The 113,437-nt window shown below is 70.9% G+C and carries 100 protein-coding genes, 2 tRNA genes, 2 pseudogenes and 1 riboswitch (1 of these 105 cut by a window edge); of the genes and pseudogenes, 45 read left to right on the top strand and 59 right to left on the bottom strand.

Annotation, left to right across the window (positions count from 1 at the left end):
- The 4 genes from ACLZN2_RS16395 to ACLZN2_RS16380 all read right to left on the bottom strand — a co-directional run.
- On the bottom strand, positions 1-447 hold the 5' portion of the coding sequence (locus tag ACLZN2_RS16395; RefSeq protein ID WP_416979193.1) for a hypothetical protein. It extends 432 nt beyond the left edge of the window; the window shows 447 of its 879 coding nt (coding positions 1-447); its start codon is at positions 445-447; its stop codon lies beyond the left edge, outside the window.
- A 37-nt stretch (positions 448-484) separates the two neighbouring features.
- Positions 485-1,162 carry an LPXTG cell wall anchor domain-containing protein gene (locus ACLZN2_RS16390; RefSeq protein WP_416979192.1) on the bottom strand — a complete coding sequence of 226 codons (678 nt, stop codon included), beginning with the start codon at positions 1,160-1,162 and terminating at the stop codon, positions 485-487.
- A 288-nt stretch (positions 1,163-1,450) separates the two neighbouring features.
- Positions 1,451-1,945, bottom strand: a complete 495-nt coding sequence (locus tag ACLZN2_RS16385; protein WP_416979191.1) for an ATP-binding protein — start codon at positions 1,943-1,945, stop codon at positions 1,451-1,453.
- Positions 1,946-2,189: 244 nt separating this feature from the next.
- Positions 2,190-2,567, bottom strand: a complete 378-nt coding sequence (locus tag ACLZN2_RS16380; protein ID WP_416979190.1) for an STAS domain-containing protein — start codon at positions 2,565-2,567, stop codon at positions 2,190-2,192.
- Between the two features lie 307 nt (positions 2,568-2,874).
- Here ACLZN2_RS16380 and ACLZN2_RS16375 point away from each other — a divergent pair, with 307 nt between their 5' ends.
- The 3 genes from ACLZN2_RS16375 to ACLZN2_RS16365 all read left to right on the top strand — a co-directional run bounded on the left by ACLZN2_RS16375 (position 2,875) and on the right by ACLZN2_RS16365 (position 6,663).
- On the top strand, positions 2,875-3,804 hold the full coding sequence (locus tag ACLZN2_RS16375) for an RNA polymerase sigma factor SigF (RefSeq protein WP_416979189.1): 930 nt from the start codon (positions 2,875-2,877) through the stop codon (positions 3,802-3,804).
- 157 nt (positions 3,805-3,961) lie between these two features.
- Positions 3,962-5,512: a ricin-type beta-trefoil lectin domain protein gene (locus ACLZN2_RS16370; protein WP_416979188.1), complete on the top strand. Its 1,551-nt coding sequence runs from the start codon at positions 3,962-3,964 to the stop codon at positions 5,510-5,512.
- Between the two features lie 200 nt (positions 5,513-5,712).
- On the top strand, positions 5,713-6,663 hold the full coding sequence (locus ACLZN2_RS16365) for a hypothetical protein (protein ID WP_416979187.1): 951 nt from the start codon (positions 5,713-5,715) through the stop codon (positions 6,661-6,663).
- Positions 6,664-6,709: 46 nt separating this feature from the next.
- Here the strand turns inward: ACLZN2_RS16365 and hutI are convergent, their stop codons facing one another.
- The 4 genes from hutI to hutU all read right to left on the bottom strand — a co-directional run bounded on the left by hutI (position 6,710) and on the right by hutU (position 12,439).
- The gene (hutI, locus tag ACLZN2_RS16360; RefSeq protein ID WP_416979186.1) at positions 6,710-7,999 is read right to left on the bottom strand and encodes an imidazolonepropionase; all 1,290 of its coding nucleotides are present in this window, start codon (positions 7,997-7,999) and stop codon (positions 6,710-6,712) included.
- On the bottom strand, positions 7,996-9,345 hold the full coding sequence (locus ACLZN2_RS16355; RefSeq protein ID WP_416979185.1) for a formimidoylglutamate deiminase: 1,350 nt from the start codon (positions 9,343-9,345) through the stop codon (positions 7,996-7,998). Before ACLZN2_RS16355 ends, hutI begins: the two co-directional genes overlap by 4 nt.
- Positions 9,342-10,544 carry an allantoate amidohydrolase gene (locus ACLZN2_RS16350; protein ID WP_416979239.1) on the bottom strand — a complete coding sequence of 401 codons (1,203 nt, stop codon included), beginning with the start codon at positions 10,542-10,544 and terminating at the stop codon, positions 9,342-9,344. Before ACLZN2_RS16350 ends, ACLZN2_RS16355 begins: the two co-directional genes overlap by 4 nt.
- Positions 10,545-10,774: 230 nt before the next feature.
- Positions 10,775-12,439: a urocanate hydratase gene (gene hutU, locus ACLZN2_RS16345; protein ID WP_416979184.1), complete on the bottom strand. Its 1,665-nt coding sequence runs from the start codon at positions 12,437-12,439 to the stop codon at positions 10,775-10,777.
- Between the two features lie 451 nt (positions 12,440-12,890).
- Between hutU and ACLZN2_RS16340 the strand changes: the two genes are divergently transcribed.
- From ACLZN2_RS16340 to ACLZN2_RS16325, 4 genes are read left to right on the top strand one after another with little or no spacing between them, the layout of a single operon-like run.
- Positions 12,891-13,307, top strand: coding sequence for a hypothetical protein (locus ACLZN2_RS16340; RefSeq protein ID WP_416979183.1), 417 nt, complete (start codon positions 12,891-12,893; stop codon positions 13,305-13,307).
- Positions 13,304-14,260: a transcriptional regulator gene (locus tag ACLZN2_RS16335; RefSeq protein ID WP_416979182.1), complete on the top strand. Its 957-nt coding sequence runs from the start codon at positions 13,304-13,306 to the stop codon at positions 14,258-14,260. Before ACLZN2_RS16340 ends, ACLZN2_RS16335 begins: the two co-directional genes overlap by 4 nt.
- Positions 14,261-14,294: 34 nt before the next feature.
- Positions 14,295-14,873 (top strand): roadblock/LC7 domain-containing protein, encoded by a 579-nt coding sequence (locus tag ACLZN2_RS16330; RefSeq protein WP_416979238.1) that lies wholly within the window; start codon positions 14,295-14,297, stop codon positions 14,871-14,873.
- Entirely contained in the window at positions 14,849-15,223 is a 375-nt protein-coding gene (locus ACLZN2_RS16325; RefSeq protein ID WP_416979181.1) for a hypothetical protein, read from the top strand. Before ACLZN2_RS16330 ends, ACLZN2_RS16325 begins: the two co-directional genes overlap by 25 nt.
- Before the next feature lie 72 nt (positions 15,224-15,295).
- On the opposite strand, the gene ACLZN2_RS16320 is transcribed toward ACLZN2_RS16325, so the two are convergent.
- Together ACLZN2_RS16320 and ACLZN2_RS16315 are read right to left on the bottom strand one after the other, a co-directional pair.
- Positions 15,296-15,880 carry a hypothetical protein gene (locus ACLZN2_RS16320; RefSeq protein ID WP_416979180.1) on the bottom strand — a complete coding sequence of 195 codons (585 nt, stop codon included), beginning with the start codon at positions 15,878-15,880 and terminating at the stop codon, positions 15,296-15,298.
- Between the two features lie 101 nt (positions 15,881-15,981).
- Entirely contained in the window at positions 15,982-16,842 is an 861-nt protein-coding gene (locus ACLZN2_RS16315; protein WP_416979179.1) for a MurR/RpiR family transcriptional regulator, read from the bottom strand.
- 161 nt (positions 16,843-17,003) lie between these two features.
- Here ACLZN2_RS16315 and ACLZN2_RS16310 point away from each other — a divergent pair, with 161 nt between their 5' ends.
- Entirely contained in the window at positions 17,004-17,429 is a 426-nt protein-coding gene (locus ACLZN2_RS16310; protein ID WP_416979237.1) for a hypothetical protein, read from the top strand.
- Between the two features lie 423 nt (positions 17,430-17,852).
- Here the strand turns inward: ACLZN2_RS16310 and ACLZN2_RS16305 are convergent, their stop codons facing one another.
- Positions 17,853-19,241: a cystathionine beta-synthase gene (locus tag ACLZN2_RS16305; RefSeq protein ID WP_416979178.1), complete on the bottom strand. Its 1,389-nt coding sequence runs from the start codon at positions 19,239-19,241 to the stop codon at positions 17,853-17,855.
- A gap of 149 nt (positions 19,242-19,390) precedes the next feature.
- On the opposite strand from ACLZN2_RS16305, the gene ACLZN2_RS16300 reads away from it, so the two are divergent.
- From ACLZN2_RS16300 to ACLZN2_RS16290, 3 genes are all read left to right on the top strand, one after another.
- Positions 19,391-20,434, top strand: a complete 1,044-nt coding sequence (locus tag ACLZN2_RS16300; RefSeq protein WP_416979177.1) for an SGNH/GDSL hydrolase family protein — start codon at positions 19,391-19,393, stop codon at positions 20,432-20,434.
- Between the two features lie 107 nt (positions 20,435-20,541).
- Positions 20,542-21,762 (top strand): acetyl-CoA C-acetyltransferase, encoded by a 1,221-nt coding sequence (locus tag ACLZN2_RS16295; protein ID WP_416979176.1) that lies wholly within the window; start codon positions 20,542-20,544, stop codon positions 21,760-21,762.
- A gap of 290 nt (positions 21,763-22,052) precedes the next feature.
- Positions 22,053-22,835 (top strand): hypothetical protein, encoded by a 783-nt coding sequence (locus tag ACLZN2_RS16290; RefSeq protein WP_416979236.1) that lies wholly within the window; start codon positions 22,053-22,055, stop codon positions 22,833-22,835.
- Positions 22,836-22,928: 93 nt separating this feature from the next.
- Here the strand turns inward: ACLZN2_RS16290 and ACLZN2_RS16285 are convergent, their stop codons facing one another.
- Complete coding sequence (locus tag ACLZN2_RS16285; RefSeq protein WP_416979175.1) at positions 22,929-23,240, bottom strand: hypothetical protein; 312 nt, start codon at positions 23,238-23,240, stop codon at positions 22,929-22,931.
- Between the two features lie 104 nt (positions 23,241-23,344).
- On the opposite strand from ACLZN2_RS16285, the gene ACLZN2_RS16280 reads away from it, so the two are divergent.
- A complete protein-coding gene (locus ACLZN2_RS16280; protein ID WP_358991680.1) occupies positions 23,345-23,572 on the top strand; it encodes a DUF4287 domain-containing protein in 228 nt (75 codons plus the stop codon).
- Positions 23,573-23,658: 86 nt separating this feature from the next.
- On the opposite strand, the gene ACLZN2_RS16275 is transcribed toward ACLZN2_RS16280, so the two are convergent.
- From ACLZN2_RS16275 to ACLZN2_RS16265, 3 genes are all read right to left on the bottom strand, one after another.
- Positions 23,659-24,561 (bottom strand): Bax inhibitor-1/YccA family membrane protein, encoded by a 903-nt coding sequence (locus ACLZN2_RS16275; RefSeq protein WP_416979174.1) that lies wholly within the window; start codon positions 24,559-24,561, stop codon positions 23,659-23,661.
- A 201-nt stretch (positions 24,562-24,762) separates the two neighbouring features.
- Positions 24,763-25,938, bottom strand: coding sequence for a 4-hydroxybenzoate 3-monooxygenase (locus tag ACLZN2_RS16270; protein ID WP_416979173.1), 1,176 nt, complete (start codon positions 25,936-25,938; stop codon positions 24,763-24,765).
- Positions 25,939-26,103: 165 nt separating this feature from the next.
- Positions 26,104-26,187 (bottom strand) — tRNA-Leu (locus ACLZN2_RS16265).
- A 464-nt stretch (positions 26,188-26,651) separates the two neighbouring features.
- Here ACLZN2_RS16265 and ACLZN2_RS16260 point away from each other — a divergent pair.
- Together ACLZN2_RS16260 and ACLZN2_RS16255 are read left to right on the top strand one after the other, a co-directional pair.
- Positions 26,652-27,422: an ABC transporter ATP-binding protein gene (locus ACLZN2_RS16260; RefSeq protein ID WP_416979172.1), complete on the top strand. Its 771-nt coding sequence runs from the start codon at positions 26,652-26,654 to the stop codon at positions 27,420-27,422.
- Positions 27,422-29,950 carry an ABC transporter permease gene (locus ACLZN2_RS16255; protein WP_416979171.1) on the top strand — a complete coding sequence of 843 codons (2,529 nt, stop codon included), beginning with the start codon at positions 27,422-27,424 and terminating at the stop codon, positions 29,948-29,950. Before ACLZN2_RS16260 ends, ACLZN2_RS16255 begins: the two co-directional genes overlap by 1 nt.
- Positions 29,951-30,017: 67 nt before the next feature.
- On the opposite strand, the gene ACLZN2_RS16250 is transcribed toward ACLZN2_RS16255, so the two are convergent.
- From ACLZN2_RS16250 to ACLZN2_RS16195, 12 genes are all read right to left on the bottom strand, one after another.
- Positions 30,018-31,307: a class I SAM-dependent methyltransferase gene (locus tag ACLZN2_RS16250; protein WP_416979170.1), complete on the bottom strand. Its 1,290-nt coding sequence runs from the start codon at positions 31,305-31,307 to the stop codon at positions 30,018-30,020.
- A gap of 296 nt (positions 31,308-31,603) precedes the next feature.
- On the bottom strand, positions 31,604-32,995 hold the full coding sequence (locus tag ACLZN2_RS16245) for an NAD(P)/FAD-dependent oxidoreductase (protein WP_416979169.1): 1,392 nt from the start codon (positions 32,993-32,995) through the stop codon (positions 31,604-31,606).
- 434 nt (positions 32,996-33,429) lie between these two features.
- Entirely contained in the window at positions 33,430-34,389 is a 960-nt protein-coding gene (locus tag ACLZN2_RS16240) for an exopolyphosphatase (protein WP_416979168.1), read from the bottom strand.
- Between the two features lie 149 nt (positions 34,390-34,538).
- Positions 34,539-35,057, bottom strand: coding sequence for a DUF501 domain-containing protein (locus tag ACLZN2_RS16235; RefSeq protein ID WP_416979167.1), 519 nt, complete (start codon positions 35,055-35,057; stop codon positions 34,539-34,541).
- Between the two features lie 26 nt (positions 35,058-35,083).
- Entirely contained in the window at positions 35,084-35,560 is a 477-nt protein-coding gene (locus ACLZN2_RS16230) for an FtsB family cell division protein (RefSeq protein WP_416979166.1), read from the bottom strand.
- Between the two features lie 135 nt (positions 35,561-35,695).
- A complete protein-coding gene (eno, locus tag ACLZN2_RS16225) occupies positions 35,696-36,997 on the bottom strand; it encodes a phosphopyruvate hydratase (protein ID WP_416979165.1) in 1,302 nt (433 codons plus the stop codon).
- A 330-nt stretch (positions 36,998-37,327) separates the two neighbouring features.
- Positions 37,328-38,038, bottom strand: a complete 711-nt coding sequence (locus ACLZN2_RS16220; protein ID WP_416979164.1) for a transglycosylase family protein — start codon at positions 38,036-38,038, stop codon at positions 37,328-37,330.
- A gap of 3 nt (positions 38,039-38,041) precedes the next feature.
- A riboswitch (cyclic di-AMP (ydaO/yuaA leader) is annotated at positions 38,042-38,211 on the bottom strand.
- Between the two features lie 208 nt (positions 38,212-38,419).
- Complete coding sequence (locus tag ACLZN2_RS16215) at positions 38,420-39,397, bottom strand: LysM peptidoglycan-binding domain-containing protein (RefSeq protein WP_416979163.1); 978 nt, start codon at positions 39,395-39,397, stop codon at positions 38,420-38,422.
- Between the two features lie 195 nt (positions 39,398-39,592).
- On the bottom strand, positions 39,593-40,903 hold the full coding sequence (locus ACLZN2_RS16210; RefSeq protein ID WP_416979162.1) for a cytochrome P450 family protein: 1,311 nt from the start codon (positions 40,901-40,903) through the stop codon (positions 39,593-39,595).
- Between the two features lie 44 nt (positions 40,904-40,947).
- Positions 40,948-41,922, bottom strand: a complete 975-nt coding sequence (locus ACLZN2_RS16205; RefSeq protein ID WP_416979161.1) for a nucleoside triphosphate pyrophosphohydrolase — start codon at positions 41,920-41,922, stop codon at positions 40,948-40,950.
- Between the two features lie 103 nt (positions 41,923-42,025).
- The gene (locus tag ACLZN2_RS16200) at positions 42,026-42,670 is read right to left on the bottom strand and encodes a SurA N-terminal domain-containing protein (RefSeq protein WP_416979160.1); all 645 of its coding nucleotides are present in this window, start codon (positions 42,668-42,670) and stop codon (positions 42,026-42,028) included.
- Between the two features lie 158 nt (positions 42,671-42,828).
- Positions 42,829-43,659 carry a glycoside hydrolase domain-containing protein gene (locus tag ACLZN2_RS16195; RefSeq protein WP_416979159.1) on the bottom strand — a complete coding sequence of 277 codons (831 nt, stop codon included), beginning with the start codon at positions 43,657-43,659 and terminating at the stop codon, positions 42,829-42,831.
- Positions 43,660-43,798: 139 nt separating this feature from the next.
- Here ACLZN2_RS16195 and ACLZN2_RS16190 point away from each other — a divergent pair, with 139 nt between their 5' ends.
- A complete protein-coding gene (locus tag ACLZN2_RS16190) occupies positions 43,799-44,179 on the top strand; it encodes a hypothetical protein (protein ID WP_416979158.1) in 381 nt (126 codons plus the stop codon).
- 7 nt (positions 44,180-44,186) lie between these two features.
- Here the strand turns inward: ACLZN2_RS16190 and ACLZN2_RS16185 are convergent, their stop codons facing one another.
- Positions 44,187-44,960, bottom strand: coding sequence for an HNH endonuclease family protein (locus ACLZN2_RS16185; RefSeq protein WP_416979157.1), 774 nt, complete (start codon positions 44,958-44,960; stop codon positions 44,187-44,189).
- A gap of 193 nt (positions 44,961-45,153) precedes the next feature.
- Between ACLZN2_RS16185 and ACLZN2_RS16180 the strand changes: the two genes are divergently transcribed.
- Positions 45,154-45,348 (top strand): Rv0909 family putative TA system antitoxin, encoded by a 195-nt coding sequence (locus tag ACLZN2_RS16180; RefSeq protein ID WP_416979156.1) that lies wholly within the window; start codon positions 45,154-45,156, stop codon positions 45,346-45,348.
- 143 nt (positions 45,349-45,491) lie between these two features.
- On the opposite strand, the gene mfd is transcribed toward ACLZN2_RS16180, so the two are convergent.
- From mfd to ACLZN2_RS16165, 3 genes are all read right to left on the bottom strand, one after another.
- The gene (gene mfd, locus ACLZN2_RS16175; protein WP_416979155.1) at positions 45,492-49,025 is read right to left on the bottom strand and encodes a transcription-repair coupling factor; all 3,534 of its coding nucleotides are present in this window, start codon (positions 49,023-49,025) and stop codon (positions 45,492-45,494) included.
- A gap of 287 nt (positions 49,026-49,312) precedes the next feature.
- Complete coding sequence (locus ACLZN2_RS16170; protein ID WP_416979154.1) at positions 49,313-51,895, bottom strand: ABC transporter permease; 2,583 nt, start codon at positions 51,893-51,895, stop codon at positions 49,313-49,315.
- Positions 51,892-52,680, bottom strand: a complete 789-nt coding sequence (locus tag ACLZN2_RS16165) for an ABC transporter ATP-binding protein (RefSeq protein ID WP_416979153.1) — start codon at positions 52,678-52,680, stop codon at positions 51,892-51,894. The genes ACLZN2_RS16170 and ACLZN2_RS16165 overlap by 4 nt, the downstream gene beginning before the upstream one ends.
- A 530-nt stretch (positions 52,681-53,210) precedes the next feature.
- On the opposite strand from ACLZN2_RS16165, the gene ACLZN2_RS16160 reads away from it, so the two are divergent.
- Positions 53,211-54,764 carry an MFS transporter gene (locus ACLZN2_RS16160; protein ID WP_416979152.1) on the top strand — a complete coding sequence of 518 codons (1,554 nt, stop codon included), beginning with the start codon at positions 53,211-53,213 and terminating at the stop codon, positions 54,762-54,764.
- A gap of 196 nt (positions 54,765-54,960) precedes the next feature.
- On the opposite strand, the gene ACLZN2_RS16155 is transcribed toward ACLZN2_RS16160, so the two are convergent.
- The 3 genes from ACLZN2_RS16155 to ACLZN2_RS16145 all read right to left on the bottom strand — a co-directional run bounded on the left by ACLZN2_RS16155 (position 54,961) and on the right by ACLZN2_RS16145 (position 59,751).
- Positions 54,961-55,812: a cellulose-binding protein gene (locus ACLZN2_RS16155; RefSeq protein WP_416979151.1), complete on the bottom strand. Its 852-nt coding sequence runs from the start codon at positions 55,810-55,812 to the stop codon at positions 54,961-54,963.
- 199 nt (positions 55,813-56,011) lie between these two features.
- Positions 56,012-58,747 (bottom strand): SUKH-4 family immunity protein, encoded by a 2,736-nt coding sequence (locus tag ACLZN2_RS16150; RefSeq protein ID WP_416979150.1) that lies wholly within the window; start codon positions 58,745-58,747, stop codon positions 56,012-56,014.
- Positions 58,748-58,755: 8 nt separating this feature from the next.
- Positions 58,756-59,751, bottom strand: a complete 996-nt coding sequence (locus tag ACLZN2_RS16145; RefSeq protein WP_416979149.1) for an SMI1/KNR4 family protein — start codon at positions 59,749-59,751, stop codon at positions 58,756-58,758.
- A 315-nt stretch (positions 59,752-60,066) separates the two neighbouring features.
- Here ACLZN2_RS16145 and ACLZN2_RS16140 point away from each other — a divergent pair, with 315 nt between their 5' ends.
- Together ACLZN2_RS16140 and ACLZN2_RS16135 are read left to right on the top strand one after the other, a co-directional pair.
- Entirely contained in the window at positions 60,067-60,600 is a 534-nt protein-coding gene (locus ACLZN2_RS16140) for a YwqJ-related putative deaminase (RefSeq protein ID WP_416979148.1), read from the top strand.
- A gap of 80 nt (positions 60,601-60,680) precedes the next feature.
- Positions 60,681-61,178, top strand: coding sequence for an SUKH-3 domain-containing protein (locus ACLZN2_RS16135; RefSeq protein ID WP_416979147.1), 498 nt, complete (start codon positions 60,681-60,683; stop codon positions 61,176-61,178).
- 3 nt (positions 61,179-61,181) lie between these two features.
- Here ACLZN2_RS16135 and ACLZN2_RS16130 read toward each other — a convergent pair whose 3' ends face one another.
- Entirely contained in the window at positions 61,182-62,489 is a 1,308-nt protein-coding gene (locus ACLZN2_RS16130; protein WP_416979146.1) for a sensor histidine kinase, read from the bottom strand.
- Between the two features lie 133 nt (positions 62,490-62,622).
- Here ACLZN2_RS16130 and ACLZN2_RS16125 point away from each other — a divergent pair, with 133 nt between their 5' ends.
- The 8 genes from ACLZN2_RS16125 to ACLZN2_RS16090 all read left to right on the top strand — a co-directional run bounded on the left by ACLZN2_RS16125 (position 62,623) and on the right by ACLZN2_RS16090 (position 69,260).
- The gene (locus ACLZN2_RS16125; protein ID WP_416979145.1) at positions 62,623-63,483 is read left to right on the top strand and encodes a hypothetical protein; all 861 of its coding nucleotides are present in this window, start codon (positions 62,623-62,625) and stop codon (positions 63,481-63,483) included.
- A 15-nt stretch (positions 63,484-63,498) separates the two neighbouring features.
- Positions 63,499-63,575, top strand: a tRNA-Gln gene (locus tag ACLZN2_RS16120).
- 114 nt (positions 63,576-63,689) lie between these two features.
- On the top strand, positions 63,690-65,138 hold the full coding sequence (glmU, locus tag ACLZN2_RS16115) for a bifunctional UDP-N-acetylglucosamine diphosphorylase/glucosamine-1-phosphate N-acetyltransferase GlmU (protein ID WP_416979144.1): 1,449 nt from the start codon (positions 63,690-63,692) through the stop codon (positions 65,136-65,138).
- Positions 65,139-65,221: 83 nt separating this feature from the next.
- Complete coding sequence (locus ACLZN2_RS16110) at positions 65,222-66,196, top strand: ribose-phosphate diphosphokinase (protein WP_416979143.1); 975 nt, start codon at positions 65,222-65,224, stop codon at positions 66,194-66,196.
- Between the two features lie 197 nt (positions 66,197-66,393).
- Positions 66,394-66,990, top strand: coding sequence for a 50S ribosomal protein L25/general stress protein Ctc (locus ACLZN2_RS16105; protein WP_416979142.1), 597 nt, complete (start codon positions 66,394-66,396; stop codon positions 66,988-66,990).
- Positions 66,991-67,140: 150 nt separating this feature from the next.
- Positions 67,141-67,743, top strand: a complete 603-nt coding sequence (gene pth, locus ACLZN2_RS16100; protein ID WP_416979141.1) for an aminoacyl-tRNA hydrolase — start codon at positions 67,141-67,143, stop codon at positions 67,741-67,743.
- A gap of 42 nt (positions 67,744-67,785) precedes the next feature.
- The gene (locus ACLZN2_RS16095) at positions 67,786-68,337 is read left to right on the top strand and encodes a hypothetical protein (RefSeq protein WP_416979140.1); all 552 of its coding nucleotides are present in this window, start codon (positions 67,786-67,788) and stop codon (positions 68,335-68,337) included.
- A gap of 164 nt (positions 68,338-68,501) precedes the next feature.
- The gene (locus tag ACLZN2_RS16090; protein WP_416979139.1) at positions 68,502-69,260 is read left to right on the top strand and encodes an LPXTG cell wall anchor domain-containing protein; all 759 of its coding nucleotides are present in this window, start codon (positions 68,502-68,504) and stop codon (positions 69,258-69,260) included.
- A gap of 68 nt (positions 69,261-69,328) precedes the next feature.
- Here ACLZN2_RS16090 and ppc read toward each other — a convergent pair whose 3' ends face one another.
- Positions 69,329-72,079, bottom strand: coding sequence for a phosphoenolpyruvate carboxylase (gene ppc / locus ACLZN2_RS16085; protein WP_416979138.1), 2,751 nt, complete (start codon positions 72,077-72,079; stop codon positions 69,329-69,331).
- Positions 72,080-72,410: 331 nt separating this feature from the next.
- Between ppc and ACLZN2_RS16080 the strand changes: the two genes are divergently transcribed.
- Positions 72,411-73,421, top strand: coding sequence for an acyl-CoA desaturase (locus tag ACLZN2_RS16080; RefSeq protein WP_416979137.1), 1,011 nt, complete (start codon positions 72,411-72,413; stop codon positions 73,419-73,421).
- Positions 73,418-74,113 (top strand): TetR family transcriptional regulator, encoded by a 696-nt coding sequence (locus ACLZN2_RS16075; protein ID WP_416979136.1) that lies wholly within the window; start codon positions 73,418-73,420, stop codon positions 74,111-74,113. The genes ACLZN2_RS16080 and ACLZN2_RS16075 overlap by 4 nt, the downstream gene beginning before the upstream one ends.
- Before the next feature lie 55 nt (positions 74,114-74,168).
- Here the strand turns inward: ACLZN2_RS16075 and ACLZN2_RS16070 are convergent, their stop codons facing one another.
- Positions 74,169-74,966: a trans-aconitate 2-methyltransferase gene (locus ACLZN2_RS16070; protein ID WP_416979135.1), complete on the bottom strand. Its 798-nt coding sequence runs from the start codon at positions 74,964-74,966 to the stop codon at positions 74,169-74,171.
- A gap of 89 nt (positions 74,967-75,055) precedes the next feature.
- Here ACLZN2_RS16070 and ACLZN2_RS16065 point away from each other — a divergent pair, with 89 nt between their 5' ends.
- Entirely contained in the window at positions 75,056-75,553 is a 498-nt protein-coding gene (locus ACLZN2_RS16065; protein ID WP_416979134.1) for a MarR family winged helix-turn-helix transcriptional regulator, read from the top strand.
- Between the two features lie 58 nt (positions 75,554-75,611).
- On the opposite strand, the gene ACLZN2_RS16060 is transcribed toward ACLZN2_RS16065, so the two are convergent.
- Entirely contained in the window at positions 75,612-76,445 is an 834-nt protein-coding gene (locus ACLZN2_RS16060) for a LuxR C-terminal-related transcriptional regulator (RefSeq protein WP_416979133.1), read from the bottom strand.
- Positions 76,446-76,719: 274 nt separating this feature from the next.
- Between ACLZN2_RS16060 and ACLZN2_RS16055 the strand changes: the two genes are divergently transcribed.
- Positions 76,720-77,175, top strand: coding sequence for a GNAT family N-acetyltransferase (locus ACLZN2_RS16055; protein WP_416979235.1), 456 nt, complete (start codon positions 76,720-76,722; stop codon positions 77,173-77,175).
- A 40-nt stretch (positions 77,176-77,215) separates the two neighbouring features.
- Here the strand turns inward: ACLZN2_RS16055 and galK are convergent, their stop codons facing one another.
- The 3 genes from galK to galT are packed head-to-tail and all read right to left on the bottom strand — an operon-like array spanning position 77,216 to position 80,402.
- Positions 77,216-78,382, bottom strand: coding sequence for a galactokinase (galK, locus tag ACLZN2_RS16050; RefSeq protein WP_416979132.1), 1,167 nt, complete (start codon positions 78,380-78,382; stop codon positions 77,216-77,218).
- Complete coding sequence (gene galE, locus ACLZN2_RS16045; RefSeq protein ID WP_416979131.1) at positions 78,382-79,344, bottom strand: UDP-glucose 4-epimerase GalE; 963 nt, start codon at positions 79,342-79,344, stop codon at positions 78,382-78,384. The genes galK and galE overlap by 1 nt, the downstream gene beginning before the upstream one ends.
- Entirely contained in the window at positions 79,341-80,402 is a 1,062-nt protein-coding gene (gene galT / locus ACLZN2_RS16040) for a galactose-1-phosphate uridylyltransferase (protein WP_416979130.1), read from the bottom strand. The genes galE and galT overlap by 4 nt, the downstream gene beginning before the upstream one ends.
- 151 nt (positions 80,403-80,553) lie before the next feature.
- Here galT and ACLZN2_RS16035 point away from each other — a divergent pair, with 151 nt between their 5' ends.
- Positions 80,554-82,242, top strand: coding sequence for a sodium:solute symporter family protein (locus ACLZN2_RS16035; protein WP_416979129.1), 1,689 nt, complete (start codon positions 80,554-80,556; stop codon positions 82,240-82,242).
- 43 nt (positions 82,243-82,285) lie between these two features.
- Complete coding sequence (locus ACLZN2_RS16030; protein WP_416979128.1) at positions 82,286-82,654, top strand: hypothetical protein; 369 nt, start codon at positions 82,286-82,288, stop codon at positions 82,652-82,654.
- 73 nt (positions 82,655-82,727) lie between these two features.
- Here ACLZN2_RS16030 and ACLZN2_RS16025 read toward each other — a convergent pair whose 3' ends face one another.
- Positions 82,728-83,339, bottom strand: a complete 612-nt coding sequence (locus tag ACLZN2_RS16025; protein WP_416979234.1) for a hypothetical protein — start codon at positions 83,337-83,339, stop codon at positions 82,728-82,730.
- Here ACLZN2_RS16025 and ACLZN2_RS16020 point away from each other — a divergent pair.
- A pseudogene (locus ACLZN2_RS16020) lies at positions 83,314-83,883 on the top strand (DUF5753 domain-containing protein); the annotation flags it as partial. The gene ACLZN2_RS16025 and the pseudogene ACLZN2_RS16020 overlap by 26 nt on opposite strands.
- A gap of 221 nt (positions 83,884-84,104) precedes the next feature.
- Here ACLZN2_RS16020 and ACLZN2_RS16015 read toward each other — a convergent pair.
- From ACLZN2_RS16015 to ACLZN2_RS15995, 5 genes are all read right to left on the bottom strand, one after another.
- Positions 84,105-85,052 carry a dihydrodipicolinate synthase family protein gene (locus ACLZN2_RS16015; protein ID WP_416979233.1) on the bottom strand — a complete coding sequence of 316 codons (948 nt, stop codon included), beginning with the start codon at positions 85,050-85,052 and terminating at the stop codon, positions 84,105-84,107.
- 195 nt (positions 85,053-85,247) lie between these two features.
- Positions 85,248-85,949 carry a helix-turn-helix transcriptional regulator gene (locus tag ACLZN2_RS16010; protein ID WP_416979127.1) on the bottom strand — a complete coding sequence of 234 codons (702 nt, stop codon included), beginning with the start codon at positions 85,947-85,949 and terminating at the stop codon, positions 85,248-85,250.
- A 223-nt stretch (positions 85,950-86,172) separates the two neighbouring features.
- Positions 86,173-88,206: a PQQ-binding-like beta-propeller repeat protein gene (locus tag ACLZN2_RS16005; protein WP_416979126.1), complete on the bottom strand. Its 2,034-nt coding sequence runs from the start codon at positions 88,204-88,206 to the stop codon at positions 86,173-86,175.
- Positions 88,207-88,288: 82 nt separating this feature from the next.
- A complete protein-coding gene (locus ACLZN2_RS16000) occupies positions 88,289-90,040 on the bottom strand; it encodes a PQQ-binding-like beta-propeller repeat protein (RefSeq protein ID WP_416979125.1) in 1,752 nt (583 codons plus the stop codon).
- A 168-nt stretch (positions 90,041-90,208) separates the two neighbouring features.
- Positions 90,209-92,017, bottom strand: coding sequence for an ABC-F family ATP-binding cassette domain-containing protein (locus ACLZN2_RS15995; protein WP_416979124.1), 1,809 nt, complete (start codon positions 92,015-92,017; stop codon positions 90,209-90,211).
- 156 nt (positions 92,018-92,173) lie between these two features.
- Here ACLZN2_RS15995 and ACLZN2_RS15990 point away from each other — a divergent pair, with 156 nt between their 5' ends.
- Positions 92,174-92,767: a Uma2 family endonuclease gene (locus ACLZN2_RS15990; RefSeq protein ID WP_416979123.1), complete on the top strand. Its 594-nt coding sequence runs from the start codon at positions 92,174-92,176 to the stop codon at positions 92,765-92,767.
- Positions 92,768-92,780: 13 nt separating this feature from the next.
- Here the strand turns inward: ACLZN2_RS15990 and ACLZN2_RS15985 are convergent, their stop codons facing one another.
- From ACLZN2_RS15985 to rsmI, 6 genes are all read right to left on the bottom strand, one after another.
- Positions 92,781-93,674 carry a 4-(cytidine 5'-diphospho)-2-C-methyl-D-erythritol kinase gene (locus tag ACLZN2_RS15985; protein ID WP_416979122.1) on the bottom strand — a complete coding sequence of 298 codons (894 nt, stop codon included), beginning with the start codon at positions 93,672-93,674 and terminating at the stop codon, positions 92,781-92,783.
- On the bottom strand, positions 93,671-94,579 hold the full coding sequence (gene rsmA / locus ACLZN2_RS15980) for a 16S rRNA (adenine(1518)-N(6)/adenine(1519)-N(6))-dimethyltransferase RsmA (RefSeq protein WP_416979121.1): 909 nt from the start codon (positions 94,577-94,579) through the stop codon (positions 93,671-93,673). Before rsmA ends, ACLZN2_RS15985 begins: the two co-directional genes overlap by 4 nt.
- 282 nt (positions 94,580-94,861) lie before the next feature.
- Complete coding sequence (locus ACLZN2_RS15975) at positions 94,862-96,241, bottom strand: ubiquitin-like domain-containing protein (protein ID WP_416979120.1); 1,380 nt, start codon at positions 96,239-96,241, stop codon at positions 94,862-94,864.
- Between the two features lie 121 nt (positions 96,242-96,362).
- Positions 96,363-97,241, bottom strand: a complete 879-nt coding sequence (locus ACLZN2_RS15970) for a TatD family hydrolase (protein ID WP_416979119.1) — start codon at positions 97,239-97,241, stop codon at positions 96,363-96,365.
- Between the two features lie 76 nt (positions 97,242-97,317).
- Positions 97,318-97,716 carry a hypothetical protein gene (locus tag ACLZN2_RS15965; protein ID WP_416979118.1) on the bottom strand — a complete coding sequence of 133 codons (399 nt, stop codon included), beginning with the start codon at positions 97,714-97,716 and terminating at the stop codon, positions 97,318-97,320.
- A gap of 205 nt (positions 97,717-97,921) precedes the next feature.
- Entirely contained in the window at positions 97,922-98,794 is an 873-nt protein-coding gene (gene rsmI / locus ACLZN2_RS15960; RefSeq protein WP_416979117.1) for a 16S rRNA (cytidine(1402)-2'-O)-methyltransferase, read from the bottom strand.
- 127 nt (positions 98,795-98,921) lie between these two features.
- Here rsmI and ACLZN2_RS15955 point away from each other — a divergent pair, with 127 nt between their 5' ends.
- The 3 genes from ACLZN2_RS15955 (at position 98,922) to ACLZN2_RS15945 (ending at position 104,362) form a co-directional block, all read left to right on the top strand.
- Complete coding sequence (locus tag ACLZN2_RS15955; RefSeq protein ID WP_416979232.1) at positions 98,922-100,745, top strand: dolichyl-phosphate-mannose--protein mannosyltransferase; 1,824 nt, start codon at positions 98,922-98,924, stop codon at positions 100,743-100,745.
- Positions 100,746-100,899: 154 nt separating this feature from the next.
- A complete protein-coding gene (locus tag ACLZN2_RS15950; RefSeq protein WP_416979116.1) occupies positions 100,900-102,525 on the top strand; it encodes a penicillin-binding transpeptidase domain-containing protein in 1,626 nt (541 codons plus the stop codon).
- Between the two features lie 172 nt (positions 102,526-102,697).
- Positions 102,698-104,362, top strand: coding sequence for a penicillin-binding transpeptidase domain-containing protein (locus ACLZN2_RS15945; RefSeq protein ID WP_416979115.1), 1,665 nt, complete (start codon positions 102,698-102,700; stop codon positions 104,360-104,362).
- A gap of 10 nt (positions 104,363-104,372) precedes the next feature.
- Here ACLZN2_RS15945 and ACLZN2_RS15940 read toward each other — a convergent pair whose 3' ends face one another.
- Positions 104,373-104,726, bottom strand: coding sequence for an SsgA family sporulation/cell division regulator (locus ACLZN2_RS15940; RefSeq protein ID WP_416979114.1), 354 nt, complete (start codon positions 104,724-104,726; stop codon positions 104,373-104,375).
- Positions 104,727-104,968: 242 nt separating this feature from the next.
- Between ACLZN2_RS15940 and ACLZN2_RS15935 the strand changes: the two genes are divergently transcribed.
- From ACLZN2_RS15935 to ACLZN2_RS15910, 6 genes are all read left to right on the top strand, one after another.
- Positions 104,969-106,018, top strand: coding sequence for an energy-coupling factor ABC transporter permease (locus ACLZN2_RS15935; protein ID WP_416979113.1), 1,050 nt, complete (start codon positions 104,969-104,971; stop codon positions 106,016-106,018).
- 4 nt (positions 106,019-106,022) lie between these two features.
- Positions 106,023-106,784 carry a cobalt ECF transporter T component CbiQ gene (cbiQ, locus tag ACLZN2_RS15930; RefSeq protein ID WP_416979112.1) on the top strand — a complete coding sequence of 254 codons (762 nt, stop codon included), beginning with the start codon at positions 106,023-106,025 and terminating at the stop codon, positions 106,782-106,784.
- Entirely contained in the window at positions 106,772-107,530 is a 759-nt protein-coding gene (locus ACLZN2_RS15925) for an energy-coupling factor ABC transporter ATP-binding protein (protein ID WP_416979111.1), read from the top strand. Before cbiQ ends, ACLZN2_RS15925 begins: the two co-directional genes overlap by 13 nt.
- Positions 107,527-108,009, top strand: a complete 483-nt coding sequence (locus ACLZN2_RS15920; RefSeq protein WP_416979110.1) for a MarR family winged helix-turn-helix transcriptional regulator — start codon at positions 107,527-107,529, stop codon at positions 108,007-108,009. The genes ACLZN2_RS15925 and ACLZN2_RS15920 overlap by 4 nt, the downstream gene beginning before the upstream one ends.
- A 198-nt stretch (positions 108,010-108,207) precedes the next feature.
- On the top strand, positions 108,208-108,621 hold the full coding sequence (locus tag ACLZN2_RS15915; RefSeq protein ID WP_416979231.1) for an organic hydroperoxide resistance protein: 414 nt from the start codon (positions 108,208-108,210) through the stop codon (positions 108,619-108,621).
- 84 nt (positions 108,622-108,705) lie between these two features.
- The gene (locus ACLZN2_RS15910; protein WP_416979109.1) at positions 108,706-109,872 is read left to right on the top strand and encodes a serine hydrolase domain-containing protein; all 1,167 of its coding nucleotides are present in this window, start codon (positions 108,706-108,708) and stop codon (positions 109,870-109,872) included.
- 6 nt (positions 109,873-109,878) lie between these two features.
- On the opposite strand, the gene ACLZN2_RS15905 is transcribed toward ACLZN2_RS15910, so the two are convergent.
- From ACLZN2_RS15905 to ACLZN2_RS15890, 4 genes are all read right to left on the bottom strand, one after another.
- Positions 109,879-110,154 (bottom strand): DUF1876 domain-containing protein, encoded by a 276-nt coding sequence (locus ACLZN2_RS15905; RefSeq protein WP_416979108.1) that lies wholly within the window; start codon positions 110,152-110,154, stop codon positions 109,879-109,881.
- A gap of 114 nt (positions 110,155-110,268) precedes the next feature.
- The gene (locus ACLZN2_RS15900; RefSeq protein WP_416979107.1) at positions 110,269-111,114 is read right to left on the bottom strand and encodes an EamA family transporter; all 846 of its coding nucleotides are present in this window, start codon (positions 111,112-111,114) and stop codon (positions 110,269-110,271) included.
- Complete coding sequence (locus tag ACLZN2_RS15895; RefSeq protein WP_416979106.1) at positions 111,111-111,605, bottom strand: YbaK/EbsC family protein; 495 nt, start codon at positions 111,603-111,605, stop codon at positions 111,111-111,113. The genes ACLZN2_RS15900 and ACLZN2_RS15895 overlap by 4 nt, the downstream gene beginning before the upstream one ends.
- A 60-nt stretch (positions 111,606-111,665) precedes the next feature.
- Positions 111,666-112,049 (bottom strand): winged helix-turn-helix transcriptional regulator, encoded by a 384-nt coding sequence (locus ACLZN2_RS15890; RefSeq protein ID WP_416979105.1) that lies wholly within the window; start codon positions 112,047-112,049, stop codon positions 111,666-111,668.
- A 111-nt stretch (positions 112,050-112,160) separates the two neighbouring features.
- Between ACLZN2_RS15890 and ACLZN2_RS15885 the strand changes: the two genes are divergently transcribed.
- Complete coding sequence (locus tag ACLZN2_RS15885; protein ID WP_416979104.1) at positions 112,161-112,568, top strand: RidA family protein; 408 nt, start codon at positions 112,161-112,163, stop codon at positions 112,566-112,568.
- A 627-nt stretch (positions 112,569-113,195) separates the two neighbouring features.
- Here the strand turns inward: ACLZN2_RS15885 and ACLZN2_RS15880 are convergent.
- Positions 113,196-113,437: pseudogene (locus ACLZN2_RS15880) on the bottom strand (tetratricopeptide repeat protein); the annotation flags it as partial.

The following is a 113,437-nucleotide window of genomic DNA, read 5'->3' as shown; positions in this document are numbered from 1 at the left end:
CAGCGGCACGGTGAACTGCCGTCCCGTGGACGCCCGTACGACGATCGCACCGGAGCGGGCGCCCGGGGGCGTGTCCGCCGGGAGCTTCACCGTGAACGGCACCTCGGCCCGGGTACGGGCGGGTACCTCCACGGCCGTCTCGGCGAAGGCCAGCGGGAGACCGCCGAGGCCGGTGCCGCGCAGACGTACGGTGAGCGGCCGGGTGCCCCGGTTGGTGACGGCGACCGTGTCCTGGAGCACCACGCCGGGTGCGCCCTCCGCGTAGAAGGAGGGCCGTCCGCCACCGGAGGGCGCGGCCGACCAGCCGCCGCCGGCGGTGGCGGCAGCGGCAGGAGCGGCAGGAGCGGCGGCCACGAGCAGGGGCAGCGACAGGGGCAGGGGCAGGGGCAGGATCAGCAGCAGGGCCCGGGCGGCACGGGTGGCACGGGCGGTGCGTGCGTACGGCATCGGCGGCTCCGGTGGCGAGGGGTGGGCGTGACGGCGGTCAGCGGGGCTGCTGGTTCCGCCGGGTCAGCCACAGGACGCCTGCCGCACCGGCGAGCAGGACGGTTCCGCCGAGGGTGCCGAGGGCGATCGCCGAGTCCTCGGGCCCGGTCTGCGGGAGTTCGTCGCCGCTCCCCCCGTCACTGCTGCTCCCTCCGCTTCCGCCGCCCGACGCGGTCACGTCGAGGGTGAGGGAGGGGCCGGGGCTGTTGGTGGGAGTGCAGGTGGTGGTCGTACCGAGCGCCTTGATGGTGAGGATCCCTGCCGTGAAGGTGACCTTGCCGGTCTCCTTCGGGGTGTACGTGCCGCTCAGGTCGTTGATCTTGATGGGGGTGTTCTCGGGGATCGCGGCCTGGTTGGCGGCGCCGGTGACGGTCATCGTGCCGCTGTCGGCACCGCCCAGCTTGATGGTGGCGCTCGGCTTCATCGAGCCCGCGCCGAGTTCGACGGGGCTGGAGGAGACGCCCTTCTGCCAGGACATGGTGATCTTGTAGCCGCTGCCGCTCTTGACGCCCTTGATGTCGATCGGCGAGACGGCGCTCTTGTCGCCGATGGGCGTCTTGCAGGAGTAGTTGACGTCGACGACCTCGGCCGTGGCCACGGGGGCCGACGCCCACACCGCCGCCCCGGCCAGTGCCGCGGCAGTCGCGAGCGCGGCGCTTCGCTTCCGGTTCGACACGGTCCCCTCATTCCTGCCAGTCGCCAGCCGGCCATTTCCTGACGAGCCATCAGATCGAGTCGTCAAGGTACGCCGGGCAGGTTGAGGAGGGAAGAGAAGGGGTGGGGTGGAGTTGTGGCGATCCGAAGGGAGCCCGGTGGACCCCGAGGGGAAGCTCGGTGGGCCCCGAGAGGAAGCTCGGTGGGCCCCGAGGGGAACTGGGGGCGCACCTCAGGCACGGGAGCTCGGGGCGCGCCTCAGGCACGGGAGCTCGGGGCGCGCCTCAGGCCGGGGAACTCCGGGCGGCCCTCAGGCCGGGGCGCCCAGTTCCGCCCAGACCGTCTTGCCGGCCAGGCCCGGCGTGCGGACGACGCCCCAGTCGAGGCAGAGGCGCTGGACGATGAACATGCCGTGGCCGCCGGGGCGGCCCGCGCGGTGCGGGGTGCGGGGGGCCGGCTGGCCGGTGCCGCGGTCGGAGACCTCGACGCGGATCACCTTCCTGTCGCAGCCCAGGACCATCCGCTCCGGCCCCTCGGCGTGCAGACAGGCGTTGGTGACCAGTTCGGAGACGACGAGCAGCACATCCTCCGCGGCGGCCCGCTGGTCCGCGGTGGCCGCGGGCAGCCAGCCCCACGCGTACAGCGCCTGCCGGGCGAAGTCGCGGGCCGCCGGGACGACGCCGCTGACGCCGTCGAAGCTCAGCCCGCGGACCTGGCGACCCGCAGACGCCCCGGAAGCGCCGCCGGCCTCCGGCTCCTGCTCCGGACCGCGGTCGCCCGGCGAGTAGGGCCGGGTGGTGCTCATCAGCGCTTCACCTCACCGATTCACCGGTTCTCCGGTTCACAATTCAACATTCACTTCAGCACGGAATGCCGTACGGAGTTCAGTACGTGGCGCGTCGGCGATTCCTTCGACCGTGCCGCCGACATGTTCAGGTCCAGGATGTCTCCTGCCCGGCGGAACCGACGGAACACCCCCCGTTCACATCGCGCGCGGCAGGGCGGAGATCTTCGGCCACCCCGGGCCGCGTCGGCCGCTCCCGGCCGTCTCAGCCGTCCTCGTCGGCGAGCGCTGACGCGAGGGTGTCGTGCACGGTGAAGACCGTGTCCGCCCCGGTGATCTGGAAGACCCGGGCCACCACGGACTGCATCCCCGCCAGATGGACCCCGCCCCCGGCCGCCTCCGCCTTCAGCCGGGCGCCGAGCAGGACGTTCAGCCCGGTGGAGTCGCAGAACTCCAGCCGTGAGCAGTCCACGACCAGCCTGCTGAACCCCCTGGAGAGGCAGTCCTCGAGTGGTTCACGCAACAGATCGGCGGTGTCGTGATCCAACTCACCCACGGGAGTCACGACGGCACTGGCGCCCTCTTCCCGCACCTCGACCAGAAGCCGGCCCGACTGTGCGCTGCCGACCGTCCCGCGGTCCATGCGTCTCTCTCCCGGGTTCGCTCACCGCTTGGTGATTACCTGGTGATTACCTGGCGATTACCTGCCGACAGCCTGCTGAATTCCCTGCCGGCCGCCCTCGAACACTACGCCTTCGTCACGCGCCCCAACACTCGAACAATCACGCACAAACGGACATAAGCCACCAATTCACACTTGCGGATGGCTCGGTGGAGCCGATAGGGCTAGTAAGGAACACGCAACCGACACGGCCGGCATTGGAGGCGCCGCACACCGTAGTGCGCTCACTGGCTTCGGCAGCCTTATGCCGAGAACGATGGAGGACATCATGTCACCGCGGCTCGACGCATCGCGTACCCCGACTGCGACGTCGACACCCTCACCGGTACAGGAACATCCGGATCCCATCGCGGAGCTCCCCGGGCCCCGTCGCCCCGACGAGACCCCTCCGTACGACGAGCTGATCCCCCCGCAGGAGGAGATCGGACGGATCGGCGCCGTCGACGCACGGGCCCTGTCCAAGACGTTGTTCGAGCGGCTGGAGTCCCTCGAGGAGGGCACGCCCGCATTCTCGTACGTCCGCAACACACTCGTCGAACTGAACCTCGCGCTCGTGAAGTTCGCCGCCTCCCGCTTCCGCTCGCGCAGCGAGCCGATGGAGGACATCGTCCAGGTCGGCACGATCGGCCTGATCAAGGCGATCGACCGGTTCGAACTGTCCCGGGGCGTCGAGTTCCCCACCTTCGCGATGCCGACGATCGTCGGCGAGATCAAGCGTTTCTTCCGTGACACGTCGTGGTCCGTGCGCGTCCCGCGCCGGCTCCAGGAGCTGCGGCTCGACCTGGCCAAGGCGGGCGACGAACTCGCCCAGAAGCTGGACCGCTCCCCCACCGTGGCAGAGCTGGCGGAACGTCTCGGCATCACGAACGACGAGGTCGTGGAGGGTATGGCGGCCGCCAACGCCTACACGGCGTCCTCCCTGGACGCCCAGCCCGAGGAGGACGACGCGGAGGGCGCCCTCGCCGACCGCATCGGCTACGAGGACCATGGGCTCGAAGGCATCGAGTACGTCGAGTCGTTGAAGCCCATGATCGCCGAACTCCCGCCGCGCGAACGCCAGATCCTCTCCCTCCGCTTCGTCGCGGGCATGACCCAGTCGGAGATCGGCGACGAGCTGGGGATCTCACAGATGCATGTGTCACGGCTGCTGTCGCGGACGCTGGTGCGACTGCGGAAGGGCCTGACGGTCGAGGAGTAGTCCGCCCTCGCCGGGGGCGGCCCCCTCACGAAGGGCCGCGACCACGCCGCGGCCCTTCCCCTTACCCCCGGAAACCTCCCCACGACCCCCCTCTCGCCACTAGGGTCACCCCCACCCCAGACTGACCAGTACGTCAGCAACGGCGAGGAGGCGGATCGTGGTCCGTGCGGATGGAGAGAGCGGCGGGGATCCGACCGCGTCCGGTGACCCCGATGCTTCCGGTGACTCCGACGCCCGCCTGACGGACCTGCTGCGCGGCGCGCCCGCCCGGGCCTACCCGGCGCTGCGCGCCCTCCGCACCCGCCACGAACCCGCCGTCCTGGCCTACGCCCGCCTCTGTACGACGAGCGAGCCGGCCGCGCGTCGACTGGCGGCGGAGGCGTTCACCCTCACGGCCCGCGAGACCGCGCGCGGCAGCGAACCGGGCGGCGCCTGGCGGCACCGGCTTCTGCTGCGGGCGGGACGGGTGGCGGCGGACTGGGCGGGGGACGACCGGGCGAGCGGCCTGGACGCGGGCCTGCTCCTGGTCCTCAACACGGCTCCGGCCCCTGGCGGCCCATTCCCTCCCCTGCTGACCGCCTTCCACTCCCTCCCGCCCCGCGCGCAGGGCCTGATCTGGTACGCGGTGGTGGAGCGGGAGGAGCCGGCCCGCGTCGCCGTACTCCTCGGCCTGACCCCCGAGGACGTGACGTACGGAACGGCTTCCGCCCTGCACACCCTGGCTCACACCGCTCTGCGCCGGCGCCTGGCCGCGTCGGACGACCCCCGCTGCGGGGACTTCCGGCGGCTGATCGAGGAGGCCGTACGACCGGAGGGCGCCCGGCGCAGCCCCGACCTGGAGGCCCACCGGGCGCACTGCCCGCACTGCGCGACGGCGTACGAGGAACAGCGCGCGCTGCGGGACGCGCCGCGCACGGCGCTCGCGGAGGGGTTGTTGCCGTGGGCCGGGACGGCGTACGTGAGGGAGGAACGGGAGCGGGAGCCGACTGCTGGGGCGACGGCGCCGGTACGACGACTCCCGCGCCGCCGGTTGCTCCTGGCCTCGGCAGTGGCAGTCGTGGCGCTGACACCCCTGTGGCTGGCCCTCATCCCCTCGGACGACACGGAGGCCCCGACGGGTGCGGCCGTGGCAGCCCCGTCGACGGCCCCTCAGGTGACGGTGACGACGACGGTGTCGGCGCCTGCGCCCACCCCCACCCCGAGCACCAAGTCCCCGTCGCCGAGCGCGAGTCCCTCCCCTTCACGTACCAGCACACCGCCGAAACCGACCCCGTCCCCCTCTCCGACACGGGCGCCGGGCGGGACGTACGCCCAGGTCGTGAACGTCGCCACGGGCCGCTGCCTGGAGGTGGCGGGCGACTTCGACAACGGCACGGACGTGGTGACGGTCCCCTGCTCGTCCTCCCCGAGTCAGCGCTGGCGGGTGGACGCCGACCGCGGAGTCCTCCAGTCGGCCGCCGACACCGACTTCTGCCTGGACAGCCGGGGCTCCGTGGACAACGGGGTCGGCGTCTGGCAGTGCGCCTCGGTGGAAGGACGCAACGGCGACAACCTCCGCTTCACGGTGGACACCGACGGGACGATCCGCCCGAAGATCGCGCTCCTGACGGGGCTGACGGCGGACCCGGGCGGCGGGGTGTCCCTGGAGCCGCTGGACGGGGCCGGGGACGGGGACGGGGACCAGCGATGGCGGGCGGGGGCGCAGTGACCCCGCCCGCGTGTGTACAGAGCAACTCACGCTAAACGAAAAGCAGTTGGCCCCCGTCCCCCGCGCTGCGAGAATCCGCGCGTCCGGGGAAGGGGATGCATTGGCCGTATTCGTGTGCGCGCGGTGTGATGCCGTACTGACAGCGTCTGTCTCGCAGGTCGCGCTTCCCCCCGCACGCGCACTGGACGTACGGGCACGACATGCTTCCGCCGCTCATGGAACCGGGGACGTACGCCGTCGAACCCGAGCCGTCCGGGTGGCCGCGGAAGCCGTGGAGCGAGATCGGGGAGGACGAGGCGGAAGCACGGGGGGTGTTCGCGCGCGTCGGCCACGGTCTTTCCTTCGGTGCGGCGGGGGCCGTGGTCCTCGCCCCGGGGGACAGTCGCGGCATGGCTCTCATCCCCGGGCGGCTCGACGGCTACTGCCTGGGCCTCGACGGGCGCGACGGACCGAACCTGGCGTGCACCCGCTGCGGGCAGGCGGTGGCGACCCGCGTCGACGACTGCTCGCTGTGGCAGGCGGTGTGGCTCGCCCCCGACGCCGTACGACGGCTTCCCGACGACGGGCCGGATACACGGCCGGACGACTGGGACACCCTCGTGAGCGAGCGGCGGAGTACTCCGCCCATAGAGCAGCTCGGGTACTGGCACCCGAAGTGGGAAGCGGCCGTCGGTGCGGCGCTCGCCCATCTGCTGGTGGCCTCGGGCGGTGCTCCCGTCGGCCTGCCCGACGGGCTTCTCACCGACCTCTTCGGCCGTGCGCTGGACGCCCATCTCCCCAAGGGGCCTCCGGTGAAACGGCTCGCCCTCGGCGGGCCGACGCTCACCCGTCCCGACGCCGACATCCTCCTCGTTCCGGTCCATCCGCAGACCGGCGACACCTGGTCACCGCCCTCCGGAACCGCGGCTGCCGTCGTTCCCCTCTCCGCCGACGTCTGGATGCACCTCGCCCTCCCGCAGGAGCAGGTGCCGCCGATTCCGGTGACCGGTGGCATGCCCAGTGGTGTCCTGCGCGACGATCCACTGCCGCTGCGCCCGTACCGCCTGTTCGACCCCGACTCACGCGTGTTCCTCGACACGCTGGCCCGGCTCCCCGCCGTACGTCAGCCCTGGTTGCGCGAGATCTTCGACCGCGCGACCGGGCGGCCGTAGGGTCGCCCGGCCCGAGTCGCGCGCCCCTCAGACCACCCGTACGCCCTCAGACCACCCGTACGCCCCTCCGCCACACGCCCGACACCAGCGGCACCCCCGGCCGGTAGGCCAGGTGGACGTGGCTCGGGGCGTCGAGGAGGGTCAGGTCGGCGTAGGCGCCGGGGGTGAGGCGGCCTACATCGGTGCGGCGGAGGGCCGCCGCGCCGCCGGCTGTCGCCGACCAGACGGCCTCGTCCGGGGTCATGCCCATGTCCCGTACGGCCAGGGCGATGCAGAAGGGGAGGGAGGAGGTGAAGGACGAGCCCGGGTTGCAGTCCGTCGACAGGGCCACCGTCACGCCCGCGTCCAGGAGGCGGCGGGCGTTCGGCCACTGGGCGCGGGTCGAGAACTCGGCGCCGGGGAGGAGGGTGGCGACGGTCCGGCTGTTGGCCAGGGCGTCCACGTCCGCGTCCGTGAGGTGGGTGCAGTGGTCGGCGCTCGCCGCGTCGAGTTCGACGGCGAGTTGGACTCCGGGGCCGTGGGAGAGCTGGTTGGCGTGGATGCGGGGGTGCATGCCCTTCTCCCTGCCTGCGGTGAGGATCGCGCGGGCCTGGTCGCCGTCGAAGGCGCCCTTCTCGCAGAAGACGTCGATCCAGCGGGCGTACGGCGCGCAGGCGTCGAGCATCTCGCCGGTGACCAGGGCCACGTACGCGGCCGGGTCGTCGGCGAAGTCGGGGGAGACGATGTGGGCGCCGAGATAGGTGACCTCGTCGGTGTGCAGTGCGGCGATGCGCAGGGCGCGGGCCTCGTCGGCGACCGTCAGGCCGTAGCCGGACTTGGTCTCGAAGGTGGTCGTGCCCTGGTGGAGGGCCTCGGAGAGGTAACGGGTGAGGTTCGCCTCGAGTTCCTCGTCGCTCGCGGCGCGGGTGGCGGCGACCGTGGTGCGGATGCCGCCCGCCGTGTAGCCGCGGCCGGACATCCGGGCGTTGAACTCCTCGGTGCGGTCGCCCGCGAAGACGAGGTGGGAGTGGGAGTCGACGAAGCCGGGGAGGGCCGCCCGGCCGTCGGCGTCGACCCGATTGTCAGTGGCGGGTGCTTTGCTTGAGTCACCGGTCCACACGACGCGGTCGCCCTCGATGACGACGGCCGCGTTGTGGATCAGTCCGAGGGGGGATTCGAGGGAGGGGTCGTTGGTGACCAGGGCGGCGATGTTGGTGATGAGCGTGCTTGCGGTGCTCGCGGAGTGGGCGGGGCTGACGGTCGTCGCGTTGCTCATGGCGTCCTTGCTGGCCTGGTCGGCGGTGGGGTCGGCTTCGGGAGCGGAGGCGGGCCGCTCGGGTGGGCGGCCGGAGGTCATCCCCGCAGGGCTGCGACGGCGTCCGCGAGGGCTTTCGGCACATCCGGTACGAGAGTGTGAGCCCCGTCCCGTACGACGTGCCGGCCACCCACGACCGTATGCGACACGTCTGCTGCCGACGCAGCGAATACGGCGGTCTCGGCCCCGAGCCGCGGAAGCGGCCCTGCCGTTCTGACCGAGTCGAGTGCGATCGTCGTGAAGTCCGCGAGCGCACCGGGTTCCAGGGTGCCCGCGTCGTCCCTGCCGAGGGCCGCGTGGCCGTCGGCCGAGGCTGCCCGCAGGAGGGCCGCCGCCGTCCAGTGACCGCGGGTGCGGGTGCGCAGGCGCTCGTTCAGTTCCATCGCGCGGGCCTCCTCCAGGAGGTCGATCACGGCGTGGCTGTCGGAGCCGAGGGAGAGCGGTGAGCCCTCGTTCTGGAGGGCGACGGCCGGCCCGATGCCGTCCGCGAGGTCCCGCTCGGTCGTGGGGCACATGCACGTACCCGTGCCGCTGCCGCCGAGGAGGGAGATGTCCTCCGCGGTGAGGTGGGTGTTGTGGACGCCGGTGGTGCGCGGGCCGAGGACACCGTGCAGGGCGAGGAGCTGGGTCGGGGTGCAGCCGTGGACCTCGAGGCAGGCCTCGTTCTCGGCGGTCTGCTCGGAGAGATGGACGTGCAGTGGCGCCCCGCGCTCCTCGGCCCAGGCCGCCACGGTCGCCAACTGGTCGGCCGGCACGGCCCGTACGGAGTGGATCGCGGCTCCGATCCGTGCGTGATCCCGTTCCTTGAGAAGTGAACAGCGTTCGGCCCAGGTGTCCGCGCCGCCGTCGGAGAAGCGGAGCTGATGGGCGTTGGGGGGCTGTCCGAAGCCGGAGGAAAGGTAGGCGGTGTCGAGGAGGGTGATGCGGATACCGGCTTCGGCGGCGGCCTCGATCAGGGCCTCGCCCATCGCGTTGGGGTCGGCGTACGGGGTGCCGCCGGGGGCGTGGTGCACATAGTGGAACTCGCCCACGGCGGTGATCCCGGCCAGCGCCATCTCGGCGTACACCGCGCGCGCGAGGGCGTGGTAGGTGTCGGGGGTCAGCCGGTCCGCGACGGAGTACATGATCTCGCGCCAGGTCCAGAAGGTGCCGGAGCCGACCTGGACGGTACCGCGCAGGGCGCGGTGGAAGGCGTGCGAGTGGGCGTTCGCCAGGCCGGGGAGGGTGAGGCCGCGCAGGATCTCGGCGCCCGGGGGCGGGGCGTCGACGCCCTTGCGGACGGCGGTGACGCGGCCGTCCGTGACGTCGAGGGCGACGCCCGGCTCCACCTGCGGGTCGAGCCAGGCGTGCTCCAGCCAGTAGGTCCGTGTCCGCTGCGTGGAGGTCACCTGCGGACCAGTCCTTCCAGTACGTCGGCGAGGGCGTGCACCCCGGCCACGCAGTCGTCCTCGGCGGCGAACTCGGCCGGGGAGTGCGAGACGCCCGTGGGGTTGCGCACGAACAGCATGGCGGTCGGGACGCGTCCGGAGAGGATCCCGGCGTCGTGTCCGGCGCCCGTGCCGAGGACGGGGACCTTGAGGTCGGTGTCCTGGCCGAGGATGCGGGCGAGTTCGTCGCGCAGGGCGTGGTCGAACTCGACGACCGGGGTGAAGGACTCACGGACCACGTCGAGGTCGACGCCGTGTGCCTCGGCGTAGGCGCGGGCCGCCTTCTCCACACCGCCGACGACGGTGTCGAGGGTGGCCTGGTCCTCGGCGCGGGAGTCGAGCCAGCCGCGCACCAGGGAGGGGACGGCGTTGACCCCGTTCGGCTCGACGGAGATCTTGCCGAAGGTGGCGACGGCACCGGCGAGTTCGGCCTCGCGGCGGGCGGCGAGGACCGTCTCGGCGTACGACAGCATCGGGTCGTGACGGTCGACGAGCCGGGTGGTGCCGGCGTGGTTGGCCTCGCCGCGGAAGTCGAACCGCCAGCGGCCGTGCGGCCAGATGGCGCTGGCGATGCCGACCGGGTCGCCGGACAGGTCCAGCGCGCGGCCCTGTTCGACGTGCAACTCGACGAACGCGCCGATGCGGGCCAGCCGCTCCGGGTCGGGGCCGATGGCCTCGGAGTCGTACCCGGCGGCCTCCATGGCCTGCGGGAGAGTGATCCCGTCGCCGTCGGTGAGCCGGTGCGCCTGCTCCACGGTGAGCTGTCCGGCGGTGAGCCGGGAGCCGACGCAGGCGAGACCGAAGCGGGCGCCTTCCTCGTCACCGAAGTTGACGATGGCGAGCGGCTTGGCGAACTCGACCTCTCTGGCACGGAGTTCGTCGAGCGCGGCGAAGGACGACACCACCCCGAGCGGCCCGTCGAAGGCCCCGCCGTCCGGCACGGAGTCGAGATGCGACCCGGTGACGACGGCGTCCCCGGCGGCCGGATCGCCGAGCCACGCCCACTGGTTCCCGTTCCGGTCCACCTCGTAGGCGAGTCCGCGCGCCTCGGCCTGGCCCTTGAACCAGGCCCGGCAGTCGGCGTCGGCGGGCGTCCATGCGAACCGGCGGTACCCGCCGGAATCGGAGTGCCGCCCGAAGGGAAGCAGCTCACGCCACATCTCCTGGAAGGAGGCCGCAGCCGGTACAGGCTGCCAGCAGTCCTTCCCCAGCGCGGAACCGGTGGGCACAGCCGAACCAGGCTGTGGGCAGTCCTTCCCCAGCGCGGAACCGGTGGGCACAGCCGAACCAGGCTGTGGGCAGTCGTTCCGCAGGGCGGAACGGGTGGGCACAGCCGAACCCGCACCCGGCGACGAGAGCTCAGCCCCCACCGGAGAGTCCTCGCTTCGGCTCACGCGTCGTCACCCTCCCGCATCGGCACCCGCACGCCCCGCTCGTCGGCGACGGTCTCCGCGATGTCGTAGCCGGCGTCGACATGGCGGATGACGCCCATGCCGGGGTCGTTGGTCAGGACGCGGCGGATCTTCTCGCCGCCGAGCTTCGTGCCGTCGGCGACCGTCACCTGACCGGCGTGGATGGAGCGGCCCATGCCGACGCCGCCGCCGTGGTGGAGGGAGACCCAGGAAGCGCCGGAGGCCACGTTCACCATGGCGTTGAGCAGCGGCCAGTCGGCGATCGCGTCGGAGCCGTCGAGCATGGCCTCGGTCTCGCGGTACGGGGAGGCGACGGAGCCGCAGTCGAGGTGGTCGCGGCCGATGGCCAGCGGGGCCGCCAGCTCGCCGCTCGCCACCATGTCGTTGAAGCGCTCGCCGGCCTTGTCGCGCTCGCCGTAGCCGAGCCAGCAGATCCGGGCGGGCAGGCCCTGGAAGTGGACCCTCTCCCCCGCCATCTTGATCCAGCGGGCGAGGGACTCGTTCTCGGGGAAGAGGTCGAGGATCGCCTTGTCGGTCTTGGCGATGTCGGCGGGGTCGCCGGACAGGGCCGCCCAGCGGAAGGGGCCCTTGCCCTCGCAGAACAGGGGGCGGATGTAGGCGGGGACGAAGCCGGGGAAGGCGAACGCCCGCTCGTAGCCGGCCAGTTGTGCCTCGCCACGGATCGAGTTGCCGTAGTCGAAGACCTCCGCGCCGGCGTCCATGAAGCCGACCATGGCCTCCACATGGCGGGCCATCGACTCACGCGCACGCGTGGTGAAGCCGGCCGGGTCCTTGGCGGCCGCGTCCGCCATGTCCTCGAAGGCCACCCCGACCGGCAGGTACGCCAGCGGGTCGTGGGCGGAGGTCTGGTCGGTGACGATGTCGATGGGGGCGCCCATCGCGAGGAGCTGCGGGACCAGGTCGGCGGCGTTGCCGAGGACGCCGATGGACAGGGGGCGGCGGGCGTCACGGGCCTCGACGGCCAGCTGGAGGGCATGGTCGAGGGAGTCGGCCCTGACGTCCAGGTAGCGGTGCTCGATGCGGCGCTCGATGGCGCGCGGGTCGCAGTCGACGCAGATCGCGACACCATCGTTCATGGTGACGGCGAGGGGCTGGGCCCCGCCCATGCCGCCGAGGCCGGCGGTGAGGGTGATGGTCCCGGCGAGGGTGCCGCCGAACTTCTTCGCGGCGACGGCGGCGAAGGTCTCGTAGGTGCCCTGGAGGATGCCCTGGGTGCCGATGTAGATCCAGGAACCGGCGGTCATCTGGCCGTACATGGTCAGGCCGAGGGCCTCCAGGCGGCGGAACTCCTCCCAGTTGGCCCAGTCGCCGACAAGGTTGGAGTTGGCGATGAGGACGCGCGGGGCCCACTCGTGGGTCTGCATGACGCCGACGGGGCGGCCGGACTGGACGAGCATCGTCTCGTCCTGCTTCAGCCCTTTCAGCGTCCGCACCATGGCGTCGAAGGAGCGCCAGTCGCGGGCCGCCTTGCCGGTGCCGCCGTAGACGACGAGCTTGTCGGGGTGTTCGGCGACCTCGGGGTCGAGGTTGTTCTGCAGCATCCGCAGGGCGGCTTCCTGCTGCCATCCCAGGGCGCTCAGTTCCGTACCGCGTGGCGCTCGTACGGGGCGGGGTCCTGACATGGTCTGCCTCCTTGCGGATGGTTCGTCCCGACGGACTGTTGCTCTCTCTATTCACATCCTGAACCCCTGAATAGAGCTAGTCAATACGGCAGGCGTCCATGCGGCGGCACCCGGAAAGGGCGCGAAACCCGGAAAGGGACGGACGGGACGCAAGAGAAGGGACGGGCGGGACGCAAGAGAGGGACAGGAGAGGGACGCGCGACGCGAAGGGAGGGGCGCGCGGAGTCTCGTTCACCACCCCGGGCGGCCGCGCGCGCCGTTGACGTAAACCGTGGCCAGAGTGTTGATAGGGACGCATGGGGCGTCGCACCCCTAAACGGGGCCAGCCGACCCACCCTAGTCAGTCGGCGGCATGTTCCGCCGGAAAATGCCGGATCGCTCACCCCTGGCGCATACGTTGCGTAGCGTCTCCCTCACTCATCCGAACCGCGGGCGGGAGGGGAGTCGAACGGTGCCCGGAATCGACGAGTGCCTACTGGAGGCCATGCGGCTGCCCGGGGCCCGGGGAGCAGCGCTGGTCGACTGGACCAGCGGGCTGGCGCTGGGCGCCGTCGGGGATTTCCCGGGCGGCGACCACGAGGCGGCCGCGGCCGAGGCCGCCGAGGTCGCGCGGCTCACGGCCGAGCAGCGGGCGTTCGCCCCCGAGGGCTACGACGCCGGTCACGAGGGTGACGCGGAGGGGGCGGCCGATCCTCCGGTGGAGGACCTGATCATCAGCAACCGGGACAGTTACCACCTGCTGCGGTTCGTACCGACGTCCTTCGACAGCAGTGTCTTCCTGCACGTGTGGCTGGGCCGGTCGGACGGCAATCTCGCGCTGGCCCGGATCCGGCTGGGCGAGATGGCCGGACGGCTGGTGCTGGGATGACGCTCGTGGAGACGACACCGAAGGGCACGACCCCACCGCCCCGGCTGCCCGTGCGGGAGAGGTCGACGGCCCGGGAGGGGGGAGGCCGGCTGTCGCCCATGCTGAACCGGCTCGCCGCCGAGCGGGCCACCGGCGTCCTGGAGCGCGAGCGCGGCTCGCTCTACCTCGCCGAGGGCCGTGTGGTGCACGCCGAGAGCCCGCTCGCCCCGGGCCTCGACGTGCTCCTCCTGACCCACGGCACGCTCGACGGCGTCTCCTGGCAGCAGGCGCTGGACCGGGCCGACGCGGAGCACGGCGCGCTGCGGCTGCTCCTGGACGCCGACCGGATCCCGCGCGGCGCGCTGGAGCTGTGCCATCTGGCGGCGCTGTACGACGCGGCGTACTTCGCGCTCGCCCCCAGCAGCGCCCCCGGCCGCTTCCGTTACGGCGCCGGGCATCCGCTCGGCGGGCTGTGGCCGGTGCCGGTGGGCGCGCTGGAGCGCGAGACGCTGCGCCGCCGCGAGCTGCTGGACCGGCTGTGGCCGGACCCGCTGGCCGACGGGGCGCCGCTGGCGCGGGCCGAGGTGTTCGCCGCACCGGCGCCGACCGCGCGGCAGCGGGCCGTACTGGCGCTGGTGGACGGGGTGCGCACGGCGTCGGACATCGCCCGGGAGCTGGGCCGGCAGGCGTTCCACACCCTGGTGGACGTCCGCCGGCTGGCCGCGGCGGGTCTGTTGACCGCGCTGTTCCCGCCATCGCCGCCACCGCCGCCGCCCCCTCCGTACTTCCCGACGGGAGAGGCGGGAGCGGCGGGAGCACCGGGTACGGCGGGCGGCCCCGGCGGAACGGAGGCGCCGGGCTCAGCCGGTACGCCCCCCACCGCCCATCCCCCGCCAAGCACCTCTCTGCCCCGTGTCAACGATCCCGACATCACCTTGCTGAAGAGGCTCAGAGATGCGCTGGAGGCCCTTTGAGCGGCAGCGACCGCGCGACCGGCGGGGCGAGCTGATGGCCGCCGGGCCCGAGATCCTCGAGGAGCTCCGCCGGCTGCGGGCCCGGGTGCCGCAGTTGACGGGCGCGTTGGCGGCCGGAGTGGACGGCCTCGTCCTCGCCCACGACACGCCCGGCGTGGAGCCGGAGGGGGTGGCCGCGCTGACCGCCGCCGCCCTCGGCGTCGCCGTACGGCTGACGGACAGCACAGGCCAGGGCGATCTGCGCGAGCTGCTCGTGCGCGGGCGGTACGGCTATGTCGCCACGTACGCGGCGGGCGGCCACGCCGTGCTGACGGTGCTCGCACAGGACCGCGTCAACGTCGGCCGGCTGCACCTGGAGGGGCGCCGGGCCGCGGTCCGGATCGGGGAGCTCGTCGACGCGCACGAGGCGAAGGCGCGCGAGGAGCGGGCCCGCGAGCCGAAGGCGCTGCCCGCGAAACCGCCGGCGCAGCCCCCCGTGCGGACTCCGGCCAGGCCCGCCGCCGCACCCCTGTGGACCAGATCGGCGCGCGACACCACCACGGACGCGCGCACCACCACGGAAAGTCGAGAGGAACCGAGGAACACGTCATGGCCAACACCGAAACCGCACTGAAAGAGGCGCTCTCCTCCATCGAGGGCGCGACGGCCGCCGCGCTCGTCGACTACACCAGCGGCATGGCGCTGGGCACGATGGGCGGCAGCAAGAGCTTCGACCTGAACGTGGCCGCCGCCGGCAACACCGACGTGGTGCGCGCCAAGATGCGCACCATGGAGCACCTCGGGCTGAAGGCCCAGATCGAGGACATCCTGATCACGCTGTCCGACCAGTACCACCTGATCCGGCTGATCAGCGGGCGCGGCGGCAACGGGCTCTTCCTGTACCTCGTCCTGGACTCCAAGCGGGCCAACCTCGCGATGGCCCGCCACCAGCTCCGCAAGATCGAGGAGGACCTGGAGGTCTAGGACCTGCCCTGGGCCCGCCTCAAGGGGGCGCGGGGCTGCACCGCAGGTGACGCACTGGACCCAGCGGAGCGCTCAGGCGTAGGAGGGGGTGTGGCGGCGGGCTCCGCCCGGGGCCGCGTCGCCGGCCCCGAGGCCGGTGCCGCGGTACGCCTTGACGGCCTTTCCGGCCGGACGGCCGCCGTACCGGCCGAGCCAGTCGACGCGCACCCACAGCAGCGCGTCCCCGGCCCGCTCGCGCCGCCCGAGCCAGGCGGCCTTCAGCCGGAGCCCGGTGCCGCAGCCGGCGAGCAGCATGCCGACGGCGGCGGGCACGGCGAAGGAACTGCCCAGCGCGGCCGCGAAGGCGAGCAGCAGCCACCAGCGGTGGCCGCGTCGCCAGGTGCGGACGGTGACCGCCCGGTCCTGGAGCACATCGTGCTTGCCGGCCCGGGCGGCACCGCCCGCGAGCGCGGTGTAGCGCTTACGGCCGTACAGCGCCACCACGGCCGCCGCCACGATGAACAGCGCGGCCCCCGCCATGACCCCGATCCGGCGGCCGGTGAAACCGGACGGCAGGACGCCGACCCCCGCCGCGAACACCCCGCACCACCACAGCGGTGCGGCCCCGGCCCGTACGACGACGGCCACCCGGGCCAGCCCCTGACCTCCGCGTGCCACGTCCGCCTCCTCGTCACTCCGGCACAGTTGTCGTTGGCCGCTCAGACTAGAGAGCGAACGTGAGACGAGTCTGAGAGCAGCCCCTCCGGGGCTGACCCGGGCTACTCGACGAACAGCCCGCGGGCCGCCGCCCGTGCGTCGAACTCCTCCAGGCGGGCCTGCGCCTCGGGCAGGTCGTCGCACATGGCCTCCAGCAGGACCCGGCCCAGCAGCATCGGCGCGCACGCCGTGTCGAAGGCGAGCCCGGTGCCGACGGCGGCGGGCAGCAGCAGGTCGGAGACCTTGGCGACCGGCGCGAACGCGGAGTCGGCGACCGTGACGACGGTCAGCCCCGCCTCCTTCGCGAAGGTCAGCGCGTCCAGGACCTCGCGCGGATGCCGGGGCAGCGCGAAGCACAGCAGCGCGGTGGCACCGGCCCGTACGGCGGCGTCGATCCGGTCCTGGATCATCGTGCCGCCCTCGTTGAGCAGCCGTACGTCCGGGTGGACCTTGGCGGCGAAGTACGCGAAGCCGTACGCCTGGGAGGCGGCGGCCCGCAGGCCCAGCACCGGAAGGGGCCGCGAGGCGGCCAGCAGCCGCCCGGCCCTGTGCACCGGGCGCGGGTCGGCGAGCAGTTCGGCGAGATGCCGCAGGTTCTCGATCTCGGCCTCGACGGCCTGCTGGTACGCGTTGTACGACGCCGAGCCGGCCGGCTGTTCGGCGGGTGCGACCTCGCGCAGATGTCTGCGCAGGGCGGGGTAGCCGTCGAAGCCGAGGGCGACGGCGAACCGGGTCACGGAGGGCTGGCTGACCCCGGCCAGCTCGGCCAGTTCGACGCTGGAGAGGAACGGCACGTCGGCGGCGCGCCGCACCATGCTGTGGGCGATGCGCCGCTGGGTCGGCGTCAGCCGGTGCCCCTCGAAGAGCGCCTGCAGCCGTCCGGCGGGAGTGTCCACCACGCCCATGTCGGTCTCCGCACTCATGCCCCGCTCCCCCCTCGCACCATTCAGCTACCCAGCACTCTGCATGACTCCATACAGCCGGGCAAGCGGCCGAACCCGACTCCGGACAGGGGGGATACCCCCAGTGCGGCCCCGGCCCAGGCTCCCTACCGTGGATGTTCATGACGGGATGGGAGACCACCATGGACGCGCGCGACAGCGACCTGAAGAAGGAACTCGACGCCACTTTGCAGACCCGCAGGGAGCTGGGCGAGGAGTACGAGTCCGCGCTGGTGGACTCCTTCCTGGAGAAGGTCGAGCAGCGTATCGACGCCGCGGTGGAGCGCCGGGTGCGCCGGGGGTTCGCGGAGGCGCAGACGGCGACGGCCCGTGACTCCCGCTCCCCGAGGGCCACGGACTCCTGGGGGGAACGGTTCGGCTTCGGCATCGTGTCGCTGGTGCTGGCGGTCCCGCTGTCCGCGATCGGCGCGGGCACCGCGCATCTGCCCGGACTGATCGTCACCTGGCTGGGCATCGTCGGCGTCAACGCCGTCCAGGCCGCCCGCAGCAACCCCGGCCTGTTCCGGGGCCAACGCCGCGCATCCCAGGACAGCGACTGGGAGGGCTGACGTCGAAAACCGAAGACGGCCGCAACCATCAATTGAGAAACCACGACGGCGAGCAACCACATCCGCGAGAGCGGCGCCGGTTTAGGCGCAAAGGGGTGTGTGCGCGGGGACCGCCGCACCCCCGTTGCCGGGGGGCGGGACGACGGCGGTCCCCGCGAGGGACGCGGGCCGGGTCAGGCCGGGCTGCGCGTCCTAGGCGTCGGTGGAGGTCCGGGAGCCGCTCCGGAGGTCCGTGACGCCGTTCGGTTGCCGGCCTGGGCGGGGAGCCGCTCCCGCCCTGCCGACACCCACTAATGTGCCGGACCCGTGTTAAGCGTGTGCTGCGCGGACGTGACGCGCTCGTACCACTTCCGCGAAGTCCACCGCTTCGGTAGGTAAACGGAACTTCGGCTCCGGCACCGGCAGTTCACCGGACGTTCGCGGTCACTTACCGCCCTTGGCCAGGAAGGCCAGCAGGTCCTGACGGCTGACCACACCGGTGGGCTTGCCCTCGACGAGGACGATCGCGGCGTCCGCGTTGCCGAGCACGGACATCAGGTCGCCGACCGGTTCACCGGAGCCGACCTGCGGCAGCGGGGCGGACATGTGCTTCTCCAGCGGGTCGGAGAGGGAGGCCCGCTGGGTGAACAGCGCGTCGAGCAGCTCGCGTTCGACGACCGAGCCGACGACCTCCGCCGCCATGACGTCCGGGTGACCGGCGCCCGGCTTCACGATCGGCATCTGCGAGACGCCGTACTCGCGCAGCACCTCGATGGCCTGACCGACCGTCTCGTCCGGGTGCATGTGGACGAGGGAGGGCATGGCGCCGTGCTCCTTGTCGCTCAGGACGTCACCGACGCGGGCGGACGGGCCCTCGTCCTCCAGGAAGCCGTAGTCGGCCATCCACTCGTCGTTGAAGATCTTCGAGAGGTACCCGCGGCCGCTGTCCGGCAGCAGCACGACCACCACGTCGTCGGGCCCGAGCCGCTCGGCGACCCGCAGCGCGGCGACCACGGCCATGCCGCAGGAGCCGCCGACGAGGAGCCCCTCCTCCTTGGCCAGGCGGCGGGTCATCTGGAAGGAGTCCTTGTCGGAGACCGCGACGATCTCGTCGGCGACGGTCCGGTCGTAGGCGGTCGGCCAGAAGTCCTCACCGACGCCCTCGACCAGGTACGGCCGCCCGGAGCCGCCCGAGTAGACGGACCCCTCGGGGTCGGCGCCGACGACCTGGACGCGGCCGTCGCTGGCGTCCTTCAGATAGCGCCCGGTGCCGGAGATGGTCCCACCGGTGCCCACGCCCGCCACGAAGTGCGTGATCTTCCCTTCCGTCTGCTCCCACAGCTCCGGGCCGGTGGAGTGGTAGTGGGAGAGCGGGTTGTTGGGGTTGGAGTACTGGTCCGGCTTCCAGGCGCCGGGCGTCTCACGCACCAGCCGGTCGGAGACGTTGTAGTAGGAGTCCGGGTGCTCGGGGTCCACGGCGGTCGGGCAGACGACGACCTCCGCGCCGTACGCCCGCAGCACGTTGATCTTGTCGGTGCTCACCTTGTCGGGGCACACGAAGATGCACTTGTACCCCTTCTGCTGCGCCACGATGGCCAGCCCGACGCCGGTGTTCCCACTGGTCGGCTCGACGATCGTGCCGCCCGGCTTGAGCTCCCCGCTCTGCTCGGCGGCCTCGATCATGCGCAGGGCGATGCGGTCCTTCACGGAACCGCCCGGGTTGAAGTACTCGACCTTGGCCAGAACGGTGGCCTGGATGCCCTGGGTCACGCTGTTGAGCCTCACCAGCGGGGTGTTGCCGACGAGGCTGATCATCGAGTCGTGGAATCGCACCGTTGTCTCCGGTTGCTTGCAAAAACAGTGGTCGTAGTGGTTACGCCAGCCTACGGCCCGTCCGCGAGGTTCACTCCCCGTCGAGATTGGCCGACGGTCCGTACGGGGCAAGGAGTGGGTGTACGGACACGAGGAGGTGGCGTCGAGGCATGACGAGCATGTCGAGGGCGAGAGTGGCCCGGCGCATCGCGGCCGGCGCGGCCTACGGCGGCGGCGGTATCGGCCTGGCCGGTGCGGCGGTCGTGGGACTGCTGCTGGCGGAGGCGCGGCTGGCCCGGCGGCACGTGAACGGAGGCGGCGAGCACCCCCGGGTCCCGCACGCCGACGGTCGCTACGGCCGTACATACGACGCTCCCGGCGCCCCGGCCGCGCAGCCCCTCAGGCTCGTGCTGCTCGGTGACTCCACGGCGGCCGGCCAGGGCGTCCACCGCTCCGGCCAGACCCCGGGCGCGCTGCTCGCGTCCGGTCTCGCTGCGGTCGCGGAGCGCCCGGTGGAGCTGCGCAACGTCTCGCTGCCCGGCGCCCGGTCCGACGACCTCGACCGTCAGGTCGCGCTGATCCTCGGTTCCGACCAGGTGCCCGACATCTGCGTGATCATGATCGGCGCGAACGACGTCACCCAGCGCATGCCGCCGACCCGCTCGGTGCGTCATCTCTCGGCGGCGGTACGACGGCTGCGCACGGCCGGCGCGGAGGTGGTCGTCGGCACCTGTCCCGACCTCGGCACGATCGAGCCGGTCCCGCAGCCCCTGCGCTGGCTGGCCCGACGAGCCTCCCGTCAGCTGGCGGCCGCCCAGACGATCGGCGTGATCGAACAGGGCGGCCGCACCGTGTCGCTGGGCGACCTGCTCGGCCCCGAGTTCGAGGAGAACCCCCGGGAATTGTTCGGCCCCGACCACTTCCACCCCTCCGCGGAGGGGTACGCGACCGCCGCGATGGCCGTCCTGCCCACCCTGTGCGCCGCCCTCGGCCTGTGGCCGGCGGACGAGGAACGCCCGGACGTCTCCCGCCGCGAGGGCTTCCTGCCGGTGGCCCGCGCCGCGGCGGAGGCCGCCTCGGAGGCCGGCACCGAGGTCACGGCAGCGATGCCGACGGGCCCGCGGGGCCCCTGGGCCTTGCTGAAGCGACGCCGTAGGAGGAGGGTCGAGGAGACGGAGCCGACCGAGCCGGCCCCGAACCAAGCAAGCGCTTAGAAAGTGCGGCCAGGGTCACACCACGACACCGGTGACCGCGAGAGTACGGACAGGTAACTTCCCAAGCAGCCGTGCCCGTACGAACCCCTTCCGCCAATGGAGCCGTGATGCCCGAAGCCGTCATCGTCTCGACCGCCCGCTCCCCGATCGGCCGCGCCGTCAAGGGCTCTCTGAAGGACCTGCGCCCGGACGACCTCACCGCCACGATCATCCAGGCCGCCCTGGCGAAGGTCCCCGGGCTGGACCCGAGGGACATCGACGACCTGATGCTCGGCTGCGGCCTGCCCGGCGGCGAGCAGGGCTACAACCTGGGCCGGATCGTCGCCGTGCAGATGGGCATGGACCACCTGCCGGGCTGCACGATCACCCGTTACTGTTCCTCGTCGCTCCAGACCTCCCGCATGGCCCTGCACGCCATCAAGGCCGGCGAGGGCGACGTCTTCATCTCGGCCGGTGTCGAGATGGTCTCCCGGTTCGCCAAGGGCAGCTCCGACGGCCTCCCGGACACCAAGAACCCCCTCTTCGCCGAGGCCGAGGCCCGCACCGTCGCGACGGCCTCGCAGGAGGGCTCCACCTGGCACGACCCGCGCGAGGACGGCCTGATCCCCGACCCCTACATCGCGATGGGGCAGACCGCGGAAAACCTGGCCCGCGCCAAGGGCGTCACCCGCCAGGACATGGACGAGTTCGGCGTCCGCTCGCAGAATCTCGCCGAGGAGGCCATCAAGAACGGCTTCTGGGAGCGCGAGATCACCCCGGTGACCCTGCCCGACGGCACGGTGGTCAGCAAGGACGACGGCCCGCGCGCCGGCGTCACCCTGGAGGCCGTGGCGGGCCTGAAGCCGGTCTTCCGCCCCGACGGCCTGGTCACGGCCGGCAACTGCTGCCCGCTCAACGACGGCGCCGCCGCGGTCGTCATCATGTCCGACACCAAGGCCCGCGAGCTGGGCCTGACCCCGCTCGCCCGGATCGTGTCCACCGGCGTCTCCGGCCTCTCCCCCGAGATCATGGGCCTCGGCCCGGTCGAGGCGTCGAAGCAGGCCCTGAGCCGCGCCGGCCTGACGATCGACGACATCGACCTGGTCGAGATCAACGAGGCGTTCGCCGCGCAGGTGATCCCCTCCTACCGCGACCTGGGCATCGACCTCGACAGGCTGAACGTCAACGGCGGCGCCATCGCCGTCGGCCACCCCTTCGGCATGACGGGCGCCCGGATCACCGGCACGCTCATCAACTCCCTCCAGTTCCACGACAAGCAGTTCGGCCTGGAGACGATGTGCGTCGGCGGCGGCCAGGGCATGGCGATGGTCATCGAGCGCCTCAGCTGATTCCGTCGGGAGTCTCTGCGTAACCGTTTCAGCACCTGCCGTCACGTCATGGCCCGGAGTCCGGGAAACCCCTGGACTCCGGGCCGTTCTGTGATCCAATCTCCCCCAGGATGTGACCTATCTCCCTCTGTCGGGGATTTACGCAGATCAGGGCCGCTCGCCGCCAAACCCCAGGGCCAATTTCCTGTCCGTTTCGTGACGTTACGCACTGACAGCTGGATAGTCCGCCCTTCAAGCTGATGTAGGAAGTCGGGGGTCGACTTTGAACCGGGAGTACGTCAGTGAGCGCCATGCCGATCGCCTTGCTGGTCACCACGGCCGCCACGGGCGCCGTGGGCGTCGCCGTCCTGCGCACCGTCATGCAGCTGCGCCGGCAGGTCGCCGCCCTGCACACCCAGCTCGCCGAGAACCTCGCGGCTGAGCGGCGGGGCTTCGTACCGGCCGCCCGCAGCACCACGGACACCGCCGAGATACGCGCCGCGGTGGCCGAGGCGCTCGCGGAGGAGCGGGAGCGGGAGCTGGCCGAGGCGCGCGCCTTCTGGGCCGCCCAGGAGGCCCGAGACGCCTCCGACGCCCCCTCCCTGCTGGGCCTGCCGGACAGCGAGCTGTTCCTGCCCCGTCAGGCCGACTTCGTGGGCCTGGAGCCGCTGGAGCCGGTGGCCGAGCCGACCGCGGACGCCGACGAGTTCGCCGGGGACTCCCCCGAACTGGCCGCGGCCCGTCGCCGCCACCCGTCCCACCCTGACTTCGTCCCGGTCCAGTCACCGGTCGCCAACGACCATGAGCGCACGGTGGCCACCCTGGAGGAACTGGCCGAGTCCCGCACCGAACTGACCGACGTCCGCCCGGGCCCCCTCGGCACCCTCGACGTCTACGTCTTCGCCGACGGCACCACCCTGTGCATGACCCCGGGCCACCGCGAAACGGCCGACCGCCTGGCCGCCGCCCTCACGGCAGGAGAAACCCCGTTCCTGCTGGGCGGCTCGGGCATCTCGGGCGCGTACACCCTGACGTTCGCCTGCGGCGAGGAGAACGTCTACATCCTGGCGGACAGGGTCATAGCGAGCCTCTGACGGCTTCCCTTACGTCGCAGGGGACTGCACCCACCTAGGGGCGCGGGGAACTGCGCGACAAGCCACATGGCACCCGCACCCGCCGACGCGCCCTCAAACCCCCGCCCGCTTCTGCGCCTCCTCAACAAGCCGCACCGCTTCACTCACATCGGCCTCACTACTCAGCACAACGGCCAGATCATGCACAGCCACGGTGATCTGATCAGCCGCGGCGAACATCCCCGCATCCGGCATCTCCCGAGGCTCCACCCCGGGCTCCTCGACGCGCTGCGCCCATCTGGCCAACTCCCGGGCCAGTCCCAGCGCCTCAGCGGCAGCTCCCCGCTGCAGCCGGCTCTGCGGGGCGGCGCGCAAACGATCGGCGAAGTGATCCACCGCACGGGTCAGAGACGTCGTATCCACCACGTCGTGAGCGTACGCGTCGCACCCGGACTGTTGCCAACAGGCGAACGCTCAGGCACCGTGACCTGAAGGACCGGCTTACATCCCCTTTGCAACCGGAGGCGCCGATGTCCCATGTCCTCTCCGAGGAGACCCACCGCAATCTGCTCGCCCGTATCCCCCACTGCACCGGCCGTGAAGTCTCCGACTGGCTGCGCACCGTCGACGAAGGCCCCGCTCTCCGCTTCGAGGAGAAGGTCAGCTGGCTGCGCCACGAGCACAACCTCGCGTACGGCCACGCCAAGGCGATCATCCACGAGTACGAACTGAGGAGGGCCGCGCGCAAATTCGCCTAGCGCGCACACCGGCAGGACAGCTCACCGGCAGACGTAAGGGCCCCGGGGAAACCCCCGGGGCCCTTTCACGCCATACGACTGACTTCTCAGTCGCTCTGGTTGAGGATCGCCAGCAGTCGCAGGAACTCCATGTAGATCCAGACCAGCGTCAGCGTGAGGCCGAAGGCGGCGAGCCAGGCCTCCTCGCGCGGGGCGCCGTAGGCGATGCCGTCCTCGACCTGCTTGAAGTCCAGGGCGAGGAAGCAGGCACCCAGGATGATGCCGATGATGCCGAACACGATGCCGAGGCCACCGCTGCGGAAGCCGAGGCCGTCACCGCCGCCGAAGACGGTGAACAGCAGGTTCACGGCCATCAGGAGGACGAAGCCGAGCGCCGCGGCCATCACGAAGCCGTAGAAGCGGCGGTTGACGCGGATCCAGCCCGCCTTGTACGCCACGAGCACTCCGGCGAAGACCGCCATGGTGCCGAGGACCGCCTGGGCGACCACGCCGTCCGCGATGTACGTGGACACCGTGGACGAGATCACGCCGAGGAAGACGCCCTCGAGGGCGGCGTACGACAGGATCAGCGCGGGGGCCGGGCGGCGCTTGAAGGACTGGATGAACGCCAGCACCATCGCGACCAGGCCGGCGCCGACGGCGATGCCGTAGGACTTGCCGAGGTTGGCCTCGTCGACGGGCAGCAGCAGCCAGGACAGGACCGCCGTGACGATCACGGTGCCGAGCGTGGTCGCGGTGCGCGCGACGACGTCGTCCATGGTCATGGCGCCCGGGGTGACCGGGGCCTGCGGCGGGGCGCCCACCTGCTGGGCGTAGGGGTTCTGCGCGTAGGGGTTGCCCGCCTGCTGGGCGTACGGGTTGCCCTGCGCGTACGGGTTGGCCTGCGTGCCGACAGCGGGTCCCCCGGCCTGCGGCGTCGCGTTGAAGCCCGCGTAGCCGTTGTCGCGGCTGAACCCCCGTCGCGAGAAGACCGGGTTTCTGCTCCTCATTTCACTCCTCCATGGCCACACTGCGCGGCCTTGGCTCAAGAGTAATAGGTAGGCAAAGGATTGACCCTAGTGCTTGGGGAGGATCTTTCCCTCGTCATGCTGCGCAACACGCTACGCGGCGGGCCGATTCCCGGTGCGGCGGGCCCTCATTCATGACCAAGCTGCGACCTGGCCGGAACCGGCCGGAGATCAACCGGTCGTTCACCCGAACGGGAACCCGGTGTACCCCTCGGCCAGGTCGGTCTCGGCGGCGCGCGAGGAGGCGATCCGCTCCAGCCGGGCCAGTTGGAGGCGGTCCTCGAAGGGGGTGGCGTCGGGAGCGCGGTGCAGCAGGGTCGTCATGTCGTACGAGAACCGCTCGGCCTGCCAGACCCGGCCGAGACAGGTCTCCGAGTACGCGTCGAGCAGTTCGGCCGACCCGGTCTCCTTCTCGTACGACAGTGCCCGCGCGAAGGTGACGACGTCCCCGACGGCCAGATTCAGCCCCTTGGCGCCGGTCGGCGGGACGATGTGGGCGGCGTCGCCGGCGAGGAAGAGCCGGCCGTGCCGCATGGGCTCGTGGACGTACGACCGCATGGGGGTGACGGACTTCTGGGTGATCGGCCCGCGTTCGAGCCGCCAGCCGTCCTCGGTCTCGAAGCGGCGCTCCAGCTCGTCCCAGATCTCCTCGTCGCCCCAGCTCTCGGCGTCGGTGCCCTCGGGGACCTGGAGGTAGAGGCGGGAGACGGACGGGGAGCGCATGGACAGCAGGGCGAAGCCGCGGTCGTGGCGGGCGTAGACCAGCTCGTCGTGCGAGGGCGGTACGTCGGCGAGGATGCCGAGCCAGCCGAAGGTGTACGTCCGTTCGAACACCCGGGTGAGCTCCGCCGGGATCGCCTTTCGCGCGATGCCCCAGAAGCCGTCGCAACCGACGACGTAGTCGCACTCCAGGACGTCCTCGACGCCCTCGTGCCGGAAGCGGACGCGCGGGCTGTCGGTGTCGGCGCCCTCCACGGCCAGCGCCTCGGCCTCGAACAGCAGCGGACCGCCCTCCTTCAGCTGGAGGGCGATGAGGTCCTTGCAGACCTCGGTCTGGGCGTAGACCATCACGGAACGGCCGCCGGTGAGGGCGGGGAAGTCGACGCGGTGGCGCTTCTTGTCGTAGCGCAGCTCGATGCCGTCGTGGCGCAGTCCCTCGCGGTCCATGCGCTCCCCGGCGCCGGCCGCGCGCAGTACGTCCACCGTGCCCTGTTCCAGGATCCCGGCACGCTGGCGGTGCTCGACGTAGGCCCGGTCGCGGCTCTCCAGGACGACGGAGTCGATACCGGCGTTGTGGAGCAGGCGGGCGAGGAGGAGGCCGGCCGGGCCGGCGCCGATGATGCCGACGGTGGTGCGCATCGGGCTTCCCTTCAGACAGCGGGTGCGTTCACGTTGTTCGTCCAGTGAAATTTTCTTCACTTTTGCCGAATGTGAGTCTGCGCCCGGGTGCACCCGGTGTCAACGATGGGGACGCGGCGGTCAACGCCTCAATGAACGGTGCAGCCGTCGACGAGGTGTCGGAAGTGCCCAGAGCCGGACTTGAACCGGCACGCCCGCGAAGGGGCAGCGAGGTTTAAGCTCGCCGTGTCTGCATTCCACCATCTGGGCAGGCCTTGGGCTCCGCGTTGAGCTTCCGACCCTATCGGGATCCGTCCCCCGAACAGCGGAAGAGTGGACCGATGTTGTCTTATTTTATTGACGTCTGAGGGAGCATCAGCACCTGGAACTGGCCATCCGCACTTGCCAGTAGCCTGGCGCGCGGCAACCGCTTGCGCATGCGGAATGACGGAATTTCACCGCCCGAACGAGGTTGCTCCACCGGTTCTTGACGAATGGTCACCCTCGCGTCTCCCTCGCGTCTCCCCCGCCTCCCCCTCGTCTCCCCCTCGTCTCCCCCGGACGGTTGTCATACCCAGGTATGAGTCGGCGGCCCGCGGTCCGACCGAAGTCTGCCTTCAGAACCGGAACAACGACTGACTACACGGCCGCCGAGCACCGGAACGATGGTTCGGGTCCCCAGGACACCCGTCCCCGGGGCACCCACCCCATCGTCCCGACAGGAGCGCCTTTCCGTGACCACCAGCCCCCTCGCCGAACGGACCACCGCCGTGGCCGCACGTGCCACGGACCTGTCGAAGATCTACGGGCAGGGTGAGACCCAGGTGGTCGCCCTGGACCGGGTGTCCGTCGACTTCCGGCAGGCCGAGTTCACCGCGATCATGGGCCCCTCCGGCTCCGGCAAGTCCACCCTGATGCACTGTGTGGCCGGCCTCGACACCTTCTCCTCGGGCTCCGTGCGCATCGGTGAGACGGAGCTCGGCTCGCTGAAGGACAAGCAGCTCACCAAACTCCGCCGGGACAAGATCGGGTTCATCTTCCAGGCGTTCAACCTGCTGCCGACGCTGACCGCCCTGGAGAACATCACCCTCCCGATGGACATCGCGGGGCGGAAACCGGACAAGGAGTGGCTGGAGACGGTCATCCGGATGGTGGGGCTGAAGGACCGGCTGGGTCACCGCCCCTCCCAGCTCTCCGGCGGTCAGCAGCAGCGCGTCGCCGTCGCCCGCGCCCTGGCCTCCCGGCCCGACATCATCTTCGGCGACGAGCCGACCGGGAACCTCGACTCCCGCTCCGGCGCCGAGGTGCTGGGCTTCCTGCGCAACTCCGTGCGGGAGCTGGGCCAGACGGTGGTGATGGTGACCCACGACCCGGTGGCGGCGGCGTACGCGGACCGGGTGGTGTTCCTCGCGGACGGGCGGATCGTGGACGAGATGCACCGCCCGACGGCCGACTCCGTCCTCGACCGTATGAAGGCGTTCGACGCGAAGGGCCGTACCAGCTGATGTTCCGCACCGCCCTGCGCAACGTCCTCGCGCACAAGGCCCGCCTCCTGATGACCGTGCTCGCCGTGATGCTCGGCGTGGCCTTCGTCTCCGGGACGCTCGTCTTCACCAACACGCTGTCCAACGCCCTGCAGAACAGCTCCGCCAAGGGCTTCGACCAGGTCGACGTCGCCGTCACCGCCCAGTCCCAGCCGGACGTCGGCGACCGGATCGTCGAGACGCCCGACCTGACCGAGGCCCTGCGGAAGAAGAGCGCCGAGGTGCCCGGTGCCGCGTCCGCCATCGGCGTCGTCACCGGCTTCACCGCCGTCGCCGACAAGGACGGCAAGCTCGTCGGTGACGGCTTCCAGTCCCGGGGCGGCAACTACTGGGGCACCGACGACCCCCGCTACCCCCTCGAGGAGGGCAAGGCGCCGCGGGGCGCCGACCAGGTCGCCCTCGACCGGAAGACCGCCGAGCGCACCGGCTACGAGGTCGGCGACCGTCTGCGGCTCTCCGTCGACGGCCCGGTGCTCACACCCACCGTCTCCGGCATCTTCAGCACCGACGACGGCAATGTCGCGGCCGGCGGCAGCCTCGCCCTGTTCGACACCGCGACCGCACAGGAGTTGTTCGGCAAGGCGGGCACGTACGACGAGATCGATGTGAAGGCCGCCGCCGGCACCTCGCAGAGCGAGCTGCGCAGGGCTCTGGACGCCGCGCTGCCGCGGAACCAGGTCGACACCGAGACCGGGAAGGAACTCGCCGACCAGCAGGCCGAGTTCATCGCGTCCTCGATGAGCGGTCTGAAGCGGGGCCTGCTGGTGTTCGCCGGGATCGCGCTGTTCGTCGGTACGTTCATCATCGCCAACACCTTCACCATGCTGGTCGCCCAGCGCACCAAGGAGCTGGCGCTGATGCGCGCGGTCGGCGCCTCACGCCGCCAGGTGACCCGGTCGGTGCTGATCGAGGCGTTCGTGGTGGGCGTGGTGGCCGGCGCGACCGGGCTGGTGGTCGGCATCGGCATCGGCGCCGGACTGCGCACGCTCGTCAGCACCCTGGGGGCGTCCGTCCCCGACGGCCCGCTGATCGTCTCGGCCGGCACGGTCGCCGCCTCGTTCGCCGTCGGCGTGGTCATCACCGTGCTGGCCGCCTGGCTGCCCGGCCGCCGCGCCGCGAAGATCCCGCCGGTCGCCGCGATGAGCAGCCTGCACGCCAAGGCGACCACCAAGTCGCTGGTGCTGCGCAACACGCTGGGCGCGCTGTTCGCGGGGGCGGGCGTCGCGACCGTCCTGTACGCGACCACGCTGAGCGGTTCGGACGGCCAGGCCCCCATGGGCGTCGGCGCGGTCCTGCTGATCATCGGCGTGTTCATCCTGACCCCGCTGCTGTCCCGCCCGCTGATCGCGGCCGCCGCGCCGGTCATGCGGATCTTCAGGGTCTCCGGCAAGCTGGCCCGGCAGAACTCGGTGCGCAACCCGCGCCGTACGGCCGCCACCGCCTCCGCGCTGATGATCGGCCTGACCCTGATCACCGGGATGACGGTGATGGCGGGCAGTCTGCAGAAGTCGATCGACAAGATGGCGTCCTCGGCGATCCGCGCCGACTACATCGTGTCGATGGCGAACGGCAACTCGCTCTCCCCCGACGTCGAGAAGAAGCTGACGTCGACCGACGGAGTGACCACCACCAGCCCGATGCGCAACGCGCTGGCCCGGATCGACGACACCACCGAGGACATCACCGCCGTGAACGGCCCCGCCTTCGGCGAGCTGACCGACCTGCCGCTCGACGACGGCACGTTCGAGGTGGGCGGCACGAAGGTCGTCGTCGACGAGGACACCGCGAAGTCGTTCGGCTGGAAGGCCGGTGCGACGTTCAAGGTGGCGTACGAGGACGGCGCCAAGGAGCAGCTGACCGTCTCCGGGGTCTACCGGGCCAACGAGCTGTTCCGCGGGATCCTGCTGGACACCGCGACGCTCGCCCCGCACCAGGACGCCCCGGACGACATGCAGGTCATGGTCAAGACCTCGGGCGGCGCCTCGGACGCGACCAAGGACCGGCTGGAGAAGGCCCTCGGCTCCAACCCCGCCATCCGGGTGCAGAGCAAGCAGGACCTGTCCGACTCCATCGCGCAGATGTTCACGCTGATGCTGAACATGCTCTACGGCCTGCTCGCCATGGCCGTGATCGTCGCGGTCCTCGGAGTGATCAACACGCTGGCGATGTCGGTGTTCGAGCGCTCGCAGGAGATCGGCATGCTGCGGGCGATCGGCCTGGACCGCCGCGCGGTCAAGCGGATGGTCCGTCTGGAGTCCCTCGTCATCTCCCTGTTCGGCGGGGTGCTCGGCATCGGCCTGGGCGTGTTCTTCGGCTGGGCCGCCGGTGAGCTGCTCGGCACGACGATGGACACGTACGAACTCGTCCTGCCGTGGGACCGGATGGCCGTGTTCCTGCTGCTGGCCGCGGGCGTGGGTGTCCTCGCGGCGCTGTGGCCGGCCCGCAGGGCGTCCCGGCTGAACATGCTGGCGGCGATCAAGTCGGAGTAGCGGCCGACAGCCGGAAGGGGCACCGTGTCTTCTTGGCACGGTGCCCCTTCTTCATGCGCTCGGGCGCTCAGTTCCAGGTACGGCTGCGCAGTGGCATCCCGGACTCACCGGAGTCGGGGGTGCGGACGGCGAGGACCTGGTTGACGCCGATGCGGTTGCGTTCGAAGGCGACGGCACAGGCGGCCATGTACAGCCGCCAGACGCGGGCCCGGCCAGGGCCGGTGAGCCGTACGGCGCGCTGCCAGTCGTCCTCCAGGCGGGCGACCCACTGCCGCAGGGTGAGAGCGTAGTGCTCGCGGATGGACTCCACGTCCCGGACCTCGAAGCCGACGCGTTCGAGCTGGGTGACGGTGGTGCCGAGGGGGGCGAGCTCGCCGTCGGGGAAGACGTAGGCGTCGATGAACTCGTCGATGTGGTAGGCGGACTCGTCGCGCTCGGGCCGGCGGGCGATCTGGTGGTTGAGCAGCAGCCCGCCGGGCACGAGCAGCGCGTACAAGCTGTCCGCGTACTCCAGGTACTTCTCCGCGCCCACGTGCTCGGCCATCCCGATCGAGGAGATCGCGTCGTACGGCCCGTCGGTGACGTCCCGGTAGTCCTGCACCCGGATCTCGACGCGGTCGGTGAGCCCGGCGTCGGCGACGCGCTTGCGGGCGTAGGCCGCCTGCTCCTGGGAGAGGGTGATCCCGACGACGTGTACCCCGTGCTCGCGGGCCGCGTGCATCGCCAGGGAGCCCCAGCCGCAGCCGACGTCGAGGAGGCGCTGACCCGGCTTCAGGCCGAGTTTGCGGCAGACGAGTTCGAGCTTGTCGCGCTGGGCCTCTTCGAGGGTGCTGTCGGGGGCGGGCCAGTAGGCGCAGGAGTACACCATGGACGGGCCGAGGACGATCTCGTAGAAGTCGTTGCCGACGTCGTAGTGGTGGCTGATGGCCTGCCGGTCGGTGTGGCGGGTGTGGTGGTGCCGGGTGCGGCGCACCTCCTCGCGCGGCGGGGCGGGCGGCAGCGGGAGGCCCGCCATCTTCAGCAGCCCCAGGGCGGCCGCGCGGAACTGGGGGTCGCGCAGGGCCTGGGCGAGGCCGCGGGCGTCCTCTCCGCGCTCCCAGACGAGCCCCGAGAGCAGGTCGAGCGTGCGGTACAGATCGCCCTCGATCTCCAGGTCCCCGGCGACCCAGGCGCGGGCGAGCCCCAGCTCACCGGGTTTGAAGAGCAGTCGGCGCAGCGCTCTTCGGTTGCGTACCACCAGGGTGGGCGCGTCGGGCGGACCCGCCTGCGAACCGTCCCAGGCGCGGACGCGCACCGGGAGCGGAGCTCCCAGCAACTGTTCGACGAGGGCGTGGAGCCGCGGCGCGGCGTGGGTCATGAAGCACACCTCCGTGACGGTGATCCCGGACTGATCCCGGACTGTCCTGTTTCCACGTAAACACCTGGTGCGCCCGGAAGCAGTCCCCCACGCGCGTCACGGCTGGGCAAACTCCCCCCGATGTCACATGCCCGAGGTCACATGGCACAGGCAGAGAGCGGAAGCGGGCGTTCCTGGTTCCGGGTGGCCGTTGCTCCGGTGTTGCCGGGCGCTTGCTCCGCGACGCGGAACGCCGAAGGGGCCGCCCGCACCACGGATGGCGGACGGCCCCTTCGGGCTGTGCTGTCAGACGGAGGTCAGGAGGCCTTGGCCTTCTCGCTCTCCGGCTTGGCCGCGGCCTGGGCCGGGGCGGGGGCCGGCTTGGCGGCCTCGTAGAACTCCTCGCGCGGGGACTCCAGGGCGCCGAGGGCGACGACCTCGCGCTTGAGGAACATACCGAGGGTCCAGTCGGCGAAGACGCGGATCTTGCGGTTCCAGGTCGGCATCGCCAGACCGTGATAGCCACGGTGCATGTACCAGGCGAGACGGCCCTTGAGCTTGATCTTCATCTTGCCCATGACGATCATCGCGACGCCCTTGTGGAGGCCGAGACCGGCCACCGCGCCCTTGTTGGAGTGCGCGTACTCCTTCTGCGGGAAGCCCCGCATGCCGGAGACCACGTTGTCGCCGAGGACCCTGGCCTGGCGCAGCGCGTGCTGGGCGTTCGGCGGGCACCAGGCGTTCTCGACGCCGGCCTTGCGGGCGGCGACGTCCGGGACCTGGGCGTTGTCGCCGGCGGCCCAGATGTAGTCGGTGCCCTGGACCTGGAGGGTCGGGGCGGTGTCGACGTGACCGCGGGGGCCGAGCGGGAGGCCGTAGCGGGCAAGGACCGGGTTCGGCTTGACGCCTGCGGTCCACACGATCGTGTTGGAGTCGACCTCGAGGCCGTTCTTCAGCACGACGTGGCCGCCGACGCAGGAGTCCATGGAGGTGGAGAGGTAGATCTCCACGCCACGGGCCTCGAGGTGCTCCTTGCCGTACTGGCCGAGCTTGGGGCCGACCTCGGGCAGGATCTTGTCGGCGGCGTCGACGAGGATGAACCGCATGTCCTCGCGGGACACCGTCTTGTAGTACTTGGCCGCGTCCCGGGCCATGTCCTCGACCTCACCGATGGTCTCCGCGCCGGCGAAACCGCCGCCGATGAAGACGAAGGTGAGCGCCTTGCGGCGGATCTCCTCGTCGGTGGTGGAGTCGGCCTTGTCGAGCTGCTCGAGGACGTGGTTGCGCAGGCCGATGGCCTCCTCGACGCCCTTCATGCCGATGCCCTGCTCGGCGAGGCCGGGGATCGGGAAGGTGCGGGAGACCGCGCCGAGCGCGATCACCAGGTAGTCGAAGGGCAGCTCGTACGCCTCGCCGACCAGCGGGGCGATCGTTGCGACCTTGCGGTCCTGGTCGATGGTGGTGACCCGGCCGGTGAGGACCTCCGCCTTGGGCAGCACGCGTCGCAGCGGGACGACGACATGGCGCGGGGAGATGTTGCCGGCGGCGGTTTCGGGGAGGAAGGGCTGGTAGGTCATGTACGACCGGGGGTCGACGACCGTGACGGTCGCCTCGCCGTAGCGCATCTTCTTGAGGATGCGCCGAGCTGCGTACAGGCCTACGTACCCACCGCCTACTACGAGGATCCTGGGACGCTCCGTGGTGCTCATGGCATCGAGTATCCACCCGCCCCAGGGGGGTCGCTCGTGCGCCCCTTCACAAGCTCCGGGAGGGTGTGTGTTATCCTCCGCGACCCACGTGATCCACGTCATGGCGCGGAGGGGGAACCGGCGTGTAGGGCGAGGCGTTGTCAATGCCGCGTGAGCTGCCTCTCCGGGTGTGCGGCGGTGGGGTGAGGGGTCGGAAACACACCCCCCGAGCGTCTCCTCGAAACGTCCGCGCGCGCCTCTTTTGAACATGTTCACACAGGTGTCGGCCCCCCGGAAGGGTCAACCGGCCTTCATTCGTCCCTCACCAGGGCCGAATTCCTTGTGAAGAACTTCACGAACTTTCCCGACGGGGTCTCGCGGAGAACCGTTTCGGGCCACCGCGAGGGCCCCGGCGGGACGCTCATGCGTCATTCGGGCTGCTCAGCGGAGTGCCCTCAGAGGGTCCCCGGGGCCCCCGCCACCGACCACGCGATGCCGTCGAGGATGTCGTGCTCGCTCACCACGACCTCCCGGGCGCCGATCCGTTCCATGATCGACAGGAGGACGAGGGCGCCCGCCGCGATCACGTCCACGCGGCCCGGGTGCATCGAGGCGATCGCCGCGCGCTCGGCGTGGGTGGAGTGCAGCAGCCACTCGGTGATCTCGCGGACCTGGTCGTGGGAGACCCGCGAGTGGTGGATGGCCGCCGAGTCGTACGCGGGCAGCTCCTGCGCGATCGCGGAGACCGTCGTCACGGAGCCCGCGAGGCCGACCAGCGTGTGCGCCTCGCGCAGCGGGACCGTCTCCTCGGCGAGGTCCAGGGCCGCCTCGATGTCGGCGCGCATCGCCGCGATCTGCTCGGCGGCCGGCGGGTCGGTCACCTTCCCGTCCACGACCAGGTGACGCTCGGTCATCCGCACACAGCCGACGTCCACCGAGCGGGCCGCCCGTACGTGCTCCTCGCCCACCACGAACTCCGTGGAACCGCCGCCGATGTCCACCACCAGGTAGGGGCGGGTGAGGTCCGTACGGCCCTTGAGCTCCTTCGTGGCGCCCGTGAAGGAGAACTCGGCCTCCTGGTCACCGGTGATGACCTCGGGCTCGACGCCCAGGATGTCCAGCACGCCCCGCACGAACTCGTCGCGGTTCTCGGCGTCCCGGGAGGCGGAGGTCGCGACGAACCGCAGCCGCTCCGCGCCGAGCTCCTTGATCGCCACCGCGTACTCCCGGCACGCGGCGAAGGTCCGCTGCAGCGCCTCGGGGGCCAGCCGGCCGGTCCGGTCGACGCCCTGCCCGAGGCGGACGATCGTCATACGGCGGTCCAGCTCGACCAGTTCACCGGTCTCGGGGTCGGCATCGGCGACGAGGAGACGGATGGAGTTGGTACCGCAGTCGATGGCGGCGACGCGGATCATAGGGCGCCTTTCCAAACATACGTAAGCAGAATCAGCCCGTCCGGCGTTTGAGGACGAGGCCCGTTCAGGGCCGAAGCGGGGGTCCGGGGGCTGCCGCCCCCCGGGGACGGGACGGGAAGGGGCGGCGGGGGCGAGATCACTCGGCGGAATCACTCGGCGGGAACCACGCACGTCCCCTTGGCCCACCACTGCGGCAGCATGGCCAGCGCCTCGTCACCCAGCGGGTTCACGCCCGGCCCCGCCGCCAGCGAGTGCGCCACGAGCACGTGCAGGCACTTCACCCGGTCCGGCATCCCGCCCGCGCTCGGAAAGCCCTTCAGCTCCTCGATCTCGTCCCGCCGCCGGACGTAGTCCTCGTGCGCGGCACGGTAGGCGGCCGCGAGCTCCGGGTCGGTCCGGAGCCGCTCCGTCATCTCCTTCATCACGCCGTTCGCCTCGAGCGTGCCGATCGCGGAGTTCGCTTTCGGGCACGTCAGGTAGTACAGCGTCGGGAAGGGGGTGCCGTCGGGCAGCCGGGGCGCCGTCTCGACGACGTCCGGCTGACCGCACGGGCAGCGGTGCGCGATCGCGCGCAGTCCGCGCGGCGGACGGCCGAGCTGCTGCTTGAAGGCCTCGACGTCGGCGTCGGTGGGCTCGGTGCGCGGGGTGGTCGGCGGGGGCGTTTCCATGCTTCGGGGACTGTCTCTCTGTCGGTTCACTGGTCGGAGGCGTCGGACTTGTCGACCCCGTCCCAGACGTTCGAGTACCAGGGGCGGTCGGCCGCCCCGAGTGCGGCGCGGGCCTTCTTGACCGCGTCGGGGTCGATCACGATGAAGCCGGTCTCCCCCGGCATCACATAGTGCAGCCGCTCCCGGATCTGCTGCTCGGCGTACGCGTCGTCCTGCCAGCGTGCCTTGAGGTCGCGCAGTTGTTCCACCCGCCGGCTGGCCGCGGCCTTCTCGCGCTCCAGATCGGCGATGTCGGCGCGCTGGGAGACGTACTGCCGCATCGGGTAGGCGAGGGCGACGATCAGGGTGCACAGGACGAGCGCGAGCAGCGCGGCGCGGCCGGTGAGGCGGGAGCGGCGGGCCTGGCGCTTGGTCTGGGAGCGGTAGACGCGGGCCGCGGTCTGCTCGCCGAGCAGCCGCAGTCTGGTCGCGGTGGAGAAACGGTCCCGGTCCTTCACGGCCATCGGCTTCGCGCCTCCCCTTTTCACACACGCGCGCGTACGTCTCACACGCGTCACACGCGCGTACGTCCCCGCACACGGTACGGGACCGAGTACGGGGACGTACGTACGACTGGCTGTCGCCCGACCCGGGCGGGGTCAGCCCTTGGAGACCCCACCACGGAACCGCGGGAAGGCCGAGCGGCCGGCGTACACCGCGGCGTCGTCGAGGATCTCCTCGATGCGCAGCAGCTGGTTGTACTTGGCGACGCGCTCGGAGCGGGCCGGGGCGCCGGTCTTGATCTGGCCGCAGTTGGTGGCGACGGCGAGGTCGGCGATGGTGACGTCCTCGGTCTCGCCGGAGCGGTGGGACATCATGCACTTGAAGCCGTTGCGCTGGGCGAGCTCGACGGCGTCCAGGGTCTCGGTGAGCGAGCCGATCTGGTTCACCTTCACCAGCAGGGCGTTGGCGGTGCCCTCCTCGATGCCGCGGGCGAGGCGCTCGGGGTTGGTGACGAACAGGTCGTCGCCGACGAGCTGCACCTTGTCGCCGAGGCGGTCGGTGATGACCTTCCAGCCGGCCCAGTCGTCCTCGAACAGCGGGTCCTCGATGGAGACGAGCGGGTAGGCCGCGACGAGCTCCTCGTAGTACTCCGTCATCTCGGCGGCGGAGCGGTCCTTGCCCTCGAAGAGGTACTTGCCGTCCTTGTAGAACTCGGAGGCGGCGACGTCGAGGGCGAGGGCGATCTGCTCGCCGGGGACGTAACCGGCTTCCTTGATGGCCTCGAGGATGAGGTCGAGGGCCTCGCGGTTGGAGCCGAGGTTCGGGGCGAAGCCGCCCTCGTCGCCGAGGCCGGTGGACAGGCCCTTGGACTTCAGGACCTTCTTCAGGGTGTGGTAGACCTCGGTGCCCCAGCGCAGGGCCTCGGAGAAGGACTCCGCGCCGATCGGGGCGATCATGAACTCCTGGATGTCCACGTTGGAGTCCGCGTGCGAGCCGCCGTTCAGGATGTTCATCATCGGCACCGGCAGCAGGTGCGCGTTGGGGCCGCCCAGGTAGCGGAAGAGCGGGAGGTCGCTGGCCTCGGAGGCGGCGTGGGCGACGGCGAGCGAGACGCCGAGGATGGCGTTGGCGCCGAGGGAGCCCTTGTTGTCGGTGGCGTCCAGGTCGAACATGGCCTGGTCGATCAGGCGCTGTTCGGTGGCGTCGTAGCCGACGAGCTCCGGGCCGATCTGCTCGATGACGGCGAGGACGGCCTTCTCGACACCCTTGCCCTGGTAGCGGTTGGGGTCACCGTCGCGGAGCTCGATGGCCTCGAAGGCACCGGTGGAGGCGCCGGACGGGACGGCGGCACGACCCGTGCTGCCGTCGTCGAGGCCGACCTCGACCTCGACCGTGGGGTTGCCTCGGGAGTCCAGGATTTCCCGGGCTACGACGACGTCGATGGACGGCACGAGCATCTCCTTCTTGGGATGTGACGCTGGTTGTGCGGGGCACAGGGGCCTTGTCGGCCTTTGGTGAGCCTTGCGACTAGAGCCTATCCGCCCCGGGGCCGTCGGCAGCCGACCGACCGTCCCGTGGACAAACTGACCGTACACATTGTTCCCCATCGGAACAAAGAGCGGGTGGCGCGGAGGCGAACACACGGGCAAAGAAAACCCCGCCCCGGTGCGTACGGGGGAACACGCACCGGAGCGGGGAGCCCGTGGGGACGGGGGGTGACCCTCACGAGGCCTTCAGTGTGCGGGGCCACCTTGTGAGCGGCCTGTGGCCCCGCTGGGAAGCGGGTGTCACTTCAGGTGCAGCCGCTGGCCCGGGTAGATGAGGTCCGCGTCCTCGACGATGTCCTTGTTCAGCTGGAACAGCTTCTGCCAGCCGCCCTTGACCTTGTGCTTCTCGGCGATGGAGCTGAGGGTGTCGCCCTTGACGACCTTGTACTCGCCGTCACCCTTCTTGACCTTCTTGCCGGTCGGGGTGGTGACCGTCTTGGAGGCGGCCGGGCGCTCGGCGGAGCGGGAGGAGCTCTGCTGCTCGGTGGAGCGGGTGGTGGAGCTGCTCGAGCCGGAGCTGCCGGAGCTTCCGGAGCTCGACGAGGAGCCGGTGCCGCTGGAGCTGCCGCCGCCGTACGGCGTGTTGGACAGGCCGGTGCCGCAGACCGGCCAGGCGCCCTTGCCCTGGCCCGCGAGGACCTTCTCGGCGATGGTGATCTGCTGTTCCTTGCCGGCCAGGTCGGCGCGCGCGGCGTAGGCGGTGCCGCCGTACGCGGCCCAGGTGGAGGCGGAGAACTGCAGGCCGCCGTAGTAGCCGTTGCCCGTATTGATGGACCAGTTGCCGCCCGACTCGCACTGGGCGACCGCGTCCCACTCGGAGGCGGTGGCGGCGGAGGCGTTGCCGGCCGCGATCAGCGGGGCGGCGATGGCGACACCGGTGACGCCCGCGAGAGCGGCGACCCGGGTGGCCCTGGACGGACGACGGTGCTTGCCCTTGCCGGAAAACAGCATGGTTCATCCCCTCACCGACGCCTGCGAGGTGAGCTGTCGGGTTCGGGCCGGTTGAGTTGCCCGGCCGCGCACCTCACGGTGCGCGGCTACACCCCGAGCCGGTTCCGGCGGTCAACCGCCGGGCCCGGCACTTACCTTGGGTCCCCCGCTCCTGCCTACGGCGCTTGACGCGACGACTGTTCCCGGGCTGCCGCTGGCAGGATTCGGCGTTGCGGCGGCCGGGGCTCGGATTGCCGAGCGGTCCCGACCGTAGACACCCGAACCGGGGAATTTCAAAGACGATCACGACTTCTGAGACTCATCCCACACTTTCACCAAACCGGACATTCAGCGCGAAGCGGGGCATGAACTCCTAGGGTTTTTGGGGGTGTTCGCCCCGTGTTACACCGTCGTGTCGAGGGTCTGCCCGGGCATGATGTCGCTCGGATCGGCGCCGATGAGGTCCCTGTTCTCGGCGTAAAGGGCACGCCATCCGCCGTCGACACCAAGGGAGTCGGCGATGGAGCCGAGGGTGTCGCCCTCGCGGACGGTGTAGGTGGAGGCGGCATGCCGGCCGGAGGAGGCGGGCGAGGTGCCGCCCGAGGCGGCCTCGTCGGCGGTGGCGCCACGGTGACGGCCGGAGACGAGGGAGCCGGTGTCGACCAGACTCCAAGTTCCGGCATCCTGGACCGAATTGCCCGAGTCGTCCACTTCCGGAATGACCGTGGGCGAGCTGTCGGCTCCCTGCGTGCCACCCTCACCGTCGCCCGAAGTGCCGGACTTGCCGGAGTCGTTCGCCTTGGAGGAGGAACTGGACGAAGGGGACTCGGAGGGCGAAGCGGACGCATCGCCGGACGGAGTGGACGAGTCCTCGCCGGACTCGCCGGAATTGCCGGAGTCGGACTTCGACCCCTTGGACAGGTCGGACAATCCGGAAGACTCGGATGAATCGGATGAGTCGGACTCGTCGTCCGCCGTCCCGGTGCCCACACCCTCCGCGCCGATCAGCTTGGTGAGCCCGGACGTCAGCCCGCAGGTGCCGAAGGCGCCGACGTCCTCCGCGGCGAGGAGCTTCTGGGCCACGGCTATCTGCTGGTTGCGGCTGGCCAGGTCGGGGCGGCTCGCGTAGTCGAGGCCGCCGTACGTCTCCCACTCCTCCTGGCTGAGGCTCAGGCCGCCGAACTCGTCGTTGCCGTCGTAGGCGCTCCAGGACCCGCCGGTCTCGCACTGCGCCACCTTGTCCCACACCGTGCCGTCGGCGGCGCTCGCGCCGCCGGCGGCGAGCAGCGGGAGGGCGATGGCGGAGCCGGTCACTCCGGCCGCGACGAGGAGGGCCGGAGCCTGACGGGGGCGACGGTGACGACCGTTCCCGGAGAGCATGCGGGGGCCTTTCTCTGGACAGCAGTGACCTGGCGCGACGGGCGGTGCGAGCACACGCGGGTTCGCCGCACTGACGAACGAACGTATCGGCAGACGATCACTTGTCACAAGTTAATGCCGCGCAGATCACGTGAAGATCACAGACTTGAGGGTCGGTCACCTTTGCCCCGCCGGGCGGCCGCACCCTCGCTGACCTCAGGTCAGCTCTCTGTGCGGCATCGGACGGTCACGGACCGGTGCGAACTCCACGGGCAGGGTGCGCAGTCCGCGCATGATGAGCCCGCCGCGCCATCTCAGGTCGGCCGGGTCCGCGCCGAGTCGGAGGTCGGGGAGCCGGGTGAGGAGGGTGGCGAGGGCGGCCTGGCCCTCCAGCCGGGCGAGGGGGGCACCCAGGCAGTAGTGGATGCCGTGGCCGTAGCCGAGGTGCTGGTTGTCCCGGCGGGAGAGGTCGAGGGTGTCGGGGTCGGTGAAGCGGGCGGGGTCACGGTCGGCGGCGGCGAGGACGACGAGGACGGGGTCGCCGGGGGCGATGTCCTGCCCGCCGAGGGTGAGGGGCTCGGTGGCGAAGCGCCAGGTGGCGAGTTCCACGGGGCCGTCGAAGCGCAGGAGTTCCTCGACGCCGGTCTCCAGCAGGGTGCGCTCGCCCTTCGCCAGGGACCGCTGGAGCCGGTCGCGCTGCTCGGGGTGGGTGAGGAGGGCGTAGGTACCGTTGCCGATGAGGTTGACGGTGGTCTCGAAGCCGGCGAAGAGAAGGATGAACGCCATCGCGGCGGCCTCGTTCTCGGTGAGGTGCTCACCGTGGTCGGAGGCGCGGATGAGACCGGAGATGAGGTCCTCGCCCGGCGCGGGCCGGTCCGGGAGGCCCTCGCGCTTGCGGTGGATGAGGTCCAGCAGATAGCCGCGCATCTTCTTCACCGAGCGCGCGACACCGCCCCGGGGCCCTCCGCCGTGACGGATCATCATGCCCGCCCAGTCCCGGAAGTCGTCCTGGTCCTCGCGGGGCACGCCGAGGAGGTCGCAGATCGCGTAGATGGGGAGCGGGAACGCGAAGTCGTGGATCAGATCGGCCTCGCCCCGGCCGGCGAACCGGTCGATGAGGTCGTCGGTCAGCTCCTGCACCCGGGGCGCGAACTCGGCGACCCGGCGCGGGGTGAACGCCTTGCTGACGAGCCGCCGCAGCCGGGTGTGGTCCGGCGGGTCGATGTTCAGCAGATGCGTCATCAGCTCGGCCTTGCGCTCGCCCGGAATACCGGTCTTGCCCTTGGCGTGCTCGGGCTCGTCGTGATGCGCGGGGTTCTTGGAGAGCCGCTGGTCGGCGAGGGCCTGCTTCGCGTCGGCGTACCGGGTGACCAGCCAGGCCTCCACTCCGCTGGGCAGCCGGGTGCGGTGCACGGGGGCGTACTCGCGCAGCCAGGCGTAGGCGGGGTAGGGGTCGGTGGCGAACTCCCAGGTGAAGAGCTCGGGAGCCGGCGGGGCGGCGGTCGGGGGATGGGGCCGGCCGGTCACTGCTCTTTGTTTCCCGGCTTCCTGCTTCTCGTGTGCCGGCACTTCTACTTCTCCCGCTCCCGGATCGCGTCCCGGTAGACGCGGGCCGCCGCGCGCAGGGCCGCCTCCGGGTCGGTGCCCTCCGCCTCCGCCCGTGCCGCGAGGGCGAGCAGTTCGTAGCCGATGCCCTCGGCGGCGGGGAGGGGGACCTCGAGGCCGGCCGAGCGGACTCTGGAGGAGAGTTTCGCCGCCAGCGCCAGGCCGGGCTGGTGGAGGGGGATGCCGTCCGTGACGGACTCCCGCTGCTTCTCCACCGCCTTCGTGCGCAGCCAGTGTGCCTTGACCTCCTCCGGGGTGGTCGCCGTGGCGTCGCCGAAGACATGCGGGTGGCGGTGGACGAGCTTGGTGACGATGGTGGCGGCCACGTCGTCGATGGAGAAGGGGGCGTCCTCGTCCTCCTCCGCGATGCGGGCGTGGAAGACGACCTGGAGAAGGACGTCGCCCAGTTCCTCGCGGAGTTCGTCGCGGTCGCCGTCCTCGATGGCCTCGACGAGTTCGTAGGCCTCCTCGATGCCGTACTTCGCGAGACCCTTGTGGGTCTGCCGGGAGGACCAGGGGCACTCGCGGCGGATGCGGTCCATGACCTGGATCAGGTCGAGGAGGCGGGCGCCGGGCAGGTCGTAGGAGGCGGGGAGCAGTTCCAGCTCGGGCATCGCGACCCGGCCGGAGCCGGCCAGCCGGGCCAGGCCGTCCGTCAGGGCCGGTTCGCCCTCGCCGGTCGCGACGACCACGACCGTGCGTCCGCCGGCGCAGGCGGTGACCAGGGCCTCGGCGGTCGGGGAGGACTCCTCCACCCGTATCCCCGCCTCGCGCAGATACGGCAGCTGGGGGTGGGCACCGTCGGCGCACAGGACGCGGTCCGCGGTGCGCAGGGTCTGCCAGGCGGGCCAGGACAGCAGGCCGGGGGCCACCCGGTGGCTGGTGGTCAGCAGGACGACTCGGCCCGTCGTGGAGCCGGTGGGTGCGGTCACATCGTTCACACCCCGAACGTAACCCACGCCCGCCGGCCGCTCCGCTCAGTTGTCCACAGGCAGGGCAGCCGGTCATACCGTCACACGGGCATATGACCCTGAGGTCGTACTGTCACGTCGTCTGTGTGCTCGCCGCGGTGATCTCGCGGACCCACGGCGTCTTCGCGTCCACGCGGCTGACCGTCTTCACGTCCCAGCTGCCGTAGCGCGGGTTGAGGTCGATGCCGAGTTCCTTCGACGTCTTGGACAGGGCACTCCAGAAGGCGGGGTCGCTGGTGGTGGTACCGAGCTGCGCGGCGAGCTTCTGGGCCTGCAGCTGGAGGCGGAGGTTGGCGTCGAGGCGCTGCGGCGGGATGCCGTACTGCTGGAGCCAGGCCGTCTGAAGGCCCTGCGCGCCGCCCCACTGCTGCTCCAGGCCGGCCCGCGCCTGCTGGACCTCCAGGCGGCTGACGGTGAGGCCGGCGTCCTCGGCCGCGCGCTCCAGCACCTCGTCCAGGACCATGCCGTGCAGGGTGTCCCGGGTGAGGCTGCCGGTCTGGGCGACGACCTGGGCGTACTGGGCCTCGTCGGGGACGGCCGCCCGCTGGGCCTCGCGCACCTCGCTCACCCGGTTCTCGAGCTGCGAGACGGTGATCCGCTCACCGCCGACGACGGCCGCCGCGCCGGGATGCGCGTCGTTCCCGCAGGCGGTGAGGAGGGGGGCGGCCACGATCGCGGCGGACAGGAGGAACGCGGTGCGACGACGACGGCGGTGCAAGGGAACCTCCCGGTCGGAGATTGTGCGACGGTGCACAAAGTCTTGCGGTGATCGATGGTAGGCAGTGGGGCGCCTGTGGCCAACCCATTCGACCAACGATTCACCAGGACTTCCGGCACCGCCGCGCTCGGACACCGCCCGCTCGTCGGTGCGAGAGGTCAGCCGACGAGGGCGACCGGGGCGTCCCAGGCGTCCCGGTCCACGGTGATGGTGTGGCCGCCGCGGGTCTCCTTGCTGTTGACCATGTACTGGTGGCCGCGGCTGTGACCGGTGAACTGGGTGGAGCCCCACGGCCAGTCGGTGGTCGTGGTGTTCTTCTTGTCCCACAGCGCGTACCACAGGTTGCCCGGCAGGTCCGTCTTGTCGGTGGCGTTGGCGATCGCCTTGGCGCTGGAGCTGCTGAAGCCGTAGTAGCCGGCGCGGTAGGTCTTTGCGCGCAGGGTCCTGCTGAAGGAGCGGACGTACGCGAGGACCGCGTCGTTGCACGACTTGTTCGTGACGTCGTACGCCTCCATGTCGAGGTAGACCGGGCTGCCGGTCTTCATGCCGAGCGCGGAGGCCTTGGCGACGGCGTCCGCCGCGTCGGTGGCGCCGAGGGAGGTGGCCGTGGAGGCGGTGATCTTCTCGGGGCTGGAGCCGGTCTGGCAGGGCGGCTGGGCGCCGACGTAGAGCGGGATGAGCTTCCAGCCGAGGGAGTTGACGGACTTGACCCAGGAGGCGGTGAGGTTGGGCTGGTTGCAGCCGCGGTTCTTGCCGCCGACGTAGACGGCTGCGGCGCCGTAGAAGCCGTCGGTCTTCCATGCCTTCATCGCGGACAGGGAGGGCGCGGCGCAGGTGTCGAAGGCGCGGCCCGTGTAGGTCTTCTGGGCGGGCCAGGTGGTGGCCGCCATGGACTGCTGGGCGGCGATCCCGGCACCGGCGACGACGACGGCCCCGGCCACGCCCCACGTGATGTACCTGCGCTTCCTGGACTGCCGGTGCTCGGCCATCCCCACCCCACCCGTTCTGTCGGTCGATCGTCGATGCGTGCGTGCGAAACGGTTCGTACCGTAACGCGTCGGGAACCGTCGGCCATGACCTACCCTTGCCCTTTGATGACCTGGGGGCGGGATGAACATGGCGACGCCGATGACGCGTGCGGAGAGACGGCTCGAGGGCGGCTGGTTCCAGCGGCTGGCCTGGGCCGCCCTGGGGTGGTTCTCCCTGGGCCTGCTGGTGTGGGTGCCCTTCCTCTATGTGGCGCTGCGCCGCGGCCGCCCCTCCGACTGGGGCGCCTGCGCGTCCTTCGTGCTGTACGAGTGCGTGACGCTGCCGTGGGCGGCGAACTCGAACTCGAGCGAAGGCGACGGTGACCCGTTCCTGGGCGTCGCCTTCGTGGTGACCCTGGTGGTGGCGACCGCGCTGCTGGTCTTCTGGGTGTTCGACAAGAAGACCCCGACTTCACCGCCCATGCCGGTGTACGGCCGGCCGCCGTACGGCCGGCCGCAGGGGTATCCGTACGGCGGTTAGGGCGCTGTCAGTCCTGGCACTGGCTCAGCATCGTCGCCTTGTCCGCCGTCGTCACCGCGAGGTCGTACTTGAGGGCGACCTGTGCGAAGCGGATCGCGTAGGCGCACCTGATCTGCTTGTCGGGCGGCAGCCAGGACGCGGGTCCGGAGTCGCCCTTGGCCGAGTTGGCCCGGCCCTGGACCGGGATCAGATTGAGCACGTCGTTGGCGAGCTGCTCGCGCTTGCTCTCCGGCCAGCGCGACGACCCCATCTGCCAGCTGTACGACAGCGGCACCACGTGGTCTATCTGCACCTCGGAGGCCTGCTGCTTGCGCCACTCGATGGTCGTCCCGGTGTACGGGTCGTGCAGTGTCATGGCGATGACCACGCAGTCGGAGCCGGTTCGGAAACGAAGGTCCCGGCCATCGCGACGAAGGAGATCGTTCCGGGTGTCGCACCCGTTCCTCGCGAGCGGCACCCCGTCGGCCGTGTCCATCCACGCGTAGCCGAACTCGTCGCGGTCGTAACCCGTCTTCGGCCCCCGCCCCTTCACGGTCAGCTCCCCGATGAGACGGCGACCCGCCGCCTTGTCCGCGTCCGTCGTCACCGGCGCGAGCCCCGGCTTCGTACCGTCCGCGTTCTTGAGCGGACTGACCGCCCGCCCGTCCGTCGACCCCGAACCGGAGGCCGACCCGGATCCGAGGCCGCCGCCGACGGTCTGGTCGGTGCAGCCGGCCACCGTCGCGACGGTCACCGCGCTCATCAGCATGGCGACGGTCGCCGCCCCAACCCTCAGACGCATCCCGTGCGCCCCTCCCCTTGCCTGCCCGCTGCCACCCCGCACAGGGCGGTTTCCCCGGCGGACGTCGGTGCACACCGTACCGATGGGGCACTCGGCGGCATACAGGAGGTCCAGACCACCACCGCCCCAAGTGGGCATCTGCCGCATCCCGGGAATATCGTCGGTGGTGAGTCACCTCCGGAAGGAGCTCCGCATGGGCATCTTCGACAGGTTCAGGCACAACCGGGCTGCGCAGGGCAAGGCCAAGGACACGTCCGACGCGGCCGAGCGGAAGGTCAACGAGAGGACGGGCAACACGTACGAGAGTCAGGTCGACGAAGCCCAGCAGAGGATCGAGGGCTCACTCGGCATGGACCGCGAACGGCCCGACCGGCCCGAGGGGCATTGACCCGCGAGGCGATCACCCGAGGGCGATGACGCGACCGCCGGAGAGACCACGGAGGAACGTCCGGCCCGGGCGGCCGGACCCCGCACACCATCCGAATGAGAAGCCGTCCGCGCAGCCTCACCTCCCGCGGACGGCTTCCCGCACTACGACCCCAGCACCGATGCCAGGAACTCCCCCACCCAGCCCAGCAGTTCCCTGCCGACCAGCGGCTTGCCGCCGACCTTCGCCGTCTTCGGGCGGGGGACCAGGACCTGGTGGACGGCCGGCTTGATGACCGTGCCGGGGTACAGGCGCTTCAGACGGAGCTCCTGCGACTCACGCAACTCCACCGGAGCGAAGCGGATGTTGGTGCCCTGCAGGACGATCTCACCGACCCCGCACGCGCGTGCCAGCATGCGCAGACCCGCGACCAGGAGCAGGTTCTCCACCGGTTCGGGCAGCTTGCCGTAACGGTCGACGAGTTCCTCGCGTACGGCCTTGATGTCGTCCTCCGAGTTGACGGACGCGATGGCACGGTAGGCCTGCAGACGCAGCCGCTCGCCGGGGGCGTAGTCGTGCGGGACGTGCGCGTCGACCGGCAGCTCGATCTTGACCTCGAGCGGCGGCTCCTCCTCGATCTCCCCGGTCTCCAGCTGGCGCCGGTAGTCCGCGACCGCCTCACCGACCATCCGGACGTACAGGTCGAAGCCGACGCCCGCGATGTGCCCGGACTGCTCGCCGCCGAGCAGGTTTCCGGCCCCTCGGATCTCCAGGTCCTTCATCGCGACGTACATGCCCGCGCCCATCTCGGTGTGCTGGGCGATCGTCGCGAGCCGTTCGTGCGCGGTCTCCGTCAGGGGCTTCTCCGGCGGGTACAGGAAGTACGCGTACCCGCGCTCGCGGCCACGGCCGACCCGGCCGCGCAGCTGGTGCAGCTGGGAGAGGCCGAAGGTGTCGCCGCGCTCCACGATCAGGGTGTTGGCGTTGGAGATGTCGATGCCGGACTCGACGATCGTCGTCGAGACGAGCACGTCGAACTTCTTCTCCCAGAAGTCGACCACGACCTGTTCGAGGGCCGTCTCGGACATCTGGCCGTGAGCCGTGGCGATCCGCGCCTCGGGGACGAACTCGCGCAGCCGGGCCGCCGCACGGTCGATCGACTCGACCCGGTTGTGGATGTAGAAGACCTGGCCCTCGCGCAGCAGTTCACGCCGGACGGCGGCGCCGATCTGCTTCTCCTCGTACGGGCCGACGAAGGTGAGCACCGGGTGGCGCTCCTCCGGCGGGGTGGTGATCGTCGACATCTCACGGATGCCGGTGACCGCCATCTCCAGGGTGCGCGGGATCGGGGTCGCGGACATGGTCAGCACGTCGACGTTCGCACGGAGCTTCTTCAGCTGCTCCTTGTGCTCGACGCCGAAGCGCTGCTCCTCGTCGACGATGACCAGGCCGAGGTCCTTGAACTTCGTCTCCGAGGAGAACAGGCGGTGGGTGCCGATGACGACGTCCACCGAGCCCTCGCGCAGGCCCTCCAGGACGGCCTTCGCCTCGGCGTCGGTCTGGAAACGGGACAGCGCCCGGACGTTGACCGGGAACTGCGCGTACCGCTCGCTGAACGTGCCGAAGTGCTGCTGGACGAGCAGGGTCGTCGGGACGAGGACCGCGACCTGCTTGCCGTCCTGGACGGCCTTGAAGGCGGCGCGGACCGCGATCTCCGTCTTGCCGTAGCCGACGTCGCCGCAGATCAGGCGGTCCATGGGGACCGTCTTCTCCATGTCGTCCTTGACCTCGGCGATGGTGGTGAGCTGGTCGGGGGTCTCCGCGTACGGGAACGCGTCCTCCAGCTCGCGCTGCCACGGCGTGTCCGTGCCGAACGCGTGCCCGGGAGCCGCCATGCGCGCGGAGTACAGCTTGATCAGGTCGGCCGCGATCTCCTTGACGGCCTTCTTCGCGCGCGCCTTGGTCTTCGTCCAGTCGGCGCCGCCGAGCCGGTGCAGCGTGGGTGCCTCGCCGCCGACGTACTTGGTGATCTGCTCCAGCTGGTCGGTGGGGATGTACAGGCGGTCGCCGGGCTGGCCGCGCTTGGCGGGGGCGTACTCGACGACCAGGTACTCGCGCGTGGCGCCCTGCACGGTGCGCTGCACCATCTCGATGTAGCGGCCCACGCCGTGCTGCTCGTGGACGATGTAGTCGCCCGCCTCCAGGGTGAGCGGGTCGATCGTCTTGCGGCGGCGCGCTGGCATGCGCGCGCCGTCCTTGCCGGCCGCCTTCTGGCCCGACAGGTCGGTCTCCGTGAGGACGACCAGCTTCAGCGCCGCGTCCACGAAGCCGTACTCGATGGAGCCGCACGCCACATGGACGACGGAGGGGCTCAGCGCCGCGACGTCCGTGTCCAGGCGGGCGGCCACGCCCTCGCCGCCGAGGACCTCGACCGTGCGGGCCGCCGGGCCGTGGCCCTCGGTGACGAAGACGACCCGCCAGCCGTCGGCGAGCCAGCCCTTGGTGTCGGCGAGGGCCTTCGCGGTGTCGCCGCGGTACGTCTCGGGGGCGTGCATGCCGAGCTGGAGGGTGTCCGCCTCCAGTTCGAGGTCGGCGGCGAACGGCGACACCGACCACCACATCATGTCCAGCTCGCGTGCGCGGTCGCGGACGTCCGCGATCGACCACAGGGAGGCCGCGCCGACGTCGATGGGCGCCTCGCCGCCGCCGGCGGTGGCCGCCCAGGACGCCTGGAGGAACTCCTGCGAGGTCGCCACGAGGTCGGCGGCACGCGTGCGTACCCGCTCCGGGTCGCACACGACGGACATGGCGCCCTTCGGCAGGACGTCGATGAGCAGCTCCATGTCGTCGACGAGGACGGGGGCGAGGGACTCCATGCCCTCGACCGCGATGCCCTCGGCGATCTTGTGGAGCAGTTCGCCGAGTTCGGGGTGCTGTTCGGCGAGGGCACGCGCACGCGTGCGTACGTCGTCCGTCAGCAGCAGTTCACGGCAGGGCGGCGCCCACAGGCCGTGCTCGGCGACCTCCAGGGACCGCTGGTCGGCGACCTTGAAGTAGCGGATCTCCTCGACGTCGTCGCCCCAGAACTCGATGCGCAGGGGGTGTTCCTCGGTGGGCGGGAACACGTCCAGGATGCCGCCGCGTACGGCGAACTCGCCGCGCTTCTCGACGAGCTCCACGCGCGCGTAGGCGGCTGCGGCGAGGGATTCGACGGTCTGGTTCAGGTCGGCCTGCGAGCCGGTGCGCAGGGCCACCGGTTCCAGGTCGCCGAGGCCCTTGACCTGCGGCTGGAGGACCGAGCGGACCGGGGCCACGACGACCGAGACCGGGCCCGTCTCGGGGTCGTCGGGGCGGGGGTGCGCCAGGCGGCGCAGCACGGCGAGGCGGCGGCCCACGGTGTCGCTGCGGGGGCTGAGGCGTTCGTGCGGGAGCGTCTCCCAGGAGGGGTACTCGACGACCGTGTCGGGCGGGAGCAGGGAGCGCAGGGCCGCGGCCAGGTCCTCGGCCTCGCGGCCGGTGGCGGTGACCGCGAGGACCGTACGGCCGGTCTCACGGGCGAGGGCGGCGATGGCGAAGGGGCGGGCCGCCGGGGGGCCGACCAGGTCGATGTGCATGCGGTTGCCGTCTGCGGCCGCGGGGATCGCTTCGGCGAGGGCGGTGTCCAAGACGGCGGCGTCGAGCAGACCGTGCAGGCTCATTCGGGGCGGCTTTCGTCGGAGGGTGGGCAACGCGAAGGGCCCGACACGCGTCACGGGCCGGGGGTGTCCAGGGTACGACGGGGCGCTGCCGTTCGCCGGGGCCTGTGGACAACCAGGGTTTCTCAGGGTGCGGCCCTGACAGTCCCGCCAGTGGACTCCGCCCCCTGGACCCCCGGCCTATGCCCACCCACCACCCGACTCGGTCGGACAGAGAAGCGCCGACCCGCTTGCACACGAAGGCACCGAGAAGCCCCCGTGGCTTCTCGGTGCCTTGGTCGTGCCGCCGTCTAGTCCGTCGCGATCGCGTTCAGTACGTTCATGCGGCCGGCGCGGAACGCGGGGATCAGGGCCGCGAACAGGCCCACGAAGGCCGAGCCGATGAACACCCCGATGATCGTCGGCCAGGGGATGTCGAGGATGTTCAGGCCCTGGAGGGCGAGGAGTTGCTGGGCGGTCGCGCCCCAGCCCATGCCCAGGCCGAGGCCGAGGAGGGCGCCGAAGAGGGCGATGACCACCGACTCCATGCGGATCATGCGGCGCAGCTGGCGGCGGGAGAGGCCGATGGCCCGCATGAGGCCGATCTCCCTGGTGCGTTCCACCACCGAGAGGGCCAGCGTGTTGACCACGCCCAGGATCGCCACCACGATAGCCAGCGCCAGCAGGCCGTAGATCAGGTTCAGCAGCTGGCCGATCTGGTCCTTCAGGGCCTCCTTGTAGTCGGTCTGGTCGCGCACGGTGTACTGCGGGTAGTCATGCAGCGCCGACTTCAGCGCCGTGTACGCGGCATCCTGCTGCCCGTCCTCGGCGGTGGCGAAGACCAGCTGGTCCAGGGGCATCTTGGCGGCCGGCACGTACTTGGCGAGCGTGGCGATGGAGATGTACTTCGCGCCCCCGTCGATGACGACGTCGCTGCTGGTGATCGCCCGGACCGTCAGCTCGGCGGTGGCGCCGTCCCGGAAGGCGATCTTGATCTTCGAGCCGAGGCGGATGCCGTGGGCCTCGGCGAACTTCTCGTGGACGGACATCGAGTCGGGCAGGTAGGCGTCCGCGAGTTTCCCGGCGACCGTCTCGGTGCGCAGGTCGGTCGCGTACGTCGGGTCGGCCGCCGTGATGTCCGTGTCCTTGAGCGTCTTGCCGTCGGGGGTGGTGTAGTCGGCCTCGGTGGTCCTGTACTCGGTGACCCGGGCCAGCCCCGGCGTCGACTTCACCGCCTGCACGGCCTGCGCGGTGATCGGCTGGCCGCCGTCGCTCTGGATGATGAAGTCCGTGCCGACGGTTTTGTCGAGCTGGTCGGTCGCGGAGGCCACCATGGACGAGCCGACCACCGACAGGCAGGCGACCAGTGCGAGGCCGATCATCAGGGCGGCGCCGGTGGCGCCCGTACGGCGTGGGTTGCGCAGGGCGTTGCGTTCGGCCATGCGGCCGACCGGACCGAAGGTGCGCAGCAGGACCGCGCCGAGGACGCGGACCACGCCGCCCGCCAGCAGCGGGCCGATCACGACGAAGCCGATCAGGCTCAGCACGACGCCCAGGCCCAGCCAGAGGGACCCCTCCTTGGCCTTGTCGGCCGAGGCCGCCATGTACAGGCCGTAGCCACCCCCGCCCGTGAGGAGCAGGCCCAGCACGGCCCGTACGGCACCGGCCTTGGCGTCGGCCGGGGCGCCCGCGTCGCGCAGGGCGGCCATCGGGGAGACCTTGCCGGCGCGGCGGGCGGGGAGGTAGGCCGCCAGGACGGTGACGACGACGCCGAGGACCATGCCGATCACCGGTGTCGTCCAGGCCACCGTCAGATCGTCGGTGGACAGGTTCATGCCGGTCATGCCCATGAGCTTCATCAGGCCGACCGCGAGGCCGACGCCCGCGCCGACCCCGAGGACGGAGCCGGTCACGCCCAGGAGCAGCGCCTCGGCCAGGACCGAGCGGTTGACCTGCTTGCGGGACGAACCGATGGCCCGCATCAGACCGATCTCGCGGGTGCGCTGGGCGACCAGCATGGAGAAGGTGTTGATGATCAGGAAGATGCCGACGAGGAAGGCGATCCCGGCGAAGCCGAGCATCGCGTACTTCATCACGTTCAGGAAGCCGCCCACGTCCTGCTGGTTGGCGTCGGCCGTCTCCTTCGCCGTCTGCACCTGGTAGCCGCCGGCGCCGAGTTCCGCCGTCACGTTCTTCTTCAGCTGCTCGTCGCTCACCCCGGCCGCCGCCGTGACATTGACGTTCGTGTAGACGTTCGACTCGCCGACCAGGGCCTGCTGGGCCGTCTTCGTGTCCAGGTAGAAGATCGCCGCGCCGGGGTTGGTCACCTGGAAGGTGGCGATGCCGGAGATCCTCGCCTCGTGCGTGCCGACGGCGCTGATCACGCCGATCTCGTCGCCCAGCTTCAGATGGTGCTTGTCGGCGGTGTCCGCGTCCACCATGACCTGGCCGGAGCCCTTCGGCGCCGCACCGGAGGTGATCTTCATGGTGCGGGCCTCGTTGGCGTTCCAGCTGCCGACGATGGTCGGTGCGCCGCTGGACGGCGACAGGTTGTCCTTGTCCGCGTCGACGACGGTCACCGCACTGGAGAAGACTGACCCTTCGGCCGCCTTCACGCCCTGTACCTCGCGCACCTTGCCGAGCACGGAGGCCGGCATGACCGGCGGCTTGCCGTTCCCGGAGGTCGTCTCACCGGTGTCCGAGGCGCCCTTCGCGCTCACCGTGACGTCGGAGGAGGTGGCTGCGAACAGCTTGTCGAACGTCGTGTTCATGGTGTCGGTGAACACCAGCGTGCCGCAGACGAAGGCGACGGAGAGCAGGACCGCGACGGCCGAGAGGGCCATGCGCCCCTTGTGCGCGAAGAAGTTGCGCATCGAGGTCTTCATGACGGTCATGACGTACGCCCCCGCGCGTCGAAGTCCTTCATGCGGTCCAGGACGGAGTCCGCGGTCGGCTTGAACATCTCGTCGACGATCCGGCCGTCGGCGAGATACAGCACCCGGTCCGCGTACGAGGCCGCCACCGGGTCGTGCGTGACCATCACGATGCTCTGGCCCAGCTCGTCGACCGAGCGGCGCAGGAAGCCCAGCACCTCGGCGCCCGCGCGCGAGTCGAGGTTTCCGGTCGGCTCGTCACCGAAGATGATCTCGGGACGGGCCGCCAGGGCGCGCGCCACGGCGACGCGCTGCTGCTGGCCGCCGGAGAGCTGCGTGGGGCGGTGCTTGAGCCGGTCGGAGAGTCCCACCGTGTCGACCACGCGCGCCAGCCACTCCTTGTCCGGCTTGCGGCCCGCGATGTCCATGGGCAGCGTGATGTTCTCGATCGCGTTCAGCGTCGGCAGCAGGTTGAACGCCTGGAAGATGAACCCGATCCGGTCCCGGCGCAGTTGCGTGAGCTTCTTGTCCTTCAGCCCGGTGATCTCGGTCTCGTCCAGGTAGATCTGACCGCTCGTCACGGTGTCGAGACCGGCGAGGCAGTGCATCAGCGTGGACTTGCCCGACCCCGAGGGGCCCATGATCGCGGTGAACTGTCCCCGCGCGATGTCCACGTCGACGTGGTCGAGGGCGACGACCCGGGTCTCGCCGGACCCGTACGCCTTGACGACCTGCCGCGCCCGCGCGGCGACGGCCGTACGCCCTCCAGTGCCCCCGTGCCTGGGAATGGTCACAGCCGAAGTCACGGTAAGTCTCCTATGTCGGAAGTCAATGGACCGCACTCCGCCACGGCGGATGACCGGGAAGAGGTGCGAGCAGTACGGAAGTGCGGAACTGCGGAACTGCGGAACTGCGGAAGTGCGGAAGTGCGGAAGTGCTACGTCGAAGAGTCTGGCGGTGGGAGGGGGTCCGGCGCGCTGGTGCCGGGCCCCGTCCTGCCGGGGGGTTAACCCCACCCTCCGCCGCTGGGGCCGGCCGCCCCCAACGGCATAAAGCCAGGTTAAGGACGCGCCCGGGCCGGTCTCGTCCTCCGCCGGGACGAACCCTCCCCGAGACGTAGTACGGAGGTACCCCTAGGGGCCCTCCACCGCCGGGTGGAGCGGCTCTCGGGGTCGACTCCACCCTTCGGCCCCGCACCGCTCCACCCCCGGTGGCCTCAGGCTGCACCCTTCCGTCGCGTGAAGGTCAAGGCTCCCTTGGCGCCCGGGGCAAGTGGGAAGCTGTCCTCCGGCAGATAGATGCAAGGGGCACGGGAGACGGCAGGGGAGGACATCCGGTGGGGGACGCGAGACCGGCGACGCGTGAGGCCGCACCGCGGCGCACGGGCGCGCACAAGCGGGGCGCGGTGGTGGCCGCGCTGATGCTCTCCATGGCGCTGGCCGCCCTGGACTCCACCGTCGTCTCCACGGCCGTACCGCAGATCGTCGGCGACCTGGGCGGGTTCTCGGTCTTCTCCTGGCTGTTCTCGGGCTATCTGCTCGCGGTGACGGTCACCCTGCCCGTCTACGGCAAGCTCTCCGACACCTTCGGCCGCAAACCGGTGCTGGTGGTGGGCGCCGCACTGTTCCTGCTGGGCTCGCTGCTGTGCGCGCTCGCCTGGAACATGGCGGCGCTGATCGCGTTCCGGGTGGTGCAGGGTCTGGGCGGCGGGGCGCTGCAGGGCACGGTGCAGACGCTCGCCGCCGATCTGTACCCGCTGAAGGAGCGGCCGAGGATCCAGTCGAAGCTGTCCACGGTGTGGGCGGTGTCGGCGGTGGCGGGTCCGGGCCTCGGCGGAGTGCTCGCGGCGTACGCGGACTGGCGCTGGATCTTCCTGGTCAACCTGCCCATCGGCGCGGTGGCGTTGTGGCTGATCGTCCGTCATCTGCACGAGCCCCACAGGGAGTCGCGGCCGAAATCGCCGGCACGCGCGCGTGTGGACTGGGCGGGTGCGCTGGCCGTGTTCGCGTGCGGCGGAGTGCTGCTGACGGCGCTGGTGCAGGGCGGCGTGGCCTGGCCGTGGCTGTCGGCCCCGTCGCTCGGCCTGTTCGGTGCGGGGCTGGTGCTGGCCGGGCTCGTGGTGGTCGTGGAACGGCGGGCGGCGGAGCCGATCATCCCCGGGTGGGTGTGGCGGCGCCGCACGATCGCCGCGGTCAACCTGGCGCTGGGCGCGCTGGGTCTGCTGATGGTGGCGCCGTCGGTGTTCCTGCCGACGTACGCCCAGTCGGTGCTGGGCCTCGGGCCCGTGGCGGCCGGCTTCGTGCTCTCCGTGTGGACGCTGAGCTGGCCGGTGTCCGCCGCGCTGAGCCAGCACGTCTACCGGCGGATCGGCTTCCGGGACACCGCGCTGCTCGGCATCGGCGCCGCCGCGCTGATCCTGCTGGCGTTCCCGTTCCTGCCGTATCCCGGCGCGGCCTGGCAGCCGACACTGCTGATGCTGGTGCTCGGCGCGGCGCTCGGCCTCTTCCAGTTGCCGCTGATCGTGGGCGTGCAGTCGACGGTGGGCTGGTCGGAGCGGGGTACGACGACGGCGTCGGTGCTGTTCTGCCGGCAGACCGGGCAGACGATCGGCGCGTCGGTGTTCGGCGCGGTCGCCAACGGGGTGCTGGCCGCCCGGCTGGGCGGGGCGGGCGATCTGGACTCGGTCACCCGCGCGCTCGACGCCGGTACGGCACCCGAGTCGGTCCGGCGCGCTGTCGCGAGCGCCGTACACGCCGTGTACCTGGGCGCGTCGTGCGCCGCCGCGCTCGCCTTCCTGGTGCTGCTGTGCGTGGCGCCGCGCCGGTTCCCGGTGCTGGGGGAGCCGGGAGACCTGCCGTCGGCCAAGGAACCGGCGGAAGGGCAGTCGTAAAGGAAATGAACCGACGGAAGGGTGGATCCTCGCGGGGGCGGCGGTACGCAGGGGCAGCCGACGCAAGCAAGGGGATCCGACGCCCACCGGGCGCGGAGACACGCGAGCCCGGTGGGCAAGGCGAGCGAGACGGGCGAGGAAGGCAAGGCGGGCGAGGAAGGCAAGGCGGGCGAGGGACCCGACGAGACCCCGGCGGTCACTCCGCCGGGCGGCCCGTGAGCGCCCTCAGGCTCTCCTGGACCTGGTCCATGTGTCCCCGCACCTCTTCGCAGTGCTCATGGTGCTTGCGCACCACCCGCTCGGTCTCCTGGGCGATACGGTCCTCCTTCAGCCGCGCCTCGGCGAGGATCTGCGTGGCACGCGCGCGTGCCTCCTCCTCACGCCGGTTGATCATCTCCTGGGCCTCGGCGAACTCCCGTTGCGCCTCCGCCAGCGCCTCCTCGGCACGGGCCACCGCCCGCTCGTTGTTGGCGTCCTGTGCGGCGATCCGCTCGGCGGCCTCACGGTCCGCCGCCGCCCACTTCTCGGCGTGCTCGTGCTTCGGCTCCACGAGCAGGCCCGCGGTGCGATGCCGTACCTCGCGCAGCGCGTCGAGCTCCGCACCGCGGAACTCCTTCACCTTGCGGCGCGCGGTGACCCGGATGCCCTGCGCCTCGGCACGCGCCGAGAGCAGCCGCTTGTGGGCGTACTCCTTGGCCTCGGTGCGGGTCGTCTCCGCCTGCTCCTGCGCCGTCCGGCGCAGCGTGTCGGCGTGCTCCTCGGCCTGCGCGACCTCCTCCCGCGCCTCGTTCCGGGCACGCTCGACCATCCCCGCCGCCTCTTCCTGCGCGAGCTCCCACAGGCGCCGTGCGCGCTCCCCGAGCGTGTCGTACGTCTGCGGCCTGATCTCCGTGCAGGCCTCGCGCAGCCGCTTGGCCTCCACCACCATGTCCTTGGCGAGCACCGTGAGCCGGGTGACCCGCTCCCAGGCCGCGTCGCGTTCGGCGGAGAGCGCGGCGGTGAACGTGTCGACTTCTTTGGGCCGGTAGCCGCGCCCGAGAACGGTCACGAACCCAGGCGATGACACCCGTGCGCTGCTCATGCTGTAGCCCCTTCCACCAGACGGACGCGAAATGATGATTTCCAGCATATCTTGATGTATCGGACTTAAGTGTTCATAACGCGACACTCCGGGCACGCAAAAGGGTCGGGCCGGTCATACGACCGACCCGACCCTCGACACACCCGGTGTCAGCGGGACGCGCGCCTCACAACAGCCCGTCCCACATCTGCTCCAGCAGCACCGACCACCAGCTCTCCGGCGAACCCAGCGCCGCCGGATCCAACGAGGCCAACTGCGCCTGGAAGTCCACCGTCCAGCGCCCCGCCTGCTCCTGGTTCAGACCGAACCGCAGCCGCCACATCCGGCCCAGCAGAGCGAGACACCGCTGGAACTCCGGCAGCCCGGTGTTCACGAACTGCGGCGGCACCGACCCGCCACCCGGCCCCGCCTCCACCGGCACCGCGACGATGTTCGCCGTCCCGTACTGCACACAGATCGCCTTGCCGAAATCACTGCCCATGACAAGGTACGAACCCGCGTCCGGCGCCGCCTGCACACCCCGCTCCGCCGCCAGCTCCGCCAACGTCGGCACCGGCCGCCCCGGCTGAGCCTGCGCCCAGAAGAACGGCCCCATGTCCAACGGCAGACCCGCCACCACCAGCGTGTGCGCCACCACCGGCGGCACACCCTGCCGCGACACCGCGGCCTGCTCGAACCGGAACAGCCCCGGCCCGAACGCCGCACCCAACTCCTGCGCGATCGCCTCCGGCGGAATCGGCGAGGCCGGCTGCACCGGCGGCAACGCCGCCCGCACCGGCGCGGGCCGCGCGGGACCGTCGGCCACCTGGTGCAACTCACCCTGGTGCGCCAGCAACTGACGCATACCCTGCTGCCGGCTCGCGTGATCCGTACCGTACGGCGCGATGCTCGCCAGCCGCGCCTGCGGCCACTGCTCCCGGATCATCCGCGCACAGTACGCACCCGGCAGCTCGCACGACTCCAACTCGGTGTGCAGCTCCAGCACCTGGTCCGGGGGCACGTTCATCGCCCGCAGCTCATGGAAGATCTGCCACTCCGGGTGCGGCGTGCCCGGCGCCGAACGCCGGATCACCTGCTGCTCCGACCCGTCCTGCGCACGGTAGCGCAACACGGCCTGGTAGCCCGGCCCGACCGTCGGCTGCCCGGGCGGCTGCTGCGGATACCCGTACGCCGACGGCTGCCCCGCCCCGGGCACACCCGGAGGCACACCCGGAGGCATCCCCTGAGGGGCGCCCGGGGGCATCCCAGGGGCACCGGGGCCGCCGGGGGCCATTCCCGGAGCGCCCGGCGCAACCGGGGCGGGCGGCGGAGGCGCACCGGGGGCACCGACCGGCGGCCCCGCCAGCACGGTCTGCGCCTGGTGCGGGGCACCGGGAGCGCCGGGTGCGCCGGGCGCACCCGGGACGCCGGGCGCCTGCGGAGCGCCAGGGGCGCCCGGAGGCCGCGGCGCGCCCCCGGGGCCGCCGGAACCTCCCGGCCCCATCTGCGCAGGGTTGGCAAGCATCGTCGCGGCATGGTGAACATCACCGGGAGGAGCACCGCCCGGCGCGTTCGGCCCGGCAGGCGCGTTCGGCGCACCAGGAGCGCCCGGGACACCCGGCGCCTGCGGCGCACCCGGACCGGCCTGCCCGTCCGGCCCCAGGGCCGACACCAGCTGCGTGGGCACATAACCGCCCGCCGCGGCACCCGGCGTACCCGGCGCACCCGGACCGGGCGGCGGAGGAGGAGGCGGCGGCGTACCGCCCGGCCGGGCACCAGGCGCACCCGGCGCACCCGGCGGAGGAGGCGGCGTGGCCCCACCGCGGGCACGACGCGGAGGCGGCGCCGCCTTGCTGGTCGCGGCATCGGCGATGTCACCCGCGTTCGGCGCGAGCGGCCGCCCCGGCGCACCCCCGCCCGCGGCACCCGCCCCGTACGACGGCGCACCCGCCTGCGGCTGAGGATGCGCAGGCACGGCCCCCTGCCCGGCCCCGGGACCACCGGCACCCCCCGGCCCCTGCGGATACCCGTACGACGAACCACCCGGCCCCCGCGGCGGCGTGCCGCCCGGTGTGCCCGCGGCCCCCGGCCCGCCCTCCTCGACCACCCTGCCCGACTCGTCCATCGCCGGAGCGACCGCCGTCGGCGGGAGCTGGCTGCCGCCCTTCATCAGGGCCGTCTTGGCGTCCGGCAGCCCGGCGGGCGGCGGCACGGGTTCGTCGGAACCACTCAACGGCGGCGCGAAGACCGTCGCGGGCAGCGGTACGGAACGATCCTCACCGGCGAGGCCGTTCGTGTCCGTACCCGTCCACGGCGTGGCCCCCGGAGGCGTCGCCGCGACCGGACGCCCCGGCCCACCGGCCGACGGCCCCGTCGGCACCCCGGCCTGCGTCCGCGGCAGCCCACTCCCCGGCACCCCGGCCTGCGTCCGCGGCAGCGAGGGATCAGGCGTCGCGCCCCCACCCGCGCCTGCACCCGCGCCTGCACCCGCACCGGACCCGGACCCAGCCCGGGACCCGGACCCGGAATCAGCCCCCCGCCCCTCCCCGATCCCCAACTTGTCCGCCGCCTCCTGCAACCACTCCGGCGGCGACAACAAGAACGACGTCTGATTCAGATCCACCCGCGCCGCAGGCGCCGGCACCGCGTCCTGAGGCTCGTCCGCACGGCCGTACTCCTCCTCGTAACGGCGAATCACCTCACCCACCGGCAACGCCGGCCACAACGTGGCCTCCCCGCTGTCCCGGGCGATCACCAACCGATGCGCACCCCCGTCCGACCGAGGCCCCTCCACACGGTCCTCCGCCCACACCACGAACCCCAGCCCGAACTCCCGCACCCGCACCTCACGATGCTGATACGCCGGAACATCCCCGTTGACCCACTCCTCGGCGCGCTCCTGCGCCTGCGCGAACGTCACCATCGCTCAGCTCACTCCCCCGCACCGACGGACGCCACGGGCACCGCACGCGCGAACCCGCCGTCCACCATCAGATTCGCCACCGTCTCCAACTCCGGCGGATTACCGGCCAACCGCGACAAAAACACGTCGAAGTCGTCACCACACGGCAACAACAACCGCCCCGTACGCTCCGCCGGCGGCCACGAAGGATCCACGTCCCGAACATCGTCGTACGCGCAGAACCACACCGAACCGACCCGATCGCCCTTCACCTTCACCGCCAACAACCCACCCTGCACGAACCCGACACCCAAATAGTCCTTCGTCAGATGATCCCGCAGACACTTGTTCACATACACAAGATCATTGACCGCCGCCTCGTCCCGCACCGTGAAGAACGGCTGATCCACCAACAACCCCAACTCCGCGTCCAACGCCGCACCCACCGGCGCACACCCACCCGCCGCCTTCAAAAACGAGCGGTACGCCCCCGGCAACCGATACCCCAGATCCTCCTCAACCCCCTGCACCTGCCCCTCGGTCACCGCCACACCCGACTTCGGCAACCCCACATGCACCGGACGCGTCTCCTGCAACGGCCGCGTCCCCCGCTTCGACTGATCCACCGGCGCCGTCGCCAACCCACCGTGATGCCTGAGCAACGCCTTCACCTCGACCGGAACCAACTCCAGCCGCCGCGAACCCACCACGTGATGCCACGTCCAACCATGCGGAGTCGCCACATTCGGCACCGTGTCCCACAACTCATGCCCCGCCGCCGCCAACACCGCGTTCGCCGACACATAATCCGTCAACCGCAACTCATCGACCCCGAAACCCTCCGGAGGCTCCGCGATCTCCGCCGCCGCACGCGCGTACGGCGAAAAATCCGGATAACCACGCTCATCCACCCGCACCCCCCTCGGATGCCGCGTCGCCCGCACCGGATCCGGGAAGTGCACGACCTGCCCGGCATAGGCCGCATTGGGCGGCGCGGCTTGCTGCCCGAGCCGACTCGTCGTCATGGCGATTGCCCCCTGCGGCACTCTGGTACGACCCGCAACGACCGGCCCCACATCCGGACCCGACCCGTCACGCCCCGTATCGACTGTCTCCAACGGTTCTCCAACACGCGCCCACCGCGCGCATCACGGTGCCGACAGCCTATGCGGTACGACGACACGGGTCACCGGCCCTCCGCCCGACACCCCCACATCCGTGACCAGCCGTCACCCCGCCCTCACGCACCGCCCAAACCCGGGCGTGTCGCACCGCCCCAGCTTCCGCACCCGCCACGCCATTTGGCACCCTGTGACGTCCGAGGGCATGCTCGGGAGGGGATGACGATCATGAACGCAACGCAAACGGGGCAGCACAACCGGCCGCAACCGCCCACAACCGGCGACCCCCGCATCGGCTGGTCCAGCGCCGAAACCCCACACGCCCCCACTCTCCGTCACCGCCGCGACGGCATACTCCCCACCATCGCCGCCGCCCTCTCCGTCCGCGGCGCCACCCTCACCAGCACCGCCGCCCGCGGCGACCAACCCCCCGCCCTGCACCACCTCGTCCAGGACTTCCTCGACACCCTCAGCAGCGCCCAACGCGACCGCTTCACCGGCCGCTGCGCCGAAGCACTCCTCATCTCCCGCCACATCACCGCCGCCGACACCGCCCGCAGCAGACGCGCCGCCCGCAAACCCATGACCAACGGCGAAGCCCGCAAGGCACTCAAACAAGCCAAACTCACCGCCCGCCGCATCCGCGAAGACGGCGACCCCCTCCACGGCAGCTTCGCCACCCCCTGCCGCGCCTGCACCGCCCTCAGCGCCCACTTCGGCGTCCGCATCGTCAACCCCGAAGCAACCGACTGACCCACCCCGGCGAACAGCGACCAACAGCGCCGAACAGCGAAAAGCGACGCAGAACGACGACGAACGACGAACGAAGGCCGATGCACCCCGACCCCCGCACCTCCACCACCCGCTTCCCCGTCCCCGTCGACGCCACCCTCCGCACCGCCGGCTGGCAACCCGGACGCTGGGACATCAAACAAGCCGAAATCTGGGCCGACACCCTCCGCGACCACACCACCCCCGCCGGCCACCGCCACGCCGTCTTCCCCGCCGCCGTCGAAGCCTGGGCCGAATTCGGCGGCCTCACCCTCACCCCCACCGGACCCGGCCGCCAAGTCGCCCCCACCCCCCTCCACCTCGACCCCCTCCACGGCCTCCACATGGCCCGCACCCTCGCCGACCTCGGCCGCGCCCTCGACACCGACGTCAGCCCCCTCGGCACCGAAACCGACACCCACTCCCTCCTCGCCATCGACGCCGAAGGCCGCGTCTACGCCCTCGACCACACCGGCGACTGGTACCTCGGCCCCGACATCGACCAAGCCCTCGCCGCCCTCGTCTCCGGCATCGAACCCGTACGCCTCACCGCCGGCTGACCCTCACGGAGAGGGAATCACCGCCGACACCCGAAAACCCCCCGCCTCCGTCGGCCCCGACACAAACACCCCACCCAACGCCACCACCCGCTCCCTCATCCCCACCAACCCATTCCCCCCCGACGGCAACCCCGCAGACCCCGCCGACCCCACCTCCGACGGCGGCTCGTTCTCCACCTGCATCGCGATCTCCGCCACCCGATGCGCCAACCGCACATGCGTCTTCGCCCCCGCCGCATGCTTGTGCACATTCGTCAACGCCTCCTGCACCACCCGATACGCCGTCTGCTCCACCTCCGCCGCATACACCCGCACCTCCCCCTCCACCGACAGATCCACCACCATCCCCGCAGCCGCCGACTGCCCCACCAACTCCTCCAACTCCTCCAGACACGGCCCCTCACCCGACTGCTCCACCACCGCCCGCGAAGCCGCCGCCGCAGCCGCCACCCCCACCGCCGCCAACGGCACCCCAGCCGACCTCTCCCGCTCACCCCCACTCCGCAACACCCCGAGCATCTCCCGCAACTCCGTCAACGCCTGCCGCCCCATGTCACCCACCAGCGCCGCATTCCGTACGGCCTTCTCCGGATCCTTCCGCGCCACCGCCTGCAGCGCCGCAGCATGGACGACCATCAGACTCACCCGATGCGCGACCACGTCATGCATCTCCCGCGCGATCCGCGTCCGCTCCTCGCCCCGCGCCCACTCCGCCCGCTCCTCGGCCCGCTCCGCCAGCAGCTGCAACTCCCGCTCAAGACTGTCCGCCCGCTCCCGCAGGCTCTCCATCAGCCGACGCCGCTGACCGACATACAAACCCAGCAGCACAGGCGGCGCCGTCAGCCCCAGCGACATCACCACCGCGGCGAACGGAATGAACCAGTCCCCGATCGTCAGCCGCCCCGAATCCATACTCTGCCGCACCTGCACGAACGTCACGATCAACGTCCCCACCAGCTGCATCCCGGCGAGTGAGGCGATGATCCGCCGGGGCAGCTCGGACGCGGCGAGTGTGTACAGCCCGACGAGGCCCATCAAGAACCCCATCTGGGCCGGCGTGATCGCGATGGCGACCAGCACGACAGCGATCGGCCACTGCCGCCGCACCACCAGCACGGACCCCGCGAGCAACCCGAAGACAACCCCCGCCGCCTCCGGGATCCCGGCATCCCGCGCGAACGAAACCCCCTCCACCGCGCACTCCACGGCCGACGCGACGGCCAGACTCCAGTCGAACGCGGCACTGCGCCACCTGGACCACCACAGCGGCCCCCTCAGGTCCGCCGTGGTCTCTTCCCCCGTCGTGGTCATGCCTCCAGCCTACGGGCGCAGCCCCCACCCTTTCCGTCGACTTTCACCGACCGAAACCGTCCCGATTCCCTCGAACAGGTGAACCCGCCCTGTTCGACCCCGGAACCCACCATTCCGCCCGGACGGTATGTGCATGGCACATTCCACTGGCAAGTACGCGGACTTCGAGAGACTCCGGGAACAGGCGATCGCCTTGCGGCGGGCGGGACTCAGCCTTCGGCAGATCCGCGACGAGCTGAAGATCTACAACAACGACATCCTCAACCGGCTGGTGAAGGGCGAGCCCCCGCCGGAGTGGACGAAGCGCCCGCGAGCAAAGGACGACCTGAGGGCGAAGGCACGGGAGCTCCGGCTGCAAGGCTGGACGTACGACCAGATCGAGGTCGAACTGGGCTGTTCCCGGAGCTCAGTGTCGCTGTGGGTACGGGATCTACCGAGGCCGGAACGGCGCGCCCCGGCGGAGCAGGCGCGGCTGGCGAACCGCATGAGGTGGGAGCACGAACTCGCGGTGCGCGACGAGAAGCGACAGCAGACCAAGGCAACCGCGATGGCGCAGATCGGCGAGATGTCAGACCGTGAACTCTTCATGGCCGGCGTCGCCCTGTACTGGGCGGAAGGCACCAAGGACAAGACGTACGCCCGCCGCGAGACTGTCATCTTCGTCAACAGCGACCCGGGCGTGATCCAGCTCTACCTGGCCTGGCTCAACCTGCTCGGTGTGGAGCCGGAGCGCCTTGCCTACCGCGTGATGATCCACATCACTGCGGACGTAGAGGGCGCCAACCGCTACTGGGCGGACCTCGTCGGCGTCGACGTCTCGGCTTTCCAGAGGACGACAATCAAGAAGCACAACCCCAAGACCGTCCGCAAGAACGTGGGCGAGAATTACCGAGGCTGCCTGGTGATCCGGGTGTCGCAGGCAGCCGAGCTGTACCGCCAGATCGAGGGGTGGTGGAAGGGCATGGTGGTGGCAGCCAATCAGCGAACCCCGTAGGCTGACCCCCGGCAATCCCGGGTTGCTCTGTCGGTAGGGGCGACTGGACTTTGAATCCAGGTAAGACGCAGGTTCGACTCCTGCCCCGGGAGCAATAGGTTCGGGTCCTGATCCAGCAAGGTCAGGGCCCACTCTCATGTCCCCCAGGAAACGCCCCGGTATCCTTCGAATGTCCCCACCTCTCTCCACAGCCGAAGGGCACATCCGTGAGCGCCATTCGCCCGGCAGCCGTCGTCGTTCTCGCAGCGGGTGAGGGCACCCGTATGAAGTCGGCCACACCCAAGGTCCTCCACGAGCTCTGCGGTCGCAGTCTCGTCGGGCATGTGCTGGCCGCCGCTCGTGAGTTGGACCCCGAGAACCTGGTCGTCGTCGTCGGGCACGCGCGCGAGAAGGTCACCGCCCACCTGGCCGAGGTCGACGCCGCCGTACGCACCGCCGTCCAGGAGGAGCAGAACGGCACCGGGCACGCCGTCCGTATCGCCCTGGAGCAGCTCGGCGGGGGCATCGACGGGACCGTCGTGGTCGTCTGCGGTGACACCCCTCTCCTGACCGGTGCCACGCTTTCCGCGCTGGCCGCGACCCATCACGGCGACGGCAATGCGGTGACCGTGCTGACCGCCGAGGTGCCGGACGCGACCGGGTACGGGCGGATCGTGCGGGACGAAGCCACCGGTGCGGTCACCGCGATCGTGGAGCACAAGGACGCTTCCGAGGCCCAGCGGGCGATCCGTGAGATCAATTCCGGGGTGTTCGCGTTCGACGGGGCGCTGCTGGCTGACGCGCTCAAGAAGGTCCGTACAGACAACAGCCAGGGTGAGGAGTACCTCACCGACGTTCTCGGGATTCTTCGGGAGGCCGGGCATCGGGTGGGGGCGTCGGTGGCTGCCGATCACCGTGAGATCGCCGGTATCAACAACCGGGTGCAGTTGAGTGAGGCGCGTCGGATTCTCAATGACAGGCTGTTGACGGCCGCGATGTTGTCGGGTGTGACGGTGATCGATCCGGCGACGACGTGGGTCGACGTGACCGTCACTTTCGAGCAGGACGTCACGGTCCACCCGGGTACGCAGTTGCATGGCGCGACGCACCTGGGTGAGGGCGCGGAGGTGGGTCCGAACTGCCGGCTGACGGACACGGTCGTCGGTGCGGGTGCTCGTGTCGACAACGCGGTGTCCTACTCGTCGCACATTGGTGCGAACGCGAGTGTGGGGCCGTACGCGTATCTGCGGCCGGGGACGCGTCTGGGTGTGAAGGGCAAGATCGGGACGTACGTGGAGACGAAGAACGCGTCGATCGGTGAGGGGACGAAGGTTCCGCATCTGTCGTATGTCGGTGACGCGACGATCGGTGAGTACACGAACATCGGTGCGGCGAGTGTCTTCGTGAACTACGACGGGGAGAGCAAGCATCACACGACCGTCGGTTCGCACTGTAAGACGGGCTCGGACAACATGTTTGTGGCTCCTGTCACGGTCGGGGACGGTGCGTACACCGCTGCCGGGTCCGTGATCACGAAGGATGTGCCGCCCGGTTCGCTGGCTGTGGCCCGTGGTCAGCAGCGGAATATCGAGGGTTGGGTGGCTCGTAAGCGTCCGGGTAGTGCGGCGGCGCAGGCGGCTGAGGCGGCCTCTCGTCGGGTTGAGGGCGAGGACTGACCGGAAACGGGTGCGTCAAACACGGCGTACCGTGATAAGTGCGAACCCGCACCCCCCTGAGATACCTCTGAGGAGACAGTGCTGTGACCGGGATCAAGACGACCGGCGAGAAGAAGTTGATGTTCTTCTCCGGCCGCGCCCACCCCGAGCTTGCCGAGGAGGTCGCCCACGAGCTGGGTGTCGGGGTTGTCCCGACGAAGGCCTTCGACTTCGCCAATGGCGAGATCTATGTTCGTTACCAGGAGTCGGCGCGTGGTGCGGACTGCTTCCTGATTCAGAGCCACACGGCTCCGATCAACAAGTGGATCATGGAGCAGTTGATCATGATCGACGCGTTGAAGCGTGCGTCGGCTCGTTCGATCACGGTGATCGTGCCGTTCTACGGGTATGCGCGGCAGGACAAGAAGCACCGTGGTCGTGAGCCGATCTCGGCGCGGCTGATCGCGGATCTGATGAAGACGGCGGGTGCGGACCGGATCCTGACCGTGGATCTGCACACGGACCAGATCCAGGGCTTCTTCGACGGTCCGGTGGACCACCTGTTCGCGTTGCCGCTGCTGGCGGACTACGTGGGCGGCAAGGTGGACAAGTCGAAGCTGACGGTGGTGTCGCCGGACGCCGGCCGGGTGCGGGTGGCGGACCGTTGGTGTGACCGGCTGGGTGCGCCGCTGGCGATCGTGCACAAGCGGCGTGACAAGGACGTGGCGAACCAGGTGACGGTCCACGAGGTCGTGGGCGAGGTCAAGGGCCGGGTCTGTGTGCTGGTCGACGACATGATCGACACGGGTGGCACGATCTGTGCCGCGGCCGACGCGTTGTTCGCGCACGGTGCGGAGGATGTCATCGTGACGGCGACGCACGGTGTGCTGTCGGGTCCGGCGGCGGACCGGCTGAAGAACTCGAAGGTCAGTGAGTTCGTGTTCACGAACACGCTGCCGACGCCGGGTGAGCTGGAGCTGGACAAGATCACGGTGCTGTCGATCGCTCACACGATCGCGAGTGCGGTGCGTGAGGTGTTCGAGGACGGGTCGGTGACGAGCCTGTTCGACGAGCAGTAGGGCGAATGGTTCGTCCTCTGATCGTTTCTGCATGATCGATTTTTCTGCGGCCTCTCCCGCCGAGTAGACTTCTCCAGTTGCTCGGCGAGGGAGGCCGCATCCTTGGATGCGACGCTCCGTTATCGACGCGCTCTTCGTAGCAGGCCGTTCGTGGCCGGGTGACCGTGTCTGTCCCCTTTTTTCTACGAGGAGTGATCATGTCCGAGGTCAAGATCTCCGCCCAGACCCGTACCGAGTTCGGTAAGGGTGCCGCCCGTCGTATTCGTCGTGACAGCAAGGTCCCCGGTGTCCTGTACGGTCACGGTTCGGACCCGCTGCACCTGACGCTTCCGGGCCACGACCTGCTGCTGGCGCTGCGTACGCCGAACGTCCTGATCTCGCTGGACATCGACGGCAAGTCCAACGAGCTGGCGATCCCGAAGGCCGTGCAGCGTGACGCGATCAAGGGCTTCCTGGAGCACGTGGACCTGCTGCTGGTCAAGCGTGGCGAGAAGGTCACGGTCGAGATCCCGGTGCACGCCGAGGGTGAGCTGGCCGCGGGTGGCAACCTGCTGGAGCACGTTCTGAACGCGCTGCCGGTCGAGGCCGAGGCCACCCACATCCCCGAGGGTGTCACGGTGTCCGTCGAGGGTCTGGAGGCCGGTGCGTCCGTCCTCGCGAAGGACATCACGCTGCCGAACGGTGTCACGCTGGCCGTGGACGGCGACGCGGTCGTTCTGCAGGTGCTGGCCGCGCAGGCCGAGGAGGCGGCGGAGGGCGAGGCCGCGGAGGGCGAAGAGGTCGCCGAGGCCTGAGCCTGAGCTGTCGCTGGGCCCTGCTTTCCAGGCGCCCGGTGCTGCAGGCTGTGCCCACCCGTTCCGCCCTGCGGAACGATTGCCCACAGCAGTAACGGCAGGAGCGGCCGCTGTTCCCTCGCGGGAGCAGCGGCTGCTGCATAAGGAGATGTGGACGTGACGACCCCCGCCAATGAGCCCTGGTTGATCGTCGGGCTTGGGAATCCTGGGCCGGAGTATGCCGGTAACCGCCATAATGTCGGTTTCATGGTGGCCGATTTGCTGGCTGAGCGGATCGGGGGGAGGTTCAAGCGGGCGGGGAAGGCGCAGGCGCAGGTCGTGGAGGGGCGGATCGGGCCGGCGGGGCCGGGGAGTCGGCGGGTGGTGTTGGCGAAGCCGATGTCGTTCATGAATCTGTCGGGCGGGCCGGTGAACGCGTTGCGGGATTTCTACAAGGTGCCGGTGGCGAACATCGTGGCTGTGCATGACGAGTTGGACATCGACTACGGGGTGCTGCGGCTGAAGCTCGGCGGTGGGGACAACGGGCACAACGGTCTGAAGTCGATGACGAAGGCGATGGGTGCGGAGTATCACCGGGTGCGGTTCGGGATCGGGCGGCCGCCGGGTCGTATGCAGGTGGCGGACTTCGTGTTGAAGGATTTCTCGTCCGCGGAGCGCAAGGAGTTGGACTGGTTCGTGGACCGGGCTGCGGATGCTGTCGAGTGTCTGGTGATCGAGGGGTTGGAGCGGGCGCAGAGTACGTACAACTCGTGACGTGTCGCCCAGGGAGGTTGACTGGTTGCTGGGGGTTGGCCAATGATCCCGGCCATGCCTGCCACAGCAGCTTCGTCCCATCGTCGTAAGAGTCGTACAAGCAATAAGGGTGGTTCTCCCAAGGCTCGTCAGGCCTCTGCCGCCGCTCTGCGTTTCGGGCGGCTCGGGGCGATGGGGGTGGTCGCGGTGCTGATCCTGTTCGCGGGGGTGTGGGGTTCGTGGGGTACGGCGCAGCAGGTGATGCTGACGAAGGGGCGGGAGCGCGGCACGATCGAGGTGTCGCGGTGTGGTGAGCAGACGTGTTGGGGGCCGTATACGCCGTTGTCGGCGGGGTCGACGGCGCGGTCGCGGGTGGTGATCGAGAGGTCGGTGGCGGTGCGGAAGGGGCGGACGTACACGGTTGTGGTGAAGCCGGGTGGTGATGAGGTGGTGCGGTCGGGTCCGGCGGGGGTGTTGTATGCGTGGGTGCCGTTGGGGGGTGCGTTGTTGCTCGCGTCGGTGGTGGTTGCGGGTGGGTTGGGGCGGGCGCGGTTGGGGTGGGTGTTGGCGGGGTGTGGGGTGACGTTGTGGACGGCAGTGTTTTTGGCCATATAGGCCTTGTAAATAGGGGAGTTTGGGCTGATTTTCCCTGTGTCGTGGCCAAGAACCGGCCAAGTGTTGCCTGTTCGTGATTGACCGGGTATCGGGACCGGGAGAGGCTGGGCCACCCCCCACATCTTCCCTTTCGTCACTCGAAGATGGATCGTCCCATGCGCCCCATGCGTACCCTTTCTCGCGTCGGTGTCCTTGCCGCCGCCTCCTCGGCCGCACTGCTGCTGGCTCCGGTCGCTCACGCTGCGGACGGTGACACGTCTACGGTGCAGTTGCGGCAGGAGCTTCCGCGTACGGCCGGCACTGACGACGGGGGCGCGCCCGCGGAGTCGCACGAGGAGTGCCCGGGCATTCCCGAGGACCAGGATGGCTGGCACTTCGTGCTGCCGGGCAATGACGCCGAGTTCGTCAAGCTGACGGTGACGTTCGAGCCGGGTGGTGAGCAGGTCGTCTCGGACTTCAGCGGGTTCCCGGGCGCGGCGGGCAAGCACGCCTATGTGGCGTCCGCGCCGGGTGCGAAGCTGACGGCGGCCGTGGCGGAGATCGAGGGCAGTGTGCCGCAGGATCTGTTCAACTTGTCGCACACGTGCCCGGTGACCGACACGAACGAGCCGTCGGGCAGCCCGTCGGGCTCGCCGTCGGGCAGCACGTCGAGTTCGCCCTCGGGCAGTGCGTCGGGCTCGCCGTCGGGTGACACCTCGAGCTCGCCCAGCGCTTCGGCGTCCGAGAGCACGTCCCCGACGCCTTCCGAGTCCTCCTCAACCGCCGCGCCGACCAGCGCCCCCTCCGAGCAGGGCGGCAGCGGTGATCTGGCGGAGACCGGCAGCAACGCCCCGGTGGTCGCGCTGTCGGTTGTCGCGGCGGCGCTGGTGGGCGCGGGCGGCTATCTGGTGATCCGCCGCCGCAAGGGCGCGCACCAGGGCTGACGGACTGGACGAGGGTGCCCCCGAGGTCGTACGGCCTCGGGGGCACCTTTGTGTCGTGCCGGGGTTGTTCAGCCGGTGTTGCGCAGGCCCGCTGCCACGCCGTTGACGGTGAGGAGCAGGGCTCGGGAGAGCAGCGGGTCGGGTTCGGCGCCGGCCGCGGCGGCGTCGCGCTGTCGCTTGAGCAGGGTGACCTGGAGGTAGGAGATGGGGTCGAGGTAGGCGTCGCGGATGGTGAAGGTCTGCTTCAGCACGGGTGTGGCGTCGAGGAGTTCGCGTTCGCCGGTGATCTTGAGGACTTCGGCGACGGTGAGGGCGTGTTCGGCCTTGATGCGGTCGAAGACGTGCTTGAGGTCGTCGGGGACGAGGGTGTCGACGTAGTGCTGGGCGATCCGCAGGTCGGTCTTGGCGAGGGTCATCTCGACGTTGGAGACGAAGTTGCGGAAGAAGTGCCACTGTTCGTGCATCTCGTCGAGCACGCCCTCTCCTCCCAATGTCGCAGTGAGGCCCGCCTCGCGCAGGGCCTTGAGGCCGGAGCCGACGCCGTACCAGCCGGGGACGATCTGGCGGGACTGGGTCCAGCCGAAGACCCACGGGATGGCGCGCAGTCCGTCGAGCGAGACGCCCGAGCCGGGGCGGCGGGAGGGCCGGGAGCCCAGGTGCAGGTCGGCGAGCTGGTCGACCGGCGTGGAGGCGAGGAAGTACGTCGGCAGGTCGGGGTCCTCGACGAGTTCGCGGTAGGCGGAGTGGGCGGCGTCCGAGACGAGGTCCATGGCGGCGTCCCAGCGGGCGAGGGCCTCGACGGACTGGCGGGGGGCGGTGTGCAGGGCGGAGGCCTGGAGGGTGGCGGCGACGGTGAGTTCCAGGTTCTCCCTGGCCAGGGAGGGGATGAGGTACTTGTCGGAGATGACCTCGCCCTGTTCGGTGACCTTGATCTCGCCTTCGAGGGTGCCCCAGGGCTGGGCGAGGATCGCGTCGTGGGAGGGGCCGCCGCCGCGGCCGACGGTGCCGCCGCGGCCGTGGAAGAGGCGCAGGCGTACGCCGTAGCGGTGGGCGACGTCGCGCAGGCGGCGCTGGGCGCGGTGGATCTCCCACTGTGAGGTGGTGATGCCGCCGAACTTGGAGGAGTCGGAGTAGCCGAGCATGACCTCCTGGACGTCTCCGCGCAGGGCGACGAGGCGTCGGTAGGAGGGGTCGGCGAGCATCTCCTCGAGGATGGTGTCGGCGGCCTTGAGTTCGTCGGTGGTTTCCAGGAGGGGGACGATGCCGATGCGGGCCCAGCCGGCGTGCAGGTCGATCAGGCCGGCCTCGCGGGCGAGTACGGTGGCGGCGAAGACGTCGTCGGCGCCCTGGCACATGGAGATGATGTAGGACTCGATGACCTCGGGTCCGAAGACGGCGAGGGCCCGCTTGATCGTCTCGAACACGCCGAGGGTCTTCTCGCCGGCCGCGTCGACGGGTGCCGGGGTGGGGGCGAGCGGCCTGCGCGACCGCAGTTCCTTGGCGAGCAGCTTCGTGCGGTACTCGCGGGGCATGTCCACGTATCGCCAGGATTCCTCGCCGAGGCGGTCGAAGAGCTGGCCGAGGGCGTGGTGGTGGGCGTCGGCGTGTTCGCGGACGTCCATGGTGGCGAGTTGGAGGCCGAAGGCGGCGAGGGTGCGCAGGGTGCGGTTCATGCGGCCGTCGGCGAAGAGGCCGCCGCGGTGTTCGCGCAGGGAGGTCTGGAGGAGGGTGAGGTCGTTGAGGAGTTCGCTGGTGCCGAGGTAGTCGCGGCCGGGTTCGTGGGGGGTGCCCTTGGCGAGGCGTTGCTTGGTGTTCTCCAGCTTCTGGCGGATGCAGGTGGCCTTGAGGCGGTAGGGCTCTTCGGCGTTGAGGCGCTTGTAGCGGGGGCTGATCTCGGGCAGGCGTTCGAGGTCGGCCCGGAGGGAGTCCAGGAGTTCTTCCGTCGCGCCGGTGTAGCGGATGGAGTTCGACAGGAAGCCGCGCAGTTCGTCGATCATCTCCAGGGCGTCGTTGATGCCGTGTTCGTGCTGGAGGATGAGGACGTCCCAGGTGACCTGGGGGGTGACGTTGGGGTTGCCGTCGCGGTCGCCGCCGATCCAGGTGCCGAAGGTGAGGGGGCGGGTGTCCTCGGGGAGGTGGACGCCGACCCGCTCGAGCTCGGAGGTGAGGTCCTCCAGGACGTCGCCGACGGCGCCGGCGTGGAGTTCGTCGAGGTAGTAGATGGCGTTGCGGGCCTCGTCGGCGGGTTCGGGGCGTACGACGCGGAGCTCGTCGGTCTGCCAGACGAGGTCGATGTTCTCGGCGAGGCGTGTGTCGTGGCGCCGGCGGTCGGCCTCGATGACGGGGGTCTCCAGAAGCGCGGCGATGCGCCGGAGCTTGTTGAGTACCGACCGGCGCGCGGCCTCGGTGGGGTGTGCGGTGAACACCGGGCGGACGTTGAGGTGGCGGACGGTCTCGCGGACGTGTTCGGGGTCGGCGTCCTTGAGGCGGTCGGCGGTGCGGGCGAGGAGGCCGCCTTCGGCGGCGCGCTTGGCGCGCAGTTCCCGGCCGCGGTGGACCTGCTCGGTGACGTTGGCGAGGTGGAAGTAGGTGGAGAAGGCGCGGACGAGCTTGGCGGCGGTCTCCAGTTCGGTGCCGCGCAGCAGTTCGGCGGCGGCCTCGCCGTCCTCGCGGGTGAGGCGGCGGACCTTCTCGACGAGGTCGAGCAGCTCGGGGCCCTCCTGCCGGACGAGGGTCTCGCCGAGGAGGTCACCCAGTCGGCGGATGTCGGCGCGCAGCTCTGCACTCGTCGTCGTGGTCTGGTCGTCGGCACTGCTCACAGGTGCGGCTCCTTGCAGTGGTGAAGCTCGTCTGAGGCTCGTCTGGGGCGGTGTCCGGGGCCGTCCGGGCGGCGGGTGCCGCATACGGGCCGGACATCCGGGAAGAAAACAGAGCGGACCGCGCTGTCCGACCGCCTCCAAGGATAGGTGGCGGGCGGGACGCGCAGACTGTCGGGCTCTTGCCGCCGAGCAGGGCACTGACATACTTACGATGCCGTAGGTTACGGAACCGTAGGAAGCTGTACGCGGCATCTGTACGCGGCATGCTGCCCGTGGTGGCCGTGACCCGGCGACCTGCCACAAAACCCTCGAACCCCACAGGGGACGCCCCATGACCACGAGCTCCGATGTGATCGACGACGCCCCGAAGGCGAACGACGGCGCTCCATTTCCCTCCGCGACGCTCGGTGGCGAGCAGAAACGCTCGCTGGAGCAGATCACCCTTCTCCTCTTCATCATCGTCCCGTTCCTCGCGCTGCTGGCGGCGGTGCCGCTGGCGTGGGGGTGGGGGGTCAGCTGGCTGGACCTGGGCCTGCTGGTCTTCATGTACTTCCTCGGGTGCCACGGCATCACGATCGGTTTCCACCGGTACTTCACGCATGGTTCGTTCAAGGCGAAGCGGCCGCTGAGGATCGCGTTGGCGGTCATGGGGTCGCTGGCGGTGGAGGGGCCGCTGGTGCGCTGGGTGGCGGATCACCGCAAGCACCACAAGTTCTCGGACGCGGAGGGGGATCCGCATTCACCGTGGCGGTTCGGGGAGACCGTTCCGGCGCTGATGAAGGGCCTGTGGTGGGCGCACATCGGCTGGATGTTCGACGAGGAGCAGACGCCGCAGGACAAGTACGCGCCGGATCTGATCAAGGACCGGGCGATCCGGACGATCTCGCGGCAGTTCGTCCTGTGGACGGTGGTGTCGCTGGCGATTCCGCCGCTGGTGGGCGGGCTGGTGACGATGTCCTGGTGGGGTGCGTTCACGGCGTTCTTCTGGGGGTCGCTGGTTCGGGTGGCGCTGCTGCACCACGTCACGTGGTCGATCAACTCGATCTGTCATGCGGTGGGCAAGCGGCCGTTCAAGTCGCGGGACCGGTCGGGCAACGTGTGGTGGCTGGCGGTGCTGTCGTGCGGCGAGTCCTGGCACAACCTGCACCACGCGGATCCGACGTCGGCGCGGCACGGCGTGGAGCGGGGGCAGATCGACTCCTCGGCGCGGCTGATCCGCTGGTTCGAGGTGTTCGGGTGGGCGTACGACGTGCGCTGGCCGTCACGCTCGCGTATCGATTCGCGTCGCAACACGGATGAGGACGGCTCCCGGCGCCGGAAGGCGGCCGCGAAGGCGGCATGATTGACGGCGTGGCGACCGACTCCAGCAGTACCCCCAGTCCCGGCGGTTCCGGCGGCGAAGCGAAGCCGCGGCGTGCCCGGCGTACCCGTATGACGGGCGCCGAGCGCCGGCAGCAGTTGTTGGAGATCGGTCGCACGCTGTTTGCGGCGAAGGGTTTCGAGGCCACGTCGGTGGAGGAGATCGCGGCGAAGGCCGGGGTGTCCAAGCCGGTGGTGTACGAGCACTTCGGTGGCAAGGAGGGGTTGTACGCGGTCGTCGTGGACCGGGAGATGCGGCGGCTGCTGGACATGGTGACGAGTTCGCTGACCGCCGGGCATCCTCGTGAGCTGTGCGAGCAGGCGGCGTTCGCGCTGCTCGACTACATCGAGGAGTACACGGACGGGTTCCGGATCCTGGTCCGGGACTCCCCGATTCCGCAGTCGACGGGGTCCTTCGCGTCTCTCATCTCGGACATCGCCACCCAGGTGGAGGACATCCTGGGTCGTGAGTTCAAGTTGCGTGGCTTCGATCCGAAGCTGGCGCCGTTGTACGCGCAGGCGCTGGTGGGGATGGTGGCGCTGACGGGGCAGTGGTGGCTGGACGTGCGCCGGCCGAAGAAGGCGGAGGTCGCGGCGCATCTGGTGAACCTGGCGTGGCACGGGCTGGACGGGCTGGAGCAGAAGCCGCACCTGATAGGACGCCGGAAGAGCTGAGTGGACCGCCCGGGCCGAAGGGGGCGGAGCGGGGGGAGACGGGGCGGAGACGGTCTCAGGCCCCCTTCGTGGCCACGGCGAACAGGCGCCGGAAGGGCAGGACCGTGCCGTACCCGGTCCTCGGGTAGGCCGTGCGGAGCAGGTCGCGGTATTCGGTGAGGAAGGTGTCCTGGGCCTCGGGGTCGTCGGCGAGGGCGTCGAGGGCGGGGCGCAGGCCGGTGCCCTTGACCCAGTCGAGGACGGGGTCCTCGCCCTGGAGGATGTGGTGGTACGTCGTCGTCCAGACGTCGGTGGCGCAGCCGAGGCGGGCGAGGCGGTCGAGGTAGACGCCGGGGGTGTGGACGGAGTCCTCGGGGCGCAGGACGTGGGCGAGCCGGTTCTTCCAGCGGGGTGTGTCGCCGAGTTCGCGCATGAGGGCGTGCAGGGGGGCGTCGATGTTGTGGGGGACCTGGAAGGCGAGGGTGCCGCCGGGGGCGAGGCCGTCGAGCCAGGCGGGGAGGGCGTCGAGGTGGCCGGGGACCCAGTGCAGGGCGGCGTTGGAGATCAGCAGGTCGTAGGTCTCGTCGGGGGTCCAGGTGGTGAGGTCGGCGTGGGCGAAGTCGAGGTGTGCGCTGGCGTGCGCGGCGGCGTCGGTGAGCATCTGTGCGGAGTTGTCGTATCCGGTGATGCGGGCGGTGGGCCAGCGGTCGGCGAGGACGGTGGTGAGGTTGCCGGGGCCGCAGCCGAGGTCGGCGATGCGGGGCGGGTCGCCGGGCAGGTCGGGGACGCGGGCGAGGAGGTCGTGGAAGGGGCGGGCGCGGTGGCCGGCGTGGCGGAGGTACTGGGCGGGGTCCCAGGAGGGGTTGGTCGTCATACCTCTCACCTTCCCTCCAATTTTCTCTCGACGTCAAGAGGCTTGATTTCAAGAGACTTCATGTCGACACAACCACTACACTGATCGTCATGGAGGACGAGGTCGATCGGCTGGTCGCAGCGTGGCGCCGGGAGCGCCCGGACCTCGACGTGGAGCCGCTGGAAGTACTCAGCCGGGTGAGCAGACTGGCCCGGCATCTGGACCGGGCGCGCCGGCTGGCGTTCTCCGAGCATCAGCTGGAGCCCTGGGAGTTCGACGTGCTGACCGCGCTGCGGCGCGCGGGGGCGCCGTACCAGCTCTCCCCCGGGCAGCTGCTGACGCAGACACTGGTCACGTCGGGCACGATGACGAACCGTATCGACCGGCTCACGAAGAAGGGCCTGGTGGGACGGCTGCCGGACCCGAGCGACCGGCGCGGTGTGCTCGTCCGGCTCACGGACGACGGCAAGGACCGCGCCGACCAGGCGCTGGCCGGGCTGCTCGACCAGGAGCGGGCGATCCTGGCCGAGCTCTCGCACGCCCAGCGCAGCGAACTGGCCGCCCTGCTACGCCAGCTGACCGCCCCGTTCGACAACATCCCCGGCTGAGGACCTGCCGGGCAGACCAGGGCGAAGACGCGGGGTCTGGCACGCGCATGTCGGCCGATCAGGCGCTGTTGGTTTCCTCCGCCCTGATCTGCCCGGCAGGTCCCAGGTCCACCGGCCCGACCCCCGCTCTGCGGGCCAGGGCGACGGCGGCGAGGGTGGAGTGGACGCCCAGTTTGCCGAGGACGTTCTGCATATGGGTGCGGACGGTGTGCGGGGAGAGGAAGAGGCGCTCGGCGACGGCTTTGCGCCCCAGGCCCGCCACCATGCACCGGAGCACTTCGCGTTCCCTCGGGGTGAGGGACTCGACGAGCCGTTCGCTCTCGGTGCGGTGCTTGCGGGCCGCGGTGAGCTCGCGCAGGACGCCGGTGAGCAGGGCGGGCGGCAGGTGGGTCTCCTCGCGCAGCACCCCTCGGATGACGGTGAGCAGCCGCGACAGGGAGCAGTCCTTGGCCACCCAGCCCGAGGCCCCGGCCTGCAGGGCGAGGGCGGCGCGGCGCGGGTCGTCCTTCTCGGCGAGGACGACGACCCGGACATGGGGCTGTGCGGCGCGCACACCGGCGACGAGGGAGATCCCGTCGACGAGTCCGTCCTCGCCCACCTCGTGCACGGGTACGGCGTGCCGTATGCCCGGCAGCGCACCGCCCGTACCACCTCCCGGCCCGGCCACCGGGCCGGCGCCCAGGCCGTTGCTCATTGCGGCGCCCAGATCGGCGTCGACGAGCAGCACGTCGTAGCGGCGTCCCTCGGCGGCCGCGCGCTCCAGGCTGCGCAGTGCCGCGGGGCCGCTGCCGGCCGCGGAGACGTCGACGTCGGGCTCGGCGGCGAGCGCCGCGGCGAGCGACTCGGCGAAGATGCGGTGGTCGTCGACGACCAGGACTCGGATGCGAACCACGAAACCCCCTTCCCCAGGCTCCTTGCCGGAGCCGGGGATACCCCAAGGTCCTCGAAAGACGGAGAAACTACGACCGGCGCGGGTACAACACCCGGAGGGGATACGGGCCACCGCACGGCCGCCGCCGTGCAGGGACTGCTACCCCGACTCCGGGCGTCGTACCCGACTGTCTCGCCCCCTGATCGGCACCGGCCCCCACCGGTGCTGTTCATCAGGGTAGGGCTGTGGGCGGGCGGCGGAAGGAAAAACGCAGAACTGGTTGGCCAGGGCGTTTATGGTGTGCCGCATGTTTCGTCTTGAGACAGAAGTCGACAGTACGAGGCGCGATCTTCTTCGCTCCCGGCTCCGCGACACCAACACGGCGGCCTCGCCCGTCCTGCGGGCGCTGCGCGGCACCCCGGCCGAGCGCGAGACCCCGCTGCATGTGTGGGTCTCGGACGTGGGCGGTGAGCTGGTGGGCGGGCTGGTCGGCCACACCTGGACGACGTGGCTGCACGTCGCCCACCTCTGGGTCGACGAACGTCACCGCGGCGGCGGCCTCGGCACCCGTCTCCTCGCCGAGGCGGAACGCGTCGCCGCCGAGGAGCGCGGCTGCCGGCGTGTGCGCCTGGAGACCTGGGACTTCCAGGCGCCGGACTTCTACAAGCACCTGGGCTACGACGTGGTGTGCGTGATCGAGGACTATCCGCCGGGAATCACGGAGTACACGCTGACGAAACGGCTGGGGTGAGGCAGGAGGACTCCCGCCTCACCCCACTTCTGACCACCGCTCAGATCAGACGGCGTGCCCCCGCCGACGGGACCGCCTCGAAGACGCGCGGGGCCTTGTGTCCGGCTGCCGCGAACGCCTCTTCGATCGCCTTGGTGAGGGTGTCGACCCCGGCGGTGTCGGTGAGGACGATCGCCGAGCCGCCGAAGCCGCCGCCGGTCATCCGGGCGCCGAGGGCGCCGTGGGTGACGGCGGTGTCGACGACCAGGTCCAGTTCGGGGCAGGAGACGCGGAAGTCGTCGCGCAGGGAGGCGTGGCCCTCGGTGAGGACCGGCCCGATGGCGCGGGTGTCGCCGGCCTCCAGCAGCGCGACCATGCGTTCGACGCGCGCGTCCTCGGTGACGACGTGGCGGACGAGGCGGCGGACCTCCTCGTCGTCGCCGAGGCGGGCGAGGGCCGCGTCCAGGTCGGCGTACGGGACGTCCCGCAGGGCGTCGACGCCGAGCAGGGCGGCGCCCTTCTCGCAGCCGGCGCGGCGCTTGCCGTACTCGCCGGTGCTGTGGGAGTGCTTGACCTGGGTGTCGACGACCAGCAGGCGCAGCCCCAAGGCGGCGAGGTCGAGGGGGATCTGCTTCTGGGAGAGGTCGCGGGTGTCGAGGAAGAGGGCGTGGCCCTCCTCGCAGCAGGCCGAGGCCGTCTGGTCCATGATGCCGGTGGGGGCGCCGACGTAGACGTTCTCGGCGCGCTGGCAGAGGCGGGCGAGCTGCCAGCGCTGCAGGCCGAGGTCGTAGAGGTCGTTGAGGGCGAGGGCCACGACGACCTCGATCGCCGCCGACGAGGACAGGCCCGCGCCGGTCGGAACGGTCGACGTCAGGTGGATGTCGGCGCCGGTGACCGGGTGGCCGGCCTCGCGCAGGGCCCAGACGACACCGGCGGGGTACGCCGTCCAGGTCTCGTCGGACTCCGGGGTGAGGTCGTCGAGGCGGAGTTCGGCGACGCCGCCCGCTATGTCGGAGGAGTGCAGGCGCAGGACGCCGTCCGTGCGCCGGGAGACCGCGGCGAGCGCCTGGTGCGGCAGCGCGAAGGGCATCACGAAGCCGTCGTTGTAGTCGGTGTGCTCGCCGATGAGGTTGACGCGGCCGGGCGCGGCCCAGACGCCGTCGGGCTCGGCGCCGTACAGCCCGGCGAACGCCTCGCGCACTTCCTGTGCCGCCACTGCTGCCCCCACTACTGCTCCCTTGCGATGTGCTGCGCGAACTCCCAGGCGTCCGCGACGATGCCCGCGAGGTCCGCGCGGGACGGGTTCCAGCCCAGCTGTTCGCGGGCGGTGGCCGCGGAGGCGACCAGGACGGCCGGGTCGCCGCTGCGGCGGGGGGCCACGACCTCGGGGATCGGGTGGCCGGTGACCGAGCGGACGGTCTCGATGACCTCGCGGACCGAGAAGCCGTTGCCGTTGCCCAGGTTGCAGATGAGGTGCTCGCCGGGCTTGGCGGCGGCGACGGCGAGGAGGTGGGCCTCGGCGAGGTCGGCGACGTGGATGTAGTCGCGCACGCACGTGCCGTCGGGGGTCGGGTAGTCGTCGCCGTAGACGGAGATGGCCTCGCGGCGGCCCTGGGCGACCTGGAGGACGAGCGGGATGAGGTGCGACTCGGGGTCGTGGCGCTCGCCCTGCTTGCCGTAGGCGCCCGCGACGTTGAAGTAGCGCAGGGAGACGGCGCCCAGGCCGTGGGCCGCGGCCTCGCCGGTGATCATGTGGTCGACGGCGAGCTTGGTGGCGCCGTAGGGGTTGGTGGGCTTCGTCGGCGCGGTCTCGACGATCGGGACCTGCTCGGGCTCGCCGTAGGTGGCGGCCGTGGACGAGAAGACGAGCTTGCGCACGCCGGCCTCGCGCATGGCGGCGAGGAGGGCCATGGTGCCGCCGACGTTGTTGTCCCAGTACTTCTCGGGCTTCACGACGGACTCGCCGACCTGCGAGGAGGCGGCGAAGTGGAGGACGGCTTCGAAGGAGGCGTCGAGCCACTTGGCGGCGTCGCGGATGTCGCCCTCGACGAAGGCGGCGCCGGCGGGGACGCCCTCGCGGAAGCCGGTGGAGAGGTTGTCGAGGACGACGACCTCGTGCCCCGCCTCCAGCAGATGCTGGGCGACGACACTGCCGACGTAGCCGGCCCCTCCGGTCACCAGGTACTTCATGAACTCGCTACCTCTCGCAGTCGCTCGGCCGCGCGCTCCGGCGGCACGTCGTTGATGAAGACGTTCATGCCGGATTCGGAGCCCGCGAGGAACTTCAGCTTGCCGGACGTCCGGCGGATGGTGAAAAGCTCGAGGTGGAGTGCGAAGTCGTCACGGTTGACGCCGTCGAACTCCTCCAGCGCACCGAACGGCGCCTGATGCCAGGCGGCGATGTAGGGCGTGGGCGGTTCACCGTCACCGAAGATACGGTCGAAACGCCTCAAGAGTTCCAGGTAGACCTTGGGGAACTCCGTGCGGGCCTCCTCGTCGAGAGCGAGCAGGTCGGGCACGCGCCGCTTGGGGTACAGGTGCACCTCGTACGGCCAGTGCGCCGCGTACGGCACGAAGGCGACCCAGTGTTCACCCTCCAGGACGACCCGCTCGCCGGCGAGTTCACGCTCCAGGACGGCGTCGAAGAGGTTCTCCCCGCCGGTGGCCTCCTTGTGCGCGGCGACCGAACGCAGCATCAGGGCGGTGCGGGGGGTGGTGAACGGGTAGGCGTAGATCTGCCCGTGCGGGTGACCCAGTGTCACACCGATCTCGGCGCCCCGGTTCTCGAAGCAGAACACCTGGTCGACGGAGGGCAGATGCGACAGCTCGGAGGTCCGGTCGGTCCACGCGTCGAGGACGAGGCGCGCCTGCTCCTCGGTGAGGTCGGCGAAGGACGCGTTGTGGTCGGAGGTGAAGCAGACGACCTCGCACCGCCCGGAGTCGCCGGCCAGCGAGGGGAAGCGGTTCTCGAAGACGACGGCGTCGTACGACGAGTCCGGGATCTCGCTGAGCCGCTCGCCCTGGGAGGGGCACAGGGGGCATTCGTCGGCCGGCGGGTGGTAGGTGCGCCCCTGCCGGTGCGAGGCGATCGCGACGGAGTCGCCCAGCAGCGGGTCCCGGCGTACCTCCGAAGTGGTGACCGTGCGGTCCAGCGGGCGTCGGTCCACCGCGTCGCGCACCGAGTCGTCCCGCAGGTCGTAGTAGATCAGCTCACGACCGTCCGCCAGCCGGGTCGAGGTCTTCTTCACCGCGACTCTCCATTGCCAAGTAAGCGCCAGGTGAGTGCCACGTCAGCACCGACCCAGACTTCAAACAGAACCGAACACATAGAAACATAAACACGCGCGGGAAGTAACCCCCCACAACCAAACAAAGACCACCAGACAAGGTGAGCTCCGGATGCAGACCCCCACAGACTCCGTGCACCTGGCAGCCGAGCTGCGGCTCCCCACGAACGCGCTCGACTACACGATCCTCGGCATCTACTTCGTCGTCGTCCTGGGCATCGGTTTCGCCGCCCGCAAGTCGGTGAGGACCAGCCTCGACTTCTTCCTCTCCGGGCGCTCGCTGCCCGCCTGGATCACCGGCCTCGCCTTCATCTCGGCCAACCTGGCCGCCACCGAGATCCTGGGCATGGCCGCGAACAGCGCCCAGTACGGCGCCTACACCGTGCACTGGTACTGGATCGGCGCCATCCCGGCGATGGTGTTCCTGGGCCTGGTGATGATGCCGTTCTACTACGGCAGCAAGGTCCGCTCCGTGCCCGAGTTCCTGCTGCTGCGCTTCGACAAGTGGGCCCACCTGCTCAGCTCGATCCTCTTCGCCTTCGCGGCGATCCTGATCGCGGGCGTCAACCTGTACGCCCTGGCGATCGTGGTCGAGGCGCTGCTGGGCTGGCCGCAGTGGGTGGCGATCGTGGTCGCGGGCTTCTTCGTCCTCGCGTACATCACGCTGGGCGGCCTCTCCTCGGCGATCTACAACGAGGTGCTGCAGTTCTTCGTGATCCTGGCGGCGCTGATCCCGCTGTCGGTGCTGGGGCTGAAGCGGGTGGACGGCTGGGACGGCCTCACGGACAGGCTGACCGCGACCCACGGGGACGACTTCGTGACCGCCTGGGGCGGCACCGGCATCGGCAGCGACAACCCGCTGGGCGCGAACTGGCTGACGATCGTGCTCGGCCTCGGCTTCGTCCTCTCCTTCGGGTACTGGACGACGAACTTCGCGGAGGTGCAGCGCGCCCTGTCGGCGCGGAACCTCTCGGCCGCCCAGCGCACCCCGCTGATCGCCGCGTACCCCAAGGTCTTCATCGTCTTCCTCGTGATGATCCCGGGCCTGGTCGCCGCGGCCCTGATCCCCGGCTTCGGCACCGACGAGTCGGGCTACCAGTACAACGACGCCATCCCGTACCTGATGGAGAGCCTGCTGCCCAACGGCGTCCTGGGCGTCGCCGTGACCGGGCTCCTCGCGGCCTTCATGGCGGGCATGGCGGCGAACATCTCGTCCTTCAACACGGTGTTCACCACGGACATCTGGGCGAAGTACGTGGTGCTGGGCCGCGAGGACGCGTACTACGTCCGCTTCGGCCGGCTGATCACGGCGATCGGCGTCATGGCCTCGATCGGCACGGCGTTCCTGGCGTCGTCGTTCTCGAACATCATGAGCTACCTGCAGACGCTGTTCAGCTTCTTCAACGTCCCGATGTTCGTGGTCTTCATCGTGGGCATGTTCTGGAAGCGGGCGTCGATGAGGTCGGGCTTCTGGGGCCTGCTGGCCGGCACCACGGCGGCGATGATCAACTACTTCATCCTCTACAAGCGGGACGTCATCGGCATCCCCACCGACCAGGGCGCCAACTTCGTCTCCGCGATCGCGGGCTTCGTGGCGGGCGCGGTGGTGATGGTGGCGGTCTCACTGTTCACCGCGCCCAAGCCCGACGAGGAGCTCCAGGGCCTGGTCTACGGCACCCGCTCCCCCGGCATGGCCGAGCCGCCGGCGGCGGGCGACGACGCCTGGTACCGCAAGCCGGCCCTGCTCGGCTGGGGGGCCGTGATCCTCGCGGCGGCCTGCTACATCCCGTTCTCGTTCTGATCCCGGTCGCGCGTCGCGCAGACCCAGGGAGGATGGAAACACCATGTCCGAGCAATTCGAACCCGACGAGCGCGCGAAGGCGGCCGAGCGGCTGCGGCGGGCGGGGTACAGCGAGGCCGACGTCCAGCGGGAGGTCACCGAGCTGGAGGAGAGGTCGGCGACCGCGGCCCGCATCTTCGACCTGCGCCGCATCATCGGCGGCCTGTTCGTCCTGTACGGCGTCATCCTCACGCTCACCGGACTGACCGACAGCGACGCCGAGATCGACAAGGCCCAGGGCATCAACATCAACCTCTGGACGGGCCTCGGAATGCTGGCCCTCGGCGTCTTCTTCCTGGTGTGGCTGTGGCTGCGCCCGGTGGCGCATCCGACGCCGACACTGCCGGTACCGGAGGAGAAGACCCCCGAGTGAGAGGCGGACGGGGCGGGGCTGGAGCCGTGGGCGCGGGTCCAGCCCCGTCCGGCTGTTTCGCCGTAGGTGCGGGCTACTCGCCGGTGAACAGGTCGTCGGCGGTGGTGGCGTGGACGGCACGCTGCGACCGGGTGGTGAGCCGGTCGAGGTCGGTGCAGGCTTCGACGCGGTCGCGTACCTCGTCGGGGACGTCGATGCCGCGCCAGCGCAGGACCCTCCACATCTGCCGGGCCTGTGCGTCTGCCAGGCACGAGTCGACGAACTGTGCGAGCACCACGGCGGTGTCGCGGTCCAGGGTCCGCAGGGCGGCTTCCAGCGATTCCGGTATCGCCGGAGCCTTCCGGCCACGGCCGTGTGTCATGGCCGAGAGCACCGCAAGGGACGGATCCTCCCGGGCCTCCCGCTCGGTGGCGATGAGCGGGACGTTCTCCGGGCCGAGCACGAACGGCCGGACCGTCAGCGACGCCATACCGCGTACGCCGAGGTGGATGGGCCGGGCCGCCCAGCGGGCCGTGGCACGCTTCTGCGTGACGCCGATCAGGACCGGCTCACAGCGGTACTTCTCGTGGAGAAAACTGAGGTAGTAGGGCCAGCTGCCGCGCTTACGGTCGTCCGGGTCGGTCTGCGCCTCCACGACCAGCAGGTAGGCGCCCTCCTCGATCCTCCCCCCGGTGTTCCTGGACACCGCCGAGGTCGAGCACCATGCGACGTTCCTCCGGGAGATCGTGATCACGCACGTTCCCGGACTTCTGCAGACCGCCGACTACGCCCGCGCGGTGTACGCGTACATGATGCCCGGCCTCCCGGAGGCCGAGTTGACCCCGCGCGTCGACCACCGGATGAGGCGGCGGGCCGTCATCGAGAACGACAAACCCACCCCGTACGAGACGATCATCCACGAGTTCGCTCTACGCATCCGCGTGGCCGACCGCAACGTCTCCCATGCTCAACTCCTGCAGATCCTCGATCAGATCGAGCAGGGGCACGCCAGTGTGCGCGTCGTCCCCACCGACCAGGACGGCTTTGCCGGGGCCGGGGCCTCGATGATGTACGTAGGCGGACCGGTGCCCCGGCTGGACACAGGCCTGCGGGACGCCCACACCGGCACCGCTTTCATCGACGCAGAGCCCCGACTGACTCAGCTTCGAACGCTCTTCCGTAAGGTGGAGAAGGCGACGTTGGATCCCGTGGCGTCGCGGGACTTCATCCACCGCCTGACGAAGGAGCTGCGAGATCCCTCGCGAGCCTCCTGGAAGGCATACGCACCGGGTGCGCACAGCGGTCTGCTGTACACACCCCGACCGCGGTCAGGCCAGCTTGTCCGCCTGGGCGGTGACCGGGTCCGTCGGGAAGGCGAAGTCCTTGCCCGAGACCATCGAACCCGCGTTGGCGACGGTGCCGGACGCGGTGGACGGCGGCACCAACAAACTCGCCTTCGGCTGACGTGCGGTCAGAGGGCGGCAGGGGGCGGCTTGAGCAGTCCCGCCTCCTCCAGGGACTCGGCCACTCCTTCGGTCTCCTGTGGTGACAGTGGGATCTGCGGTTCGGCGGTCGCCGGACAGTCGATGACGCCCCGCAGGTACAGGGCCGTCTTGAACGCGCCCAGGGCCGCCGAGCCGACGCCCATGCGGGACGGGTCGCCGACGGACACCATGCCGAACAGGGCGCACAGCCGCTCCTGTTCGGCCCGCGCGGCCTCCAGGTCGCCCGACCGGTACAGGCGCACGAGACGGACGTACCCGTGCGGGTCGACGTTGGCCAGGCCGGGCACCGCGCCGTCCGCGCCCAGCGCCAGGGCCGCGTCGACGAGCAGTTCGGAGCCGGTGAGGACGCTGAAGCCCGGCAGGTCGCGGGCGCCGGTGGCGACCTCGCGGAAGCCGGCCAGGTCGCCGCTGGAGTCCTTGAGCCCGGCGAGCACGCCCTCGGCGGCGAGGTCCAGGACGAGTCCGGCGGGCAGCTTGGTGTGCACGGCGACCGGGATGTCGTAGGCGATCACCGGGAGGGTGCCGCGTTCGGCGGTCAGCCGGTAGTGGCGGGCGACCTCGGCGGGGTGGGTGCGGGTGTAGAAGGGCGCGGTGACGACGACGGCGTCCGCGCCCGCCGCCGCGGCGGCCGCGACATGGTCCAGCACCCGGGACGTGGTCATGTCGATGGCACCGGCCAGGACCGGCAGCCGGCCCGCGACGTGCTCGACGACTGTCTCGGTGACCAGCCGGCGCTGCCGGTCGGTGAGGAACGCGACCTCCGAGGTGGAGCCGAGCACGAACAGCCCGTCCACCCCGCCGTCCAGGAGATGGTCGACGAGCCGACGCAGCGAGGGGACGTCCACCTCGCGGTCCGGTGTCAGGGGGGTGCAGACGGGCGGGATCACTCCGGTCGGCGGGGCGGGCAGGGTCATCACGGCTCCCGGGGGCAGGCTCGCGCGTACGAGGTCGTCGGTCGACTCGTCCTCCTGCACAGGATCTCGTCCTCCTGCACTGGATGGTGACAGGCGCCGACGCCGGAAGGCGGGCGGCGCCGGAAAGCGGGCGGCGCCGGAAAGCGGGCGGCGCCGGAAAGCGGGCGGCGCCGGAAAGCGGGCGAGCCGGGGCCGTTACGCGTCCGGGTCCGTGCTCGCGCGGTGGGAGCCGACGGGGCCCGCGCGGTCCAGCAGGCCCGTGCGGGCGGCCAGGGCCGCCGCCTCCAGGCGGGAGCCGACGCCCAGTTTCATCAGGACGCGCTGGACATGGGTGCGGGCCGTGGACGGGGCGATGCCCATGCCGGCGGCGATGAGGCGGGTGTCCTCGCCGTCGGCGACCCGGACCAGGACCTCGACCTCGCGCGGGGTGAGCATCTGCAGGAGCCGCTGGCCCTCGTCGTCCGGCTGGGCCGCGGGGTTGAGGAGCTCACCGAAGGCACTCTGCAGGAGCTGAGGGGCGACCGCCGCCTCACCCGCCCTCGCCTTCATGATCGCCCGCTCGACACCCTCGATGCGCTCGTCGTGGCGCACATAGCCGGAGGCGCCCGCGGCGAAGGCGGCGGCGATGCCCCGGGGGCTGGGCACCGGCCCGAGCACCAGGACCGCCACCTGCGGGCGCTCCCGCTTGATACGGACCACCGGATCGAAGATGCCCGGCTCGGCCGGGGCCGCCGTCCCCAGCAGACACACCTCCGGCGCCCGGGTGATCACCAGCTCCGCCGCACCGGCGGCGGGCGCCGCCGCGGCGAGCACCCGGTGCCCCCGTAGCTTCAGCGCCGAGGCCAGCGCCTCGGCGAGCAGTCGGTGGTCGTCGACCACCATCAGCCGCACTCCCATCGCCAACCCCCCAGTCCCCCCACGGAACACAAAAGGTGCCCCCCGGCACCCCGTCCTTCATGCCCCCGGAAGCTACACGCTTGTTCGACGTTGCGCTCCCCCTACTGGTGAGAAGTGCCCCGGATCGCCGAAATTCCTCGCATTCGAGGGTGATGAGCGGTAAGTGCACGGCCCCGCCCCTGAGCAGGGGCGGGGCCGTGCGTCTGTGCGAAACGGATTCGGCTCAGCCGGAGGTGCCGAAGGCGATCACCAGGTACTCCTTGTCGCCGCCGCTCGACTCGTCGGCGTACGTGTCCGCCATGTACAGCCGGCCCTGGGAGTACAGGAGCTCCGAGTACGCCGGAGACATGTTGCTCTCCATCTCCCGTGCCTCCTCCGAGTCCGTGTTCTCCAGCAGCGTGGTCTCCTTGAAGGAGCCGCCGTCGATGCTGACGACCTGTCCGCCCTTGTCGTACGGCGGCTCCTTGTACGCGATCACGTTGCCGCCGTCCATCCGCAGCGGGAAGAGCGTGTAGTCGGTGCCCGAGTCGGCGCGCTGGCCGGTCTGCTTGCCGGTGCCGAGGTCGAAGGCGACGATCGAGTTGGTGCTGGAGCCGTCGTCGGCGTCGCGTTCCTCGGTGGCGATGTACAGCCGGTCGTTGCCGACGGCGAGGCCCGCGCAGGCCTCGGGGGTGTCGATGGTGTCGCACTCGGCGGCGTACTCGTCGCCCGGCGCGGAGATACGGGTGCGCAGCTCACCGGTCTTGTTGTCGATGGAGAAGAAGTCCGAGATGCCGCTGCCGTCACCGGCGCTGTCGCCGACGTCGGCGGCCACGACCAGCGGATCGGTCGAGACCACGCCGGCGTACTCGATGTCGGTGGCCAGCTTGTACTCGGAGAGGACCTTCCCGGAGACCGGGTCGATGGTCTGGATGTGCAGCTGCGGCGCGTCGTACGTACCGCACTTGCGCACCGCGACCAGCTTGGCGCCGCCGCCGTAGCCGGCGTCGTAGCAGGTGTCGGAGGTCTTGGGCGACCACAGCACCTTGCCGCTCGCGATGTCGAAGGCGGCGCCGCCGTCGGTGCTGCCCACGGCGACCGTGTTCGCGCTGACGGTGACGTTGTCGAAGTCGATCAGGGCGTCACCGGAGTTGACCGTCTTCGTCCACAGCTGCCGGCCCGCGTTCAGGTCGATCGCCGCGACCTGGGTGCAGCCGGCGGTGGAGTCCTTCGGGGGCATCTTCGGCTGGAAGACGACCGCGGTGCGGCCGTCGTCGTTGGTCTGCCGGCTCGCCGCGCACACCGGGCCGGGCAGTTTGACCGTCCACAGCTTCGTTCCCTTGTCGCGGTCGTAGCCGACGATCTCGGCGACCCCGCTCTTCACATACGCCTTGTCGGTCAGCCAGGAGCCGTCCACGGCCACGCTGTCGTCCTTGGCGACGGTGGGCATCGGCAGCTGGAACAGGGCCTTGGCGCCGGGGTCGGAGGGCACCTTCTCACTCCCCTTGGCGACCCCGCCCTTGTCCTCGCCGCCGCCGGTGCCGTCAGTGCCGCCGGAGGCCGTGGGGCCGTCCTGCTTGCCGCCGCCGGAGGACTTCGAGTACCAGACACCGCCGCCGACGATCAGCGCGATCGCCGCGACCGCCGCCACGATGATCACCATCGAGGCGTTCATCCTCCGCGCGCTCGCCGGCGCGGACGGCGACGGTGACGGCGGCTGCATCGGCACGGTCATCGGCTGCCCCGGGTAGCCGTAGCCGGGCTGCTGCCCGTACGGGGCCGCGGTGCCGTACGGGGGCTGCTGGGGGGCGCCCGCGGGGTAGCCGTAGCCCGGCTGGGGCTGCGGGGGCTGGGGTGCGGCGGCCGGGTAGCCGTAACCGGGCTGGGGCTGCTGGGGCTGGTGGGGCTGCTGCGGGGGCGGGGGTGCCTGCGGAGGACCGTAGCCCGGCTGCGGCTGCGGTTGGGGCTGGGGCTGGGGAGCGTGGGCCGCCTGGGCCGCCTGGGCGTTCTTCCTCAGCTGGTCCGCCACGGCCGCCTGGTGCGGCATGGGGCCGCCGGGCGCATGGCTGAGCTGCGGCCCCTCCGGCGGGGCGGGCGGCACCGGCCGACGGGGCCGCGAGGCCTCCGGCCCGCCCTGGGGCGCGGCGTCCTGAGGTACGGCGTCCTGCGGCGGCTGCGGCGGTCCGAACGCCCCCTGCTGCTGGGGCGGTTGGTCCTCGGGGGTGCCGGAGGCTCCCGGCGGGGGCTGGTTCGGCGGTGGGGGCGGCGGCTGGGTCATGTGTGGATTTCCTCGGCGGAGGCGAAAACGCTCGGCGAAGCGCTGGGGACGACAGGACGGGAAGGGCGCGAAGAGGGTCCGCTCACTTGCCGTAGGCGAGCATCAGCTTCTCCTTCCCGTCGTCCTCGCCGGTCAGCTGGGTGGAGGAGAGGTAGAACCGGTCGTCGGCCCAGGCGCGGTCGGCGTTGTAGAAGCCGTCCTCGATGTCGACCGTGCCCGCGGGCAGTTGCAGCAGGGTGGTCGGGGTGTGCGCGGATCCGGTCGTCGGGATCGACACCACGCGGCCGCCCGCGCCGGAGGACGGCTCGACGTACGCCACGAGCTTGCCGCTCTCGGTCGTCATCGGCGACATCGGCTCGTCGGTGGGCGACTTCACACGCCACTTCTCCTTGCCGGTGGAGAGGTCGATCGCGACGATCTCGTTGGCGCCGGAGGTCGAATCCGTGGGCAGGTAGAGGGTGTTGGCGTCGACCGCCGTACCGAGGCAGCCGGTGAGGTCGCTGCCGTAGAGGGCCCAGCCGCACTGCGGGTCGAAGTCCTCGTCGACGCCGACCTGCGAGCGGAAGCCGCCGTCCGCCTTGAACGTGGAGATGTTCCAGCTGTTCTTGTCGTCGTTGACGCTGTAGACGACCAGCGGGTCGAGGGAGTACACGCGCTCGACGTCCCAGCCCTTGTCGAGCTTGCGGGTCCAGCCGGCCTTGCCGGTCGCCGGGTCCAGCTCCTGGAGCTCGACGTGCTCGTCGGTCTTCAGCGCGGCGCAGGACGACACCATGACCAGCCGGGCCCCGCCCGCGAACGCCTTCGGGAAGCAGGAATCGCCGTACTTCTGCTTGTCGTACAGCTTCTTGCCGGTGCGGACGTCGTACGCCACCCCTGACTGCGAGCGGCCCACGACCAGCGTGTCGCCGGCGAGGGACAGTCCGATGCCGCTGCCGACGCTGTCGAAGAGCCGGCCGTCGGGGACCTTCGCGGTCCAGCCCTTGGCGCCGGTGGCGAGGTCGATCTGCTGGAGCTGGTTGCACTGGGCGCGGTCGCTGACCCCGCTCATGTACGCGACGACGATCTTGTCGTCGGCGGTCGTGTCCTGGGTGACCGAGCAGATCTTCTGGGGGAACGTGATCGGGTCCCAGGCCGGCTTGCCGTCACCCACGGTGTACGCGACGACCTCCTTGTACGCCGCCTTCGCCGCCACCTTGGACGTGATCCACATGCCGGGTGCGTCGGCGCCGTCGGCGGGCGCGTCCGGTGCCTCCTTGTACCAGAGGACCTTCGCCTCGCCGGCCTTGCGGCCCGCGTTGAGGTCCTGTGGGTCCTCGCCGCCGTCCCCACTGCCGTCCCCGGGGTTGACCGGGCTGTCGCTCGCGCCCTTCTTGTCGTCGCTCGCGTCGGCGACCGGCTTCCTGCCGTCGTCGCCGCCGCCGGCGACCGCGAACACGACCCCGCCGATCACCAGCAGCGCGGCGACCGCGGCGGCCACGACCATCGCCGGGCGCCCCTTGAAGGGGTTGCGCGAGCCGGGGGGCGGGGTGCCGGGGGCGCCGGGGAACTGCGGCGGGCCGGGCGGGTAGCCGTAACCGGGCTGGGGCTGCTGGGCGTAGGGGCCGGCGGGCTGTCCGTACGGCCCCGGCTGCGCGGGTGGCCCGTACGGCCCCTGCGGCTGGGGCGGTCCGTACGGTCCCGGTGCGGCCGACGGGCCGTAGGGCCCCGCCTGCTGCGGATGGCCGTAACCGGGCGCGGGCGCGGGCCCGGGCCCGGGTGCGCCCGCCGGCTGGGGCGGCATCCGAGGTGCTCCGAAACCACCCTGCTGCGGCGGCTGATCAGGCGGCTGCGCCATCAGCGTTTCCCCCTTGTCACTGATTTTCGGCCAACCCTTTGTATCACCCGGCACAGACGCCGAAACGGCCCGTATCCACCCCTGTTCCCAAGGGAGGACCGGGCCGTGATGCCGTTGTTATGCGCCTTCACGCCCCCTTCACGGGGCACACGCGCGTGTGGCCAAACGCTACGCGTCCTCGGCCAGTTCCAGCCAGCGCATCTCCAGATCCTCCCGCTCGCCCGCCAATCCCCGCAGCTCGGCGTCGAGTTCGGCGACCTTCGCGAAGTCGGTGGCGTTGTCGGCGATCTGCGCGTGCAGCTTGGACTCCCGCTCGGAGATCTTGTCCAACTGCCGTTCGATCCGCTGGAGTTCCTTCTTGGCGGCGCGCTGGTCGGCGGCGCTCTTCTCGGTCGTGGCCGGCTTCGGCGCGGCGGCCGGGGCGGAGGCGGCCGCGGCCTCCTCCATGCGCGCCCGGCGCTCCAGGTACTCGTCGATGCCGCGCGGCAGCATCCGCAGGGTCGCGTCACCGAGGAGGGCGAACACCCGGTCCGTGGTGCGCTCGACGAAGAACCGGTCGTGGGAGATGACGATCATCGAGCCGGGCCAGCCGTCGAGGACGTCCTCCAGCTGGGTGAGGGTCTCGATGTCGAGGTCGTTGGTGGGCTCGTCGAGGAAGAGGACGTTCGGCTCGTCCATGAGCAGCCGCAGCAGCTGGAGCCGCCGCCGCTCACCACCCGAGAGGTCGCCGACCGGCGTCCACTGCTTCTCCTTGTTGAAGCCGAACGTCTCGCACAGCTGACCCGCGGTCATCTCGCGCCCCTTGCCGAGGTCGACGCGCTCGCGCACCCGCTGGACGGCTTCCAGGACCCGCAGGTTCGGGTCGAGTTCGCCGACCTCCTGGGAGAGATAGGCGAGCTTGACGGTCTTGCCGACGGCGACCCGCCCACCCGCGGGCTGTGTCTCGCCCTCGGTGCGCGCGGCCTCCGCCATGGCGCGCAGCAGGGAGGTCTTGCCGGCGCCGTTGACGCCGACGAGGCCGATGCGGTCGCCGGGGCCGAGCTGCCAGGTGACGTGCTTGAGCAGCACCTTGGGCCCGGCCTGCACGGAGACGTCCTCGAGGTCGAAGACGGTCTTGCCGAGCCGTGACGACGCGAACTTCATCAGCTCGCTGCTGTCGCGGGGCGGCGGCACGTCCTTGATCAGTTCGTTGGCCGCCTCGACGCGGAAGCGCGGCTTGGAGGTGCGCGCGGGGGCGCCGCGCCGCAGCCAGGCCAGCTCCTTGCGGACCAGGTTCTGCCGCTTGACCTCCTCGGTCGCGGCGATCCGCTCGCGCTCGGCGCGTGCGAAGACGTAGTCGGAGTAGCCGCCCTCGTACTCGTGGACGTCGCCGCGCTGCACGTCCCACATGCGCGTGCAGACCTGGTCGAGGAACCAGCGGTCGTGGGTGACGCACACGAGCGCGGAGCGGCGGGCCTGGAGGTGGCGGGCGAGCCAGGCGATGCCCTCGACGTCGAGGTGGTTCGTCGGCTCGTCGAGGACGATCATGTCCTGCTCGTCGATGAGCAGCTTGGCGAGCGCGATACGGCGGCGCTCACCGCCGGAGAGCGGTCCGATGACGGTGTCGAGCCCCTGCGGGAAGCCGGGCAGGTCAAGGCCGCCGAACAGCCCTGTCAGCACGTCCCTGATCTTGGCGTTGCCCGCCCACTCGTGGTCGGCCAGGTCCCGGATGACCTCATGCCGCACGGTCGCGGCCGGGTCGAGGGAGTCGTGCTGGGTGAGGACGCCCAGGCGCAGCCCGCCGGAGTGGGTGACCCGCCCGGAGTCGGCCTCCTCCAGTTTGGCGAGCATCCGGATCAGGGTGGTCTTGCCGTCGCCGTTACGGCCCACGACCCCGATGCGGTCCCCTTCCGACACGCCGAGCGAGATGCCGTCGAGGAGCGTACGGGTGCCGTACACCTTGCTGACGTTCTCGACATTGACCAGGTTGACGGCCATTTCTCTCCTGCGCATGGGGGTCGGTCAGCCTTCTAGCGTAGGGCCTGCCGGGTGAGGGGCGGGGCGCGAGGGGGTTGTCACTCTTTGTGATGACGTGATCGGGAAAGGGCCGCTACCGTGGAAAGAGGCAGCAGGATCCCGTCCATGGGAGGAACCATGACCGCCGAGTCCGTAAAGCACCGCGTCCAGTGGCCGGTGCCGCCACAGGGCGGCTACACCGTGGACGACCTGTTCACGCTGCCCAATCTCCCGCCGCATACCGAACTGATCGACGGGAGCCTGGTTTTCGTGAGTCCGCAGCGAGCTTTCCACGCCGATGCGATCGACCTGTTGGTCACTGGTCTGCGCGGTGGACTGCCAGCCGAGTTCAAGGTCAAACGCGAGATGACCATCGTCCTCGACACCCGCAACGGTCCCGAACCAGACGTCAGCGTGATCCGCGCCGACGCGGTCACCGGGCCGGACCAGACGAGCTACCACGCCGAGGACGTGCTCCTCGCCGTGGAGGTCGTCTCGCCGGACTCGGAATCCCGGGACCGCACGACCAAGCCGCAGAAGTACGCTGCCGCTGGAATCCCGAACTTCTGGCGGGTTGAGCAGAGCGGGAGCAGCGGCAGGCCTGTCATCCATGTGTACGAACTCGACCCGCTCACCAAGGCGTACGTTCATACGGGGATGCATCGGGACCAGGTCAAGGTCGAAAAGCCCTACGACATCGTCATCGACCTGACTGCCATCGACAGCCTCTGACCGGAACCACCCCTCAGAGCACCGTCGCCCCCGCCGCCGGCGCCGTCGCCACACGCACCGTGCGGCAGGTGCCGGAGGCACGCAGGGCCTCGGCCACTGTCTCCGCCGCCCCCCGATCACGCACCAGGAAGGCCGTCGTCGGGCCGGACCCGGAGACCAGCGCCGCCAGCGCGCCCGCCCCGCGCCCCGCCGCCAGCGTGTCGGCCAGTTCCGGGAAGAGGGAGAGGGCGGCGGGCTGGAGGTCGTTGGAGACGGTGGCGGCGAGCGCACCGGGGTCACCGGCGGCCAGGGCGTCGAGGAGGGCCTCGGAGGCGACCGGCTCGGGGATGTCGAGCCCCTCGCCGAGGCGGTCGAACTCACGGAACACGGCCGGCGTCGACAGCCCGCGCCCGGCCATCGCGAACACCCAGTGGAACGTGCCACCCACCTCCAGCGGCGTCAGCTTCTCGCCGCGCCCGGTGCCGAGGGCCGCCCCGCCGACCAGGCTGAACGGGACGTCGCTGCCCAGCTCGGCGCAGATGTCGAGGAGTTCACCGCGGGGCGCGCCGATGCCCCACAGCGTGTCGCAGGCCAGCAGCGCGCCCGCGCCGTCCGCGCTGCCGCCCGCCATGCCCCCGGCCACCGGGATGTCCTTGGCGATGTGGAGGTGGACGCGGGCGTCACGGTCGTACCGCTCGGCGAGGACGAGCGCCGCGCGGGCGGCGAGGTTGCTGCGGTCCAGGGGGACCTGGGCGGCGTCGGGGCCCTCGCAGGTGACGCGGAGTTCGTCGGCCGGGGTCACCGTGATCTCGTCGTAGAGGCCCACGGCCAGGAACACGTTCGCCAGGTCGTGGAAGCCGTCCGCGCGCGCGGCACCCACCGCGAGCTGGACGTTGACCTTGGCGGGCACGCGGACGGTGACGCTCACGCTGCGTTCTCCTGCTGGTTTCGCGGCTGGTTCTGTGGCTGGTTCCGTGGCTTGTTCTCGGCGATCCGGGCGAACTCCTCGACGGTCAGCGACTCGCCGCGCGCCTGCGGGGACACCCCGGCCGCGACCAGCGCCACCTCGGCGGCCGCGGCAGAGCCGGCCCACCCGGCGAGGGCCGCCCGCAGCGTCTTGCGCCGCTGGGCGAAGGCCGCGTCGACGACGGCGAACACCTCGGCCTTCGACGCCGTCGTCCTGATCGGCTCGGTGCGGCGGACGAGCGAGACGAGCCCGCTGTCGACGTTCGGCGCCGGCCAGAAGACGTTGCGGCCGATGGCGCCGGCCCGCTTGACCTCGGCGTACCAGTTGGCCTTCACGGACGGGACGCCGTACACCTTCGAGCCGGGCGCGGCGGCGAGGCGGTCGGCGACCTCCGACTGGACCATCACGAGCGTGCGTTCGATGCCCGGGAAGGTGTCGAGCATGTGCAGGAGGACGGGCACGGCCACGTTGTAGGGGAGGTTCGCGACGAGCGCGGTCGGCGCGGGGCCGGGGAGCTCGGTGACGTGCATCGCGTCGGAGTGCACCAGCGCGAACCGCTCCGCGCGCTCCGGCATGCGCGCCGTGATCGTCGCGGGGAGGGCGCCGGCCAGGACGTCGTCGATCTCGACGGCCGTGACCCGGTCGGCGACCTCCAGCAGGGCGAGCGTGAGGGAGCCGAGCCCCGGGCCGACCTCGACGACCACGTCGTCGGGGCGGACCTGCGCGGTACGGACGATACGGCGGACCGTGTTCGCGTCGATCACGAAGTTCTGGCCGCGCTGCTTGGTGGGGCGCACGCCGAGGACCGCCGCGAGTTCGCGGATGTCTGCGGGGCCGAGGAGGGCGTCGGGGGTGGGGCTGCTCACGGGACAAGGGTACGGGGGTGTCGTGGGCGCGGTTGCCCGGTGGGCCGGGGTGGGTGCCAGCCGGGGGTGGGTCTCGCTTGCCCGCGCTTGCGGGGTGCCGCTGCGCCCACCCGTGCCGCCTGGGGGTACCTCCCAGGCCCTTAAGGCACTGGGGGAGGCACGACTGCCCGCAGCTACGAGGGCACAGAACAGCAGCCGCAACCCCCCAGGGGCGCGGGGAACTGCGCGACCAGCCCCCACCGGGCCGCGGTCGCACGACAGCCCGCAATTACCTGCGGCGGCTCACGAGTGCAGCCTCGCGCCGCAGTGTGGCCAAGGGGTCGTTCCGCGTCGTACGTAGAGTTTCTTCGCTCGGTACGTCTGTTCTGACGCCGGGGCGTCCTGGGGCCGGCCCTTGCCGCCCAGGCTGTGCCAGGTGCGGTTGTCGAACTGGTACAGCCCCCCGTACGTCCCCGAAGGGTCGACCGCGTCGGGACGACCGCCGGACTCACACGCCGCGAGCCCCCGCCAGTTCAGCCCGTCGGCGGCCCCCATGGACGTCGGCAGCGGTTTCGTCCCGACCTTCACCACCTGCGTGCGCGCCTCCCGCACCAGCTCGGTGCTGAGCCGCCGCGGCTTCTGGCGCACGCCGTTGACGGTGCGCAGGGAGTACGTGATCCGCCGCAGCCCCGGTTGCCCGGCCCGCTCGACGAGCTCGGTGCCCCGGAAGAGGGTGGGGTCGTCGGTGCGCCGCACCTCGAACGGGATCGGCTCCTCGCTCACCTCCTTGCTGCCGGTGATCCGCAGCACGGTCACCGTCTGCCCGTCGCGCGGGAAGCTGCCGGGCGCGACGGACGTGGTGTCCTCGCCGCGCAGGGTGATCCCGGCCGCCTCGACCGCCTCGCGCACGGTCGCCACGTTGGTGCGGATGGTGCGGGCCCGGCCGTCCGCCAGGACCGTCACGGAGCGCTCGGTGCGCACGTCCAGCGCGAGCCCCTCCCGCCCGATGCGCCGGGTGCGCGCGAGGGAGAGGTACGCGCCGTCCGCGCGCACCCCGAACTGTTCGAGCGCCGCCTCGACCGTGCGCGCCGTCGTCCACAGCTGGTGCCGGCGGCCGTCCAGGGTGAGCCGTACGGGCCGCCCGTAGCGGACCTCGATCTCGTCGCCGCTGGCGAGGTCCGTGCCCGGGGCGGGCGCCACCACGTCGTGCGCGCCGACCGGCACGCCCTCGTCCGCGAGCAGCTCGGTCACGTCGTCGGCGAAGGTGTGCAGGGTGCGCGACCTGCCGTCGACGGTCAGCTCGACGGCCTTGTCCTCGGCGACGAAGGCGGTGGTGCCGCCGGCGAGGAAGGCGACGACGAGGGCCTGCGGGAGCAGTCGGCGCACGGGGGAGTCGGGGCGCTGGGTCACCCGCGCCCTGCGCCGGTGCGCGGCCCGCCGTCCCACGCCGGCCCCGGCCCCCGCGCCCGCGGGTACCGGTGCGCCCTGCTGCGGCAGGAACGGCTCCGTCGGCCGGGGCGCCTCGTAGGCGGGCCGGTAGGTGTCGTCGTACGGCGGCCCGTACGGGGCGCCCCCGGTCCCGGGCGGACCGTACACGCCGTGGGCGACGGTCTCCGCGTTGTGCAGGTCGACGTACGTGTCGCCGCCGCCGTACGGCTCGTAGTACTGCTGCGAGTTCCTCACGCCGACACGCTCCAGGGGTCCTGGGGGTCCAGATCGGGCCCCCAGAACCTAGCGGAGAGGCAGTCACTCTCCAAAGCGGCGCAGCTACTCAGAGTTGTGTTCGGGTGACACCGCGGGCGCCTCAGTAGCCGAACGCGCGTGCGGTGTTGGCCGCGAGCGCCGTCGCGAGGGTGTCCTCGTCGAGGTCCCGTACGGCGGCCATGGCGCGCACCGTGACGGGGATCAGGTAGGGCGCGTTGGGCCGGCCTCGGTAGGGGGCCGGGGTGAGGAAGGGGGCGTCGGTCTCGACCAGGACCAGCTCCAGGGGGGCGACGGCCAGGGCGTCGCGCAGGTGCTGGGCGTTCTTGAAGGTGACGTTACCGGCGAAGGACATGAAGTACCCGGCGCGGGCGCAGATCTCGGCCATCTCGGCGTCGCCGGAGTAGCAGTGGAAGACGGTCCGCTCGGGGGCGCCCTCCTCCTTCAGCACGCGCAGGACGTCGGCGTGGGCGTCGCGGTCGTGGATGACGAGGGCCTTGCCGTGCCGCTTGGCGATCTCGATGTGGGCGCGGAAGGAACGCTCCTGCGCGTCCTTGCCCTCGGGGCCGGTGCGGAAGTAGTCCAGTCCCGTCTCGCCGACGGCCCTGACGTGCGCGAGAGCGGCCAGGCGGTCGATCTCGGCGAGCGCCTCGTCGAGCGCCGGCGCGCCCCCCGGCTCACGCGCGCCCTGCCGGGACCAGCCGTCGGGGTCGCCGTGCACGATGCGGGGCGCCTCGTTCGGGTGCAGGGCGACGGCCGCGTGGACGTTGTCGTACGCCGCCGCCGTCTCGGCCGCCCAGCGGGAACCCTTGATGTCGCAGCCGACCTGGACGACCGTCGTGACACCGACCGACGCGGCCTTCGCGAGGCCCTCCGCCACCGTGCCGGACTGCATGTCGAGGTGGGTGTGGGAGTCGGCGACCGGCACCCGCAGGGGCTCCGGGAGCGGCGGCGCCGCGTTCTTGTCGCTGGAGGGAGGCATGCCCCGATCCTACGGAGCCCCGGTTCCCACGAAAGGGGCACGCCTCGCCCCGGCCCGCGCGGGGGCCGCTCCGCGCTCAGCTCGCCTTGCGGAAGGGGTGCAGGAGATCGGACAGCTGCCAGTGGTGCGGTTCCCCGGTCTGGGCCGGCACCTCGGGCACCTCCACCGGTCCCGCCTGCGGCACCGGGCGCCCCCGGCGGGCCGCGCCCTGCACCGACGACACCTGTCCGGCCCGCATGATGCGCACCACGTGCCCGTCGCAGTTCTGGCACGCGGGCCGGCTCAGCGGGGACGGCACGACCCGCCCCTCGGCGACGTACTGGACGAACTCGTGTCCGCCGGCGTCGATGTGGTGCTCTATCGCGTACGACTGCTCCCAGCCGTGCCCGCAGCGCATGCAGGCGAAGGAATACGACTCGTTGACCACGGCGGTCGCCCCGTTGCGAAGGCCGGTGTGCCCTGTGATCTCACTCATGGCCAGCTCCTGTTGTCCGCTGGAGGGACGGTTCGAGTCCCGTCACCCAGTGGACGCCTCGCACCGGCCGAACGGCACCCGACCTGTGCAGTGTTGAAGCCGATTTGGGCGTCCCTTGCCACAAGCCCCGGCGCCCTTTGCCCGCACATGGGGCGCACGCTCATCCGACATGCGCCCTGCTCAGAGGGGGTTTGCTCCCCTCGCCTCACAGCCCCCCGGCGTTCTTCGCCGCCACCACCGCGTCGAACACCTCGCGCTTGGGCAGTCCCACCTCCGCCGCGACCGCGGCGATGGCCTCCTTGCGGCGCTCGCCGGCCTCCTCGCGCACCCGCACCCGCCGCACCAGCTCCGCCGCGTCGAGCTCCTCGGGACCGCGCTCGGGCGCGCCGGAGACGACGACGGTGATCTCACCCCGCACCCCCTCGGCCGCCCACTGCGCCAGTTCGCCCAGCGGACCGCGTCTGACCTCCTCGTACGTCTTGGTCAGCTCCCGGCAGACGGCGGCCCGCCGGTCCGCGCCGAACACCTCGGCCATCGCGGCGAGGGTGTCGTCGAGGCGGTGCGGGGCCTCGAAGTAGACGAGGGTGCGCCGCTCCTCGGCGACCTCCCGCAGCCGCGACAGCCGCTCCCCCGCCTTCCTCGGCAGGAACCCCTCGAAGCAGAACCGGTCGACGGGCAGCCCGGACAGGGCGAGCGCGGTGAGCACGGCGGACGGGCCGGGTACGGCGGTGACCCGGATGTCGCGCTCGACGGCCGCGGCGACCAGCCGGTAGCCCGGGTCGGAGACCGACGGCATGCCGGCGTCCGTGACGAGCAGCACGCGCGCGCCGCCCAGCAGGTCCTCGACGAGCTCGGGCGTACGGGCCGACTCGTTGCCCTCGAAGTACGACACGATCCGTCCCTTGGGCGTGACCCCCAGGGCCTGGGTCAGCCGGCGCAGCCTGCGGGTGTCCTCGGCGGCGACGACATCGGCGCCGGCCAGCTCCTCGGCGAGCCGCGGCGGGGCGTCGGAGACGTCGCCGATGGGAGTGCCGGCGAGGACGAGGGTTCCGGGCGCGAGAGCGGGCGTGTCAGTCACGTTCCCCATCCTCGCAGGCGCGGTGTGCCCGGGAGGACGCCCGGCATGACCGGCCGACTGGGCCCATGCACGGGACTCACACAGACCTGTTCCCTACGATGGCGCGGTGACCAGTACCGCGTCCTCCATGGACTCCACGGACTCCACGGGCTCCACTGACCACCGGCCCGCACCGACCGCGCACGACGACCCGCACGACGGCGTGCACGATGACGTGCGCGATGCCGTGCGCGACGACCCGCACGACGGCGTGCACGACCGGCGGCCGTCGTCGTGGCGGCAGCGGCTGCGCGGTTTCGGGTACGCGGCCGAGCCCGCGCCCGATGTCCGGGACAGGCTGGTGCCGCCGTACACACGGCCCAGTCCCCGGCTGTGGCAGACGCTGGGGCTGCCGCCGGTGTGGGCGGACCGGATCGCGCGCTGGTCGGGCTGGGGCGGTCCGCTGCTGGTCACGCTGATGGCGGGCGTCATCCGGTTCTGGAACCTGGGCTCCCCGGAGAAGGTGATATTCGACGAGACGTACTACGCCAAGGACGCGTGGGCGCTCGTCCACCGCGGGTTCGAGGTCAACTGGGACAAGAACGCCAACGACGTCATCCAGTCCTCGGGCGGCCATGTCGCCGTCCCCACGGACGCGGCGTACGTCGTGCATCCGCCGATCGGGAAGTACGTCATCGGGCTCGGCGAACTGATCTTCGGGTTCGATCCGTTCGGCTGGCGCTTCATGACGGCCCTGCTGGGCACGCTGGCCGTGCTGCTGCTGTGCCGGATCGGCCGCCGTGTCTTCCGCTCCACCTTCCTCGGCTGCCTCGCGGGCGCGCTGATGGCGGTGGACGGGCTGTCCTTCGTGATGAGCCGCACCTCGCTGCTCGACGGGGTGCTGATGTTCTTCGTGCTGGCGGCGTTCGGCTGTCTGGTGATCGACCGCGACCGGACCCGTGAACGGCTCGCCGCGGCCCTGCCCACGGACCTGGACGGCCGTTGCCGCCCGGACGCGCACATCGCCGAGACCGCGCGCCTCGGTCTGCGCCCCTGGCGCTGGGCGGCGGGCCTGATGTTCGGCCTGGCACTCGGCACCAAGTGGAACACGCTGTACATCATGGCGGCGTTCATCCTGATGACCCTGCTCTGGGACGTGGGCTCCCGCCGGGTGGCCGGCGCCCAGCACCCCTACCGGGCCGTCCTCAGGCACGACACGGGCCTGGCCTTCCTCGCGACGATCCCCGTCGCCCTCGTCACCTACCTGGTGTCCTGGACGGGCTGGATCCTCTCGCCCAGCGACGGTTCGGGCGGCTACTACCGCAACTGGGCGGCCACCGACGGCAAGGGCGGCAGCTGGACCTGGCTGTTCCCGGACTGGTTGCGGAGCCTGTGGCACTACGAGCACGAGGTGTACGAGTTCCACACCCACCTCACCTCGCCGCACAACTACCAGTCGAACCCGTGGAGCTGGCCGGTCCTCGGCCGCCCGGTCTCGTTCTTCTACGAGTCCCCCTCCCCCGGCACGGACGGCTGCCCCGCCGACGCGGGCGAGAAGTGCGCCCGCGAGGTCCTCGCGATCGGCACCCCGCTGCTGTGGTGGGCGGCCTGCTTCGCGATCCTCTACGTCCTGTGGCGCTGGCTCTTCCGCCGCGACTGGCGCGCGGGCGCGATCGCCTGCGGCATCGCGGCCGGCTACCTCCCCTGGTTCATGTACCAGGAGCGCACGATCTTCCTCTTCTACGCCGTCGTCTTCCTCCCGTTCCTCTGCCTGGCGGTCGCCATGATGCTCGGCGCGATCATCGGTCCCCCGGGCTCCACGGACACCCGCCGCGTGGCGGGCGCGACGGGAGCGGGCGTCCTGGTCCTCCTGATCGCCTGGAACTTCATCTACTTCTGGCCCCTGTTCACGGGCACCGCGATCCCGATCGACCAGTGGCGGTCGCGGATGTGGATCGACACATGGGTGTAGCCGACGTTCACGTACGCGATTGAGCACCCTCGGCTAACAATTCCGAAAACTGTCGCCCCTCGCGTCTCCCTTTCCGCTTACTGTGAGCCCGAGCAGAGCTTTCTGAACGTGTTCAGAAAACGCCCGCAAGGGTGTCGACGGGGAGGGTTCGCACATGCGCAAGGGGGCGAAGGCGGCCATAGTGGGCTCGGTGTTCGTCGTGATGGTGGGCGGCGCCGGGTACGGGGCCTTCAACATCGTGAACGCGCTGAACGGGGGCGGCGGTTCGGGTGGCGGCGGGCCCGCGGCCGTGAAGACCGGGCCGCCGAGCAGCGACGAGGTGAAGGACACCAGCACCAAGTTCTTCGCCGCCTGGGAGAAGGGCGAGGCGGCGGCCGCGGCCGCGCTGACCAACAACGCGGAGAAAGCCGAGCCGCTGCTGACCTCGTACAGCGGGGTCGCCCACATCGGTGATGTGACGATCACACCCGGTGCGGCGGTCGGGGACACCGTCCCGTTCAGCGTGAAGGCCACCGTGTCGTACGAGGGGAAGTCCAAGCCGCTCGCCTACAAGAGCGAGCTGACCGTGGTGCGCGGCGTCACCACCGGGAAGGCGCTGGTGGACTGGCAGCCGGCGGTCGTCCACCCGGAGCTGACGGACATGGACGACACACTGTTCACCGGGGACGCGTCCGCCCCGCCGATCGAGGCCGTCGACCGCGGTGGCAAGGTGCTGACCAAGGAGAAGTACCCCTCGCTCGGGCCGATCCTGGACGAGCTGCGCTCCAAGTACGGCGACAAGGCGGGCGGCACGCCCGGCGTCGAGCTGGCGATCCACCACGCCGCCCCGGGCACCGCCGACACCTCGCTGCTGACCCTGTCGCAGGGCAAGGCGGGCCGACTGCCCACCACGCTCAACGCGCGCGTGCAGGCGGCGGCCGAAAAGGCGGTCGCCAAGTACCCCCAGTCGTCGGTGGTGGCCGTCAAACCGAGCACCGGCGAAGTGCTGGCGGTCGCCAACAACCGCACCGACGGCTGGAACGCCGCGTTCCTCGGCGAGGTGGCCCCCGGCTCCACGTGGAAGATCGTCAGCGCCGCCACTTTCATCGACAACGGGATCACCACGGCGAACGGGCCCGCGCCCTGTCCCGCCGACGCCGTGTGGCAGAGCCAGACCTTCCACAACATCAAGAACATGACCCCGAACGAGAACGCGACCCTCTCCGAGAGCTTCGCCCGTTCCTGCAACACGGCGTTCGTGAAGTTCGCCGACGAGGTGCGGGTCGACTCCCTCACCAACGAGGCCACGGACCGCTTCGGGATCGGCCTCGACTGGAAGACCGGCATCCCGTCCTTCGACGGCTCCGTCCCCGCCTCCGGCGGCCCGGACACCGCGGCCAACCTGATCGGGCAGGGCCAGGTCCAGATGAACCCGCTGAACATGGCCTCGGTGACGGCGACCGCGATGACGGGCACCTTCCGGCAGCCGGTGATCGTGCCGCAGAGCCTCGACGACCGTGAACTGGCACGCGCGCGTGGGCTGAAGGCGAGCACCGTCGAACAACTGCGCGCCATGATGAACCGCACCGCGACCAGCGGCACCGCCGCGGATGTGATGTCCGGCCTCGGCCCCGACTACGGCGCGAAGACCGGCTCCGCCGAGGTCGACGGACAGGCCAAGTCCAACAGCTGGTTCACCGGCTACCGGGGCGACGTGGCCGCCGCGGCCATGGTCCAGGACGGCGGCCACGGCGTGGACGCGTCCGGCCCGCTCGTCGCCGAGGTCCTGCGGGCCGGGTGACGTCACACCGAAGTCGCTGGTTCAACTCTGTAACAGGTGGGTGGTTGACGTCACACATGACGTCACCCCCACAGCACGGGACTCTAGGGTGGTTGCCGTCGTTGGGGTGAGTGAGGGCAACGAGGGCAATGGGGCAAGGGGAGCCCCCTGGGGATCCGGAGGATCACAGGAAGTGGGCAAGAGAAGGCGCGTCGACGAGCGGCGCAACAAGCGACGGCCCGCCGTCGTCGGCGGCATGATCGCCGTCGTCGTCGGCGGTGCCGGCATCGGCGTGTACGCGCTCTACGGCGGCGCGTCGGCCGAGGCCGGTACGGCGGCCAGGCTGAAGCCGGTCGTCAAGACCGGCCCCCTGTCGGCGACCGAGGTCACCACCGCGGCCCGCACGTTCCTCACGGCCTGGCAGCAGGGCTCCGTCGCGAAGGCGGCGGCCGCCACCGACGACTCCACGGCCGCCACCGCCCTGCTCACCGGCTACACCAAGGACGCCCACATCTCGGACGTCACCCTCACCGCGGGCAAGCGCACGGGCGACAAGGTCGCCTTCTCCGTGAAGGGCACGGTGACCTACAAGAAGGTCAGCAAGCCGCTCTCGTACGAGAGCGCGCTGACCGTCGTACGGCGGGCGAAGGACGGCTGGGCGACCGTCGACTGGCACGCCTCCGTCGTGCACCCCGACCTGTCCGACGGGGACACCCTGGTGACCGGCGAGGCCGGCAACCCGCCGGTCAAGGCGCTCGACCGGGACGGCGGCGAGCTCACCGCCGCCAAGTACCCCTCCCTCGGCACGGTCCTGGACGGGCTGCGCGAGAAGTACGGCAAGAAGGCGGGCGGTACGGCGGGCGTCGAGCTGCGCGTGGTGCGCGGCAAGGCGTCGAAGGCGAAGAAGGCCTCCGACAAGACCCTCCTGGAGCTGAGCGAGGGCACCCCGGGCACGGTGAAGACGACCCTGAGCCCGACGCTGCAGGCCGCCGCCGAGCAGCAGGTCGAGGAGACCGCGCGCGCGTCGGTCGTCGTGCTGCGCCCCTCCACCGGCGAGATCCTCGCGGTGGCGAACACCGGCCACGGCTTCAACACCGCGTTCAACGGTTCCCTCGCGCCCGGCTCCACCATGAAGGTCCTCACGTCGTCGCTGCTCATCGAGAAGGGGCTGGCGTCGGCGGACAAGGCGCACCCCTGCCCGAAGACGTTCACCTACGGCGGCTGGAAGTTCCACAACGACGACGACTTCCAGATCAAGGGCGGCACCTTCAAGGCGAGCTTCGCGCGCTCCTGCAACACGGCCTTCATCAGCCAGGCGGGTGAGCTCGACAACGACAGTCTGACCAAGCAGGCGCAGCAGGTGTTCGGTCTGTCGATGAACAACTGGGCCATCGGCGTCCCGTCGTTCGACGGCTCGGTGCCGGTGCAGTCGGCGGCCCAGATGGCGGCCTCCCTGATCGGTCAGGGCGGCGTCCGGATGAACCCGCTGAACATGGCGTCGGTCTCGGCGACGGTGAAGTCGGGCACCTTCCACCAGCCGTACCTGGTCTCCCCGTCGGTCGACCACCGCACCCTCGCCACGGCCTCCCGCACGATGTCCTCGTCCACGCTGTCCCAGCTGCGCGAGCTGATGAACTACACCGCGGCCTACGGCACGGCCGCCGAGGCGATGTCGGGCCTCGGCCCCGACTACGGCGCGAAGACGGGCTCGGCGGAGGTCGACGGCCAGTCCAAGCCGAACGGCTGGTTCACGGCGTACAAGGGCGACCTGGCGGCGGCGGGCGTGGTCCAGGCAGGCGGCCACGGAGGAGACACGGCAGGGCCGATCGTGGCGGCACTTCTGAAGCTGGGCGGCTGAACAGCGCTCCTCACCGCACCACCGGCTCCCCCGCCATATACGTCCGGCGAAGAAACCGCAGCAGCGCCTGCGAGTCGAACTGCACGACCGAAACACCCTGCGAGGAGTGGAACTCGACCACCGCCTGTACCCGCCCCAGCGGCCACACCCGCACCTCCTCGTTCCCGGCCGGCGCCCGCAACCCCTGTTCGAGCAGGGTTCGCGGGAACGTCCACTCGTGCCGGTCGGGCAGCCCCACCCGCACGGACCGGGGATCGTCCTCGGGGTCGTAGCGCAGGACGACGGGAACGGCCTCGCGCTCCTCCTCGACCAGGTCGGCGTCCGTGACGATGTGGGCTCGCGCGTACTGCTCGACTACGGACATCGGCCGGCCCTCTCACGCTGCGTGACCTGTGGGGAAGCTGTGCGTCAGCTCCCCCTCCAATGTCGCATATTCTCCGGAATGCGCTCCTCCGAGCAGAGGTATCTCACATGTGCGATACCTGTGCCACACACGGACCCACACACAGACCCACACACAGACCCGCGTACAGACCCGTGCGGCGCCCCAACTCACAACCCCCTCGCTCTTGCGAACGATTCGCATTAAGCCACTATCATCGACGGGTGCACGTACCCGACGGATTCATCAACGCCCCGACCTCCGCCGTGACCGGCGTCGTCGCCGCGGGCGCCATCGCCGTGAGCCTGCGCGGCGCGCGCCGTGAGCTCGACGAGAAGACGGCGCCGCTGGCCGGCCTCGTCGCCGCGTTCATCTTCGCCGTACAGATGCTGAACTTCCCCGTCGCGGCGGGCACCAGCGGCCATCTGCTGGGCGGCGCGCTGGCCGCGATACTCGTGGGCCCCTACACCGGGGTGCTGTGCGTGTCCGTGGTCCTGCTGATGCAGGGCATCCTCTTCGCCGACGGCGGGCTGACCGCGCTCGGCGTGAACATCACCGACATGGCGATCGTGACGACGGTCGTGGCGTACGCCGTCTTCCGCGGCCTGGTGAAGGTGCTGCCGCGCACCCGCCGCTCGGTCACCGTCGCCTCCTTCGTCGCCGCCCTGCTGTCCGTCCCCGCCGCCGCCGTGACCTTCACGTTCCTCTACCGGATCGGCGGCACCACCGACGTGGCGATCGGCAAGGTCGCCACCGCGATGGTCGGTGTGCATGTGCTGATCGGCATCGGCGAGGCCGCGATCACCTCGCTGACGGTCGGCGCCGTGATCGCCGTACGGCCGGACCTCGTGTACGGCGCGCGCGGCCTGCGGCAGATGCTCAAGCTGCGCGTGAACGGCGAACTGGTCGACGCCCCCGCCGCGCACACGGCGCCCGTCGCGGCGCGCGCCTCCCGCCGCACGCTGTGGGTGACCGGCCTGGTCACCTCCCTCGTCCTCGCCGGGTTCGCCAGCTTCTACGCCTCCGCGAGCCCCGACGGCCTGGAGAAGGTCGCCGCCGACCAGGGCATCGACAAGAAGACCGAGAACCACGCCTCCGCCGACTCCCCGCTCGCCGACTACGGCGTCAAGGACGTGGCGAACGCCCGGCTGTCCGGCGGTCTCGCGGGCGTGATCGGTGTGGGCGTGACCGTCGTCGCGGGCAGCGCGGTGTTCTGGGCGGTGCGCCGGCGCCGTACGGCCGACGCCTCCCCCACCGCCGTAGAGAACGTCTGACGGCATGGGAGCGGGACACGCGCACCGGCTCTACCGCCACGGGCACTCGCCCGTGCACACACTGCCGCCGCACACCAAGCTCGCCGCCACGTTCGCGTTCGTCGTCGTCGTGGTCTCGACGCCGCGGGAGGCGATGTGGGCGTTCGGCCTGTACGCCGTTCTGCTCGCGTTCGTCGCACGGCACGCGCGCGTGCCCGCTCGCTTCCTTCTCAAACGTCTGCTGATCGAGGTGCCGTTCGTCGCGTTCGCGGTACTGATGCCGTTCGTGGCGGAGGGCGAGCGGGTGGACGTCCTCGGGCTGTCCCTCAGCGTGAACGGCCTCTGGGGCGCCTGGAACGTCCTCGCGAAGGGCACCCTGGGCGTCGCCGCCTCCGTACTCCTCGCGGCCACCACGGAGCTGCGGGAGCTACTCCTCGGCCTCCAACGGCTGAAGCTGCCCCCGCTGCTGGTGCAGATCGCGTCCTTCATGATCCGTTACGGCGATGTCATCACCGACGAGATGCGGCGGATGCGGATCGCGCGCGAGTCACGCGGGTTCGAGGCGAGGGGCGTCCGCCACTGGGGCGTGCTCGCCAAGTCGGCGGGCGCGCTCTTCATCCGCTCCTACGAACGCGGCGAGCGGGTGCACCTGGCGATGGTCAGCCGGGGGTACTCCGGTTCGATGCCGGTGATCGACGAGGTGACCGCGTCCCGGGCGCAGTGGTCGTACGCCTTCACCCTGCCGTTCGCCGCCCTGGTCGTCTGCGTGTTGGGATGGGTGCTGTGACTGCTTCTCTCGAGGTCCGTGGCCTCGCCTTCGCCTACCCCGACGGCCATCAGGCGCTGTTCGGCGTGGACTTCGCCGTCGCGCGCGGGGAGCGGGTCGCGCTGCTCGGGCCGAACGGCGCCGGCAAGACGACCCTCGTGCTGCACCTCAACGGCATCCTGACCGGCGGGGCGGGCACGGTCACGGTCGCCGGACTGCCCGTCGGCAAGCGGCACATGGCCGAGATCCGCCGCAAGGTGGGGCTGGTGTTCCAGGACCCGGACGACCAGCTGTTCATGCCGACGGTCCGCGAGGACGTGGCGTTCGGTCCGGCCGCGGCCGGACTGAAGGGCGCGGAGCTGGAGGAACGCGTCGACCGCGCGCTCGCCCAGGTCGGCATGTCGGAGTTCAAGGACCGCCCGCCGCACCACCTGTCCTTCGGCCAGCGCCGCCGGGTCGCCGTCGCGACCGTCCTGGCGATGGAGCCGGAGATCCTCGTCCTGGACGAACCGTCCTCCAACCTCGACCCCGCCTCACGCCGTGAACTCGCCGACATCCTGCGCTCACTGGACGTGACCGTGCTGATGGTCACGCACGACCTGCCGTACGCCCTGGAGCTGTGCCCGCGCGCGCTGATCCTCAGCGAGGGCGTGATCGCCGCGGACGGTCCCACGGGCGAGCTGCTCGCCGACGAGGCCCTGATGAACGCGCATCGCCTGGAGCTGCCCTTCGGGTTCGACCCGCGCTCCGTCACAATGGGCGCGTGACACATGGGCACGTAACCGACGAGAACCGGACGGCCGAGCGTACGCCGCTCCTCGACGAGCAGTTGTGCTTCGCGCTGTACGCGGCCCAGCGCGCGGTGACCTCCGCCTACCGCCCGGTCCTGGACGAGCTGGGGCTCACCTATCCGCAGTACCTCGTGCTGCTGGCGCTCTGGGAGCGCGGCGAGACCACGGTCAAGGAACTCGCGGCGGCCCTGCGGCTCGACTACGGCACGATGTCACCGCTGCTGAAACGGCTGGAGGCGGCCGGGCTGGTCCGCCGGGAGCGCTCGGAGCGCGACGAGCGTACGGTGCTCGTCGCATGCACCGGGCGCGGCGAGGAACTGAAGGGGCGCGCGGCGCGCGTCCCCGGCGCCCTGATGACCGCGACCGGGCTGGAGGCGACGGAGGTCGCGCGGTTGCGTGAGGAGCTGTGGGGGCTCGCGGAGCGGGCGCACGGCGCGGCGGGCCGCGCGCGATAGCCCTGAGCCCGCGATGAGCCCTGAACTCGCGATGCCCCTGAGCTGAAGTTACCCGCGGTTACTACCCCCTGGTAGGCGCACACCTACCTACCGGCCGGTACCTTGTGCACGATGTAACTGGGGAAAGTCTCTGGGGGAGGTCCCGCTGTGACCGAAGGTGCCGCCGTCGACACCGCCAACACCGTCGACACCCGCCCGATGAAGATCATGTACGTCGCCGAGGCAACCGCACACGGAGGCCGCGACGGGTATGTGACCAGCCAGGACGGCAATATCGAGCTGAAGGTGGCGATGCCGCCGGAGCTGGGCGGCGACGGCAACGGCACCAACCCGGAGCAGCTCTTCGCGGCCGGCTACAGCTCCTGCTTCCACAACGCGCTGATCCTCGTCGGCAACCGCGCGGGCTACGACCTGACCGGGTCCACGGTCGCGGCGAAGGTCGGCATCGGGCCGAACAGGACCAAGGGCTACGGCCTCGCGGTCGCCCTCAGCGTCTCGCTCCCCGTCCTCGACCAGGGTCTCGCCGAGAAGCTGGTCGACGCGGCCCACCAGGTGTGCCCGTACTCGAACGCCACCCGCGGCAACATCGACGTCACGATCATTCTCGGCTAGCGAGACGCAGGAATCGCAGGCACGCCCATCATGTTGACTGCAAGGTCGAAGGCGAGTCGAGCGAGTCGAGAAGGACGTGCGGGCGTGGACGCGAACGGTGCGGTGGCCGAGGGATTCGAGCCGGTCCGGGAGGCGTTCCAACGGAACTTCGAGATGCTCGGGGACCGGGGCGCGGCGGTGGTCGTCTACCGGGACGGACGCAAGGTCGTCGACCTGTGGGCCGGCACCCGGGACGTGGACGGCACGGCTCCCTGGGAGCAGGGCACCGCGCAGATCGTGCGCTCCGCGACCAAGGGCGTCGCCGCCGCCGTACTCCTGCTGCTGCACCAGCGCGGACAGCTGGACCTGGACGCGCCCGTCGAGGCGTACTGGCCGGAGTACAAGGCGGCCGGCAAGGAGCGCACGCTGGTGCGGGACCTGCTCGCGCACCGCGCGGGCGTGCCCGTGCTCGACCGGCCGCTGACACCCGCCGAGGCCGCCGACCCCGATCTCGGCGCGGCGGCGGTCGCGGCACAGGCGCCCGTCTGGGAGCCGGGCACCGACCACGGCTACCACGCGCAGACGTACAGCTGGCTGACCGGGGAACTCGTGCGACGGGTCACCGGGCGCACCATCGGCGAGTGGATCGCCGACGAGATCGCCGTGCCGCTCGGCGCCGACCTGTGGCTCGGGCTGCCGCAGGCGCTGCACGCGCGCGTGGGACGCGTCGGACAGGTCGAAGCGCCCGTGCCCGCCGGGGGTCTGCGGACCCGGCCCAAGCAGTCCGTCGCCGACGCCTACGCCGACCCCGCCTCCCTCACCCGCCGCGCCTTCGCCGCGATCACCCCAACTCCCGACGAGAACGACCCCGCCTACCGCGCGGCCGCCCTGCCCGCCTCCAACGGCATCGCCACCGCCGACGGCCTGGCCCGCTTCTACGCCTCGCTCATCGGCGAAGTCGACGGCGGGACACGGCTGTTCACCCCGGAGACGGTCGAGCTGGCGCGCACAGAGCAGTCCGCGGGGCCGGACCGGGTGCTGGTGGTCAACACCCGGTTCGGCCTCGGCCACATGCTGCACGGCGGCGCGTCCCCGCTGCTCTCCCCCACCTCCTTCGGCCACCCGGGCCGCGGCGGCGCCCTCGGCCTCGCGGACCCCGAGGCCGGCATCGCCTTCGGCTATGTCACCAACGGCTTCCGCACGAGCGTGACGGCCGACCCGAGGGCCCAGGCCCTGCTGCGGGCGGTACGGACGGCGATCGGTGCGGCTTGACCCTGTTCACATGTTGATGGGGTGGGACGTCCGCCCCGACGCCTCGTCGATCTCCCCATGGGCCTTGGACAGCAACTGCTCGGCGAGGTCGTTGAGGGCGCGGGCACCCGCGATCTCCTCGCCGACTCTGGGCTGGTTGCTGTCGATCTGGTGGCGGCTCGCGTGCCCACGGGACCGTACCTCGGACCCGTCGGGCAAGCGGACCAGCGCGGCGGCCTTCGTGTGCTGGTCGTCCTCCTCGAACTCCAGCTCGACGTGCCATCCCACAGCGGTGTGCATCATGTCGGTCACCTCCGGAACTCCTGCTTCCAGAGTGCTCCTCCGGGCGTGCGCCCGCACCCACGCGGGCTCGGCCCGGATCGTCGCGGTCCAGGCCCTCCGAGATGCTCATGGCGGTCAACCGGCGTGCAGCATCAGGCCGATACCGAGGACCAGCAGGCCCGCGGCGGCGATGCGCGGGGCGCCGAACCTCTCCTTGAAGAAGAGGGCGCCGATGGCCGCGCCGACGAGAATGGACGACTCGCGCAGGGCCGCGACGGGGGCCAGTTCGGCGCGGGTCTGGGCCCACAGGACGAGGGCGTAGGCGGCGACGGACAGGGCCGAGCCGAGGAGGCCGAGGGCGGCGAAGGGGCGGAGGACGGCGACGGTCCGGGCGCGCAGGCGGGTGACGGCGTACGCCGGGATCACCACGCCCTGAACGGCCATCAGCCAGGCGATGTACCCGAGGGAGGAGCCGGAGGCACGCACGCCGAGACCGTCGACGACGGTGTACGCGGCGATGGTCAGCCCGATCGCGAGCGCGGCGCCGATCGCCGCCCAGTCCGGGCGCCGTCCGCGCAGCCCCCACAGGGCGACGCCGGTCAGCCCCGCGCAGGACAGCGCGATGCCTGCGGCCGCCCAGCCGCCGGGCACCTCGTGCGCGAAGACGGCCGCGAGCACGGTGACGACGAGCGGCGCGGAGCCGCGCGCGATGGGGTACGCCTGACCGAAGTCGCCCAGCCGGAAGGACCGCATCAGCAGCGCGTAGTAGGCGATATGGATGACGGCGGAACAGAGCAGGTACGGCCATGCCCCGGGCGCCGGGAAGGCCACGAACGGCGCCAGGGCGAGGCCGATGATCATGCCGCCGCCCGCGATCAGGGTGAAGCCGACCAGCTTGTCGGTGATGCGGTGGGCGATGGCGTTCCAGCCGGCGTGGGTGACCGCCGCCAGCAGCACGGCGGCGGTGACCAGCGGCGTCACGCGGTGCGCTCGCGGACGTCCACGACGGTGGCGGCGGCGTGTTCGACAAGGGCGTGCGGGGCCATGGGGAACACGGCGTGCGGATTGCCGGCGGCGGCCCACACGACGTCGTGCGCGAGGAGGCTGCGGTCGGCGAGGACACGGGTGCGGGTGCGGTGGCCGAAGGGGGGTACGCCGCCGATGGCGTACCCGGTCGTCTCGCGGACGACACCCGCGTCGGCCCTCGTCACCTTCTCGGCGCCGAGTGCCTCCCGCACCCGGTCCACATCCACTCGCGACGCCCCGTCCATCAGCACCAGCACCGGCTCCCCGTCCGCCGCGAAGATCAGCGACTTGCAGATCTGGCTCAGCTCGCACCCGATCGCGGCGGCCGCCTCGGCGGCGGTGCGCGTCGCCTCCGGGAAGCGGCGGACCCGGGCGTTCAGGTCGTCGAGCCCGAGCTCGCGCAGGGCCCCGGCGAAACGGGGATGGGCACCGGTGGTCGTCGTCATGCCCCGCACGCTAGCGGTCGGTGTACGGGGCACGCGACGGAGTTACCCGCGGCTGGGTGCTCAGCCGTCGAAGCGGCGGCGGGAATACTCGATATGGGCGAAGTACCGGTGCGTCCACTCGCACATCCCGTCGACCGTGGCCCGCAGTCCCAGCCCCGCCTCGGTCAGGGTGTACTCGACGCGCGGCGGCACAGTCGGGTGCACGGTCCGCTCCACCAGACCGTTGCGCTCCAGCATCCGCAGGTTCTGCGTGAGCATCTTGTGACTGACGCCCTCGACCTCGTTCCGCAACTCGCTGAATCGCAGGGTGCGTTCACCGAGCGCCTCGATGATCAGCAGCGCCCACTTGTTGGCCACGTCCGAGAAGATCTCCCGGCCCAGCGAATCGGCCCTCCTCAGGTCCGCCTGTTCGTCGGGCGTGCCCGTGTACTGCTTGGTCACCATCAGGTTCCCCAGTCACCGAAAAGTGCGTTCTTCCATGTCAGCGGCCACTCTCCTACGGTTCCCCAGTAACCACAAGAGAGCAAGACCGCCCCTACGGAAGGCAGGCGCCCCATGCCCGTCACGCTCGTGAATCCGCCCGGACTGCCGAAGACCGACGCCTACAGCCAGGTGTCCGTCGGGACCGGCTCCCGGCTCGTCTGCGTCGCCGGGCAGGTCGCCTGGGACGCCGAGGGCGTCACCGTCGACGAGGGCGATCTCGCCGCGCAGGTCGAGCAGTGCTACGTCAATGTCGGCACCGCCCTCGCCGGGGTGGGCGCCGGCTTCGACGACGTCACCAGGCTGACCGTGTACGTCGTCGACTGGACCCCGCAGAAGATGCCGGCGTTCGTGGCGGGCGTCACCCGCGCGGCCACCCGCCTGGGCGTCACCGCGACTCCGCCGGCCACGCTGCTGGGTGTCGCCGCCCTGCACGTCCCCGAACACCTGGTGGAGATCGAGGCGATGGCGATCCTCGACTAGCTACTAGGGTCTGCCGTCTGGCTCTTACCCCTCACAGCCTTGTCCGCGGGGACTTCCCCAGCAAGCCAGACGTTGTCATGATCTAGTCATGGCTCGCGATACCTCGCCCGTGTATCAGGCGCGCTACGGGTGGGACCTCAAGACCGCAGGAGTCGTGGCGCTCTCCGCCGTCTTCACCGCGGTCCTGTTGCTCCCGGACGTGCCACTGCTTGCGCGGGTACTGGGCCTGCCCCTCTTCGGCGTAGGTGGGCTGCTCATGGCGTACGTGGCGCTGAGCCGCAAGGTCGCGTTCCGAGTGGACGAGACAGGTGTGCTTCTCGGCGGGAGCCCAGCCCGATACCAGGCCACTACCGCCCACGTGCCCTGGGATGACATCACAGGCTTCGTGCTGTGGCGCCAGGTCTCAGGTGGTGCCTCACTGCCCTATGTCGGGGTCACCCGGCGAGAGGGTGCCCCACCCCTGCCTGGTGACGGCCCAAGGGCCCGCGCCGTCCTGGAGTACCTCGTTCCAGTGTCCGCCGATGCGGCAATGGCCTCCCGGGCCGTGACAGGGTGGCGCCTCGACAAAGAACGGCTGGTCACGGCCGTCGCCCACTTTGCGCCCAGGACCCCTGTGCAAGACGACCTCTAGACGAAGCAGTCATGGCAGCGGCTGGCTCCGTCGACCCGCGCGGCGATGACCATGTCCACTTCGTTCATGCCGATGCGAGTCGTGCGGCCGGACTGGACGGCATCGGCACGCCCGACCACATCAGGCCAGCCGGGAATGGTGACAGCCACGGAGAACAGGCCGGCACCCAGGACGCTGCGGCGGGACGGGTCCATATCCAGCCTCCCCAGGTCGATCACCCCTTCCACGGTATCCGCAG

The sequence above is a fragment of the Streptomyces sp. T028 genome (assembly GCF_048159505.1).
GTDB lineage: Bacteria > Actinomycetota > Actinomycetes > Streptomycetales > Streptomycetaceae > Streptomyces.
The sequence above is the reverse complement of the archived record's forward strand: the minus strand, read 5'-3'. Positions and strand labels throughout refer to the sequence as shown.

Coding starts and splice junctions, on each gene's coding strand:
- ACLZN2_RS16385 (WP_416979191.1), bottom strand. CDS start 1,945: ATGAGCACCACCCGGCCCTACTCGCCGGGCGACCGCGGTCCGGAGCAG.
- ACLZN2_RS16380 (WP_416979190.1), bottom strand. CDS start 2,567: ATGGACCGCGGGACGGTCGGCAGCGCACAGTCGGGCCGGCTTCTGGTC.
- ACLZN2_RS16375 (WP_416979189.1), top strand. CDS start 2,875: ATGTCACCGCGGCTCGACGCATCGCGTACCCCGACTGCGACGTCGACA.
- ACLZN2_RS16365 (WP_416979187.1), top strand. CDS start 5,713: ATGCTTCCGCCGCTCATGGAACCGGGGACGTACGCCGTCGAACCCGAG.
- hutI (WP_416979186.1), bottom strand. CDS start 7,999: ATGACCTCCGGCCGCCCACCCGAGCGGCCCGCCTCCGCTCCCGAAGCC.
- ACLZN2_RS16350 (WP_416979239.1), bottom strand. CDS start 10,544: ATGTGGCGTGAGCTGCTTCCCTTCGGGCGGCACTCCGATTCCGGCGGG.
- hutU (WP_416979184.1), bottom strand. CDS start 12,439: ATGTCAGGACCCCGCCCCGTACGAGCGCCACGCGGTACGGAACTGAGC.
- ACLZN2_RS16335 (WP_416979182.1), top strand. CDS start 13,304: ATGACGCTCGTGGAGACGACACCGAAGGGCACGACCCCACCGCCCCGG.
- ACLZN2_RS16330 (WP_416979238.1), top strand. CDS start 14,295: ATGGCCGCCGGGCCCGAGATCCTCGAGGAGCTCCGCCGGCTGCGGGCC.
- ACLZN2_RS16325 (WP_416979181.1), top strand. CDS start 14,849: ATGGCCAACACCGAAACCGCACTGAAAGAGGCGCTCTCCTCCATCGAG.
- ACLZN2_RS16315 (WP_416979179.1), bottom strand. CDS start 16,842: ATGAGTGCGGAGACCGACATGGGCGTGGTGGACACTCCCGCCGGACGG.
- ACLZN2_RS16310 (WP_416979237.1), top strand. CDS start 17,004: ATGGACGCGCGCGACAGCGACCTGAAGAAGGAACTCGACGCCACTTTG.
- ACLZN2_RS16300 (WP_416979177.1), top strand. CDS start 19,391: ATGACGAGCATGTCGAGGGCGAGAGTGGCCCGGCGCATCGCGGCCGGC.
- ACLZN2_RS16295 (WP_416979176.1), top strand. CDS start 20,542: ATGCCCGAAGCCGTCATCGTCTCGACCGCCCGCTCCCCGATCGGCCGC.
- ACLZN2_RS16290 (WP_416979236.1), top strand. CDS start 22,053: ATGCCGATCGCCTTGCTGGTCACCACGGCCGCCACGGGCGCCGTGGGC.
- ACLZN2_RS16280 (WP_358991680.1), top strand. CDS start 23,345: ATGTCCCATGTCCTCTCCGAGGAGACCCACCGCAATCTGCTCGCCCGT.
- ACLZN2_RS16275 (WP_416979174.1), bottom strand. CDS start 24,561: ATGAGGAGCAGAAACCCGGTCTTCTCGCGACGGGGGTTCAGCCGCGAC.
- ACLZN2_RS16270 (WP_416979173.1), bottom strand. CDS start 25,938: ATGCGCACCACCGTCGGCATCATCGGCGCCGGCCCGGCCGGCCTCCTC.
- ACLZN2_RS16255 (WP_416979171.1), top strand. CDS start 27,422: ATGTTCCGCACCGCCCTGCGCAACGTCCTCGCGCACAAGGCCCGCCTC.
- ACLZN2_RS16250 (WP_416979170.1), bottom strand. CDS start 31,307: ATGACCCACGCCGCGCCGCGGCTCCACGCCCTCGTCGAACAGTTGCTG.
- ACLZN2_RS16245 (WP_416979169.1), bottom strand. CDS start 32,995: ATGAGCACCACGGAGCGTCCCAGGATCCTCGTAGTAGGCGGTGGGTAC.
- ACLZN2_RS16240 (WP_416979168.1), bottom strand. CDS start 34,389: ATGATCCGCGTCGCCGCCATCGACTGCGGTACCAACTCCATCCGTCTC.
- ACLZN2_RS16235 (WP_416979167.1), bottom strand. CDS start 35,057: ATGGAAACGCCCCCGCCGACCACCCCGCGCACCGAGCCCACCGACGCC.
- ACLZN2_RS16230 (WP_416979166.1), bottom strand. CDS start 35,560: ATGGCCGTGAAGGACCGGGACCGTTTCTCCACCGCGACCAGACTGCGG.
- eno (WP_416979165.1), bottom strand. CDS start 36,997: ATGCTCGTGCCGTCCATCGACGTCGTCGTAGCCCGGGAAATCCTGGAC.
- ACLZN2_RS16220 (WP_416979164.1), bottom strand. CDS start 38,038: ATGCTGTTTTCCGGCAAGGGCAAGCACCGTCGTCCGTCCAGGGCCACC.
- ACLZN2_RS16215 (WP_416979163.1), bottom strand. CDS start 39,397: ATGCTCTCCGGGAACGGTCGTCACCGTCGCCCCCGTCAGGCTCCGGCC.
- ACLZN2_RS16195 (WP_416979159.1), bottom strand. CDS start 43,659: ATGGCCGAGCACCGGCAGTCCAGGAAGCGCAGGTACATCACGTGGGGC.
- ACLZN2_RS16190 (WP_416979158.1), top strand. CDS start 43,799: ATGACGCGTGCGGAGAGACGGCTCGAGGGCGGCTGGTTCCAGCGGCTG.
- ACLZN2_RS16185 (WP_416979157.1), bottom strand. CDS start 44,960: ATGCGTCTGAGGGTTGGGGCGGCGACCGTCGCCATGCTGATGAGCGCG.
- ACLZN2_RS16180 (WP_416979156.1), top strand. CDS start 45,154: ATGGGCATCTTCGACAGGTTCAGGCACAACCGGGCTGCGCAGGGCAAG.
- mfd (WP_416979155.1), bottom strand. CDS start 49,025: ATGAGCCTGCACGGTCTGCTCGACGCCGCCGTCTTGGACACCGCCCTC.
- ACLZN2_RS16170 (WP_416979154.1), bottom strand. CDS start 51,895: ATGACCGTCATGAAGACCTCGATGCGCAACTTCTTCGCGCACAAGGGG.
- ACLZN2_RS16150 (WP_416979150.1), bottom strand. CDS start 58,747: ATGGTGACGTTCGCGCAGGCGCAGGAGCGCGCCGAGGAGTGGGTCAAC.
- ACLZN2_RS16145 (WP_416979149.1), bottom strand. CDS start 59,751: ATGACGACGAGTCGGCTCGGGCAGCAAGCCGCGCCGCCCAATGCGGCC.
- ACLZN2_RS16140 (WP_416979148.1), top strand. CDS start 60,067: ATGACGATCATGAACGCAACGCAAACGGGGCAGCACAACCGGCCGCAA.
- ACLZN2_RS16135 (WP_416979147.1), top strand. CDS start 60,681: ATGCACCCCGACCCCCGCACCTCCACCACCCGCTTCCCCGTCCCCGTC.
- ACLZN2_RS16130 (WP_416979146.1), bottom strand. CDS start 62,489: ATGACCACGACGGGGGAAGAGACCACGGCGGACCTGAGGGGGCCGCTG.
- ACLZN2_RS16125 (WP_416979145.1), top strand. CDS start 62,623: ATGGCACATTCCACTGGCAAGTACGCGGACTTCGAGAGACTCCGGGAA.
- ACLZN2_RS16105 (WP_416979142.1), top strand. CDS start 66,394: ATGTCCGAGGTCAAGATCTCCGCCCAGACCCGTACCGAGTTCGGTAAG.
- ACLZN2_RS16095 (WP_416979140.1), top strand. CDS start 67,786: ATGATCCCGGCCATGCCTGCCACAGCAGCTTCGTCCCATCGTCGTAAG.
- ACLZN2_RS16090 (WP_416979139.1), top strand. CDS start 68,502: ATGCGTACCCTTTCTCGCGTCGGTGTCCTTGCCGCCGCCTCCTCGGCC.
- ACLZN2_RS16080 (WP_416979137.1), top strand. CDS start 72,411: ATGACCACGAGCTCCGATGTGATCGACGACGCCCCGAAGGCGAACGAC.
- ACLZN2_RS16075 (WP_416979136.1), top strand. CDS start 73,418: ATGATTGACGGCGTGGCGACCGACTCCAGCAGTACCCCCAGTCCCGGC.
- ACLZN2_RS16070 (WP_416979135.1), bottom strand. CDS start 74,966: ATGACGACCAACCCCTCCTGGGACCCCGCCCAGTACCTCCGCCACGCC.
- ACLZN2_RS16065 (WP_416979134.1), top strand. CDS start 75,056: ATGGAGGACGAGGTCGATCGGCTGGTCGCAGCGTGGCGCCGGGAGCGC.
- ACLZN2_RS16055 (WP_416979235.1), top strand. CDS start 76,720: ATGGTGTGCCGCATGTTTCGTCTTGAGACAGAAGTCGACAGTACGAGG.
- galE (WP_416979131.1), bottom strand. CDS start 79,344: ATGAAGTACCTGGTGACCGGAGGGGCCGGCTACGTCGGCAGTGTCGTC.
- ACLZN2_RS16035 (WP_416979129.1), top strand. CDS start 80,554: ATGCAGACCCCCACAGACTCCGTGCACCTGGCAGCCGAGCTGCGGCTC.
- ACLZN2_RS16030 (WP_416979128.1), top strand. CDS start 82,286: ATGTCCGAGCAATTCGAACCCGACGAGCGCGCGAAGGCGGCCGAGCGG.
- ACLZN2_RS16015 (WP_416979233.1), bottom strand. CDS start 85,052: ATGACCCTGCCCGCCCCGCCGACCGGAGTGATCCCGCCCGTCTGCACC.
- ACLZN2_RS16010 (WP_416979127.1), bottom strand. CDS start 85,949: ATGGGAGTGCGGCTGATGGTGGTCGACGACCACCGACTGCTCGCCGAG.
- ACLZN2_RS16005 (WP_416979126.1), bottom strand. CDS start 88,206: ATGACCCAGCCGCCGCCCCCACCGCCGAACCAGCCCCCGCCGGGAGCC.
- ACLZN2_RS16000 (WP_416979125.1), bottom strand. CDS start 90,040: ATGGCGCAGCCGCCTGATCAGCCGCCGCAGCAGGGTGGTTTCGGAGCA.
- ACLZN2_RS15995 (WP_416979124.1), bottom strand. CDS start 92,017: ATGGCCGTCAACCTGGTCAATGTCGAGAACGTCAGCAAGGTGTACGGC.
- ACLZN2_RS15990 (WP_416979123.1), top strand. CDS start 92,174: ATGACCGCCGAGTCCGTAAAGCACCGCGTCCAGTGGCCGGTGCCGCCA.
- ACLZN2_RS15970 (WP_416979119.1), bottom strand. CDS start 97,241: ATGCCTCCCTCCAGCGACAAGAACGCGGCGCCGCCGCTCCCGGAGCCC.
- ACLZN2_RS15965 (WP_416979118.1), bottom strand. CDS start 97,716: ATGAGTGAGATCACAGGGCACACCGGCCTTCGCAACGGGGCGACCGCC.
- ACLZN2_RS15955 (WP_416979232.1), top strand. CDS start 98,922: ATGGACTCCACGGACTCCACGGGCTCCACTGACCACCGGCCCGCACCG.
- ACLZN2_RS15950 (WP_416979116.1), top strand. CDS start 100,900: ATGCGCAAGGGGGCGAAGGCGGCCATAGTGGGCTCGGTGTTCGTCGTG.
- ACLZN2_RS15940 (WP_416979114.1), bottom strand. CDS start 104,726: ATGTCCGTAGTCGAGCAGTACGCGCGAGCCCACATCGTCACGGACGCC.
- cbiQ (WP_416979112.1), top strand. CDS start 106,023: ATGGGAGCGGGACACGCGCACCGGCTCTACCGCCACGGGCACTCGCCC.
- ACLZN2_RS15925 (WP_416979111.1), top strand. CDS start 106,772: ATGGGTGCTGTGACTGCTTCTCTCGAGGTCCGTGGCCTCGCCTTCGCC.
- ACLZN2_RS15915 (WP_416979231.1), top strand. CDS start 108,208: ATGAAGATCATGTACGTCGCCGAGGCAACCGCACACGGAGGCCGCGAC.
- ACLZN2_RS15905 (WP_416979108.1), bottom strand. CDS start 110,154: ATGATGCACACCGCTGTGGGATGGCACGTCGAGCTGGAGTTCGAGGAG.
- ACLZN2_RS15895 (WP_416979106.1), bottom strand. CDS start 111,605: ATGACGACGACCACCGGTGCCCATCCCCGTTTCGCCGGGGCCCTGCGC.
- ACLZN2_RS15890 (WP_416979105.1), bottom strand. CDS start 112,049: ATGGTGACCAAGCAGTACACGGGCACGCCCGACGAACAGGCGGACCTG.
- ACLZN2_RS15885 (WP_416979104.1), top strand. CDS start 112,161: ATGCCCGTCACGCTCGTGAATCCGCCCGGACTGCCGAAGACCGACGCC.